Annotated in this window: 108 protein-coding genes, 1 tRNA gene and 2 pseudogenes (2 of these 111 only partly in view); 49 read left to right on the top strand and 62 right to left on the bottom strand. The window is 59.5% G+C overall.

Annotation, left to right across the window (positions count from 1 at the left end; genetic code table 11):
- Positions 1 to 179, bottom strand: the start of a protein-coding gene (locus V8689_RS20845; RefSeq protein WP_434520603.1) for a DUF6602 domain-containing protein. It extends 589 nt beyond the left edge of the window; the window shows 179 of its 768 coding nt (coding positions 1-179); its start codon is at positions 177 to 179; its stop codon lies off the left edge, out of view.
- Positions 180 to 419: 240 nt separating this feature from the next.
- Entirely contained in the window at positions 420 to 1,229 is an 810-nt protein-coding gene (locus V8689_RS20850; protein WP_434520604.1) for a hypothetical protein, read from the bottom strand.
- A gap of 329 nt (positions 1,230 to 1,558) precedes the next feature.
- On the opposite strand from V8689_RS20850, the gene V8689_RS20855 reads away from it, so the two are divergent.
- The 3 genes from V8689_RS20855 (at position 1,559) to V8689_RS20865 (ending at position 4,359) form a co-directional block, all read left to right on the top strand.
- A complete protein-coding gene (locus tag V8689_RS20855; RefSeq protein ID WP_434520605.1) occupies positions 1,559 to 2,497 on the top strand; it encodes a hypothetical protein in 939 nt (312 codons plus the stop codon).
- A gap of 151 nt (positions 2,498 to 2,648) precedes the next feature.
- On the top strand, positions 2,649 to 3,122 hold the full coding sequence (locus V8689_RS20860; RefSeq protein ID WP_434520606.1) for a hypothetical protein: 474 nt from the start codon (positions 2,649 to 2,651) through the stop codon (positions 3,120 to 3,122).
- Positions 3,123 to 3,246: 124 nt separating this feature from the next.
- Positions 3,247 to 4,359: a hypothetical protein gene (locus V8689_RS20865; protein ID WP_434520607.1), complete on the top strand. Its 1,113-nt coding sequence runs from the start codon at positions 3,247 to 3,249 to the stop codon at positions 4,357 to 4,359.
- Between the two features lie 323 nt (positions 4,360 to 4,682).
- On the opposite strand, the gene V8689_RS20870 is transcribed toward V8689_RS20865, so the two are convergent.
- Both V8689_RS20870 and V8689_RS20875 read right to left on the bottom strand, forming a co-directional pair.
- Positions 4,683 to 5,009, bottom strand: coding sequence for a hypothetical protein (locus V8689_RS20870; RefSeq protein ID WP_330525154.1), 327 nt, complete (start codon positions 5,007 to 5,009; stop codon positions 4,683 to 4,685).
- Between the two features lie 114 nt (positions 5,010 to 5,123).
- Positions 5,124 to 5,972 (bottom strand): hypothetical protein, encoded by an 849-nt coding sequence (locus V8689_RS20875; RefSeq protein WP_434520608.1) that lies wholly within the window; start codon positions 5,970 to 5,972, stop codon positions 5,124 to 5,126.
- A 429-nt stretch (positions 5,973 to 6,401) separates the two neighbouring features.
- Between V8689_RS20875 and V8689_RS20880 the strand changes: the two genes are divergently transcribed.
- From V8689_RS20880 to V8689_RS20890, 3 genes are all read left to right on the top strand, one after another.
- Positions 6,402 to 7,892 carry an SMEK domain-containing protein gene (locus V8689_RS20880; protein WP_434520609.1) on the top strand — a complete coding sequence of 497 codons (1,491 nt, stop codon included), beginning with the start codon at positions 6,402 to 6,404 and terminating at the stop codon, positions 7,890 to 7,892.
- The gene (locus V8689_RS20885) at positions 7,882 to 9,297 is read left to right on the top strand and encodes an argonaute/piwi family protein (protein ID WP_434520610.1); all 1,416 of its coding nucleotides are present in this window, start codon (positions 7,882 to 7,884) and stop codon (positions 9,295 to 9,297) included. Before V8689_RS20880 ends, V8689_RS20885 begins: the two co-directional genes overlap by 11 nt.
- 246 nt (positions 9,298 to 9,543) lie before the next feature.
- Positions 9,544 to 9,888, top strand: a complete 345-nt coding sequence (locus V8689_RS20890) for a YggL family protein (protein ID WP_353186987.1) — start codon at positions 9,544 to 9,546, stop codon at positions 9,886 to 9,888.
- A 136-nt stretch (positions 9,889 to 10,024) separates the two neighbouring features.
- Here the strand turns inward: V8689_RS20890 and V8689_RS20895 are convergent, their stop codons facing one another.
- Both V8689_RS20895 and V8689_RS20900 read right to left on the bottom strand, forming a co-directional pair.
- A complete protein-coding gene (locus V8689_RS20895; protein ID WP_434520611.1) occupies positions 10,025 to 11,392 on the bottom strand; it encodes a phosphoribosyltransferase-like protein in 1,368 nt (455 codons plus the stop codon).
- Positions 11,393 to 11,441: 49 nt separating this feature from the next.
- Positions 11,442 to 12,365, bottom strand: coding sequence for a hypothetical protein (locus V8689_RS20900; RefSeq protein WP_434520612.1), 924 nt, complete (start codon positions 12,363 to 12,365; stop codon positions 11,442 to 11,444).
- A gap of 884 nt (positions 12,366 to 13,249) precedes the next feature.
- Here V8689_RS20900 and dacB point away from each other — a divergent pair.
- Complete coding sequence (dacB, locus tag V8689_RS20905; protein WP_014719471.1) at positions 13,250 to 14,710, top strand: D-alanyl-D-alanine carboxypeptidase/D-alanyl-D-alanine endopeptidase; 1,461 nt, start codon at positions 13,250 to 13,252, stop codon at positions 14,708 to 14,710.
- Between the two features lie 131 nt (positions 14,711 to 14,841).
- Here dacB and V8689_RS20910 read toward each other — a convergent pair whose 3' ends face one another.
- A complete protein-coding gene (locus tag V8689_RS20910; protein ID WP_056786692.1) occupies positions 14,842 to 17,220 on the bottom strand; it encodes a sensor domain-containing diguanylate cyclase in 2,379 nt (792 codons plus the stop codon).
- Between the two features lie 253 nt (positions 17,221 to 17,473).
- Entirely contained in the window at positions 17,474 to 19,738 is a 2,265-nt protein-coding gene (rlmKL, locus tag V8689_RS20915; protein WP_056786695.1) for a bifunctional 23S rRNA (guanine(2069)-N(7))-methyltransferase RlmK/23S rRNA (guanine(2445)-N(2))-methyltransferase RlmL, read from the bottom strand.
- Positions 19,739 to 20,269: 531 nt separating this feature from the next.
- On the opposite strand from rlmKL, the gene rmf reads away from it, so the two are divergent.
- Positions 20,270 to 20,485: a ribosome modulation factor gene (rmf, locus tag V8689_RS20920; RefSeq protein ID WP_002553055.1), complete on the top strand. Its 216-nt coding sequence runs from the start codon at positions 20,270 to 20,272 to the stop codon at positions 20,483 to 20,485.
- A 121-nt stretch (positions 20,486 to 20,606) separates the two neighbouring features.
- Here rmf and V8689_RS20925 read toward each other — a convergent pair whose 3' ends face one another.
- From V8689_RS20925 to V8689_RS20945, 5 genes are all read right to left on the bottom strand, one after another.
- Positions 20,607 to 21,626, bottom strand: a complete 1,020-nt coding sequence (locus V8689_RS20925) for a quinone-dependent dihydroorotate dehydrogenase (RefSeq protein WP_003193260.1) — start codon at positions 21,624 to 21,626, stop codon at positions 20,607 to 20,609.
- A gap of 85 nt (positions 21,627 to 21,711) precedes the next feature.
- Complete coding sequence (locus V8689_RS20930) at positions 21,712 to 22,179, bottom strand: transglycosylase SLT domain-containing protein (RefSeq protein WP_056786699.1); 468 nt, start codon at positions 22,177 to 22,179, stop codon at positions 21,712 to 21,714.
- Entirely contained in the window at positions 22,166 to 22,555 is a 390-nt protein-coding gene (locus tag V8689_RS20935; RefSeq protein WP_056786702.1) for a winged helix-turn-helix domain-containing protein, read from the bottom strand. The genes V8689_RS20930 and V8689_RS20935 overlap by 14 nt, the downstream gene beginning before the upstream one ends.
- A 166-nt stretch (positions 22,556 to 22,721) precedes the next feature.
- Complete coding sequence (locus tag V8689_RS20940; protein WP_003193267.1) at positions 22,722 to 22,937, bottom strand: FliM/FliN family flagellar motor switch protein; 216 nt, start codon at positions 22,935 to 22,937, stop codon at positions 22,722 to 22,724.
- 15 nt (positions 22,938 to 22,952) lie between these two features.
- A complete protein-coding gene (locus tag V8689_RS20945; protein ID WP_056786704.1) occupies positions 22,953 to 23,684 on the bottom strand; it encodes a secretin N-terminal domain-containing protein in 732 nt (243 codons plus the stop codon).
- A 246-nt stretch (positions 23,685 to 23,930) separates the two neighbouring features.
- Between V8689_RS20945 and V8689_RS20950 the strand changes: the two genes are divergently transcribed.
- The 8 genes from V8689_RS20950 to cobA all read left to right on the top strand — a co-directional run bounded on the left by V8689_RS20950 (position 23,931) and on the right by cobA (position 35,316).
- Entirely contained in the window at positions 23,931 to 25,130 is a 1,200-nt protein-coding gene (locus V8689_RS20950) for a CmpA/NrtA family ABC transporter substrate-binding protein (RefSeq protein ID WP_056786707.1), read from the top strand.
- Between the two features lie 13 nt (positions 25,131 to 25,143).
- Positions 25,144 to 25,719 (top strand): ANTAR domain-containing response regulator, encoded by a 576-nt coding sequence (locus V8689_RS20955; RefSeq protein WP_056786710.1) that lies wholly within the window; start codon positions 25,144 to 25,146, stop codon positions 25,717 to 25,719.
- A 256-nt stretch (positions 25,720 to 25,975) separates the two neighbouring features.
- Complete coding sequence (locus V8689_RS20960; RefSeq protein WP_032903097.1) at positions 25,976 to 27,187, top strand: nitrate/nitrite transporter; 1,212 nt, start codon at positions 25,976 to 25,978, stop codon at positions 27,185 to 27,187.
- Positions 27,187 to 28,854, top strand: a complete 1,668-nt coding sequence (locus V8689_RS20965; RefSeq protein ID WP_056786713.1) for a bifunctional protein-serine/threonine kinase/phosphatase — start codon at positions 27,187 to 27,189, stop codon at positions 28,852 to 28,854. Before V8689_RS20960 ends, V8689_RS20965 begins: the two co-directional genes overlap by 1 nt.
- Before the next feature lie 232 nt (positions 28,855 to 29,086).
- Positions 29,087 to 31,540 carry a nitrite reductase large subunit NirB gene (nirB, locus tag V8689_RS20970; protein ID WP_056786717.1) on the top strand — a complete coding sequence of 818 codons (2,454 nt, stop codon included), beginning with the start codon at positions 29,087 to 29,089 and terminating at the stop codon, positions 31,538 to 31,540.
- A complete protein-coding gene (nirD, locus tag V8689_RS20975) occupies positions 31,537 to 31,854 on the top strand; it encodes a nitrite reductase small subunit NirD (protein ID WP_003193279.1) in 318 nt (105 codons plus the stop codon). The genes nirB and nirD overlap by 4 nt, the downstream gene beginning before the upstream one ends.
- Positions 31,854 to 34,562: a nitrate reductase gene (locus tag V8689_RS20980; RefSeq protein WP_056786720.1), complete on the top strand. Its 2,709-nt coding sequence runs from the start codon at positions 31,854 to 31,856 to the stop codon at positions 34,560 to 34,562. Before nirD ends, V8689_RS20980 begins: the two co-directional genes overlap by 1 nt.
- A 10-nt stretch (positions 34,563 to 34,572) precedes the next feature.
- Positions 34,573 to 35,316: a uroporphyrinogen-III C-methyltransferase gene (gene cobA / locus V8689_RS20985; protein ID WP_056786723.1), complete on the top strand. Its 744-nt coding sequence runs from the start codon at positions 34,573 to 34,575 to the stop codon at positions 35,314 to 35,316.
- Positions 35,317 to 35,376: 60 nt separating this feature from the next.
- On the opposite strand, the gene V8689_RS20990 is transcribed toward cobA, so the two are convergent.
- The 8 genes from V8689_RS20990 to ppsA all read right to left on the bottom strand — a co-directional run bounded on the left by V8689_RS20990 (position 35,377) and on the right by ppsA (position 43,515).
- A complete protein-coding gene (locus tag V8689_RS20990; RefSeq protein ID WP_056786725.1) occupies positions 35,377 to 36,357 on the bottom strand; it encodes an OmpA family protein in 981 nt (326 codons plus the stop codon).
- A 107-nt stretch (positions 36,358 to 36,464) separates the two neighbouring features.
- Positions 36,465 to 37,055, bottom strand: coding sequence for an RNA polymerase sigma factor SigX (sigX, locus tag V8689_RS20995; protein ID WP_003193286.1), 591 nt, complete (start codon positions 37,053 to 37,055; stop codon positions 36,465 to 36,467).
- Positions 37,056 to 37,142: 87 nt separating this feature from the next.
- Positions 37,143 to 37,967, bottom strand: coding sequence for a mechanosensitive ion channel family protein (locus tag V8689_RS21000; RefSeq protein WP_003193288.1), 825 nt, complete (start codon positions 37,965 to 37,967; stop codon positions 37,143 to 37,145).
- 2 nt (positions 37,968 to 37,969) lie between these two features.
- The gene (locus tag V8689_RS21005) at positions 37,970 to 38,215 is read right to left on the bottom strand and encodes a hypothetical protein (protein WP_014719486.1); all 246 of its coding nucleotides are present in this window, start codon (positions 38,213 to 38,215) and stop codon (positions 37,970 to 37,972) included.
- Between the two features lie 86 nt (positions 38,216 to 38,301).
- Complete coding sequence (locus tag V8689_RS21010; protein ID WP_056786728.1) at positions 38,302 to 39,297, bottom strand: zinc transporter ZntB; 996 nt, start codon at positions 39,295 to 39,297, stop codon at positions 38,302 to 38,304.
- Positions 39,298 to 39,322: 25 nt separating this feature from the next.
- Positions 39,323 to 39,814: a ribonuclease E activity regulator RraA gene (rraA, locus tag V8689_RS21015; RefSeq protein WP_056786731.1), complete on the bottom strand. Its 492-nt coding sequence runs from the start codon at positions 39,812 to 39,814 to the stop codon at positions 39,323 to 39,325.
- Positions 39,815 to 40,043: 229 nt separating this feature from the next.
- Positions 40,044 to 41,033 carry an alpha/beta fold hydrolase gene (locus V8689_RS21020; protein ID WP_056786734.1) on the bottom strand — a complete coding sequence of 330 codons (990 nt, stop codon included), beginning with the start codon at positions 41,031 to 41,033 and terminating at the stop codon, positions 40,044 to 40,046.
- A 106-nt stretch (positions 41,034 to 41,139) separates the two neighbouring features.
- Positions 41,140 to 43,515, bottom strand: a complete 2,376-nt coding sequence (gene ppsA, locus V8689_RS21025; protein WP_032895796.1) for a phosphoenolpyruvate synthase — start codon at positions 43,513 to 43,515, stop codon at positions 41,140 to 41,142.
- Positions 43,516 to 43,693: 178 nt separating this feature from the next.
- Between ppsA and ppsR the strand changes: the two genes are divergently transcribed.
- Positions 43,694 to 44,512, top strand: coding sequence for a posphoenolpyruvate synthetase regulatory kinase/phosphorylase PpsR (gene ppsR, locus V8689_RS21030; RefSeq protein ID WP_003193298.1), 819 nt, complete (start codon positions 43,694 to 43,696; stop codon positions 44,510 to 44,512).
- A 126-nt stretch (positions 44,513 to 44,638) separates the two neighbouring features.
- On the opposite strand, the gene V8689_RS21035 is transcribed toward ppsR, so the two are convergent.
- Positions 44,639 to 46,063 carry a PLP-dependent aminotransferase family protein gene (locus V8689_RS21035; RefSeq protein ID WP_003193301.1) on the bottom strand — a complete coding sequence of 475 codons (1,425 nt, stop codon included), beginning with the start codon at positions 46,061 to 46,063 and terminating at the stop codon, positions 44,639 to 44,641.
- A gap of 109 nt (positions 46,064 to 46,172) precedes the next feature.
- Between V8689_RS21035 and V8689_RS21040 the strand changes: the two genes are divergently transcribed.
- The 5 genes from V8689_RS21040 to V8689_RS21060 are packed head-to-tail and all read left to right on the top strand — an operon-like array spanning position 46,173 to position 51,695.
- Entirely contained in the window at positions 46,173 to 47,117 is a 945-nt protein-coding gene (locus V8689_RS21040) for a DMT family transporter (RefSeq protein WP_032897827.1), read from the top strand.
- 23 nt (positions 47,118 to 47,140) lie between these two features.
- Positions 47,141 to 49,003, top strand: a complete 1,863-nt coding sequence (gene moeB / locus V8689_RS21045) for a molybdopterin-synthase adenylyltransferase MoeB (RefSeq protein WP_056786737.1) — start codon at positions 47,141 to 47,143, stop codon at positions 49,001 to 49,003.
- A 16-nt stretch (positions 49,004 to 49,019) separates the two neighbouring features.
- Positions 49,020 to 49,934, top strand: a complete 915-nt coding sequence (locus V8689_RS21050) for a PLP-dependent cysteine synthase family protein (protein WP_056786740.1) — start codon at positions 49,020 to 49,022, stop codon at positions 49,932 to 49,934.
- A gap of 37 nt (positions 49,935 to 49,971) precedes the next feature.
- A complete protein-coding gene (locus tag V8689_RS21055; RefSeq protein WP_003193308.1) occupies positions 49,972 to 50,964 on the top strand; it encodes a serine O-acetyltransferase in 993 nt (330 codons plus the stop codon).
- Positions 50,965 to 50,966: 2 nt separating this feature from the next.
- Positions 50,967 to 51,695, top strand: coding sequence for an alanyl-tRNA editing protein (locus V8689_RS21060; protein WP_056786743.1), 729 nt, complete (start codon positions 50,967 to 50,969; stop codon positions 51,693 to 51,695).
- Between the two features lie 129 nt (positions 51,696 to 51,824).
- On the opposite strand, the gene prpD is transcribed toward V8689_RS21060, so the two are convergent.
- From prpD to V8689_RS21090, 6 genes are all read right to left on the bottom strand, one after another.
- Positions 51,825 to 53,309: a 2-methylcitrate dehydratase gene (gene prpD, locus V8689_RS21065; RefSeq protein WP_056786746.1), complete on the bottom strand. Its 1,485-nt coding sequence runs from the start codon at positions 53,307 to 53,309 to the stop codon at positions 51,825 to 51,827.
- Between the two features lie 157 nt (positions 53,310 to 53,466).
- Positions 53,467 to 54,657, bottom strand: a complete 1,191-nt coding sequence (gene prpF / locus V8689_RS21070; protein ID WP_056786749.1) for a 2-methylaconitate cis-trans isomerase PrpF — start codon at positions 54,655 to 54,657, stop codon at positions 53,467 to 53,469.
- A gap of 11 nt (positions 54,658 to 54,668) precedes the next feature.
- Positions 54,669 to 57,263 (bottom strand): Fe/S-dependent 2-methylisocitrate dehydratase AcnD, encoded by a 2,595-nt coding sequence (gene acnD / locus V8689_RS21075; RefSeq protein WP_056786752.1) that lies wholly within the window; start codon positions 57,261 to 57,263, stop codon positions 54,669 to 54,671.
- 124 nt (positions 57,264 to 57,387) lie between these two features.
- The gene (gene prpC / locus V8689_RS21080) at positions 57,388 to 58,515 is read right to left on the bottom strand and encodes a bifunctional 2-methylcitrate synthase/citrate synthase (RefSeq protein ID WP_003193317.1); all 1,128 of its coding nucleotides are present in this window, start codon (positions 58,513 to 58,515) and stop codon (positions 57,388 to 57,390) included.
- Positions 58,516 to 58,557: 42 nt separating this feature from the next.
- Entirely contained in the window at positions 58,558 to 59,451 is an 894-nt protein-coding gene (gene prpB / locus V8689_RS21085; RefSeq protein WP_003193320.1) for a methylisocitrate lyase, read from the bottom strand.
- The gene (locus tag V8689_RS21090; protein WP_003193321.1) at positions 59,448 to 60,161 is read right to left on the bottom strand and encodes a GntR family transcriptional regulator; all 714 of its coding nucleotides are present in this window, start codon (positions 60,159 to 60,161) and stop codon (positions 59,448 to 59,450) included. The genes prpB and V8689_RS21090 overlap by 4 nt, the downstream gene beginning before the upstream one ends.
- A gap of 270 nt (positions 60,162 to 60,431) precedes the next feature.
- Between V8689_RS21090 and V8689_RS21095 the strand changes: the two genes are divergently transcribed.
- The 4 genes from V8689_RS21095 to pabB all read left to right on the top strand — a co-directional run bounded on the left by V8689_RS21095 (position 60,432) and on the right by pabB (position 65,022).
- On the top strand, positions 60,432 to 60,956 hold the full coding sequence (locus V8689_RS21095; RefSeq protein ID WP_014719501.1) for an ATP-dependent zinc protease family protein: 525 nt from the start codon (positions 60,432 to 60,434) through the stop codon (positions 60,954 to 60,956).
- An 18-nt stretch (positions 60,957 to 60,974) separates the two neighbouring features.
- The gene (locus tag V8689_RS21100; RefSeq protein WP_003193324.1) at positions 60,975 to 62,507 is read left to right on the top strand and encodes an inactive transglutaminase family protein; all 1,533 of its coding nucleotides are present in this window, start codon (positions 60,975 to 60,977) and stop codon (positions 62,505 to 62,507) included.
- Positions 62,507 to 63,493 (top strand): alpha-L-glutamate ligase-like protein, encoded by a 987-nt coding sequence (locus tag V8689_RS21105; RefSeq protein ID WP_003193326.1) that lies wholly within the window; start codon positions 62,507 to 62,509, stop codon positions 63,491 to 63,493. The genes V8689_RS21100 and V8689_RS21105 overlap by 1 nt, the downstream gene beginning before the upstream one ends.
- A 185-nt stretch (positions 63,494 to 63,678) precedes the next feature.
- The gene (gene pabB / locus V8689_RS21110; RefSeq protein WP_056786757.1) at positions 63,679 to 65,022 is read left to right on the top strand and encodes an aminodeoxychorismate synthase component I; all 1,344 of its coding nucleotides are present in this window, start codon (positions 63,679 to 63,681) and stop codon (positions 65,020 to 65,022) included.
- Between the two features lie 110 nt (positions 65,023 to 65,132).
- Here pabB and thrH read toward each other — a convergent pair whose 3' ends face one another.
- The gene (gene thrH / locus V8689_RS21115; RefSeq protein ID WP_014719505.1) at positions 65,133 to 65,750 is read right to left on the bottom strand and encodes a bifunctional phosphoserine phosphatase/homoserine phosphotransferase ThrH; all 618 of its coding nucleotides are present in this window, start codon (positions 65,748 to 65,750) and stop codon (positions 65,133 to 65,135) included.
- Between the two features lie 151 nt (positions 65,751 to 65,901).
- On the opposite strand from thrH, the gene V8689_RS21120 reads away from it, so the two are divergent.
- The 3 genes from V8689_RS21120 to V8689_RS21130 all read left to right on the top strand — a co-directional run bounded on the left by V8689_RS21120 (position 65,902) and on the right by V8689_RS21130 (position 69,401).
- Complete coding sequence (locus V8689_RS21120; RefSeq protein ID WP_034136191.1) at positions 65,902 to 66,636, top strand: phosphoadenylyl-sulfate reductase; 735 nt, start codon at positions 65,902 to 65,904, stop codon at positions 66,634 to 66,636.
- A 493-nt stretch (positions 66,637 to 67,129) separates the two neighbouring features.
- Entirely contained in the window at positions 67,130 to 68,659 is a 1,530-nt protein-coding gene (locus V8689_RS21125) for an NCS1 family nucleobase:cation symporter-1 (RefSeq protein WP_003193334.1), read from the top strand.
- Positions 68,660 to 68,672: 13 nt separating this feature from the next.
- Positions 68,673 to 69,401, top strand: coding sequence for an aspartate/glutamate racemase family protein (locus V8689_RS21130; protein ID WP_056786760.1), 729 nt, complete (start codon positions 68,673 to 68,675; stop codon positions 69,399 to 69,401).
- Between the two features lie 102 nt (positions 69,402 to 69,503).
- Here V8689_RS21130 and V8689_RS21135 read toward each other — a convergent pair whose 3' ends face one another.
- Positions 69,504 to 70,427 carry a LysR family transcriptional regulator gene (locus V8689_RS21135; RefSeq protein WP_056786763.1) on the bottom strand — a complete coding sequence of 308 codons (924 nt, stop codon included), beginning with the start codon at positions 70,425 to 70,427 and terminating at the stop codon, positions 69,504 to 69,506.
- A 107-nt stretch (positions 70,428 to 70,534) separates the two neighbouring features.
- Between V8689_RS21135 and V8689_RS21140 the strand changes: the two genes are divergently transcribed.
- Positions 70,535 to 71,281, top strand: coding sequence for a 3-oxoacyl-ACP reductase family protein (locus V8689_RS21140; protein ID WP_003193340.1), 747 nt, complete (start codon positions 70,535 to 70,537; stop codon positions 71,279 to 71,281).
- Positions 71,282 to 71,412: 131 nt separating this feature from the next.
- On the opposite strand, the gene V8689_RS21145 is transcribed toward V8689_RS21140, so the two are convergent.
- Complete coding sequence (locus V8689_RS21145) at positions 71,413 to 72,099, bottom strand: HAD-IA family hydrolase (RefSeq protein WP_047711581.1); 687 nt, start codon at positions 72,097 to 72,099, stop codon at positions 71,413 to 71,415.
- A gap of 225 nt (positions 72,100 to 72,324) precedes the next feature.
- Between V8689_RS21145 and V8689_RS21150 the strand changes: the two are divergent.
- The 8 genes and pseudogenes from V8689_RS21150 to V8689_RS21185 form a co-directional block, all read left to right on the top strand.
- Positions 72,325 to 72,576 (top strand): annotated as a pseudogene (locus V8689_RS21150) (type II toxin-antitoxin system RelE family toxin); the annotation flags it as partial.
- A complete protein-coding gene (locus tag V8689_RS21155; RefSeq protein WP_056786768.1) occupies positions 72,560 to 72,886 on the top strand; it encodes a helix-turn-helix domain-containing protein in 327 nt (108 codons plus the stop codon). The pseudogene V8689_RS21150 and the gene V8689_RS21155, both read left to right, overlap by 17 nt.
- A gap of 50 nt (positions 72,887 to 72,936) precedes the next feature.
- Positions 72,937 to 73,302: a DUF2784 domain-containing protein gene (locus V8689_RS21160; RefSeq protein ID WP_044275129.1), complete on the top strand. Its 366-nt coding sequence runs from the start codon at positions 72,937 to 72,939 to the stop codon at positions 73,300 to 73,302.
- 53 nt (positions 73,303 to 73,355) lie between these two features.
- A complete protein-coding gene (locus V8689_RS21165) occupies positions 73,356 to 73,934 on the top strand; it encodes a DUF4337 domain-containing protein (protein WP_056786771.1) in 579 nt (192 codons plus the stop codon).
- Between the two features lie 185 nt (positions 73,935 to 74,119).
- Positions 74,120 to 74,455 carry a hypothetical protein gene (locus V8689_RS21170; protein ID WP_032895768.1) on the top strand — a complete coding sequence of 112 codons (336 nt, stop codon included), beginning with the start codon at positions 74,120 to 74,122 and terminating at the stop codon, positions 74,453 to 74,455.
- 102 nt (positions 74,456 to 74,557) lie between these two features.
- Complete coding sequence (locus V8689_RS21175; RefSeq protein ID WP_056786774.1) at positions 74,558 to 75,190, top strand: hypothetical protein; 633 nt, start codon at positions 74,558 to 74,560, stop codon at positions 75,188 to 75,190.
- Between the two features lie 132 nt (positions 75,191 to 75,322).
- Entirely contained in the window at positions 75,323 to 75,775 is a 453-nt protein-coding gene (locus V8689_RS21180) for a thiol-disulfide oxidoreductase DCC family protein (RefSeq protein ID WP_056786777.1), read from the top strand.
- The gene (locus V8689_RS21185) at positions 75,772 to 76,140 is read left to right on the top strand and encodes a DoxX-like family protein (protein WP_056786780.1); all 369 of its coding nucleotides are present in this window, start codon (positions 75,772 to 75,774) and stop codon (positions 76,138 to 76,140) included. Before V8689_RS21180 ends, V8689_RS21185 begins: the two co-directional genes overlap by 4 nt.
- A 51-nt stretch (positions 76,141 to 76,191) precedes the next feature.
- Here the strand turns inward: V8689_RS21185 and V8689_RS21190 are convergent, their stop codons facing one another.
- From V8689_RS21190 to V8689_RS21205, 4 genes are all read right to left on the bottom strand, one after another.
- Positions 76,192 to 76,689 carry a DUF2269 family protein gene (locus tag V8689_RS21190; protein WP_056786783.1) on the bottom strand — a complete coding sequence of 166 codons (498 nt, stop codon included), beginning with the start codon at positions 76,687 to 76,689 and terminating at the stop codon, positions 76,192 to 76,194.
- Between the two features lie 2 nt (positions 76,690 to 76,691).
- Positions 76,692 to 77,819, bottom strand: coding sequence for a saccharopine dehydrogenase NADP-binding domain-containing protein (locus V8689_RS21195; protein WP_056786788.1), 1,128 nt, complete (start codon positions 77,817 to 77,819; stop codon positions 76,692 to 76,694).
- A 190-nt stretch (positions 77,820 to 78,009) separates the two neighbouring features.
- Positions 78,010 to 78,309: a hypothetical protein gene (locus tag V8689_RS21200; protein WP_003193360.1), complete on the bottom strand. Its 300-nt coding sequence runs from the start codon at positions 78,307 to 78,309 to the stop codon at positions 78,010 to 78,012.
- 413 nt (positions 78,310 to 78,722) lie between these two features.
- Positions 78,723 to 79,475 (bottom strand): NADPH-dependent F420 reductase, encoded by a 753-nt coding sequence (locus V8689_RS21205; protein ID WP_056786791.1) that lies wholly within the window; start codon positions 79,473 to 79,475, stop codon positions 78,723 to 78,725.
- Between the two features lie 97 nt (positions 79,476 to 79,572).
- Between V8689_RS21205 and V8689_RS21210 the strand changes: the two genes are divergently transcribed.
- Complete coding sequence (locus V8689_RS21210) at positions 79,573 to 79,941, top strand: winged helix-turn-helix transcriptional regulator (protein ID WP_056786794.1); 369 nt, start codon at positions 79,573 to 79,575, stop codon at positions 79,939 to 79,941.
- A 55-nt stretch (positions 79,942 to 79,996) separates the two neighbouring features.
- Here V8689_RS21210 and V8689_RS21215 read toward each other — a convergent pair.
- A tRNA-Ser gene (locus V8689_RS21215) sits at positions 79,997 to 80,086 on the bottom strand.
- A gap of 321 nt (positions 80,087 to 80,407) precedes the next feature.
- On the opposite strand from V8689_RS21215, the gene V8689_RS21220 reads away from it, so the two are divergent.
- From V8689_RS21220 to V8689_RS21230, 3 genes are all read left to right on the top strand, one after another.
- Positions 80,408 to 81,100, top strand: a complete 693-nt coding sequence (locus V8689_RS21220) for a crotonase/enoyl-CoA hydratase family protein (RefSeq protein ID WP_003193445.1) — start codon at positions 80,408 to 80,410, stop codon at positions 81,098 to 81,100.
- Between the two features lie 212 nt (positions 81,101 to 81,312).
- A complete protein-coding gene (locus V8689_RS21225; protein WP_056786797.1) occupies positions 81,313 to 82,035 on the top strand; it encodes a 1-acylglycerol-3-phosphate O-acyltransferase in 723 nt (240 codons plus the stop codon).
- 160 nt (positions 82,036 to 82,195) lie between these two features.
- Positions 82,196 to 83,167 (top strand): magnesium and cobalt transport protein CorA, encoded by a 972-nt coding sequence (locus tag V8689_RS21230; protein WP_003193449.1) that lies wholly within the window; start codon positions 82,196 to 82,198, stop codon positions 83,165 to 83,167.
- Here V8689_RS21230 and V8689_RS21235 read toward each other — a convergent pair.
- The 3 genes from V8689_RS21235 to V8689_RS21245 all read right to left on the bottom strand — a co-directional run bounded on the left by V8689_RS21235 (position 83,164) and on the right by V8689_RS21245 (position 87,461).
- Complete coding sequence (locus tag V8689_RS21235; RefSeq protein WP_032895712.1) at positions 83,164 to 83,889, bottom strand: amidotransferase; 726 nt, start codon at positions 83,887 to 83,889, stop codon at positions 83,164 to 83,166. The genes V8689_RS21230 and V8689_RS21235 overlap by 4 nt on opposite strands.
- A gap of 205 nt (positions 83,890 to 84,094) precedes the next feature.
- Positions 84,095 to 86,239: a 3-hydroxyacyl-CoA dehydrogenase NAD-binding domain-containing protein gene (locus tag V8689_RS21240; RefSeq protein ID WP_056786799.1), complete on the bottom strand. Its 2,145-nt coding sequence runs from the start codon at positions 86,237 to 86,239 to the stop codon at positions 84,095 to 84,097.
- 16 nt (positions 86,240 to 86,255) lie between these two features.
- Positions 86,256 to 87,461, bottom strand: coding sequence for an acetyl-CoA C-acetyltransferase (locus V8689_RS21245; RefSeq protein WP_056786802.1), 1,206 nt, complete (start codon positions 87,459 to 87,461; stop codon positions 86,256 to 86,258).
- 653 nt (positions 87,462 to 88,114) lie between these two features.
- Here V8689_RS21245 and V8689_RS21250 point away from each other — a divergent pair.
- Entirely contained in the window at positions 88,115 to 88,915 is an 801-nt protein-coding gene (locus V8689_RS21250) for a c-type cytochrome (protein ID WP_060765986.1), read from the top strand.
- Here V8689_RS21250 and V8689_RS21255 read toward each other — a convergent pair.
- From V8689_RS21255 to V8689_RS21325, 15 genes and pseudogenes are all read right to left on the bottom strand, one after another.
- Positions 88,899 to 88,997: pseudogene (locus V8689_RS21255) on the bottom strand (outer membrane lipoprotein carrier protein LolA); the annotation flags it as partial. The gene V8689_RS21250 and the pseudogene V8689_RS21255 overlap by 17 nt on opposite strands.
- Positions 88,998 to 89,119: 122 nt before the next feature.
- Complete coding sequence (locus V8689_RS21260) at positions 89,120 to 89,902, bottom strand: transglutaminase family protein (protein WP_056786805.1); 783 nt, start codon at positions 89,900 to 89,902, stop codon at positions 89,120 to 89,122.
- Complete coding sequence (locus tag V8689_RS21265; RefSeq protein ID WP_060765933.1) at positions 89,899 to 90,849, bottom strand: alpha-E domain-containing protein; 951 nt, start codon at positions 90,847 to 90,849, stop codon at positions 89,899 to 89,901. The genes V8689_RS21260 and V8689_RS21265 overlap by 4 nt, the downstream gene beginning before the upstream one ends.
- A gap of 4 nt (positions 90,850 to 90,853) precedes the next feature.
- Positions 90,854 to 92,263 (bottom strand): circularly permuted type 2 ATP-grasp protein, encoded by a 1,410-nt coding sequence (locus V8689_RS21270; RefSeq protein ID WP_003193461.1) that lies wholly within the window; start codon positions 92,261 to 92,263, stop codon positions 90,854 to 90,856.
- A gap of 447 nt (positions 92,264 to 92,710) precedes the next feature.
- Positions 92,711 to 93,052 carry a ribonuclease E inhibitor RraB gene (locus V8689_RS21275; RefSeq protein ID WP_003193463.1) on the bottom strand — a complete coding sequence of 114 codons (342 nt, stop codon included), beginning with the start codon at positions 93,050 to 93,052 and terminating at the stop codon, positions 92,711 to 92,713.
- Positions 93,053 to 93,265: 213 nt separating this feature from the next.
- Complete coding sequence (locus V8689_RS21280; protein WP_044275140.1) at positions 93,266 to 93,526, bottom strand: hypothetical protein; 261 nt, start codon at positions 93,524 to 93,526, stop codon at positions 93,266 to 93,268.
- 79 nt (positions 93,527 to 93,605) lie between these two features.
- Positions 93,606 to 94,211 carry an START domain-containing protein gene (locus V8689_RS21285; RefSeq protein WP_056786847.1) on the bottom strand — a complete coding sequence of 202 codons (606 nt, stop codon included), beginning with the start codon at positions 94,209 to 94,211 and terminating at the stop codon, positions 93,606 to 93,608.
- Positions 94,212 to 94,252: 41 nt separating this feature from the next.
- Positions 94,253 to 94,507 carry a YkgJ family cysteine cluster protein gene (locus V8689_RS21290; RefSeq protein WP_047711588.1) on the bottom strand — a complete coding sequence of 85 codons (255 nt, stop codon included), beginning with the start codon at positions 94,505 to 94,507 and terminating at the stop codon, positions 94,253 to 94,255.
- A gap of 162 nt (positions 94,508 to 94,669) precedes the next feature.
- Entirely contained in the window at positions 94,670 to 95,161 is a 492-nt protein-coding gene (locus V8689_RS21295) for a hypothetical protein (RefSeq protein WP_056786850.1), read from the bottom strand.
- A 93-nt stretch (positions 95,162 to 95,254) separates the two neighbouring features.
- The gene (locus tag V8689_RS21300; RefSeq protein WP_056786853.1) at positions 95,255 to 96,694 is read right to left on the bottom strand and encodes a PLP-dependent aminotransferase family protein; all 1,440 of its coding nucleotides are present in this window, start codon (positions 96,692 to 96,694) and stop codon (positions 95,255 to 95,257) included.
- A 311-nt stretch (positions 96,695 to 97,005) separates the two neighbouring features.
- Positions 97,006 to 97,818 carry an OmpA family protein gene (locus tag V8689_RS21305; protein WP_056786856.1) on the bottom strand — a complete coding sequence of 271 codons (813 nt, stop codon included), beginning with the start codon at positions 97,816 to 97,818 and terminating at the stop codon, positions 97,006 to 97,008.
- Positions 97,815 to 98,177 carry a DUF4398 domain-containing protein gene (locus tag V8689_RS21310; protein WP_056786859.1) on the bottom strand — a complete coding sequence of 121 codons (363 nt, stop codon included), beginning with the start codon at positions 98,175 to 98,177 and terminating at the stop codon, positions 97,815 to 97,817. Before V8689_RS21310 ends, V8689_RS21305 begins: the two co-directional genes overlap by 4 nt.
- A gap of 9 nt (positions 98,178 to 98,186) precedes the next feature.
- Positions 98,187 to 99,002, bottom strand: a complete 816-nt coding sequence (locus tag V8689_RS21315) for a substrate-binding periplasmic protein (RefSeq protein WP_056786861.1) — start codon at positions 99,000 to 99,002, stop codon at positions 98,187 to 98,189.
- Between the two features lie 159 nt (positions 99,003 to 99,161).
- Positions 99,162 to 100,091, bottom strand: a complete 930-nt coding sequence (locus tag V8689_RS21320) for an electron transfer flavoprotein subunit alpha/FixB family protein (protein WP_434520613.1) — start codon at positions 100,089 to 100,091, stop codon at positions 99,162 to 99,164.
- Positions 100,092 to 100,093: 2 nt separating this feature from the next.
- On the bottom strand, positions 100,094 to 100,843 hold the full coding sequence (locus tag V8689_RS21325) for an electron transfer flavoprotein subunit beta/FixA family protein (protein ID WP_014719538.1): 750 nt from the start codon (positions 100,841 to 100,843) through the stop codon (positions 100,094 to 100,096).
- A 516-nt stretch (positions 100,844 to 101,359) separates the two neighbouring features.
- On the opposite strand from V8689_RS21325, the gene V8689_RS21330 reads away from it, so the two are divergent.
- Positions 101,360 to 103,024 carry an electron transfer flavoprotein-ubiquinone oxidoreductase gene (locus tag V8689_RS21330; protein ID WP_003193481.1) on the top strand — a complete coding sequence of 555 codons (1,665 nt, stop codon included), beginning with the start codon at positions 101,360 to 101,362 and terminating at the stop codon, positions 103,022 to 103,024.
- Positions 103,025 to 103,162: 138 nt separating this feature from the next.
- Here V8689_RS21330 and V8689_RS21335 read toward each other — a convergent pair whose 3' ends face one another.
- Complete coding sequence (locus tag V8689_RS21335) at positions 103,163 to 104,056, bottom strand: AraC family transcriptional regulator N-terminal domain-containing protein (RefSeq protein ID WP_434520614.1); 894 nt, start codon at positions 104,054 to 104,056, stop codon at positions 103,163 to 103,165.
- 180 nt (positions 104,057 to 104,236) lie between these two features.
- On the opposite strand from V8689_RS21335, the gene V8689_RS21340 reads away from it, so the two are divergent.
- The gene (locus V8689_RS21340; RefSeq protein WP_056786866.1) at positions 104,237 to 105,289 is read left to right on the top strand and encodes an NAD(P)-dependent alcohol dehydrogenase; all 1,053 of its coding nucleotides are present in this window, start codon (positions 104,237 to 104,239) and stop codon (positions 105,287 to 105,289) included.
- Here the strand turns inward: V8689_RS21340 and V8689_RS21345 are convergent, their stop codons facing one another.
- The 6 genes from V8689_RS21345 to V8689_RS21370 form a co-directional block, all read right to left on the bottom strand.
- The gene (locus tag V8689_RS21345) at positions 105,290 to 106,093 is read right to left on the bottom strand and encodes an IclR family transcriptional regulator (RefSeq protein WP_032895696.1); all 804 of its coding nucleotides are present in this window, start codon (positions 106,091 to 106,093) and stop codon (positions 105,290 to 105,292) included.
- Between the two features lie 181 nt (positions 106,094 to 106,274).
- On the bottom strand, positions 106,275 to 107,240 hold the full coding sequence (gene araH, locus V8689_RS21350; protein ID WP_014719542.1) for an L-arabinose ABC transporter permease AraH: 966 nt from the start codon (positions 107,238 to 107,240) through the stop codon (positions 106,275 to 106,277).
- Positions 107,241 to 107,262: 22 nt separating this feature from the next.
- The gene (araG, locus tag V8689_RS21355; RefSeq protein ID WP_314691036.1) at positions 107,263 to 108,762 is read right to left on the bottom strand and encodes an L-arabinose ABC transporter ATP-binding protein AraG; all 1,500 of its coding nucleotides are present in this window, start codon (positions 108,760 to 108,762) and stop codon (positions 107,263 to 107,265) included.
- A complete protein-coding gene (locus tag V8689_RS21360) occupies positions 108,759 to 109,739 on the bottom strand; it encodes a substrate-binding domain-containing protein (protein WP_032895693.1) in 981 nt (326 codons plus the stop codon). Before V8689_RS21360 ends, araG begins: the two co-directional genes overlap by 4 nt.
- 32 nt (positions 109,740 to 109,771) lie before the next feature.
- Complete coding sequence (locus V8689_RS21365; protein WP_056786869.1) at positions 109,772 to 110,593, bottom strand: SDR family oxidoreductase; 822 nt, start codon at positions 110,591 to 110,593, stop codon at positions 109,772 to 109,774.
- Positions 110,594 to 110,830: 237 nt separating this feature from the next.
- Positions 110,831 to 111,310, bottom strand: a complete 480-nt coding sequence (locus V8689_RS21370) for a GNAT family N-acetyltransferase (RefSeq protein WP_003193496.1) — start codon at positions 111,308 to 111,310, stop codon at positions 110,831 to 110,833.
- Between the two features lie 188 nt (positions 111,311 to 111,498).
- Here V8689_RS21370 and V8689_RS21375 point away from each other — a divergent pair, with 188 nt between their 5' ends.
- The 4 genes from V8689_RS21375 to V8689_RS21390 all read left to right on the top strand — a co-directional run bounded on the left by V8689_RS21375 (position 111,499) and on the right by V8689_RS21390 (position 113,866).
- Positions 111,499 to 112,695, top strand: coding sequence for an MFS transporter (locus V8689_RS21375; RefSeq protein ID WP_056786872.1), 1,197 nt, complete (start codon positions 111,499 to 111,501; stop codon positions 112,693 to 112,695).
- Positions 112,696 to 112,780: 85 nt separating this feature from the next.
- Entirely contained in the window at positions 112,781 to 113,119 is a 339-nt protein-coding gene (locus V8689_RS21380; RefSeq protein ID WP_056786875.1) for a hypothetical protein, read from the top strand.
- Between the two features lie 51 nt (positions 113,120 to 113,170).
- Positions 113,171 to 113,437 carry a hypothetical protein gene (locus V8689_RS21385; RefSeq protein WP_434520615.1) on the top strand — a complete coding sequence of 89 codons (267 nt, stop codon included), beginning with the start codon at positions 113,171 to 113,173 and terminating at the stop codon, positions 113,435 to 113,437.
- A gap of 48 nt (positions 113,438 to 113,485) precedes the next feature.
- Positions 113,486 to 113,866, top strand: coding sequence for a hypothetical protein (locus V8689_RS21390; protein WP_056786876.1), 381 nt, complete (start codon positions 113,486 to 113,488; stop codon positions 113,864 to 113,866).
- A 118-nt stretch (positions 113,867 to 113,984) separates the two neighbouring features.
- Here the strand turns inward: V8689_RS21390 and V8689_RS21395 are convergent, their stop codons facing one another.
- Positions 113,985 to 114,384, bottom strand: the end of a protein-coding gene (locus V8689_RS21395; RefSeq protein WP_056786879.1) for a PfkB family carbohydrate kinase. 512 nt of this gene lie beyond the right edge of the window; 400 of the gene's 912 nt are visible here — the last part of the coding sequence; the start codon falls outside the window, past its right edge — the gene reads right to left on this strand; its stop codon occupies positions 113,985 to 113,987.

Genomic DNA, 114,384 nt, shown 5'->3' on the forward strand with positions numbered 1-114,384 from the left:
GCGCTGATAACGAAGCCTTCCTCTACACTCACCCCACGAGGCAGGTGCTCCTGAAGGAACTCGCGCAACACAGCTTCAGCCAGCGCGCCTGTCGTGGGGTTGTGCCTAGTGATGAAAACCTTTGCCTGCTGGATCTTACTGTGCAGTTGCTGAGTTACATGATCGAAGTATTTGCTCAAGCCCCTACCCTCCTGTGCCCGCAAATCTCGCCTGGAGGATCATCCTTGGATGCTGACAACCTAGCAAGACCATCCGAAGCACGTGGCCGCGATGTTTTTCAATCCAGCCAACCATCGTATTAAGCGCAGTAGCGCGTGATCGGAGTGCAAACCTTTTTTCTTTGAAAGGTGCGTGGTTCACGAGTCAAGAGGTTGATTCACGGGCTTCCTTAGGTCACATCTTCGCTGGCCCAATCGCGGTTAGGCTCGCTTGGTCTGGCGCTCTCTCTGCCTGAAGCGCTTGATGAAGTCAGCGTCCACCAGCTCTTCAAACGCGAGATCCAGCCCGCAATTCACAAGCGAGGCCATGGCGCTGTCAGAGAGCACAAAGCCATTCGGAACAAAGCCACCCTCTCTCACACGACTGGCATCAAGCCGGGCCAGGAAAGCTCTTACGAAGTCCGAAAGCCCGGACTTCCTACTGTCGGTGGCAGCTGCAGTAGCTAGGTCGCTGGCTATAATCTCAGCACTCTGCGCATCGTCACCGATCGCCTGTATCACCTCGCTCAATGCTGGCCAATATTTCAGGTCGTACTGGTACTGAAGACGCTCCAAATCAACCTTCACATAGCTCTCGTATTGGTAATTGTGCTCCGACGCTTCGTGCACGATATCTAGGATGTGATAGTGCGTGTTCGAGCGAAAGCCTGTGGAGTTGTGAATGGTGTCGCGTCGATCAAGCAATGCCGCCAACTGATCAGCGATCTCACTGATTCGACGGTTGACCCCTACCAGCTCCTCGCGGGCCTGTCGCGCCGCGCGATTCTTCTGGGGGTTCCAACCATCAGCCGCATGGAGAAAAACGTCCCAGAACACGTATAGGGCCCTGGGAGTCTGAGCCAATGCTGCGTGAACCTCTTTGTGTACTTCTGCCAACTCGATGCGTCGGTTGAGCAGACCGTCGATGATGCTGCATAGGTTCGGCCATATGCGCCTCGCGCGCAGATCCTCCACCATTTTGCGGAGTAGGGTTTCGCATTCTTGTACCGCTTCGGTAGGTGCGTGGGACACTCAGTAATTCCTGTCTGATGGATGTGTGCCTAGGCTAGCTTTCGGGGCCTGCAGAGTCGGTACCTATTCAAAATTTTTCCAGCATGCGATAGGTACGCGCGCGTCACCCAGTGCAACGCTCAGTGCGAAGGGACAGAGCCACCTTCCTGATCAACCTGGAAATGCCCTCCTTTGCTATCTCCCCGACGCCCAAAAACCCTTCTTTTGCAACAGCGCCTCGGGCAAGTAGACTGCTTGCCTCAATTGTCGGCGACCTGAGCATCGACTCACGCTGCAGCTATCTGTCTGTGCTGCTTCAGCCAGACCATGAGCAACGCATAAGGATTTGTATGGCCGGTATCCAGATGACTCACGCCTTCGACCGGAATGGCACCAGATGGGCGGCTGTCGACTACGTTAAGGGCACGGGCGCTGAGCCCCTGAACTGTGAGCGCTGCGACGCCCCTGTCAGCCATGTCGGCTCTTTCATGCGAGACTGCTACGACCAGGCATCACGTGTCAGTGCTTACTTTCGTTTATACGCGAATGGAGAGCATGGCCCCAACTGCCGCTTCGGCGTCCACAAGCAAATCGTTGAGCTTGCTAGCACCTCCAACGGCTTGATCGAAAGCGTTAAGAAAAATCTGTTCCGAATGCGTTTGGTCGCTGTAACGGAGGAGCTCAAAGCGAGCGCAAAGCGGCCCAAGAATGACGATGACGACGAGAAAACCGCTACTGCCTCCAAGCGCTACGCTGCAAGCTCTAACCGGCTATCCGCCTACATCAACACTGCACAGCGAGTCCTGAAGCTACGTGCTCTGTGTGATGAAGACGATGAAATCGAGCAACACCTTGAACTGGTGTTCGCCGGAAACACGTCTGTGTCATGGAATCAGTTCTACTTCGAGCACGCTCGTCAAATGGCAGCACACTACACCGTCTCTCAAAACACGGCCCAATACCCCATAGCCATACAGGGCCGGGTAGGCAGAATCACGCCGAACATTAAAGGCGACCCCACACGCAACGTCCTCAACCTTCAAAAGCTAAAGGTCACCCAGGATCCCAACGAACCTAGCAACGGCATCAGCCTGGAGGTCAGCGTTTGGGCTGCTAAAGCTAGCTGGTTCAATGGTTTGAGCGAAGGTGACGAAGTGATCGTCTTTGGCTTATGGAAAGCTCCTGCAACGGTCGAAAGCAAGGCCACAAAGGAAGGCTTCTTCAAAACGTACACCAATCGGCGGTTGACCCTGACGCTGGCCGTGAAATCTCAGATCGCCAAGGTCTGAGTCGATCGCCTCGTGTTCTCCTCGTTTTATTCACCACTTGACCCGAAGGCCAGGCTCCCCATTACCGTCAGTGAGATGGTTTTCCGGCCTCGCGAGGCAATATTCGAAACCGTGCCGCCCAAGAATCAACGCAGTCTTTTAAGGAATTACCATGAGTGAAAGAGAATTCATTTATCGACATGAGACCGCCGCCCCTTGGAACAAAATCGATGGCGCATCTCTACGCTTACCCGTGACAGATGACGCGGACGCGTTGGCAGTATCGTTCGTATACTGGCCTAAGGGCCGATCTGATGGCTCTGCACATGATTCAGGTGGATTGATTTTCGAAATCTGTGAGTGGTGCAAGGTCTTGTCCCCTGACGGCGAAAAGCAGTGGGATGTGAAATTTAGAAAAGCGATCGAGGCCCCTGGAACCGTCAGTGGCTTATTTGAAAACAAAGGGAACTTAGTTTTAGCCGCTGGAGTGAGAGAGCGGTTCCGCAAGAATAACGTGATTGAGGTCGAAGGTTTTGTCGCAGAGACAAAGGGCGAGCCCTACCTAGCGATCAAGGGAGCCAAAGACGCCATGGCCCGGTTCTACGGCATAGATTCCACTGCCATCACAGTCACCCTCCAGGAATAGCCATTACTTGGCCTACGGGATCCCGCGTGGGCCATAGGAAACGTCACGGTAGAGGCGTATTCGCTTCCACAATCGCGGCAAGTAATCAACACAGAGGCAGTGAAGCGTTATGGCACGCAGGTGGTTGAAGCAGGAACGACGTACGAAAGAAGAGCTCTTCGATGCCTTGGTGCGAAATGCCCTAGGCTTCGTTAACACCTCTATTGATCATCTCCAACACAAACCTAAGAATGCCATCGTCGACCTCTATACGGCGGTCGAGCTGTTCCTGAAAGCCAGACTGATGAAAGAGCATTGGACACTCATGCTTTCAAAGCCCGAGACCGGCGATCTTCAAAACCTCGCTGTAGGTGATTTTCTCTCCGTCTATCTCGATGACGCACTGAACCGAATCCCATCCATTCTTGGCGAGAGAATCGACAAGACCGCCTCGGACAATTTCAAGGCCCTAGGCGAGCACCGTAATCAGATCGTCCATTTCGCTCATTCAGGCATGGATAACCCGAGCAAGACACAAGCCGGCGTAATTGCCGAGGCATGGGCATCGTGGCATTACCTACATGCGCTTCTGACTGGGTTATGGAGTGACGTGTTTCAGCCATACGCCGCAGAGCTAGAGGTGCTCAACCGACGCATGATGCGCCAGGGCGACTTCATCAAAACCCGATTCGAGATTCTGAAGCCTCAAATCGAGATCCAAGAGAAGAAAGGCAAAAAAATCGTTCCCTGCGGTCATTGCCATATGCCCGCCGCGATTGTTGGCGAGACACATACATGGGGGGCCGACTATACGTGTATGGTTTGCGGCGTGGATGACACTGCTGTGGAAGAGTGCCATGCAGAACTGCCCTGCCCGAGCTGCAACGCGCCATTCGAATTCTTCCAAAAGGATCTGCATGCTTGCCCGCACTGCGGCCATGTAGCTGATACCGACATCCTGATCGACCTCTGCTCTAAACACTTTGCCGAGGGAGACGACTGGTGCGAAGAAGGTCAGCTACACATCGCATCCTGCCACAAGTGTGAACACCCTGAACCATCGGTATTTTTCATCGAAGGAATGTGGAGCTGCGTATCGTGCTTTGACCGGGGCTGGAAGGCGATCATGTGCGAACGATGCGATGAATTCGTCACAGGCGACGTGGAAAGAATCCAATACTTCGCCTGCCACAAATGTGAGCACCAGGTAAGGGAGCAGATGCTGCGTACAGCAGAACCTACCGAGCAACACGAATAAAGGAGGTGGGGAAGCTGCGCTTTGAGTCGCAATCGACAACAGGTTTTAAGTGGGCATTACCACCTTACCGTCTACATCGATGCTGACAAAGGCCGTTGCTGAGCTGGCTGGCCGGCTGAGCTAAGCAAGCGGAGCGCAAGCCGTGCGTGATTGGAACCCCACAGGGGCAAAGGCAAAGTCGGGCACCGCCTGCCTTGGCTAACGACGGCCTGCTCGGAAAACCCTCACTCATTTCAAAGCCGTCGCCTGACGTTGGGTGATCCAGAGCCTTGGTGCGGGTCGCCCCTCATCCTAGGCTCGCATACAAGGAGCCCAAAGCTCCCTTACCCCCCGAGATTCAGATCGTGGTTAGAGCCCCGGAAATAACCACGACCCTTCTTGAGCACCCGCTGCGCGTCAGGAATGTTCAGTTGAATAACGGGTGGAGCTACCCCCTTCGTAACCTTCAGCCCAGGCCCATGAGTAGCCTTCAGGTCGATCATGACCTCCAGCACGCGTTCAGTATCAGGCGCGTCGGGGTGAGCGGCGAGTCCACGCGCAAACTCACGAAGCTGCTCCAACCCCTCGCTACTGCCAATATCAAAATCCAGCTCCAATGCCAGCTTCGCAGCATGGGCAAGAAGAGTCATGTTGTCGTCAGCGCTGTTCATCAATTCTTCTCCGGTGTAGCTTTCAGCCTAGCACGCGCGATCCATCCGGCGTAAAGAGGTAGGCGGCAATGCCCTGCCAGCGTCTCAGCTGGCAGGTTCTATTCCGCTGATGCGTTAGTCAGCCAGGTAGCCTTCGCGACGATAGGGATCGTTATCCTTGATAATCTTCCCCGCCCCCTCAGCCCGAAGCAGCATGTATTCCTTCCTATGCCGCCAACGATAAAGAGTGATTGGCGAAAACTTGAATTTGAGCGGCTTGAAGCCGAGCTGCACATAAAAGCGTATGAGGCCTTTACCTCCCTCTGGATCAGCGTGCAGCAGCAACGAACCATCCAGACCGGCTCGATACGAGGCGATAATGGCGGCGTCGAAGAGGGCCTTACCTACACCATCAAGCTTCAGTTCCTTGAAGTAATCTTCGTAGAAGCATTGAGGTGCCGAGGAAACGAACCAGGTATAAGTCTTAGAACCAAGCCGGTCTGAATTGCAATAGTAACTGGGCACTAAGGTCATCATGCCGATGGGCACAGTTTCCCCGAGCTTGTTGCGAGCGACCATCGCAAGGCCAAACGCCGGTTGCGCATAGCGGGTACTGAAGTGCCCTTGGTTGTGAACATTGAGCAACCAGAAAACCTTGTTCCAATTCCATCCCAAATCAGCACGGATTTTCTTGCCCGCGTTCGCGGCGGTTGCATCCGAGGCAGTCCGGAAATGAGCTTTAACCCTAGGTTGGATCGTGCTGTGCCACCAGGCAGCATGCTCGGCAGTCATCGGAATGATCTCTACCTGGACTTGGCCCAGCGACTCGTTCTTGAACGAGGAGGCTTCAACCGCAGTGATGTATGGCGGCACCCGCGCAGGGTCAGGGTAGAGAGCTTGAGAATCCGAATGCGATTGTGTTGAGCGGGTGTCGTGGACTGAGTCGAGCTCAGACATAGGCGGTGTAATGATCGACGATGACAAACGACACGTTCCTGTTCAAGAGCCCTGCGGCAGTCGGCCATTCTGTTGACATACCAGAGGATGCGTCAAGGCACGAACGCTCTAGGACGGCATTTCCAGGCGCCCTAACCGCTTGTCAGTCAGTCCTACAAACGCACCATGAGAGGAAAAGGAAATTTAGGATGAGCTAGGTCAACCAGCTCCCTGAACAGCGTGAGCATGTTCGCCAAACCAACCACGGATGGCTTATGCGGCCTCAAATCTCAAAGCATGGCGGCTGGTTCTTCGCTTGATCCGCTTTAAACCTCCTACACATCTGCTTATTAGCCGTGCGGTCAGTGCTCTGATCATGGTGGTACAATGCCACCCTCTGCGGCCTGGGATGGCTCAGCGTCCTCAGTTCTCGTCGCACCCCCACTATCGCTCAGGTTTGAAGGGAAGTGTCTAGCAGTGAGACAGTTAGAGATTGAGAATGAGTTAAGAGATGTCGTAAGCAGAATCATCAGCCAAGTTGACCTCTCGACCAAGCAAGGCCGCCTCGACATTAACTTGTCCTTGGAAGATGCGCTGATTCCTATCCTGAAGGCAGCCTTCAACCTCCCCAACCTGATCAACCTCAACCGAAGGCAGAAAAACTTTCCGGGAATCGACCTCGGAGACGATCATGACCGGGTTGCTTTCCAAGTAACGGCAACTACGTCATTGGAAAAGGTTAAGAAAACCCTAACCCACTTCGTCAGCAAACAGTTCTACAACACCTTCGATGAACTGTATATTTTGATGCTGACCAACAAGCAGGCCTCCTACAGCCAAGCCGCGATCGATCAGATCACTAACGGCGCCTTTCAGTTTTCTACAAAAGCTCACATTATTGATCTTGGCGACATTCTTTCCAAGGTGACGGGACTGCGGTTACCCGCTCAAGAACGGGTATTGACGGACTTCAAGCTCATCCTAGGTGACATCAATGCCTACCTGGACTTCAACGCCAATGATGGCCACCAGTCTCACACCCTGACTTCAAACTTAATCTCTGTCACTCCGCCTGAAACTGTATACGTTGCTGAGTTACTGATAAACGAAGCATCCGTTCTGGCACAAGCCCGCGACCATCTGAATTTCAAAAGAAACAGCTGCTCCAAGCAAAGCCTTGTGAAAATGGCCCTATTACTGAATGGCGTGGTTACCGATAGCTGGGTACGTTTTGAAAATCGCATCTTTGCCTTCGAAGACATCTCCAACTCAGGCATACAGCACGTAGTCGACATTGGCACCATCGAAGCACTTGAGACCGTCGAACTTTCAGATTCAGACATCGATGACAATATCAACATATTCAAATCGCTTTTAAATGGCTATGTTCGAGAAATTCTAAAGCCTCACAACGTCGTGTACGACCGTCGGGATAAGTGTTATTTCTTCAAGCCACATAACCCCGACGACGAAGGTCGCAAAGAAGAATGGATAGGTAAGAAGAAGTCAACTCGTCGGGTTTACGAAAAAATAATGTCCAAGAAAGAGCCTACACGCGTTGCTCACCACGTTCATTTATCTTTCGAATTGACCTTTACCCAGATTGCAGAGCAATGGTATGCACTGGTAGTGCCCAGTTGGCTTTATACCTACGACGGGAGCCGAAAGTCTTGGTACCATGAAGACCTGTTGTCAAAGCAAAAAAGACTTGAGTTCAACCAGAGCGTACGGAATATAGTTCGATTCGTAGCGTATTACTTACGCTCCACTAATGTTTCTCTTGGCGGAGTTCAAGACTATTCCTTCGACGGTGAAAACAGGCCTGGCGAGGTGGAAAAATTGCCAGGAGAAGGTACTTCAACCTATGGTTTTTTTGGCGAACTACTAGAACTTACATGTGAAGAAAAGCTGGTTAACGGTGAACATGTGGGTGCCGATTATGAAGAGGAGCTAGCCAATGAAGATTAAGATCCTCAAAGAACCAATGCTGGAGTTTGGGAGCGGCGCCCACATATGCCCCAGAACAGGGATCGAAACGTTGGGTGTTTATGACAAGCGTGATGAGCTCCGGCGCAGCGAATTACGTGTCGGCATTGTCGGTCGAGGTGAAGGCGTCGACTTACTGGATGAATGGCTGGACAAGTGCAAGCGTGGCATCGTTGGCAAAGATGAAACTAAGTTCCCTAACCTCTTCAGGGGATTTGGCGGAGTAGACGAATACCATGGTTTTTATACGAAAATCCTGTCCTCTCCTCAGTACACCCGTACGCTTCAGAAATCGGAAATAAACAATATATCGAAGATCACTGCACGTGAAGATCGAGTTGTGAAATGCGTCGACCTTTATTACGAGCAGATCAGATTTCTCTCTGAGAACCGCTCAATTGACGTGATCGTCTGCGTGGTGCCCAATGACATTTTCGACTGTCTTACCAAGGCGGCTGGCGACAAAGACAACGAGTCACTAGAGGCCTACTTGGAACACAACTTCCGCCGGCTTCTCAAAGCGCGATGCATGCATCTAGGCATCCCTCTTCAGCTCGTTCGAGAAAAGACCATTCTGTCCGTTAAACCCTCGATTGATCAGCAAGACCTCGCCACCAAAGCGTGGAATTTCTGCACCGCGCTGTATTACAAAGGCAACCGGACTGTGCCTTGGCGTTTAGTGGAGGACAAATTCAAGCCCAAGACCTGCTACATCGGGATTGGATTCTACAAGAGCCGTGACGGTGAAACTGTATCCACAAGCCTCGCTCAGGTGTTCGATGAGTTCGGCCATGGGGTCATCCTGCGAGGCGCACCAGTTTCGCTGGATAAGCGGGACAGACGTCCTTACATGGATGAATCGCAGGCATATGAGCTTCTAGACAGCGCACTGGCGGAATATGAAAAAGCGCTGATGCAAAAACCCGCTCGCGTTGTGATCCACAAGTCCAGCCGTTTCCGGCCAACCGAAGTAGCTGGATTTTCCAAGGTACTGGAGGCCAAGGGCATCAGGACAAAAGACCTGGTCTCGATCACATCAACCGATATCCGGCTTTTCAGCGACAAAAATTATCCGCCTTCCAGAGGGACGCTGCTGAGCCTCTCGGAAACTCAAGGTGTGCTCTACACAAAAGGGATCGTGGATTTCTACAAAACCTACCCGGGGATGTACATCCCAAGCCCCCTGCGCATTGAGGCGTTCGACAGCGATTCATCACTGGAAGACCTGTGCAAGGAAATCCTCGGCCTGACCAAGATGAACTGGAATAACACCCAGCTCGATGGACGCCTACCCATCACCCTGGAGTGCGCCAACAAGGTCGGTGACATCATGAAATACATCGACAGCTCTGAGAAGCCACAGGTCAGCTACAGCTTCTACATGTAGACGTTGCCTCCGGCGTGCCGTGGACTTCGGAGAGGTCTGCGGGGGGGGTTCCTTGGGAGGGGTTGATCATCGTGGCAATAAGGTGACAAAAACTGACCGGCTATGGAGGTAATCGCCCTTCGAGCCAGGAGTTCTCTAGGCCTGAGTGCCTGGACGCAGCCTTGACACCTCGGCTGATCGGACAAACAGGCATTTGAACGGGTTAGCTGATAGACTGCGCGCCGTTATTACTTAGAGGATTTTTTGATGGCCACTAACCGCTCCCGTCGTCTTCGCAAAAAGCTTTGTGTGGACGAGTTTCAGGAATTGGGCTTTGAGCTGAACCTGGAATTTAAGGAAGACCTGGATGATGAGGCAGTCGATGCATTCCTAGATGACTTCCTGACCGAAGCCATGGACGCCAATGGACTGGACTATGTCGGCGGCGATGATTTCGGCCTGGTTTGCAAGGCAGAGCGCGGCTCGGTTACCGAAGAACAACGCGCAGCTGTCGAAGCCTGGCTCAAAGCTCGTAGCGAAGTGACCAAGGTTGAAGTCAGCCCTCTGCTGGACGCTTGGTACCCAGAGAAGCCGGTCAACGCTGCAAAGTGATCGCGCTGAGCCACAGTGAATAACTGCAGGCTTGTGAAAAGACCACCCTATCGGGGTGGTTTTTTTTGGGCTACTGCGCGGCGCGATAAAGCAAGCATCAGGCCTGATTACAGCTGGTTTGAAGCTACTGACTGCGCTACCTGGCAGCTTCGGCGATTCGCCTCGCGTCCCAGAAAAGTGGCTTCCAGTCCACTGTAGTACCGTCAATGGTCACTTCGCCTTTCAACCACATCAGCGGTATCACTGGCTTCGGAATACTTGACGCGAAAACGATGGTCGAGCCGAATTTCATGGCACCTAGCTTCCACCGGTCAACATCCTCTTGTGATATTGATGCCAAGTCGATTGCTGGGAAGTCCGCACCGCTTCCTTCCTGCATCGCTTGAGCCTGGAGCTTTTCTCGCGCCTTCCGAGCCAGATATGGCCTCACGAGCTGTTCCCCGATGTCAGAGCACACCTTCCTAGCATCGTCGCACTCCTCCCCCCATACCCCAGCTACACCAAATACATATGGCTCAATATTGGCGTCGATGGCGGCGCGGACGGCTGCGTCACTTTTGTCCACCAGGTCAGGAAACTGAAGATCGATTTCCGCCGGCACAAATGAAAAATGATAGCCAGGTGCGGCAGGCTGAATGTCGAACAAGCGATGATCAAGTTTGCTGCTGGCATGCCGTGCTGCAGCGAGGCCTGCATCACAGGTTACGCAGTACCTGAATACAATTTTTGTTTTTGACTGGGCTAGAGCCTCAATTTCAGACAGCGCCTTCAAACGCTTTACGATCTCTACTCCGCTCCACAAACCATCCTCATACACGTAGAGAACATCCGCGCTCAGATCCTGGAAGTAGGCTGAATCAGCAACATCCAGAGCCGTAACAGCCCCTTCGGGCAGCATGTGCTCAAGAATGTTTTTTACCGTAATACAGCTTGAGCCCGGTTCATTGTCATGAAAATAGGCGTGAGCGATTGTGTACCCGATACCTTCAGCATCAGAAAGCTTGAAGGCTGTACGAACCTCAGCGTCCGTTATCACGCGCAGGGCCTTTAGCAGGCTACGGGCCGTACCGGGATGACCGAGCTTTCCAAACTGAGTGACCCACTCCTTGGGCGTAAGGTGACCCAGGGAGCTTTTGGCCCACTCCTCTTCGGCACGTCTTTCCCAGTGGATACCGAAGTCCATCAGCGATTTCTTGATCTCCCGGCTCAGCGCCTCGGCGGACGGGCGTACGGTGAAATCAATACCCTCCTCCTGGAGAACATCCTGATCCAACAATCCCTTCTGAAAGTAAACCTTCCGGAAATCGGATTCAGAGTAATCATCAATCACATACTCCGTGAGGTGATCCAAGGAAAATTGCTTAGCTACAACCTTAAACCTGACCTGTTCTTCCCAGCCAAGCCCACACATAAGCGCTATCTTCCGCTTCAAGCTGGCAGCATCTGCTTCACGCACCACGACGAGGATGCACGGGCGCTGGTAGGCCCTCAGTTGTCCTTGCACGATTTCTCCATGATATCAGTTCAGAATCCGCCCAGAGCTGAGCCCGCAATCACTTCTTACCGAGAATCCCTAGGGCATCAGCTACTGCGCCTACCGGCAACCTCAATTCACGCAGCTCAGCGATTGAAAGGTTCATCACCGCCCTTACCACCAAGTCACGAAGGTCAGCGTCTTTATTGGCAGCATATGACGCTGAGACCAGTATCTCCGGGCATCCGATGGCATTTCTGCTTTCGAGTGTATTACCAGTCGCTTTGTGTGGCGACTTGGGTGGCGTCTTGGGCAGACGGGCACCGCGCGAGCGGCTCATGAAATCCGCGAGACTCCTGCGGTCATGCTCATTAACATCAGCAGCTTCTAACCTTTGTTTGAACAACTGCAGGAGACGGTCAATACGGAACTCTATCCATCTCCGGTAGGCGGGCCTGTCGCGCTCACGAAGGCTGGCAGTCCAGCTTGCATAAGGCAGTTGGATGTCAGGGAGAGCACTACCCACGGCAGCTTGCTCGGCCTGCATAAATGCTTTCATGATCGCGCTCAGTTCATCTTGAGTGACGCTGGGAATAACGGTAACTTCCGCCCCACCCGCATCAGAGTTGCTGTCAGCTCCAAGCAGCATCAAGGTCTTGCTGGCTGTAATTAGCCCGACTTGGTATTTCGATTGAGGCCGGACAAAAGCCTTCCAAAGGGCATAGTCAGGCTCATCATCGGTATCGGTAGCCGACGCACCAATTTTGTAGACCGAATCTTTGCCCTGAGCATGCGAACGGAAAAGAACCCCTTCGAAGTACTTTTCGATAAATCGTGAAAATGTGGCTTTAGTCGGAAGCCCCAAAGCTTTGATGTCTAATTCAGGAGTGGCTTTGCGAACCATTTCACCGAAGACTGCTCCAGTGATCTGTTTATCACTACGACTTTCGAGCGAGGCCTTGAGCAGGTTGACTGCAGCGTCAATTTCTTCTGATGACTGCATTTTTCGTCCTTGTAAAATTAGAAAGGCCCGCCAATGGGCGAGCCTTATTTTCCCTACCATCTTTAGCCTTAGCCAAATTAGTAAGTTGAATCCGTAATAGACAATAGACCAGTAATAGGAGTCAATCCCTATACCGCGTTACCATGTCAGCAGAAGGCCCGAATGGTCATCCGGTGCTATGTTCCCTCTGAAGCTTCGGCCTGAAATATGATTCATGCTTCGACCCGAAGCCGCACCGCCACCTTCACTATACCTCATCGACTCTCTACCGAACAATCCCCTGCGCATTGCGACCCGAGCTTTAGCTAACCCGATCTCTGGCAGGGTTGGCTTGTGAGTTTGGGCCGCTCTTCGACAGGCGTGGTGAAGGTCAACGCCAGTATTCGCTTACCACGCAGACCTAACTGCCTGATGGACAGGGACGTCAATAGCCGCGCTTTCCTCCGCACGGCCACCCGAGGTCATTTTGGGTTCACAGGCGTATTAACTGCTGAGCCTACGGGGCTGGAGGGCGTATCGGGTGAATAGGAACGGAACGGGAACGGGGATTTTTTGACAACCAACCAATTATTTTTTGCTAATTAGCAAAACTTGAAATTCATCAACGCACAGTTTTTTGCGCAGACGCTGGGAACGGTTAGTCGCCATTGGAACAATCCTCATAAGTATTAACGGGCGGCACTTTAGCAGTTTAAGGCGGCAATTGCCCGACTCTCTGGGACCGACGGGCAAATGCGCGCAAAAAAACCACGATTAGCAGCTATCGTTCAGCTACACGTGGCGCCAGCTTGGGGCATAATGCCGACACTTTCGTGACCACTGAGGGATTTTCTTCCATACCCCTCGCCTTTTTCACCCTCCTCAGCAGTAGGGTTTTATTTCTTATGATCAAATCTTTGCGTTCCGTGTTACTTGCCAGTGTTGTCTTGCCCCTGGCCTTTTCCGTTTGCGCCGCTCCCGTCAATAACACCCTGCCACCCAGCGTTGCCCAGGCCTTGCAGAAGGCCAAGCTGCAAAATACCGCGCTGTCCCTGGTGATGCTGCCCCTGAACGGCCCTGGTACCCCTACGGTTTTCAACGCCGATGTCTCGGTGAACCCGGCCTCCACCATGAAGCTGGTCACCACTTACGCGGCCCTGGAAATGCTCGGCCCCAACCATCAGTGGAAGACCGAGTTCTACACCGATGGCACCCTCAGCGGCGGCGTGTTGCGCGGCAACCTGTACCTCAAGGGCGGCGGTGACCCCAAGCTGAACATGGAAAAACTCTGGCTGCTGATGCGCGACCTGCGGGCCAATGGTGTGCAGCAAGTCACCGGCGACCTGGTGCTGGACCGTAACTTCTTCAACCAGCCGCAATTGCCCGAGTTCAACGACGACGGCAACGATGAGAACAAGCCGTTCCTGGTCAAGCCCGACGCCTTGCTGGTCAACCTCAAGGCCCTGCGCTTTGTGACCCGCAATGATTCAGGGCGGGTGATCGTGTCGGTCGAGCCGCCGATTGCCAGCATTCGCATCGACAACCAGGTGAAAGTCACCAACGCCAAACAGTGCACCGGCGACGTGCGCTACAGCCCGGTGACCGCCGCCGACGGCAGCGTGACCGTGACCGTCAGCGGCCAACTGGGTGATGGCTGCAGCTCGCAGACCTACCTGTCGCTGCTCGACCACGCCACCTACACCGCAGGCGCCGTGCGGGCGATCTGGAAGGAATTGGGCGGCACCATCCAGGGCCGTGATATCCAGGCACCGGTGCCCAAGGATGCCAAAGTCCTGGCTCGTGCTTTCTCGCCGGACCTGGCGGAGATCATCCGCGACATCAATAAATACAGTAACAACACCATGGCCCAGCAGTTGTTCCTGAGCCTGGGGGCACAGTTTCGCAACGATGCCGATGGCGACGATGCCAAGGCTGCGCAACGTGTCGTGCGCCAGTGGCTGGCCAAGAAAGGCATCACCGCGCCGCACCTGGTGATGGAAAACGGCTCCGGCCTGTCCCGCGCCGAACGGGTCAGCGCCCGCGAGATGGCGGCCATGCTGCAAGCCGCGTGGAAAAGCCCTTATGCGGCGGAGTACATCAGCTCGATGCCGATCGCCGGCACCGACGGCACCATGCGTAAACGCCTGAAAACCACCGCCCTGCGCGGCGAAGCCCATGTGAAGACCGGCACCTTGAACACCGTACGCGCGATCGCCGGCTACAGCCGCGACAACAATGGCAATACCTGGGCGGTAGTGGCGATTCTCAACGACTCCAAGCCGTGGGGAGCCTCGTCGGTGTTGGATCAGGTGCTGCTGGACCTGTATCGCCAGCCGAAGGCCGTTGCCGCCGCGCCGGTTCTGTAAGCCCCCCCTCTGATCGTTCCCACGCTCTGCGTGGGAATGCTGTTTTGGACGCTCTGCGTCCGCGCTCAAGGCTTGACGCGGAGCGTCTCAGGATGCATTCCCACGCAGAGCGTGGGAACGATCAGCGCGTCTCAGCAACCACACACCTGCACCCGATCCCTGCCCGCCTGCTTGGCCACGTACACCGCCGAATCCGCGCGCAGCAGCAACCCATCGATACCTTCATCGACCCGCCAACTGGCCACGCCAAAACTGGCGGTAACCACCCCCACCGGTTCCATCGCCGCATCACGCAGCGACTGCCACAATTGCATCGCCAGGCTGTAGGCCTGGGCGCCATCGGTGTTGGGGCACAGCACCACAAACTCTTCCCCGCCGATCCGGCAAAATATATCGGTGCGGCGCAAGCGCTGGCCGATACGCTTGCACAACTCCTGCAGCACGACGTCGCCCACGGCATGGCCGTGCTGATCGTTGATGCGCTTGAAGTGGTCAATATCGAGCATGATCAACGACAGCGCGCCAGACATACGGTTGAGCCGGAGCATTTCGCCCTTGAGGCGATCCTGGAAATAGCGACGGTTATAGATCCCTGTCAGAGAGTCGGTGATGGACAGCGCACGCAGTTCTTCCTCGACCCGTTTGAGATCAGAAATATCCGACACATAACCGTGCCAAAGCGTACCGCCGCCCGGTAACTCTTCCGGCGTCGCTTCGCCGCGAATCCAGCGCAAGCCTCGTTGGGGTAATTGCACGCGGTACTCTTCGCGCCAATGGCTCAGTTGCAACGCAGAAAGGCGTATCGACGCACGCACGCGTTCCAGGTCCAAAGGGTGAATGCGTTCCAGCACTTTGCCCGCATCCTGCTGCAACACGCCCAGCTCGATTTCATAGATATCGCGCATGCCTTCGCTGGCATAGATGAAACGCCAGGTGTCCTGGGGTTCCAGGGTGAACTGGAAGATCCCACCCGGCACATGGGCGCTGAGTTTTTTCAGCAGGCGGTCGCGTACGGCAAGGGCCTCATAGGCGCGTTTTTGCTCGGTGACATCCAGATAAATCGCCAGGTGCCCGACCCACAGGCCATGGTCATCCAAGAGCACGGTCGGCAACATGTTGACCGTCAGCTGGCTGCCATCCTTGCGCACCAGCGTCCACTCACGGCCTTCATGTTGACTGTCCGGGCTCTCCACCAGCATCGCCTGGCTCGCTGGGATGCGCTTGCCCAGCGCCCTGCTCAACGGCTCAGCGCGGGCGTCGAGTTCCATGGCTACGTGCAGACGGTCCAAGGTCATATGCCCCAGCACCTCCTCGGCCGTAAAGCCCAGCATCTGCTCGGCACCGGCATTGAAGGTGTTGATCACGCCGCGCAGGTCCGTGGCAATGATCGCCACTTGAGTCGCCGCATTCAGCACGCTGCGCAATTGCCCATGGGCGCCACGCAACTCCTGCTCACGGGCGCGCAATTGCACGGTGCGTTGCTCCACCAGTTTCAGTGCGCGTTGGCGCTGGCTCACCAGCATGTAAAGCAGCGCACTGAGCAAGGCGCTGAGCAGCACGCCCATCGCCAGAATGGTGTGCATCGAAGAATGGTTGGCCCTGTCGAACACTTCGCTGGCGCTCAGGCTCAGGGCATAGACATGGTCACCCAGGGTAAGGCGGCGCGCAGCCGTCAAGCCGCTGCTGCCCAAGGCGTTGCTGGAGGCATACAACACCCGTTGCTGGGTGTCGGAGGTATCTACGATCTGCATCACCAGGTTGTCCCGGTTGGGCCTGGGCAACCCCTCGGCTACCAGCTGACGCATGCTGATCACCGCCATCACATAACCGTAGGGCTCGGCACCTGCGAGCTTGCTAACGGGCGCCACCAATAAGACGCCTGCCGCATAAGCGGGTTCCACACCCACCAACTGCATGGGTTGCGATACCGCCAACTGGCCGCTTTGTTGCGCACGCTCCAGGGCTGAGCGACGCAGGGGCTGGGCCAGCAGATCAAAACCCAGCGGCGAGCCCAGCAAACTTTGCGTCTGGCTGTACAGCACCGGTACGTATTCATCGCGTTCGGCCGCTGGTGCCAACTCACCTGCAGTATTCAGTTCGCGGATACTGAAGGGAATGCCGCGCTGGCGAGAAATGTCCTGCTCAAAAAGGCTGCGCTGCGTGCGAAATATCCGTGGAGCCCAGGCATAAGCGCGGGCATGCAACAACAGCGGTTTGGCGAAACCGTCGAACTCGGCGCGAGACACCTCGCCGGAATTGACGAAAAAGCGCTGCAAGCTGCCCAGGCGCTGCTCCTGGTCTTCGAAACGTTCCTGGATGCGGGTGTAGCGCTCGTTGACCAGCAACTGGAACCGCTGGCGCACCTGTTGCTGATATAAGTCGGATGCCGCCCACGCGACGACCACCGTCAGCGCGCTACCGATCAACAACACCATCAATGCCACCAGCCAAGCCGATGCCTGCTCACTGATAAAACCAAGGATTTTCGGGCGAACGACTTGCATCGGCATAGGCAACACTCACAGCGCCAGTGTGCGGGGGTGTCACTTTGGCTAGGGCTTAAGTTATAGCCATCGGTCAGGGGTTTGACCAGTGCAAAACCGTCAACAGACTTATTGTGGCGAGGGAGCAAGCTCTCTCACCACAGAAGCTTACTGTAGGAGCGAGCTTGCTCGCGAAACACTCACAGGCACCGCGTTCATCCAGGATATCCGCGTTATCGTTGACGTTTTTCGCGAGCAAGCTCGCTCCTACAGGGGAAAATCAGCGTGCGGTGATTTTCCAGGCGCGGTGGATCTTGGCATTGCGCGCAAAATCCGGGTCGATAGTCTTGTCGCTGATTTCCTCGACCGCATAGCGTTCGCTGAGGTTGTCTTCCAGCTGGAACTTGCGGAAGTTGTTGGAGAAGTACAACACGCCACCCGGCGCCAGGCGCGCCATGGCCAGGTCGAGCAACTGCACATGGTCACGCTGCACGTCGAAGATGCCTTCCATGCGCTTGGAGTTGGAGAAGGTCGGCGGGTCGATGAAGATCATGTCGAATTCATCGCGGCTCGCTTCCAGCCACGCCATCACGTCACCCTGTTCCAGGCGGTTCTTGTCGGAGAAGCCGTTGAGGGAGAAGTTGCGACGCGCCCAGTCCAGGTAGGTCTTGGACAGGTCGACGCTGGTGGTGCTGCGCGCGCCGCCCTTGGCAGCATGCACACTGGCGGTGGCGGTGTAGCAATACAAATTGAGGAAACGCTTGCCCGCCGCTTCCTTCTGAATGCGCATGCGCATCGGGCGATGGTCGAGGAACAGGCCGGTGTCCAGGTAATCGGTGAGGTTGACCAGCAACTTCACGCCGCCTTCGCTGACCTCGGTGAATTTACCTTGGGCACTCTGACGCTCGTATTGCTTGGTGCCGCTCTGACGCTCACGACGCTTGACCACCACACGGCTCTTGTCGACGTTCAGTGCCTGGGGAATGGCCGCCAGGGCATCGAACATGCGGGCCGAGGCTTTTTCCGGGTCGATGGATTTTGGCGCGGCGTATTCCTGCACGTGCACCCAATCGTGGTACAGGTCGATCGCCATGGAGTACTCAGGCATGTCGGCGTCATACACACGGTAGCAATCCACACCTTCGCGCTTGGCCCATTTGCCCAACAGCTTGAGGTTCTTCTGCAGGCGGTTGGCAAACATCTGCCCGCCTTCGCTCAAGCGCGCTTGCTCCACCACAGGGGCCGGGGCGGGTTTGATCGGGTTGCCGTTCTTGTTGTACTGACGCTCTGCCGGCTCGCTCGGGGCTTGGTCGTAAGCCGCTTGCTCACGTTCGGCCTGGCGCTGCTCCGGGGTACGGCGCTCGCCAGTGACGAACTGATCCGGGTTGACCTTGATCAGCAGCAACTTGCACGGCAATGCGCCGTTCCAGAACGAATACTGTTTGTGGCTACGGATACCCATGCGCTTGCCCAGGTCTGGCGCGCCGGTGAACACCGCCGCTTCCCAGCCCATGCAGGCCTGGCGCAGACGCTCGCCGAGGTTCTGGTAGAGGTACAACAGGCTGGCTTCATCCCCCAGGCGCTCGCCGTAAGGTGGGTTGCAGATGACCAGGCCTTTCTGGTTCTGGTCCGGGCGCGGCTCGAACGTGCCGACTTCGCCCTGGTACACCTTGATCCAATGGCTCAGCCCCGCGCGCTCAATGTTATTGCGCGCAGGCTGGATCAAGCGTGGGTCGGCTTCGTAGCCACGTACCCACAACGGCGGCTTGTTCATGCCGATGGCGGCACGCTCAGAGGCTTCTGCGTGCAGTTTTTTCCACAGCGCCGGGACGTGGCCCAGCCAGGTGGTGAAACCCCAGAGTTCACGGTTGAGGTTGGGGGCCATGTCGGCGGCGATCATCGCGCCCTCGACCAGGAAGGTACCCACACCGCACATGGGGTCTGTGAGGGCGCCGCCTTCGGCTGCAATACGCGGCCAGCCGGCGCGGATCAGGATCGCCGCCGCCAGGTTTTCCTTCAGCGGTGCCGCACCCTGCTGCAGGCGGTAGCCGCGCTGGTGCAGGCTGTGACCGGAGAGGTCCAGGGACAGGATGGCTTCGCCACGGTCCAGGCGCAGGTGAATGCGCAGGTCAGGGTTGATCTTGTCGATGGACGGACGTTCGCCGGTCGGGGTGCGCAGTTTGTCGACAATCGCATCCTTGACCTTCAGCGCGCCGAAGTGAGTGTTGTCGATGCCCGAACCGTGGCCGCTGAACTCCACCGCGAGGGTACCGTCGGGGACCATGTGGTCAGCCCATTCGATGTCCAACACGCCGTGGTAAAGATCCTCGGCGTCTTTCATCGGGAAGCGCTTGAGCACCAGCAACACGCGGTTGGCCAGGCGCGACCAGAGGCACAAGCGGTAGGCGGTTTCCATGTCGGCCATGCCGCGCACGGCCGAGGTGTGCTCGCGGGCTTCCTCAAGGCCAAGCCCGACGGCTTCCTCGATCAGCAGGCCTTCGAGGCCCTTGGGGCAGGTGAGGAAGAGTTCAAAACGGTCCGACATGGGGCATTCCAGGCTTTTCAGCAATAAGTGAACAGGCGACGCATCGCCGGTTCGGTTTTCAATCAAGCACTTTTCTCGAAGAGTGCTCGCGTGGCACGAATGTGCCGTTCCACCCCGTCTGGCGGGCTCTTGAGCCTTTATGGGCGAGGCAGAAGAAGAATGTTGCGCAACAAAAAGAAATATTCCGACCCTTCGTCGAATAATAACCGACTGCATCAGGCGGGCATTCTCACTAAGGAATTAAACCTTTCCTCTTTGCAGGGCACATCATAGCTGGCTTTGCCCTATAAAAGGGGCGAATAACCAGCCCAGCTTATGGCTATAGCATCGTTATCGTTACGTGCTTATGACAAAACGATCATTGAATACATGTGACCTATTGGTTAGAACTCAACACAGGTTGGCGCCGTAACGGTGCCAACACTTGGCTCGCCACGCCGGCAGCGAGCCCACCAACGGCAGAAAAACTCTGCCCGGCCTTGGACAAGGCCGAAGGATATCTAGACAGTCAACAAGTGAGGGAAACACCCTATGAGAAGACTTAAGCGTGATCCGTTGGAAAGAGCATTTTTACGCGGATATCAATATGGCGTTCATGGAAAATCCCGTGAGCTTTGCCCATTTACTCTACCGTCGGTACGCCAAGCCTGGATCAACGGCTGGCGAGAAGGACGCGGCGACAACTGGGACGGTATGACTGGCACTGCGGGCATCCACAGACTCAACGAACTTCACGCCGTCGGCTAATCAGGGGATTTAATTGCGACACACACATCTTTGAATCTGTAACGACTTAACCACGCGCGCCCCATCCGGGCGGCGGGCTTCGGCCCAGGGGCTCCTTCATGGAGCCCTTTTTATTGCCTGCTCAGCGCAAGGCAGCGATGGCATCCACCGACTGGCGAATCAGCGCCGGGCCTTTGTAGATAAAACCGGAGTACAACTGCACCAGGCTGGCGCCAGCTGCGATCTTCTCAGCCGCGTGCTTGCCTTCGGTGATACCGCCCACCGCGATGATCGGCAAACGCCCGGCCAACTCGGCTGCCAGCACCTTGACGATATGCGTGCTCTTGTCACGCACCGGCGCGCCCGACAGGCCGCCCGCCTCGTCACCATGAGCCAGGCCTTCGACGCCCACGCGGCTGAGGGTGGTGTTGGTCGCAATCACCGCATCCATCCCTGAATCCACCAGGGCCTGGGCCACCAGTACGGTTTCTTCATCGCTCATGTCCGGCGCGATCTTGATAGCCAGCGGCACACGCTTGCCATGACGCACGGCCAAGTCTTCCTGGCGCTGGCGCAAGGCTTCGAGCAGCTGCTTGAGGGAATCACCAAATTGCAGGCTGCGCAGGCCCGGGGTGTTGGGCGAGCTGACGTTGACGGTGACATAGCTGGCGTGGGCGTAGACCTTGTCCAGGCAAATCAGGTAGTCATCCACCGCACGCTCCACCGGCGTGTCAAAGTTCTTGCCGATGTTGATACCCAGGATGCCGGTGTACTTCGCCGCCTGAACCCGCGACAGCAGATGGTCGACCCCGAGGTTGTTGAAGCCCATGCGATTGATGATCGCCTCCGCTTCCGGCAGGCGGAAAATACGCGGCTTGGGGTTGCCCGGTTGCGGCCGCGGCGTCACGGTACCGATTTCGACAAAGCCGAAACCCAACTGCGCAAACCCGTCGATGGCCGCGCCGTTCTTGTCCAGGCCGGCTGCCAGCCCGACCGGGTTGGGGAAGTTCAGCCCCATCACGGACACCGGTACTTTCGCCGGTGCCTTGCATACCAGGCCATTGAGCCCCAGGCGGCCACCAGCACCGATCAGGTCCAGGGACAGATCGTGGGAGGTTTCCGGAGAGAGTTTGAACAACAGCTGGCGGGCCAGGGTATACATGGGCGGGCTAGACTCGGATGGCGACAAAAGGTGGCGGTGATTATAGCCAGGGTGGCGGCCTGCATGCGAGGCGTGCCACCTGATCTCATTGACGTTGCGCCGTCAACGCCTCATAACGCACCCAGATCCTTTCGGCGTAGCGCAGACGCAATGCCTCACGCTGTAGCCCGGGCCCCGGCCCCACGTTGTAAGCCCCCACTGCCGTCCAGTTGTAGCCAAAACGCTGGATGAATTCGGCAAGAATCGAGGCGCCTACCTCCACCGACAGGCAAGGCTCGCTCAAAAGCCGTTCTTCGGTAATGCCCTGCTTGAGCAAGCGCGGCAAGTGGATGCTGTTGATTTGCATCAAGCCGATATCCCGCGTGCCATTGCGGTTGGTGTAGTTCATCGCTTGCGCCCGGTAACCCGATTCGACCGAGGCGATAGCTTGCAGCAACTCCGGCTCAAGGTCGTAGCGGCTGGCCGCCTCTTCCCAGCAAAAGGCCCAGGCCTGGCTGCTGCCCATCAATACCCCGAGCACCAGGCCTTTGCCCCATGCCTTAACCCTGGACATTGCTGGCCTGACCACAGATGGCGCACACGTGTGCCACTGCCCTGGGTTGATCACCTGTGCGCACCGGGCAGGTAAAGCGATAGCCCTTGCCATAAATCGTCTTGATAAAGCCTTTGTCGGCTCTCAAGTGCTTGCGCAGGGAATAAATACACCGCGTGAGTGACTCTTCGGCCACTTCGCCCCGAGGCCAGGCCAGTTCCAGCAAACGGTCCTTGGTCATCAGCGCACCACCGGAGGCCAGCAGCAACCGCAGCACGTGCCCCTCCTTGGGAGGCAACTGAATATCCGCCTCCACGCCCGTCAACCGGCCGTCGCCATGCAAGGTCCAACGCGCGAAAACCAGGGACGTCGTCGTTTCATCCGTCACGACGGCCATACGCACCTCTGTAGTCGACTACTGACATTCAAATCCTTATTGTGTGACCAGCTCATCTGCCATGGGCACGACTATAAAAAACCGTCTCGAAGACCCGCGTTAGGAAAAAACCCATTCATTCGCCTTTTTTTGGCCACTGCCGGTCAGACAATTCGCTAACGCCCCCTTATCGCGGCAACCACTCCTGAAACGTCTCCTGCAATTCAACCCCTAGCCGATCCTCCAACTGCACCAACTCTCCCACTGCCATCAGTTGTCCATTGACCCGCACCTCCACACAGCGAGTGACGCCTGGGTCCAAGGGCAGCACCTTCCCCGGTGCGAATGCGGCCAAACGCTTGCGGCTGATCAGTTGCTCCTGCAGCAATATTTCCAGGTGCATGGACAAACGCCTTATTCAGGGGGAAAACTCAGGGTCCGCTCCCAGGAACGCACGTCGCACACGCTCGTGTTGCGCGGCGCTCAACTGAGGTGGGCCAATCCAGGGCAGTCCGTCGCCATCTACGCCAGCCTGCCCTGGCGAGGCGTCATCCAGCGCCTGGGCGACATCCAGCTCGGCCACCAGTTTTTCGATAACCTTCACTTGGGCGGGTGGGCCCTTGATCAACAGACTGTTGGTATCCGGATAAGCCATCAACACAAGACGGCCGTCGGCCCGTTGGTCCTTCTGCGCCTGGGATAGCCGAGCTTCGAGCATGGAGGCCATGCCCGGTACCTGGACCTTGTTGGCTCCCGCGCCCTGCAGGTGATCGTCCACGAGGACATTGATCACTTTCACCACGCCGAATACCGGGGCGCGCTCTGGCACCTTGCGAGGGGGGCGGTCCATCCGTTGGGCGAGACGCAACACCTGGTCGACATAGCTGGAAGGGCCGGTTACATAGAACGTACGCCCGCCGTGTTCACGCAGTGGGTAGCGCGGCTCATCCAGCCCCGCACCGCGCATGATGCCGCGCAGCCTACTGACGGAAATATGCCGCAGCACCACCGCCGAGCTTCTCGTGTCGTCGGCAGCGTAGAGCTGCAACACCTCGCCACACGCCGTACGACTGCCCAGCAACAGCGCGGCGCACAGCAGCGCGCTGAACAGCCAGCGACAATTGAGGGTTGCGAGGTAATCAGCGTGCACCGTGGGTATGCCTGGCGGTCTGGCCTGAAGAAGCGGCCATACTGCGAGGCGCACGAGGATCAATCATGATGGAAAGTTGACGGCCAACTGCGACCTCCTGCCCATGGCATGTGCCTTGCTTTGCACTCTGGATCAGGCTCGCACCAACGGCGGCACGGGCCTACGGACAAAGGCGTCGTTCCCCTGCAATGGCCTATACGCCAACCTGGGAAACGGCGCTTTTTTTTCAGAAAAAGGCAGGTATTGATGAACGATCCGCTGGCTTGGGTAAACGGCAGCGATGCCCCGGAAAAGAGCAGCCTGGACCTTGGGTTCATGGCCCTGACCGATTGCGCCTCGCTGGTGGTCGCCGCCACCCAGGGCTTCGCCCAACCCTTTGGCCTCACACTCAACCTCAAGCGCCAAGCGTCCTGGGCCAACCTGCGCGACAAGCTGGTCAGCGGTGAACTGGACGCTGCCCACAGTCTCTACGGGCTGATCTATGCCGTGCACCTGGGCATCGGCGGCGTCGCCCCCAGCCCCATGGCGGTGCTGATGGGGCTGAACCAGAATGGCCAGGGCATCAACCTGTCCCATGGCCTGCAACAGCAAGGGGTGATCACTCCTGAAGCATTGAAACGCCACGTGCACCAAAGCCGGACAAAACTGACCTTCGCCCAGACGTTTCCCACCGGCACCCACGCCATGTGGTTGTATTACTGGCTGGCGAGCCAAGGCATTCATCCCTTGCAGGATGTGAACAGCGTAGTAGTGCCGCCGCCACAAATGGTCGCGCACCTGCAAGCCGGACGTATCGACGGCCTTTGCGTGGGCGAACCCTGGTGCGCCAGCGCAGTGCAACAGAACCAGGGCTTCACCCTGGCGACCAGCCAGGCGATCTGGCCGGACCACCCGGAAAAAGTCCTGGGCTGCACCCAAGCCTTCGTTGACGCGTACCCCAATACCGCACGCGTGCTGGTCATGGCGATCCTGGAGGCCAGCCGGTTTATCGAGCAGAGCCGTGAAAACCGCCGCTCTACCGCCCAGTTGCTCAGTGCCCCTGAATACCTCGATGCGCCTGTGGCCTGCATCGAACCGCGCTTGCTGGGGCACTATGAGGATGGCCTGGGCAACCAGTGGCAGGATTCCCATGCGCTGCGCTTTTTCGCCGACGGCGAGGTGAACCTGCCTTACCTCAGCGACGGCATGTGGTTTATGACCCAGTTCCGGCGCTGGGGCTTGCTGCGTGAAGACCCGGACTACCTGGGCATCGCCCGGCAGGTGCAGCAACTGGCGCTGTACCGCCAGGCGGCCGAGACGCTGGGCATTACCCCAGGCGACTCGGACATGCGCCGCAGCCAGTTGCTCGACGGCAAGACCTGGGACGGCAGCGACCCCGCTGGCTACGCCCGCAGCTTCCACCTGCATGCCCTGGCCGATGACGCCAACCGCCAAGCGCTGCGCTGACAGGAGCCTGACGATGCTGCGAATCCTGTTGATCAACGACACCCCGCGCAAGGTCGGGCGCCTCAAAGCCGCATTGATCGAGGCCGGCTTTGAGGTGATCGATGAGTCCGGCTTGACCATCGACCTGCCCGCACGCGTCGAAACAGTGCGCCCGGATGTGATCCTGATCGATACCGAGTCACCCGGGCGCGATGTGATGGAGCAAGTGGTGCTGGTCAGCCGCGATCAGCCCCGGCCCATCGTGATGTTTACCGACGAGCACGACCCGAATGTGATGCGCCAGGCCATCAAGTCCGGCGTCAGTGCCTATATCGTCGAAGGCATCCAGGCCCAGCGCCTGCAACCGATCCTCGATGTGGCCATGGCGCGCTTCGAGAGTGACCAGGCCCTGCGCGCCCAGCTGCATGCCCGCGACCAGCAACTGGCCGAACGCAAGCGCATCGAATTGGCCAAGGGCCTGTTGATGAAGATGAAGAGCTGTAACGAAGAAGAGGCCTACACCCTGATGCGCCGCCAGGCCATGAGCCGTCAACAGAAACTGATCCAGGTGGCAGAGCAGATTATTGCCATGAGCGAGTTGCTCGGCTGATGTGGCTCAGCTTGATGGTTCCCACGCTCCTGCGTGGGAACGCCGCCAGGGACGCTCCGCGTCCCGCCATGCGCCGCTGATGGCGCAAGCGAGAGGTGTGAATAATTCGGGTTGGCGCAGGACTTGCTAAGCATTCACCACAGGTAGCCAACGGCGGTTGCCCCCTCCACGACAAAGACGTCGCCCACCCGGTTTGCCCTCGCGAACCCGGTGGCGGCGTTTTTTCGTTTCTAGACCCCAACCGTTGAGGTGCGTGATGAAATCAAGCTTCTGGAAATCCGGGCACACCCCGACCCTGTTTGCCGCGTTCCTGTATTTCGACCTGAGCTTCATGGTCTGGTACCTGTTGGGCCCCCTGGCGGTGCAGATTGCCGCTGACTTGCACCTGACCACCCAACAGCGCGGCCTGGTGGTGGCCACGCCGATCCTGGCGGGCGCGGTACTGCGCTTCTTGATGGGGATGCTGGCCGACAAGCTGTCGCCCAAGACCGCCGGGCTGATTGGCCAGGTGATTGTGATCGTGGCGCTGTTCTGCGCCTGGAAACTGGGGATCCACAGCTACGAACAAGCGTTGCTGCTGGGCATGTTTCTGGGCATGGCCGGTGCGTCCTTCGCGGTCGCCCTGCCTTTGGCGTCCCAGTGGTACCCGGCGGAGCATCAGGGCAAGGCCATGGGCATCGCCGGCGCCGGTAACTCCGGCACCGTGTTTGCCGCGCTGTTGGCGCCCGTGCTGGCGGCCGCGTTTGGTTGGAGTAACGTGTTCGGCTTTGCGCTGATCCCACTGGTGCTGACCCTGATCGTGTTCGCCTGGCTGGCGCGCAATGCGCCTGAACGGCCGAAAGCCAAATCCATGGCCGACTACTTCAAGGCCCTGGGCGACCGCGACAGCTGGTGGTTCATGTTCTTCTACAGCGTGACCTTCGGCGGGTTTATCGGCCTGGCCAGCGCCCTGCCCGGCTACTTCAACGACCAGTACGGCCTGAGCCCGGTGACCGCCGGCTACTACACCGCCGCCTGTGTGTTCGGCGGCAGCCTGATGCGCCCATTGGGCGGCGCCCTGGCAGACCGGTTCGGCGGGATCAAAACCTTGCTCGGCATGTACAGCGTGGCGGTGATCTGCATTGCGGCAGTGGGGTTCAACCTGCCCAGTTCCTACGCGGCGCTGGCGCTTTTCGTCTGCACCATGCTCGGCCTGGGCGCCGGCAATGGCGCGGTATTCCAACTGGTGCCGCAGCGTTTTCGCAGTGAGATCGGCGTCATGACCGGCCTGATCGGCATGGCCGGTGGCATCGGCGGCTTCGCCCTCGCGGCGGGCATGGGCGCCATCAAGCAGAGCACCGGCAGCTATCAACTGGCCCTGTGGTTGTTCGCCAGCCTCGGTGTGCTGGCCTGGTTCGGCCTGCATGGGGTGAAACGGCGCTGGAGAACCACCTGGGGTTCGGCCGCCGTGACCGCCGCCCGCGTCTGATGAGCTTACAACTGAGCGTCGCCCAGGCCAGCGCCATCGGCCCACGCAGCGAAAACCAGGATGCGCTGCGGGTGGTCACGCCCATGGCGGAACTGGCCGCGAGCAAAGGCTACCTGTGCGCACTGGCCGATGGTGTGAGCCAATGCGCCGACGGTGGCCTGGCCGCACGCTCGACCTTGCAGGCCCTGGCCCTGGACTACTACGCCACGCCACAAACCTGGAGCGTGGCCCAGGCGCTGGAACGTCTGTTACTGGCGCAGAATCGCTGGTTGCAAGCCAACGGCGGTGGGCAACCGTTGCTCACCACCCTCAGCGCCCTGGTGTTTCGCGGCCAACGTTTTACCCTGGCCCATGTCGGTGATTGCCGGGCGTACCGATGGCTTGACGGCGAGTTGCAGCGCATCAGCGAAGACCATGTGTGGGAACAGCCGGGCATGCAACATGTGCTCAAGCGCGCCCTCGGCCTGGATCAGCACCTGGTGCTGGACTTCCTCGATGGTCCATTGCGCGAGGGCGAGTGTTTCCTGCTGCTCAGCGACGGGGTATGGGCCACGCTGGGCGATCACAACATCGGCGCGATCCTGCGCGAGCAAAACGACCTCGACCTGGCCGTCAACACCCTGGTCAACGCGGCCCACCTGGTGGGTAGCCAAGACAACGCCAGCGCCTTGCTGGTGCGCATCGATCAACTCGGCGCCGCCACCCTCGGCGACGCCCTGGTGCAGTTGCAACAATGGCCACTGCCGCCACCGCTGAAAGTCGGGCAAACCTTTGAAGGCTGGCAGGTGCAAAGCGTGCTGGCGCAGAGTCGCCAGTCGTTGCTCTACCGCGTGCACGACGCCCAGGGGCAACCCTGGCTGCTCAAGACCTTGCCGTTGCGTTGCGAGGATGCCGATGCGGCCCAGGCCTTGTTATCGGAGGAATGGTTTCTGCGCCGGGTGGCCGGCCGCGCCTTTCCCGAGGTGCATGCCGCCAGCGGTCGTCAACATTTGTACTACGTGATGCGCGAATACGCCGGGCAAACCCTGGCCCAACTGTTCCAACAACAGGGCCCGCTGCCGTTGGCGCAATGGCAGTCGATTGCCGAACGCTTGCTGCGCGCCGTGGGCCTGTTGCATCGCCGGCAGATCCTGCACCGCGACATCAAGCCGGAAAACCTGCTGCTGGGAGAAGATGGCGAACTGCGGGTGCTGGACTTTGGCCTGGCCTATTGCCCCGGGCTCTCAGAGGACCGTGCCCACCTGCTGCCCGGCACCCCAAGCTTCATCGCGCCCGAGGCGTTCGCTGGCGAGCAGCCTACGGCGCAACAGGATTTGTATAGCGTCGGCGTGACCTTGTATTACCTGCTGACCGGGCATTACCCCTACGGTGAAATCGAGGCCTTCCAACGGCCCAGGTTTAACCAGCCCGTCAGCGCCAGCCGTTATCGCCCCGACTTGCCAGAGTGGTTACCACACAGCCTGGAACGAGCGGTGACCGCTGCCCCGGCCCAACGTTATGAAACCGCCGAAGAATGGCTGTTGGTGCTGGAGCAGGCCGACCGCCGCGAATTGAGCCTACGCCCACGGCCTTTGCTCGAACGCGAACCCTTGAAGGTCTGGCAAACCCTGGCGGTGGCTTCGCTGCTGCTCAATCTGGTGCTGCTGTACTGGCTGCTGCACCACTAACGGGCAGAATCCGCCGGTTCTTCCTATAAACGCCCAGTAAAACTGAGGCTATAGTGACTTGGCACAGCTGCTGCATTAGCTTTCCAACACCCCACATATAGCCGCTCCTTCAACGACGAAGGGCCGAGCTTCCCGAGAGAACGGGACCAGGACAAAGGCGTCCTCGCTAGCTGACTAGCGGGGACGCCTTTTTTGTTTGCGCACGATTTGTCGAGCCATTGCGGAGAACGACATGAAAAAACTCAAACTGGTGATGATCGGCAACGGCATGGCCGGGGTTCGCACCCTGGAAGAACTGCTCAAGCTGAGCAACGAGCTGTACGACATCACCGTGTTCGGCGCCGAGCCTCACACCAACTACAACCGCATCCTGCTGTCGCCGGTACTGGCCGGTGAGCAAACCTTCGAAGAGATCGTGCTCAACGACCTGGATTGGTACCTGGACAACAACGTCAAGCTGCTGCTCAACCGCAAGGTGGTGCAGATCGACCGGGTCAAGCGCAAAGTCATCGCCGAAGACGGCACCGAGGCCGAGTATGACCGCCTGCTAATCGCCACCGGTTCCACACCGTTTATCCTGCCGATTCCCGGCAATACCCTGCAGGGCGTGATTGGCTACCGCGACATCGCCGACACCCAGGCGATGATCGACACCGCCAAGACTCACAAGCATGCAGTGGTGATCGGCGGCGGCCTGCTCGGCCTGGAAGCGGCCAACGGCCTGATGCTGCGCGGCATGCACGTGACGGTGGTGCACATCGGTGAATGGCTGCTGGAGCGGCAACTGGACAAGACCAGCGGCCAGCTACTGCAAACCGAACTGGAAAGCCGCGGCCTGGTGTTTCGCCTGTGCGAGCAAACCCAGGCCCTGCACGATACCGGCAATGGCCGCGTCGGCTCGGTGCAGTTCAAAAATGGCGACATCATCCCCGCCGACCTGGTGGTGATGGCTGCCGGCATCCGCCCCAACACCGAACTCGCGGAAAAGTCGGGCATCCCCTGCAACCGTGGGATCCTGGTCAACGACACGATGCAAACCTACGACCCGCGCATCTATGCCATCGGTGAATGCGCCAGCCATCGCGGCATCGCCTATGGCCTTGTGGCGCCCTTGTTCGAACAGGCCAAGGTCTGCGCCAACCACCTGGCCCAATTGGGTTTTGCCACGTACAAAGGCTCGGTGACCTCGACCAAACTGAAAGTCACCGGCATCGACCTGTTCTCCGCCGGCGACTTCATGGGCGGCGAAGGCACCGAGACCATCACCCTCTCCGACCCGATTGGCGGCGTGTACAAAAAGCTGGTGATCAAGGACGACATCCTGGTCGGCGCCTGCCTGTACGGCGATACCGCCGATGGCGGCTGGTATTTCCGCCAGATCCGTGAGAACCACGCCATCGGTGAAATCCGCGATCACCTGATGTTCGGTGAAAATGCACTCGGCGATGTCGGCCACCAAGGCCAGGACAAAGCCATGAGCATGGCCGACAGCGCCGAAGTCTGCGGCTGCAATGGCGTGTGCAAGGGCACCATCGTCAAGGCGATCCAGGAACAAGGGTTGTTCAGTGTCGATGAGGTGAAAAAACACACCAAGGCCGCCAGTTCCTGCGGTTCCTGTGCCGGGTTGGTCGAACAGATCCTGATCAACACCGTGGGCGGCGCCGCCGACGTCAAACCCAAAAGTGAAAAAGCCATCTGCGGCTGCAGCGACCTCAACCACGGGCAGATCCGCCAGGCCATTCGCGAGCAGCACCTGCTGACCATCGACAGCACTATGCGTTACCTGAACTGGCGTACCCCCAATGGCTGCGCTACCTGCCGCCCGGCGCTCAACTATTACCTGATCTCCACCTGGCCCGGCGAAGCCAAGGACGACCCGCAATCGCGGCTGATCAACGAACGGGCCCACGCCAATATTCAAAAGGACGGCACCTACTCCGTGGTACCACGGATGTGGGGCGGCATTACCAACCCTTCGGAGCTGCGCCGCATCGCCGACGTGGCCGACAAGTACAACGTGCCGATGGTCAAGGTCACCGGCGGCCAGCGCATCGACTTGCTCGGTATCAAGAAGCAGGACTTGCCAGGGGTGTGGAAGGACCTGGATATGCCGTCCGGGCATGCCTACGGCAAGTCCATCCGCACCGTCAAAACCTGTGTGGGCAGCGAGTTCTGCCGGTTTGGTACGCAAAACTCGACGCAACTGGGCATCGAGTTGGAGCATGACCTGTTCAATATGTGGTCGCCCCACAAGGTCAAGTTGGCGGTGTCCGGTTGCCCACGCAACTGCTCGGAAGCGGGCATCAAGGACGTAGGCATTATCGGCGTCGACTCGGGCTGGGAGATGTACATCGGCGGCAACGGCGGGATCAAGACGGAAGTGGCGGAGTTCTTCGTCAAGTTAAAAACCGCCGAGGAAGTGCGCGAATACAACGGCGCGTTCCTGCAGTTGTACCGCGAAGAAGCCTTCTACCTGGAGCGCACCGTGCACTACCTGCAGCGAGTGGGCATGGAACATATCAAGAAGGCCGTGCTGGAAGACCCGGAGCGCCGCCAGGCCCTCAATGAGCGTTTGCAGTTCTCGTTGTCATTCGAGCAGGACCCGTGGAAGGAACGCCTGGAACAGCCGCTGCTGAAAAAGGAATTCGACGTGATCCCTGTCAAACACCTGGAGGTCTCGCTATGAACTGGCTGGATATCTGCGCCCTCGATGAAATCAATGCCTTGGGCTCGCGCATAATCAGCGGGCCGAAAGGTGACATCGCGATTTTTCGCACCAGTGACGACGAAGTCTTTGCCCTCGACGACCGCTGCCCGCACAAGGGCGGGCCGCTGTCCCAAGGCTTGATCTATGGCAAGCGGGTGGCCTGCCCCTTGCACAATTGGCAGATCGACCTTGAGTCCGGCCAAGCCCAGGCCCCGGATATCGGCTGTGCCCACCATCATCAGGCCCGGGTCGAAAACGGCCGGGTGATGCTGGCCCTGCGGGACGCGGGTTGATGAACCGCCAGATCACCGCGTCCACCTGTTGTTATTGCGGGGTGGGCTGCGGCGTGCTGATCGAGCATGACGGCGAACAGATCCTGGGGGTGCAAGGCGACCCCAGCCATCCGGCCAACTTCGGCAAGTTGTGCAGCAAAGGTGCCAGCCTGCACTTGACCGGCGACTTGAGCGCCCGTGCGCTTTACCCGCAATTGCGCTTGGGCAAAGCACTGGCACGCACCCGCACCGACTGGGACACCGCCCTGGAGCATGCGGCCAACGTGTTCGCCGATACCATTGCCGAACACGGGCCCGACAGTGTGGCGTTCTATATCTCCGGGCAACTGCTGACCGAGGACTACTACAGCTTCAACAAGTTGGCGCGGGCGTTAGTGGGCACCAACAATATCGACAGCAACTCTAGGCTATGCATGTCTTCGGCGGTGGTCGGCTACAAGCGCAGCCTGGGCGCCGATGCACCGCCGTGCAGTTATGAAGACCTGGAAAACAGCGACTGCGTGATGATCGTCGGCAGCAATATGGCCTACGCCCACCCGGTATTGTTCCGACGCCTGGAGCAAGCCAAGGCGCAGCGCCCGCAGATGAAAGTGCTGGTGATTGACCCTCGGCGTACCGACACCTGCGACTTGGCCGACCTGCATCTGGCGATCTTGCCGGGCACGGATGTGGCATTGTTCCACGGGATTTTGCATCTGTTGCTGTGGGAAGACTGGGTCGACCGCGCGTTTATCCAGGCCCACACCGACGGCTTGGCCGAACTCAAGCGCCTGGTGCATGACTACACGCCGCAGATGGTCACGCAGCTGTGCGGCATCAGCGTCGAACAGTTGCGCCTGTGTGCGCAATGGGTCGGCACCTCCAGCAGCTTTTTGTCGCTGTGGTGCATGGGGCTTAACCAATCCACCGCCGGCAGCGCCAAAAACAGTGCGTTGATCAACCTGCATTTAGCCACGGGGACCATTGGTCGCCCGGGCTGCGGGCCGTTTTCCCTGACCGGCCAACCGAACGCCATGGGCGGGCGCGAAACCGGCAGCCTGTCCAATTTGCTGCCAGGCCACCGCGACGCGGCCAACCCTGAACACCGCGCTGAAGTGGCGGCCTATTGGGGCGTGGAGCAACTGCCAGCGACCACCGGCCTTACCGCCATCGAACTGTTTGAACAGGTGCAGGCTGGCAAGATCAAGGCGCTGTGGATCGCCTGTACCAACCCAGCCCAATCCCTGCCCGACCAGAACGCGGTGCGCGCCGCCTTGGCCGCGTGCCCGTTCGTGGTGTTGCAGGAAGCGTTTCGCACCACCGAAACCGCCGCCTATGCCGACCTGCTACTGCCCGCCGCCAGTTGGGGTGAAAAAGACGGCACGGTGACCAACTCCGAGCGGCGTATTTCCCACGTGCGCCGCGCCATCAACCCACCGGGTGAAGCACGCGCGGACTGGGCGATCACGGTGGATTTCGCCCAGCGCCTGGAGCGTCGTCTGCGCCCAGGGTTGCCGAGCCTGTTCGCCTTTGAACAAGCGGCGCAGCTGTTTGATGAATTCAAGCCACTGACTCAAGGCCGTGACCTGGATATGTCCGGCATCAGCCATGCCCTGCTCGACCGGCTCGGCCCGCAGCAGTGGCCGTTTCCCGAGGGTGCGCAGGCGGGTACGTCGCGCTTGTACACCGACGGTATTTTCCCCACTGACACTGGCCGGGCGCGGTTTGTCGCCGAGCCTTATCGCGCCGCCAAAGAACAACGCGATGCGCGATTCCCGTTGACCCTGATCACCGGCCGCTTGCGTGACCAATGGCACGGCATGAGCCGCACCGGCACGGCAGCGCAGTTGTTCGGGCACGTCAGTGAGGCGCTGTTGAGCCTGCACCCGGACGAGCTGCGCCGTCACCGCTTCAAAGAGGGTGACCTGGTCAGCCTGAAAAGCCGTCGCGGCAGCGTGATCGTCGCCGTCGGCAGCGATAACAATGTGCGCCCCGGCCAAGCGTTCCTGCCCATGCACTGGGGCGACCGTTTTCTCAAGGGCGGCGTCAATACCCTCACGCAACCGGCGTTCGACCCGTTGTCCAAGCAGCCGGAGCTCAAGCACAGCGGCGTGCGCCTGGAAGCGGTGCAACTGCCATGGCAGCTGTTTGCGCTGATCGAAGGCGATGTGCAGCAGCACTTCGAAGCCTTGCGCCCACTGTGTGAAACCTTTGCCTACGTCAGCCTGAGCCTGGCCGGCCGTGAACGCCCCGCGCTGCTGGTGCGCGCCGCGCATACCGAGGCGCCCAACCTGCAACTCTTGACCCGCATCGACCACCTGCTGGGCCTCAACGACGGCCCGGTAATGGCCTATGACGACCCGCGCCGCTCAATTGGCAAGCGCGTGAAAATCGAGAAAGGCCGCATTACCGCCCTGCGCCTGGCCGGCGAAACCCTGGCCCGTCACTGGCTGCAAAGCCTGTGGCTGGAAGGCCGCGCCGACGAGCAACTGCGGCGCTGGTTACTGGCGCCCTTGAGCGCGCCACCGGGCGGTACCACGGCCAGCAATAAGATTGTGTGCAACTGCAAGAACGTCAGCGAAAGCGCCGTGTGTGCCGGTATCGGCAGCGGTCTGGACCTGGATGGCCTCAAACAGGCCCTGGGCTGCGGCACCCAATGCGGCTCCTGCGTGCCGGAAATCAAACGTCTTTTGGCCAGCAATCCGCAGCCAATCGCCATCAGTGTGTAAGGGGAACAACATGAGCGCAAAAGTATGGCTGGTAGGCGCAGGGCCTGGTGACCCGGAGTTGCTGACGCTCAAGGCGGTCCGGGCTCTGCTGGCAGCGGACGTCGTGTTGATTGATGATCTGGTCAACCCGGCAGTACTGGAACATTGCGCCAGCGCCCGGGTGATTACCGTCGGCAAGCGCGGCGGCTGCCGCTCTACCCCGCAGGATTTTATTCACCGCCTGATGTTGCGTTATGCACGCCAGGGCAAGTGCGTGGTACGCCTTAAAGGCGGTGACCCGTGTATTTTTGGCCGCGGTGGCGAAGAGGCAACCTGGCTGCGCGAGCGTGGAGTCGAGGTGGAATTGGTCAATGGCATCACCTCAGGGCTGGCCGGGGCGACCCAGTGTGACATCCCTTTGACCTTGCGCGGAGTGAGCCGTGGAGTGACCTTGGTCACGGCGCATACCCAGGATGACAGTAGCTTGAACTGGCGTGCGCTGGCGGAGGGTGGCACCACGCTGGTGGTGTATATGGGCGTGGCCAAGCTTGAAGAAATCCGCGAGGAGTTACTCAACGGCGGCATGGCTGCGGATATGCCGGTGGCAATGATCGAAAACGCTTCGTTGCCCCAACAACGGGAATGTCGCAGCTCGCTTGCGGCCATGCATGAAGCTGCAAAAGACTTTGCACTGAAGAGCCCGGCCATCCTGGTGATTGGCCAGGTTGCCGGCGCCGCACAGATGGCTGGCATCGCCGCTGCGGCAAGCGCCTGAGTCAAATCGCAGACGAAAAAAAGCCCGGCCTGAGCCGGGCTTTTCTTTACTACTCAGTAATTACTGAGCGGTAGCTTCAACCGACGCTTCTACGCGACGGTTAACAGCGCGACCAGCTTCAGTTGCGTTGTCAGCAACTGGGCGGGATTCGCCGTAACCAACAGCAGTTACACGGCTAGGAGCAACGCCGTCTTTAACCAGGACTTGCTTAACAGCGTCAGCACGACGCTGGGACAGCTTCTGGTTGTAAGCGTCTGGACCTACGGAGTCAGTGTGACCAGCAACTTCTACGTTGGTAGCTGGGTACTGAGCCATGAAGTCGGCCAGGTTTTTAACGTCGCCGTAGCTGTTAGGCTTAACAACGGCCTTGTCGAAGTCGAACTTAACGTCCAGCTCAACACGAACAACCTGAGCAACCGGAGCTTCTGGCTCTGGAACTGGCTCTGGAGCTGGTGCTGGGGTAGGAGCTGGAGCAGCTGCGCCAGCGTTACCGCCGAAGTTCACGCCCAGGCCAACCAGTGCGGAGTAGTCCCACTTGCCGTTGTCCAGACCGTAGTCAGCTTCAACACCAGCACGAGCGTACAGGTTGTTGGTGAAGTAGTACTTCACGCCGGTACCGATGGTAGCGAAAGTGGTCTGATCGCGACCGGTGTGGCCGTCAGCGCGCACGTTGCCACGGCTCTGGTGGCCGAAACCGCCTTCAACGTATGGACGCAGGCTATCAACGCCAGCCTGACCGAAGTGGTACTGAGCAACGAGGCTGCCAGTGTCACCCTTGATCTTCTGGCTGCCAGTGCCGTCGTTCGAACGGGTGTGGTTGGTCTTGTCGTACGACAGATTCAACGACAGATCGTCGGTCAGGAAGTAACCAATGCGAGCGCCTGGGTTGAAGCCGTCTTCGATGTGCTTAACGCTATCGTTGTACTGCTTCTTGTAGAACAGCTCGCCTTCAACTGCGCCTTGGCCTTGTGCCAGAACGCCGAAAGAAGTAGCGGCAATAAGAGAACCAATGGCCAAGCCCAAGGTGTTTTTCAGTTTCATCCGTTAAATCCCCATCTGGTGATTGTAAAGCAGTCCCACAAACCGGGGGACAACTCGGCGACAAGTCTAACAGAACTTGCCTACACGTAAGAGATATTTGCTACGCACTAAGTTTCAGTCTCGCCCGCAAATTTCTCACGTAATTTATCAAGAGCACGTTTGTACCGCATTTTTGTAGCACTCAAACCCATATGCATAATGTCAGCGATTTCCTGAAATTCCAGCTCTGCGACGAATCGAAGCACCAGAATTTCGCGGTCAATCGGGTTCACATGCACCAACCAGCGATCAAGTCCGCCCTTCTCCTCGGGTGCCGGCGCCTTCTCTTCAGACGCCTCCTCAAGGGGGTCCAGACTCAAAGCGTCCATCAAACGACGCTTTCGCCGTTCCTTGCGATACTGCGTGATGCACTCGTTATACGTGATGCTGTACAGCCAGGTCTTGAACTTCGATTTGCCCTCGAAATTCTTCAGGCCGTATAGCACCTTGAGCATCACTTCCTGACAGACATCATCCGCGTCTCTATCGTTCCCCAAATACCTTGAACAAACGTTGAACAGAGTGCGTTGATACCTGCGCATCAATTCTTCGTACGCGCGTGTTACGTGAAACAGCTCCGTGTGCGAGCGCGCGACCAACTCCTCATCAGAGAGCTCACGGGGGTCATAGCGCGTGGACAGCGTTTGGGCTTTATTCAAAACAAGTCGTGCCGACAGTCAGGTCAATGTCCGCTGCAACCCGGTGACCCGGGTTTGCGGCGGCGTACATTAGCAGGATTTGCCGGATTAGCGGCTACTGACCTGCTGCTCCAGGAGAATCCGGTTAGACAGCGACACCAGTTCGCCGTCATCGGTCAGCACGGTTGTCTTGACTGTGCCGATCTCCTCGATTTGCCCTTCGACCTCGCCCACACGCACCTGTTGCCCAACTTGATACAGCTCACGCACATAGATTCCCGCAAGAATCTGACCGGCAATTTCCCGGCTTCCCAACCCCATGGCCAGCGCAACTGCCAGACCAACGGTAATCAAAACAATCACAATCACGTGGTTGAGCAGGTCAGTTTTGACCTCCAACTGGCTGATCGCGACAGAAATACTGATGATGATCACCAGCCCCTGGGCGATTCGCCCCAGGCCCGCCGCGTAGTCCAAGCCCACGCCTTCGGCGGCCCCGCGCACCAGCCCGTTGGCCAGTTGCGCGAGCAAAACCCCCACCAGCAGCACCAGCGCGCCGCCGAACACTTTCGGCAAATACAGTGCCAGCATGTCGAGCGTAGCTGAAACTCGCTCAAGTCCAAGGGACTGCGCCGCAGAAACCAGAAAAATAAGTAGAACGAACCAATAGACGATCTTGCCGATCAGGGTCGAAATCGGTACTTGCAACCCCGCGCGGCCGAGCAATTTGGTCAGGCCAGTGCCGGCCATCAGGCGATCGAGGCCCAGTTTGGCGAGCAATTTGGACAGCAGGGTATCGAGCAGCTTGGCGACGACAAAACCCAGCAATACCAGGACCAGGGCACCAAACAGGTTGGGAATGAAATTCGCCACCTTGGTCCACAATGCGGTCATCGCGGTGACCAGGCTCTGGGTCCAGAGATCAAGTTCCATATTCAATCAGCCTTATCAGCAGTGCTAGCAAGAGGTTTACGACGGGAAACCGGTGACACATGGGCCGAACCGTTGTTCAGGGCCATCATCAACGCCGGCAACCAACGCCCGAGCAGACCGAACAGGTCACCCGCCCCTACCTGACGGTTGGCGGTTTTCAGTACGCGGCCCAGGCAAGCATCGTCATCACGGTTGGATGGCGAAGCATTGAGCATGTCACGCAAAGACTGTTCGAACGGATCGTGCATAGAGACCTCTCGCAAGTGATTTAAAAGACGAGGGTAAAATTCATCGGGTCACATCGGCCCTTTCTTACGTTCAGGTCATATTCAGGTCAAACCCAGCGCAATCGTCGAAATAACCACCATTGCCCCAGTGCCACAGACACCATCAACAGGCACGCGATCAGGAATCCATAAGGGCTGGTAGAGAACGGAATGCCCCCCACATTTATACCGAGCAGGCCGGTGAGAAAACTCATCGGCAAGAAGATCCCGGTGATGATCCCAAAGCGGTACATGGTGCGGTTCATGCGCAGGCTCAAGCGCCGGTCTTCGGCCTCAAGCACAAGCCCCACGCGCTCTCTGGCCAATTCCAGCTCTTCCAGGTAACGGGTCAGGCTGTTGTGCAATTCATTCCAATAGTCAGCATCGTCGTCGCAGAACCATGCCAATTTTATTCGCGTCAGTTGGGCAAAAATATCCCGCTGGGGGGCCAGGAAACGCTTGAGCCCTGCAGCCCTTCGACGGATCTGCAGAACGCTGCCGTGCTCCGGAGTATACCGTTCGTCGGCATCGAGGTTTTCTTCCTCGGAATCGACGATTTCAGACAAGCCAGTAACCAGATCCTGCACTTTATTGGTCAGATATTGAGCCATATAAAGGATGAGTTCAGACGCCGTCTTGGGGCCTTTGCCATCTGCCAACTGCACCAGCAACTCATCGGTGGCGCGCAAGGGGCGCAAACGCAGGGAGATCACTCGGTTGGCGGCGGCGAAGATGCGCACCGACACCATGTCTTCGGGCTCGGCGCCTGGGTTGAGATTGATCCCGCGCAGAAACAACAGCAATTCGGCGTCCGGCAGCGGCAACAGGCGTGGGCGAGTGTTCTCCTCCAGCAGCAGGTCACAGGCAAACTCGCTCAGGCCGCTGGATTTACGCAGCCAGGTCTGGGTTTGAGGATGGCTGCGATCCCAGTGCAGCCACAGGCTTTCCTGGGGCTGCAACTGCAAATCGTCGAGGTCAGTCCGGGCAATCGAACGCGCGCCGCCTTTACCGTCCAGCACCAGGGCATGCACCAGCCCCCATTGCGCGTTTTCTTCTTCGAACATCCTCACCCCGATCAGTTACGGCAGTTTATTCAGGCATTTTCAGTGGGGTGGGCGACACGATCACCCCATTGTTGTCGGCATAAATGTACTCACCGGGGCGGAACGTCACGCCCCCGAATGTCACCGCCACGTTCAGGTCGCCAAGGCCGCGCTTGTCGGTTTTTTTCGGGTGCGAGGCCAGGGCCTGCACGCCCAGGTCGGTCTGGGCGATGACGTCGACATCACGGATGCACCCGTAGATCACCAGCCCTTCCCAACCATTTTTCGCGGCTTTCTCGGCAATCATGTCGCCGAGCAACGCGCAGCGCAGGGAACCACCACCGTCGACCACCAGCACTTTGCCAGCGCCGGGCAGGTCTGCCTGCGCCTTGACCAGGGAGTTATCCTCGAAGCATTTGAGGGTGACAATTTCGCCGCCAAAGGAGTCTCGGCCACCGAAGTTGCTGAACATCGGCTCCACTACCTGCACCAGCTCCGGGTAGGCGTCACACAGGTCGGGGGTCACGTAATGGTTCATCGAGAAACTCCTGTCATCAAAGAAGAGGTCGAACATCCACGGTGTACATCAAGAAAACGCCCCGCGACAGGCATTCTTTAAGTGCCCGCGCCTTGGCGGCGGCCATGATCAAACCCTGATCAGCGCAACGCAATACACGTTGCGCGACTGAATATGACCAGAAGCGCCTGGCGCGTCATATCTTAGCCGCAACCATTCAAGAGTGAAACGCCCCTGGCAGAGCGTTTCGTCAAACCGTTGCGGCCACCTCGGGCTGCGTGCCGAATACGGGTGTCAGCGGGTCGTTCAACCAACGCTCGACCAAAGGCCACACTTGGGCCTGGGCGGCTTTGCTGACCAGCATCTGCACATGGCCGAAATCCTCGCTGAAACCTTGTTGGCGCCCCAGGCACAGGTACTGGCGATGCTCGCTGCCCACTTGCTCGAAGAGCTTGCGGCAGGCCCAGTCCGGGTCTTGCCGGTCGCCCGCGGCGCTCACCGCCAACAGCGGCACATCGACCTGGGCCAAGCCTTTCCACCAGTCATGCTCGGCATCGCCAAACCGGCCGAACAGGCCGTTCCAACGCATCGCCTCGATCATCACGCCAGCCGGTTCGTCCTCGGGCCCACGCTTGAAGCGCGGGCCCGACAGATGGGCAAGGCGCTTGAGGATAAAGCGACCGCCCCACTCCACCGGTGGAATTTTCAACGGCCAGTGTGTGCGACTGACCTGGCAGCCGAACAACGCCACCGATGCCACCGCAGATGCATCCAAGTGCTGCCCTCCCAAGGCCGCAGCCAATGTGGTAGCGCCGAGGGAATGCCCGATCCAGTGCGGAACCTGCCCGCTTTGCTCAGACACAAACGCCCCCACGGCCGGCAAATCGTATCGCGCGTAATCGGCGACACGGTTTCTGGCGTAGTCGTGATTGCGCTTGGACAAACCATGGCCGCGCATTTCCGGGATCCACACATCAAATCCGCGACGCGCCAGGTAAGCCCCCAGGCCGATGCCCTTGGGCGAATACCAGAAGCGCCGGTTGGAAAAACTGCCATGCAACAAAATAATCGGCGTGCCCCGGTTTTCCGGGACATCGGCCAGGCCCAAACGGGTAACCGCCAGCTCGACGGTGCCGTCCGGGCTGTTACCGGGTTTGAGCCGATAGACGTCTTCACTCAGGTCGCCGCGACGTTCAGCGCTGATCAGGGCGACAGGAAACAGATTGCTGCTGCTTTGCATAATGCTCTTGCACAAAAAAGGGCGGCGTCCGCAAGGATTCCCGCCCTGTACAGATAAGAATGCCGGTCACCCGCAACGAGTGACCGGCACTTTTGACCACGCGATCTTAGGCGGACGCTTGGCCTTCAGCCAGGAAGAACCAGGTTTCCAGCACGGAATCGGGGTTCAACGAAACGCTCTCGATCCCCTGCTCCATCAGCCATTTGGCCAGGTCAGGGTGGTCCGAAGGGCCTTGGCCGCAGATACCGATGTACTTGCCAGCCTTGTTACAGGCCTGGATGGCGTTGGCCAACAGCTTCTTGACCGCCGGGTTACGCTCGTCGAACAGGTGGGCGATGATGCCCGAGTCGCGGTCCAGGCCCAGGGTCAACTGGGTCAGGTCGTTGGAGCCGATGGAGAAACCGTCGAAGAACTCCAGGAACTCTTCAGCCAGGATGGCGTTGGACGGCAATTCGCACATCATGATCACGCGCAGGCCGTTCTCGCCACGGGTCAGGCCGTTTTCGGCCAGCAGGTCCACCACTTGGCTCGCTTCGCCCAGGGTGCGCACGAACGGCACCATGATCTCGACGTTGGTCAGGCCCATCTCGTTGCGCACGCGCTTGAGCGCACGGCATTCGAGCTCGAAGCAGTCACGGAAGGCTTCGCTGATGTAACGCGAGGCGCCGCGGAAACCCAGCATCGGGTTTTCTTCTTCCGGCTCGTAGAGCTTGCCGCCGATCAGATTCGCGTATTCATTGGACTTGAAGTCCGACAGACGCACGATGACCTTTTTCGGGTAGAACGCCGCCGCCAGGGTGCTGATGCCTTCGACCAGTTTCTCGACGTAGAACCCTACCGGGTCGTTGTAGCCGGCGATGCGCTTGTCGACGCTTTCCTTGATGTCCAGTGGCAGGCCGTCATAGTTCAGCAGTGCCTTGGGGTGCACACCGATCATGCGGTTGATGATGAACTCCAGGCGGGCCAGGCCCACACCGGCATTCGGCAACTGCGCGAAATCGAAGGCGCGGTCCGGGTTGCCGACGTTCATCATGATCTTGAACGGCAGGTCGGGCATGGCGTCGATGGAGTTTTGCTTGATATCGAAGCCCAGCTCACCTTCGAAGATAAAGCCGGTATCGCCTTCGGCGCAGGACACGGTCACGCCCTGGCCATCCTTGAGCAGTTGGGTGGCGTTGCCGCAACCCACGACTGCCGGAATCCCCAGTTCACGAGCGATGATCGCCGCGTGGCAGGTACGCCCGCCACGGTTGGTGACAATGGCACTGGCGCGTTTCATCACCGGTTCCCAATCCGGGTCGGTCATGTCGGAAACCAGTACGTCACCCGGCTGGACCTTGTCCATCTCGGACACGTCCTTGATGATCCGCACCTTGCCTGCGCCGATGCGCTGGCCAATGGCACGGCCTTCCACCAGCACGGTGCCGGTTTCCTTGAGCAGGTAGCGCTCCATGACGTTGGCCGAAGTGCGGCTCTTCACGGTTTCGGGGCGCGCCTGCACGATGTAGAGCTTGCCGTCGTCACCGTCCTTGGCCCACTCGATGTCCATCGGGCACTTGTAGTGCTTTTCGATGATCATCGCTTGTTTGGCCAACTCGCTGACTTCAGCGTCGGTGAGGCAGAAACGCGCGCGCTCGGCCTTGTCGACGTCAACGGTTTTGACCGAACGACCGGCCTTGGCCTCGTCGCCGTAGATCATCTTGATGGCCTTGCTGCCCAGGTTACGGCGCAGGATGGCCGGGCGACCCGCTTCGAGGGTGCCCTTGTGTACGTAGAATTCGTCTGGGTTGACCGCGCCTTGTACGACGGTTTCGCCCAGGCCGTAGGCGCCGGTGATAAACACCACGTCACGGAAACCGGATTCGGTATCCAGGGTGAACATCACCCCGGCCGTGCCGGTTTCCGAACGCACCATGCGCTGCACGCCGGCAGACAGGGCCACCAGCTTGTGGTCGAAACCCTGGTGTACGCGGTAGGAAATCGCACGGTCGTTAAAGAGGGAGGCAAACACTTCCTTGGCGGCGCGGATCACGTTTTCGACGCCGCGAATGTTGAGGAAGGTTTCCTGCTGGCCGGCAAAGGAGGCGTCCGGCAAGTCTTCGGCGGTGGCCGAGGAGCGCACGGCAACGGCCATGTCCGGGTTGCCGGCCGACAGGGTGGCGAAGGCGGTGCGAATTTCTTCGTTGAGCTTCTCGGGGAACTCGGCTTCCATGATCCACTGGCGGATCTGGGCGCCGGTCTTGGCCAGGGCGTTGACGTCATCGACGTCCAGAGCGTCCAGCGCGGCGTGGATCTGGGCATTGAGGCCGCTCAGCTCGAGGAAGTCGCGGTAAGCCTGGGCCGTGGTGGCAAAACCACCGGGCACCGAGACACCAGCGCCTGCAAGATTACTGATCATCTCGCCGAGGGATGCGTTCTTGCCCCCCACATGCTCTACATCATGGACGCCGAGCTTATCGAGGGAAACTACGTACTCTACCAAGGTGATCTCTCCACTTTCTGTGTTGGAAAAGCTCAGGACGCGGGTTGCTCAGTAGGAGCTAACGCCAGCGCTTGTGGCCTGGACCTGGAAAATAAGTGAGAATGCGGCCCACTGCGGGACGGCAAAATCGCGCCTATCATATCCAAGATTCGCCATCAGCTTAAGGCCCAGGGCTCAAATGAAACGATCTGCTTTCTTTATTTCCGACGGCACCGGCATCACAGCCGAAACATTGGGTCAGAGCCTGCTCGCGCAGTTCGAAAACATTACCTTCGCCAAATTCACCCGGCCTTATATAGACAGCGTGGATAAAGCGCGGGCCATGGTACAACAAATCAATCTGGCGGCTGAAAAAGACGGTTTTCGCCCGATCATTTTCGACACCATCGTCAATCAAGACATTCGTGAGATTCTCGCAACGTCGAATGGTTTCATGATCGACATTTTCTCTACCTTCCTGGCGCCGCTGGAACAGGAGTTGAGTGAACACTCGTCCTATTCCGTCGGAAAGTCTCACTCCATCGGGCATAACTCCAACTATATGGAGCGTATCGAGGCGGTGAACTTCGCCCTCGACAACGACGACGGCGCCCGCACCCACTACTACGACAAGGCCGACCTGATCTTGGTGGGCGTGTCGCGTTGCGGCAAGACCCCGACCTGCCTGTACATGGCCATGCAGTTCGGTATCCGTGCGGCCAACTATCCGCTGACCGAAGACGACATGGAGCACCTGACCCTGCCCGCCGCCTTGCGCGCGCATTCACACAAGCTGTTCGGCCTGACCATCGACCCGGACCGGCTGACCGCCATCCGCAACGAACGCAAGCCCAACAGCCGCTATTCCAGCTATGCCCAGTGTGAATTTGAAGTGCGTGAAGTAGAAAATCTGTTCCGCCGCGAGAATATTGCGCACATCAATTCCACGCATTTTTCGGTGGAAGAGATTTCGGCGAAGATTTTGGTGGAGAAAGGGGTTGAGCGGCGCTTCAAGTGATCTCTGGCGCCTGATCGTTCCCACGCTCTGCGTGGGAACGCCGCATGGGACGCTCCGCGTCCCGCAATAGCGACGCGGAGCGCCGCAAGATGCATTCCCACGCAGAGCGTGGGAACGAGCGCGGTCTCACAGATGAAACCGCCCGCCCCCCTGCCCCAACGCCGTCGCCAGCGCATCAAACCCCTCGCGCAATAACTGATCATCGCCCGACGTATTACAGATACTCGCCCGAATAAACTGCGGCACCGCCGTCTGCCCCACGGCAAACGCCTCGGCGGTGGCGATCAGGTAATTGTTCTGCTTGAGCTCCGCCTCGATTTCCGAGGCCCGCCAGGGCTCGGGCACTTCGATCCAGAAATGCGGGCTGTTGAGGTGGGTGCGATAGGCCAGGCCGGTCAATAAATCTTCGACCAGCGTCTTGCGCCGACTAATTTCATTGATCTGCTGACGCAACAAATATTCTGCCGTGCCGTTTTCGATCCACTGGGTCGCCAGTTCCAGGGTCACAGGTGTGGCCATCCAGCAGGTCGAACGTATCGCCGCCGAGATGCGGCTGACCAGCGCCGGCGGCGCATGCACGTAGCCCACCCGCAAACCGGCTGACACCGCCTTGCTCAGGCTGCTGATCAAAATCGTACGTTCAGGCGCGAAATAGCTGAGGGGCGGCGGACGGTCCTCCACCAGCACACCGTGGGCTTCGTCTTCAAGAATCAGCAGGTTATGTTCACGACACACCCTGGCCAAGGCTTCGCGGCGCGCAACCGACAACACGGCGGTCGTCGGATTCTGGATAGTCGGCGTGCAATACAGTGCCGAAATCCGGTGATTACGACAGACCTCATCCAGGGCCGTGGGCAGCACACCCTCCTCATCCATCTCCAGGCCGATCAACCGCACCCCCAGCATACGCGCAGCGGTAATCAGCCCGGGGTAAGTCAACTGCTCGGTGACCACCGTATCGCCAGCGCGCAGCAGGGCCATCATGGCGCACAGCAAGCCGTGCTGGCCGCCGTTGACGCAGATGACCTGCTCGGGAATCGGATGAAACTCGCGCTGCACCAGCCATTGCGCGCCCGCTTCACGGTAACGCGGCAGGCCGGCGTCGGGGGTGTAGGCGCTGATGTCCTGGAGGAACTTGGCGTTGGTCGACAGGGTTTGGAAGCTCTGGGCGAGAAACACCGTCTCTTGCCCGGGAATGTGCATGTTGCGGCTCATGTCGAAGTACTGGCGCGGCTCCTCGCTGAAATTGCGAAAGCCCTCATCACGCTGGCGTTCCATCCCACGCTTGCGCACGAAGGTGCCGTCACCTACCCGTGCAACCACCAGGCCCAGGCGTTCCAGCTCACCGTAGGCCCGGCTGATGGTGCCGATGGTCACGCCTAAATTGTCGGAAAGCACCCGATGGGGCGGCAGTTTTCGTCCCGGTTCAATCAAGCCCTCAAGGATGCCCCGTTCCATCACATCGGACAGGCGCTTGTACTTCACGCCCTGCCCGTTGGACAAGCCCTCACGCATAATTGACACCATGTCAATATTTGTTTTGACAGCCATCTTTCGCCCTAATAGTGTGCTTTTACGGGTTCAATCGCCGATAAACATAACTCATTACAAGTTCAATATAGAGTTCAATTCCGGCTCAGGGAAGCAATAAACGATGCCAATGTCCGCCGTTCTCGAAAACACTGCAAAAACAAAAACGCAAAAACAGTGGCTCGCCGGGCTGGTGACCAGCGTGATGTTCCTGATCGTGTGCCTGAGCTGGGGCACTACCTGGCTGGGCATCAAGATCGCCGTCGAGAGCGTGCCGCCGCTGACATCCGCCGGCCTGCGCTTTCTCATCGCGTTTCCGCTGTTCCTGTGTTTTGCCATGGTGCGCCGCGAGCCGATCCTGTTTCCCCGGGAAAGTCGCTGGTTCTTCGTATTCGTGACCCTGTCCTACTTCAGCGTTCCCTACTATTTGCTCAACTACGGCGAAATGCATGTGTCGTCGGGCCTCACCGCCCTGCTGTTCAGCTGCATGCCGGTGTTCATTCTGATCTTCTCCGCACTGTTCCTGCGCGAGCGCATCTATTTTTCCCAGGTGGTCGGCATCGGCATCGGTTTCGGCAGCCTCTACATGATCATCAAGAGCCAGGGCCTGCACCTGGACCACGCCGAGTTCCTCGGGGTGCTGGCCATTCTGAGCGCCGCGATCATGCACGCCTTGTGCTATGTCATTACCAAGCAAAAAGGCAGCGCCATCAGCGTCATCACCTACAACACCCTGCCCATCGGCATTGCCGGGCTGATGCTGTTCCTGGCCGGCCTGTGGTTTGAAACGCCAACGTTCGACGCCATCACCCTGCGTTCCTGGAGCGCACTGTTCTACCTGGGCCTGGTGGCCTCGGTGGGCGGGTTCATTGTGTATTTCATGCTGCTCAAGCGCCTGAGCCCGATCATCCTGTCGTTCGTCTTCATCATCTTCCCGGTGTTCGCGGTCATCATCGGTGCCTGGTACGAAGGCGTGGAAATCTCCCGCGACCTGATGCTGTACTCGGCAATCCTGCTGGCCGGCTTTGCGATCACCAAATTGCCGATTGAAAAACTCATGGCCAAGAAAAAGTGACCCTCAACCAACGCGAGAGAAACATGGACGTCCTCCGCCCCACCGCCCTGGAACAGATCTACGCCCACGCCAGCCGCAGCTACCCCGAGGAGTGCTGTGGTTTTGTCTTCGCCGACGGTAGCGTGTACCTGGGCAGCAATATCCAGAATGAGCTGCACCGCAAGAACCCCCAGATGTACCCACGCAGCGCGGCCAACGGCTACACCTTTTCGGTGGCCGACACCCTGCTGATGAACAAGGCGTTTCGCAGCGACAACCCGGTGGTGGTGATCTACCACTCACACCCGGATGTGGGCGCCTATTTCAGTGACGAAGACCAGGACAAGGCGCTGTTCCTGGGCGAGCCGATCTTCCCCGTCAGTTACCTGGTGGTGGATGTTCGTCAGGGCCAGGCCCTGGGCTCCAAGCTGTTTGCCTGGGATGGCAAGCATTTCTCCCTTCAACCTTTCAACGACCTGCACACGGAGTTGTCCATGAACGCTGTCTCTTTCCCCGACATTCTGGTTCGCGTGGCCAAGCTGCCGGAATCGACCCTTGAGGGCGCCGGATCGACATTGCGCGAAGTCATTGAAAACCTCTGCACCCATCACCCCCAATTGCGTCAGCACCTGTTCCATGAAAAGAACAACCAGCTCAAGGAACACTTCCTGTTTACCGCCGAGGAGGCGCTGATCGAAGCCGATGAAGCCCTGCCTCCAAAAGCCCGGATCGAAGTGTTGCTCGCCACCTCAGGCGGCATGGACATCGACACCCTGAGCAACGAAGAAGTGCAGCGCTACGTGCGCCACATCACCCTGCCGGGCGTCGGCCGCGAAGGCCAATTGAACCTGAAGAAAGCCAAGGTGCTGGTCATCGGTACCGGCGGCCTGGGCTCGCCCATCAGCCTGTACCTGGCGGCGGCCGGCATCGGCACCCTGGGCCTGGTGGATTTTGACGTGGTGGAAAGCAGCAACCTGCAACGCCAGATTGTGCATGGCAACAGCACCCTGGGCATGCCCAAGGTCGAGTCCGCCAAGCAGCGCCTGCTGGACCTCAACCCCTATATCCAGATCAATGCGCACAACACCGCGCTCGACACTGACAACGCCCTGGAACTGGTGGGCGCCTATGACCTGGTGATCGACGGCACCGACAATTTCGACACCCGCTACCTGGTCAACGACGCCTGCGTGCAGCTGGGCAAACCCCTGGTGTACGGCGCCATCTACCGTTTCGACGGGCAAATCAGCGTGCTCAACTATAAAGGTGGGCCGTGCTATCGCTGCCTGTTCCCCAAGGCCCCGCCCGCTGAGCTGGCGCCCAATTGCAGCGCGGGCGGTGTGATCGGCGTGCTACCGGGCGTGGTCGGCATGATCCAGGCTACCGAGGCGATCAAATTGCTGATCGGCATCGGCGAACCCTTGTCCGGCCGCTTGATGCGCTTCGACGCGCTGGCGATGAAGTTCAGCGAGATCCGCTTCAAGCGCCGCGCCGACTGCCCCTGCTGCTCGGACCTGCGCCACAGCGAAACCGTCGCGCCAGCCACCTGCGCCGATGCCGTACCGAGCCAGCCTTCCCTGGCCGCGGAGCGCTACATCAAGCCCCAGGTGCTCAAGCAAGTGCTCGAACACCCCAGCAGCGCCGATGTATTGCTGGACGTACGTGACGCCAGCGAACTGGAAGTGTGCAAATTACCGGGCGTGGTGCATATCCCGCTGGCCGAACTGGATGGGCAGCTCGCCAGCCTGAGCCGCGACAACACCCACTACCTGATCTGCTACGCAGGCACCCGCGCCGAGCAAGCCGCCAGCACCCTGTTGGCCGCCGGCTTTGCCAACACCAAAGTCCTGCAGGGTGGCATGAAACATTGGGTTCGCGACGTCGAACCTGACATGCCGTTGTACTAAGGGCGGAGGCGTACTGATGCTGCATAACTCCATCCTCGACGTCATCGGCCAAACGCCGATCGTGCGTCTGGCCCAGTTTTCCGAAGACCTCGGCATCGAGGTCTACGCCAAGCTGGAGTCCCTCAACCCCGGCGGCAGCCACAAGGCGCGCATCGCCCTGGGCATGATCCTGGATGCCGAGCGCCGCGGTGTGCTGATCCGTGATTCCGGGCAGACCATCATCGAACCCAGTGGCGGCAACACCGGCATTGGCCTGGTGATGGCCGGCAATGTGCTGGGCTACAAAGTGGTGCTGGTGATCCCCGACAACTACAGCCCGGAAAAACAGAAACTGCTGCGCCTGTATGGCGCCAGGGTCGTGCTGTCCGACAGTCGGCTGGGTAACAACTCCCACGGTGAAAAGTGCATGGAGCTGCAGTTGGAGAACCCCAACTACGTGATGCTCAACCAGCAACGCAACGGCGCCAACCCCCAAACCCACCGGGACACCACCGCCCCGGAAATCCTGCGCGCCTTCGGTGAACAGCGTGTGGACTACTTCGTCAGCGGCATAGGCACCGGGGGGCATATCACCGGTATCGGCGAAACCCTCAAGGCAGCCTGGCCGGCACTGCGTGTGATGGGTGTGGAACCGGAGGAATGCGACTTGCTGAAAGACCAGCACGCCGCGCACGCGATCCAGGGCCTGTCGATTGGCCTGATCCCCAGCATCCTCAACCTGGACGTGATCGACGGCATGCTCAAGGTGTCGCACGCCGATTGCCTGGACATGATCAAACGCATCATGCGCACCGATGCCATCAGCCTGGGGCTGTCTTCGGCCGCCAACATGGTTGCCATCGCCCAGCTTGCCCCCGAACTGCCGCCTGAAACGAGGGTGTTGACCATGGTCTACGACAATGCCGACAGCTACCTGCCCAGTTTCGAGTAACCGGGCTTTTAACCATTCAACATACGGGGGTGTCTCCATGGGGGGCTTTATCGACATGCAACAGCTGCACGATGAGTTGCTGACCCACCTCATCACCACCCTGACGCCCGGGCAGATGAAGCAGCTGGAACCGCACCTGGCGCCGTTGATCCAGAACGCCGCCCAGGCAGTGGCCGAAGACCTGATCGCCTATGCCTATCGCGACCCGGCGTCCCGTGGGCGCGGTGAGTTGATCCTGGAGTCCTACGCCTCGTTCAAGGCCGTGCTGTTCTACCGCCTTGCGCACCTGGTGTGGCATTTCCAGGCCGCTGACAATGGCGAGTTTTCGCGCATGGCCCTCAAGCTGAGCAACCAGGGCAAGATCCTCTCCGGCGCCGAGATTCACCCGGCAGCCCGTATTGGCCGGCGCTTTGTGCTGGACCATGGCTACGGCACCGTCATCGGCGAAACCTGCGTGATCGGCAACGACTGCTACATCCTCTGCGGCGTGACCCTCGGCGCGCGCGGTATCGCCAACAACCCGGACGGCAAGCGCCACCCGCGCCTGGGCAATAACGTCGAAGTCGGCGCCGGCGCCCGGGTGCTGGGCTATGTTTCGATCGGCGACAACGTGTTTATCAGCCCCTCCTGCGTGATTACCCAGGACGTGCCAGCAGGCACCAAGGTCAAGGTGGTCAACCAGATCCAACTGCAAAAAAACGATGAATCGGACCACAGCAACTACCTCGGCGCCTTTGCCCTGGATGAGCGCTTGCACGTGGTGGGCGAAGTGAGTGTCGGCCACAAGGTCACCGTGCTGGACGCCGACTTTCATCCCCTGCAAGGGCTGATGCTCGAACCTACGGTGAAAGAGCGGCACCACCTGCAGTTTCGCCTGCGTCGCCTCGACAACGATGAACAACTGCCTCGCCTGCCGCTGAACCTGAAGGTATGCGGGCCGGAATTTGAAATCACCCTGCTCTCTCCCCCTGGCTTGAGCGCACTGGTGCGCCACCTCTTGCAAGCCACCCCATTGATCGTCGGAGGTTGAACATGTCCGTGCATACCATGGAAACCCTGGCGCTGTTCGACAGCGCGCCCTACCAGAACGCATTCAGCGCCCGGGTGATTGCCGTCAGCGAACAGGGTATCGCCCTGGAGCACACCCTGTTCTACCCCACCGGCGGCGGGCAACCGGGCGATACCGGCCACCTCACCCTGGCCGATGGCACACGGGTGCAAGTGACCGGCACCGTACGCGACCCGGCGTTGCGCTCGATCATCTGGCACCAGGTGGACCACTGCCCCGAACAGTTGGCCGCTGGCGTCCAGGTCGACGCCGGGCTGGATTGGGAACGGCGCTACCAGCACATGAAGATGCACACCTGCCTGCACTTGCTGTGCTCCCTTATCGATGCGCCCGTGACCGGTTGCAGCATCAGCGCGGATAAAGGCCGCCTGGATTTCGACCTGCCGGAAATGACCCTGGACAAAGACCGCCTCACCCAAGACCTCAATGCCCTGATCGAGCAGGCCCACGCAGTCAAAACCCTGTCGATGCCCGCCACCGAGTACGCAACCCTGCTGCAGATCACCCGCACCCAGGCGGTTGCGCCGCCGGTGGTCTCGGGTTCGGTACGAGTGATTGAAATCCCCGGCATCGATATCCAGCCCTGCGGCGGCACCCACGTGCTCAATACCGAGGAAATCGGCCGGGTGTTCTGCGAGAAGATCGAGAAGAAGAGCAAGCACAACCGCCGGGTGATACTGCGGTTTGAATAGATTCTGAAGCTGGGCTCGGTCAACTGTGGGAGCTGGCTTGCCTGCGATAGCTGACATCCAGTTAATTCATGTGGGGCTGGCACACCGCTATCGCAGGCAAGCCAGCTCCCACATTGACCGTGTTGTTTTTCAGATCACTAACAGGTCCATGAAACGGTTCACAGGCGTCGCCTCAAGCCGTGCCTGATCCTTGCACAACGCAAAAATCTCAGCGCTGCGTTGCGCGGTAAAGCGCGTGGCCAGGTTGGCCTTGAACTTGTCTTCCAGCAGTGGAATGCCGTCCACCCGACGGCGGCGATGGCCAATCGGGTACTCCACCGCGACCTGCTCGGTGCAGGTGCCGTCCGTGAAAAACACCTGCACCGCGTTGGCAATCGAGCGTTTGTCAGCCTCCAGGTACTCGCGGCTGTAGCGCGGGTCTTCGACGATGACCATCTTGTCGCGCAGCTCATCGATGATCGGGTGGGCCGCGTGGAAATCATCTTCATACTGCTCGGCCACCAGGTGGCCGAACGCCAAGGGCACGGCGGTCATGTATTGCAGGCAGTGGTCACGGTCGGCGGCGTTGGCCAATGGGCCGACCTTGGAAATAATGCGAATCGCCGACTCGTGGGTGGTGATCACGATGCGCTCGATTTCATGCAGGCGATGCTTGACCTGCGGGTGCAGGGCGACTGCCGCTTCACAGGCGGTTTGCGCGTGGAACTCGGCCGGGAAGCTGATCTTGAACAGCACGTTTTCCATCACGTAGGTGCCGTAGGGTTGGGGCAGGCTGAAGGCGCGCTTGTCCTCGGGCTTGAGCGCCAGGTCCTTGTTGGTGTGGCTGAACAGCACGTCGTAGAAGCCCCATTGCGGCGCACTCAGCACGCCGGGGATGCCCATTTCGCCACGCAAGGCGATGTCTGCCAGGCGTACGCCGCGGCTCGATGCATCGCCTGCCGCCCAGGATTTGCGCGAGCCGGCATTTGGCGCATGGCGATAGGTGCGCAGCGCCTGGCCATCGACAAACGCGTGGGACAACGCCGATAACAGTTGCTCACGATTGGCGCCCATCAGCTTGGCAGTGACCGCCGTAGAGGCAACTTTCACCAGCAACACATGGTCGAGGCCTACCCGGTTGAAGGAGTTTTCCAGGGCAATCACCCCTTGGATTTCGTGGGCCATGATCATCGCTTCCAACACTGCACGCACGGTCAGCGGCGCGTCGCCATTGGCCAGGCGCTTTTGTGACAGGTGATCGGCCACGGCGAGGATGCCGCCAAGGTTGTCCGAAGGGTGGCCCCATTCAGCGGCGAGCCAGGTGTCGTTGTAGTCGAGCCAGCGCACGATGCAACCAATGTCCCAGGCGGCCTTGACCGGGTCCAGGCGAAACGAAGTGCCCGGCACCCGTGCGCCGAATGGCACCACGGTGCCCTCCACCATCGGCCCCAGGTGCTTGGTGCACTCGGGGAAGCGCAGGGCCAGCAGGCCGCAGCCGAGGGTGTCCATCAGGCAGTTACGGGCGGTATCCAGGGCGTCCTGGGAGTCGATGCGGTAGTTGAGGACGTAGTCGGCGATGTCCTGCAACACCGGGTCGTAGTCGGGGCGGTTGTTCTGCTCGACGTTGGCGCTCATGGCAGTTCTCCTAAAAGGTGGGGTTGTTCCTCAAGTCAAGATTGATGTTGATCGTTCCCACGCTCCGCGTGGGAATGCATCCCGTGACGCTCTGCGTCACAGCAGGACGCAGAGCGTCCCAGGCGGCGTTCCCACGCGGAGCGTGGGAACGATCAAGCTAAAAGGCGTCGCCAGGGATGCGCACGTAGCCTTCCATCAACACCCGCGCACTGCGGCTCATGATGGCTTTCTTCACCACCCATTCACCGTCAACCTGGCTGGCCTCGGCGCCTACGCGCAAGGTGCCGGACGGGTGCCCGAAGCGCACGGCATTGCGTTCCACGCCGCCCGCCGCCAGGTTGACCAAGGTGCCGGAAATCGCCGCCGCGGTGCCAATCGCCACCGCCGCGGTGCCCATCATCGCGTGGTGCAGTTTGCCCATGGACAAGGCGCGCACCAGCAGATCCACATCGCCGGCCTTGATCGCCTTGCCACTGGAAGCCACGTAATCGGCAGGCTTGGCCACGAACGCCACCTTGGGCGTGTGCTGGCGCTGAGCGGCCTCGTCCAGGTGTTTGATCAGGCCCATGCGCAACGCGCCATACGCCCGCACGGTCTCGAACATCGCCAGGGCCTTGGGGTCGCTGTTGATCGCGCCTTGCAGTTCGGTACCGGTGTAGCCCAGGTCTTGGGCATTGATGAAAATCGTCGGGATACCGGCATTGATCAACGTGGCCTTGAAGGTACCGACACCGGGTACCTCCAAGTCGTCGACGAGGTTGCCGGTGGGGAACATCGAGCCACCACCGCCCTCTTCTTCCGCCGCTGGGTCCATGAACTCCAGCTGCACTTCGGCGGCCGGAAAGGTCACGCCGTCCAGTTCAAAGTCGCCGGTTTCCTGCACCGCGCCGTCAGTGATCGGCACGCGGGCAATGATGGTCTTGCCGATGTTGGCCTGCCACACCCGCACCACGGCCACGCCGTTGTGGGGCATGCGGGCCGCATCGACCAGGCCGGCGCTGATGGCGAACGAGCCTACCGCCGCCGACAGGTTGCCGCAGTTGCCGCTCCAATCGACAAATGGCTTGTCGATGGAGACCTGGCCGAACAGGTAGTCCACGTCGTGATCGGCGCGGCTGCTTTTGGCCAGGATCACGGTCTTGCTGGTGCTCGAGGTGGCCCCACCCATGCCGTCGATCTGCTTGTCGTACGGGTCGGGGCTGCCAATCACCCGCAGCAACAAGGCGTCGCGTGCAGGGCCCGGCACATGGGCCGCTGCGGGCAGATCCTTGAGACTGAAGAACACGCCCTTGCTGGTGCCGCCACGCATGTAAGTGGCGGGGATTCTGATTTGCGCTACGTGTGCCATGGTTATCCTCTTCAGGCGGTCGCCTTTGATTCCAGGAAGTCCTGGGCGAAACGCTGCAACACGCCACCCGCCTCGTAGATCGACACTTCTTCGGCGGTGTCCAGGCGGCAGGTCACTGGCACCTCGACACGTTCGCCATTCTTGCGGTTGATCACCAGGGTCAATTGCGCACGCGGGGTGCGCTCGCCGTCCACATCATAGGTTTCACTGCCGTCGATCTTGAGAGTGTGGCGGTCGGTGCCTGGCAGAAACTCCAGGGGCAACACGCCCATGCCCACCAGGTTGGTGCGGTGGATGCGCTCGAAGCCTTCGGCGGCAATCGCTTCCACACCGGCCAGGCGTACGCCCTTGGCCGCCCAGTCGCGGGACGAACCTTGGCCATAGTCGGCACCGGCGATGATGATCAGCGGCTGCTTGCGTTCCATGTAGGTTTCAATCGCTTCCCACATCCGCGTGACTTTGCCTTCCGGCTCGATACGCGCAAGAGAGCCCTGCTTGACCTTGCCGTTTTCCTGCACCATTTCGTTGAACAGTTTCGGGTTGGCGAAGGTGGCGCGCTGCGCCGTCAAATGGTCGCCCCTGTGGGTGGCGTAGGAGTTGAAGTCGACTTCCGGCAAGCCCATTTTCGCCAGGTATTCGCCGGCGGCGCTGTCCAGCATGATCGCGTTGGACGGCGACAAGTGGTCGGTGGTGATGTTGTCCGGCAGCACCGCCAGCGGGCGCATGCCCTTGAGCGGTCGTGCACCGGCCAGCGCGCCTTCCCAGTACGGCGGGCGGCGGATATAGGTGCTTTGTGGGCGCCAGTCGTACAGCGGCGTGACCTTGGGGCCGGTGTCTTCGTGGATGGCGAACATCGGGATATACACCGCACGGAATTGCTCGGGTTTTACCGAAGCCTTGACCACCGCGTCGATCTCTTCATCGCTCGGCCAGATGTCTTGCAGGCGGATTTCCTTGCCCTCGGCGTCCAGGCCGAGCACGTCCTTTTCGATGTCGAAACGGATGGTACCGGCAATCGCATAGGCCACCACCAGCGGCGGCGACGCCAGGAAGGCTTGCTTGGCGTAGGGGTGAATGCGCCCGTCAAAGTTGCGGTTACCCGACAACACTGCGGTGGCGTACAGGTCGCGGTCGATGATCTCTTGCTGGATCACCGGGTCGAGCGCGCCGGACATGCCGTTGCAGGTGGTGCAGGCAAACGCCACCACGCCAAAACCGAGTTTTTCCAGCTCATGGCCAAGTCCCGCTTCTTCCAGGTACATGGCCACGGTTTTCGAGCCCGGCGCCAAAGACGACTTGACCCACGGCTTGCGGGTCAGCCCCAGCTTGTTGGCGTTGCGTGCCAGCAGGCCGGCAGCGATCACGTTGCGCGGGTTGCTGGTGTTGGTGCAGCTGGTGATGGCGGCGATGATCACTGCGCCGTCGGGCATTTGCCCCGGCACGTCATCCCATTGGCCAGCGATGCCTTTTGACGCCAGGTCGCGGGTGGCCAGACGCGCATGGGGGTTGCTCGGGCCGGCCATATTGCGCACGACGCTGGAGAGGTCGAAGCTCAGGCTGCGCTCGTACTGCGCGCCTTTCAGGTCGTCGGCCCACAGGCCGGTGTGACGGGCGTATTGCTCGACCAGCGCGACCTGTTCGTCTTCACGGCCGGTGAGTTTGAGGTAGGCAATGGTTTGCGCGTCGATGTAGAACATCGCGGCGGTGGCGCCGTACTCCGGGGCCATGTTGGAAATGGTCGCACGGTCACCCAAGGTGAGTGCCGCAGCCCCTTCGCCGAAGAACTCCAGCCAGGCGCCGACCACCTTCTGCTGGCGCAGGAATTCGGTGAGCGCCAGCACCATATCGGTGGCGGTGATGCCCGGTTGCAGCTTGCCGGTCAATTCCACGCCCACGCTTTCCGGCAAGCGCATCCACGACGCGCGGCCGAGCATCACGCTCTCGGCTTCCAGGCCACCGACGCCGATGGCGATCACGCCCAGGGCATCTACGTGAGGCGTGTGGCTGTCGGTGCCGACACAGGTATCCGGGAAGGCCACGCCGTCACGCACTTGAATCACCGGGGACATTTTCTCCAGGTTGATCTGGTGCATGATGCCGTTGCCTGGCGGGATCACGTCGACGTTCTTGAAGGCCTTTTTGGTCCACTCGATAAAGTGGAAACGGTCTTCGTTGCGACGGTCTTCAATGGCACGGTTTTTTTCGAAGGCTTGCGGGTCAAAGCCACCGGCCTCGACGGCCAGGGAGTGGTCGACGATCAGCTGGGTGGGCACCACCGGGTTGACCTGCGCCGGGTCGCCGCCTTGCTGGGCGATGGCATCACGCAAGCCGGCGAGGTCGACCAGGGCGGTCTGGCCGAGGATGTCATGGCACACCACGCGGGCCGGGAACCACGGGAAGTCGAGGTCGCGCTTGCGCTCGATCAGTTGGCTCAGCGAGGCATTGAGGGTCGCCGGGTCGCAACGGCGCACCAGGTTCTCGGCGAGCACGCGCGAGGTGTAGGGCAAGGTGGCGTAGGCGCCGGGGGTGATTGCCTCGACAGCCGCACGGGCGTCGAAAAAATCCAGGCGGCTGCCGGGGAGCGGTTTGCGAAATTCAGTGTTCATCGTCAGGACTCGGTCACGGTAAGTGCAAAAGGTGAACTGTCGACACTGGCTTTGTTTCCTGTGGGAGCTGGCTTGCCAGCTCCCACAAAAAAGCACATTAGCCAGCGGACACAGCCCATCCCATTCAGCGACGTTCGATTGGCACGAACTTGCGCTGCTCAACGCCGGTGTACTCGGCGCTTGGACGGATGATGCGGTTGTTGGCGCGCTGCTCGAACACGTGCGCGGCCCAGCCGGTCAGGCGCGAGCACACGAAGATCGGCGTGAACAGCTTGGTCGGGATGCCCATGAAGTGGTACGCCGAGGCATGGTAGAAATCGGCGTTGGGAAACAGCTTCTTCTGTTCCCACATGGTCTTGTCGATGGCTTCGGAGACCGGGAACAACACGGTGTCGCCTACTTCGTCAGCGAGTTTTTTCGACCAGCCTTTGATCACCTCGTTGCGCGGGTCGCTGTCTTTATAGATCGCGTGGCCAAAGCCCATGATCTTGTCTTTGCGCGCCAACATGCCAAGGGTGCCTTCAACCGCTTCCTGGGCCGAGGAGAAACGCTCGATCATTTCCATCGCTGCTTCGTTGGCACCGCCGTGCAGCGGGCCGCGCAGGGAGCCGATGGCGGCGGTGACGCAGGAATACAGGTCGGACAGGGTCGATGCACACACCCGTGCGGTGAAGGTCGAGGCATTGAATTCGTGTTCGGCGTAGAGGATCAGCGACACGTTCATGACCTTGACGTGCAGCTCGCTCGGCTTCTTGCCATGCAGCAGGTGCAGGAAGTGGCCACCGATGCTCGGCTCGTCGGTCACGCAGTCGATGCGCTGGCCGTCGTGGCTGAAGCGGTACCAGTAGCACATGATCGCCGGGAACGCGGCGAGCAGGCGGTCGGTGACATCGCGCTGCACGCTGAAATCTTTCTCCGGCTCGATATTGCCCAGGAACGAGCAACCGGTGCGCATCACGTCCATCGGGTGGGCGTCGGCGGGGATGCGTTCGAGCACCTCTTTCAGGGCTTGGGGCAGGTCACGCAGTTTGCTCAGCTTGTTGCTGTAGGCGTCCAGTTCTGCCTGGGTTGGCAATTCGCCGTACAGCAGCAGGTAGGCGACTTCTTCAAACTGGGCGTCAGCGGCCAGTTCGCGTACGTCGTAGCCACGGTAGGTCAGGCCGGCGCCGGCCTGGCCCACGGTGGACAGTGCAGTCTGCCCGGCGACCTGGCCACGCAGGCCAGCACCACTCAATACTTTAGCTTCAGCCATGTTCGTTCTCCAATTTTGTAGTTGTTCAGGGAACCACAGGGTTTATTTTTTCGCGGCGAACAGCGCGTCGAGCTTCTGCTCGAAGGTGTGGTAGTCGATGCGATCGTAAAGCTCCATGCGCGTTTGCATGGTGTCGATCACGTTCTGCTGGGTACCGTCGCGACGAATCGCGGTATAGACATTCTCGGCGGCCTTGTTCATGGCACGGAAGGCCGAGAGCGGGTACAGCACAATGGAAACATCCGCAGATTTCAACTGTTCGGTGGTGTACAGCGGTGTCGCGCCGAACTCGGTGATGTTCGCCAGGATCGGCGCCTTCACGCGGGAGGCGAACAGCTTGTACATCTCCAGTTCAGTGATGGCTTCCGGGAACACCATGTCGGCACCGGCCTCGATGCACGCAGCGGCACGTTCCAGCGCAGACTCCAGGCCCTCGACCGCCAGGGCGTCGGTGCGCGCCATGATCACGAAACTGTCATCGGTGCGCGCATCCACGGCGGCCTTGATGCGGTCGACCATCTCCTGCTGGGACACGATTTCTTTGTTGGGGCGATGACCGCAGCGCTTGGCGCCAACCTGATCTTCGATATGGATGGCGGCGGCACCGAACTTGATCATCGACTTGACGGTACGCGCCACGTTGAACGCCGAGGAGCCGAAACCGGTGTCCACGTCCACCAGCAGCGGCAGGTCGCACACATCGGTAATGCGGCGCACGTCGGTGAGCACGTCATCCAGGCCGGTGATGCCCAGGTCTGGCACGCCGAGGGAGCCGGCGGCGACACCGCCACCTGAAAGATAAATCGCCTTGAAGCCGGCGCGCTTGGCCAAGAGCGCATGGTTGGCGTTGATGGCGCCCACCACTTGCAAAGGCTGTTCGCTGGCGACGGCGTCACGGAAACGCTGGCCGGGAGTGCTGTTGTTGTTGGAACTCATGACTCACCTCGTGATGAAGGCGCACCGTCCGGGAAGTGACGGGCAATGTTGCGTTTGGAGGCGCCGATATGCCGGCGCATCAACAGTTCGGCCAGTTCACCGTCGCGATCGGCAATCGCGTCCAGAATGCGGTGATGCTCGGCAAAGGCCTGGCGTGGACGATTGGGGGTGGCGGAGAACTGGATGCGGTACATGCGCACCAGTTGATACAGCTCGCCGCAGAGCATTTGGGTGAGGGTGCGGTTACCGGCACCTTGAATGATGCGGTAATGAAAATCGAAGTCGCCCTCCTGCTGGTAATAGCCGACACCCGCCTGGAACGCCGCGTCCCGTTCGTGGGTATGCAACACCTGGCGCAGCTCTTCGATCTCCGCGTCGGTCATGCGCTCGGCGGCCAGGCGGCAGGCCATGCCTTCCAGCGACTCGCGAATTTCATACAGCTCGACCAACTCGGCGTGGCTCAAAGACACCACGCGCGCGCCGACGTGAGGCACCCGCACCAGCAGGCGCTGGCCTTCCAGGCGATGGATCGCTTCGCGCAGTGGGCCACGGCTGATGCCGTAGGTGCGCGCCAGCTCCGGCTCGGAAATCTTGCTGCCGGGGGCGATTTCGCCTTTGACGATGGCGGCCTGGATACGCCGGAAGACGTTCTCCGACATGGTCTGGGAATCGTCTGGTGCCACGGCTGGTTTTTCCAGTTGCTCCAACATATTGTCGACACCTTTAAAAGCAATGCCGCAAAAACTAGCCAATTAGCCCCGCATAGTCAAAGAATAAATACACATTGTCGACAATCGTCTAATAACCCTCGCATCGACCTGCCAAGGCATGGCCGCCTGCCAGCGCTGGCGCCAAAAAAGCATCATGTTAGAATGCCCGCCGCTTTTGCCTGACATCACATGATGAAAGGGCGCACCCGAGATTGCGCAGCAATGCCAGTCGCCATGAAATAAACAGTGCACTGCCCTGCCTCAGGATTTATGAGACTCAAGCCTTACCTACTAGTGATGTGCCTGCTGTGCATACCGAGCCTTGGCGCTGGCGCCGAGAAGACCGTGTACGGCCTGAATGAATACGCCAAGCTTGCAGGTATCGACCTGGAAGTGGCGGCCAAACTCGACACCGGCGCCAAGACCGCCTCGTTGAGTGCCCGCGATATCAAGCGCTTCAAGCGCAATGGCGAATCCTGGGTCCGCTTCTACCTGGCCATCGACACCGCCCATTCCCACCCCATCGAACTGCCCCTGGCGCGTGTCAGCAAGATCAAGCGCCGCGCCGGCGACTACGACCCCGATGAGGACAAGAACTACACTGCCCGCCCAGTGATTGCGCTGGATATCTGCATGGGCAGTGCTTTACGCAGCATCGAAGTGAACTTGACTGACCGCAGCGCATTCCAATACCCGCTGCTGATTGGCTCCGAAGCCTTGAAACGCTTTGATGCGCTGGTCGACCCCAGTCTTAAATATGCAGCAGGCAAACCCGCCTGCGCCGCCGACGCTTAATACCGCCGAGTAAACCGAATGCGCTCTCTGACCCTGCACCTGAAAATCCTGATCACCTTGCTGGTGGTGCTGGGCATTTCGGTCACCGCCTATCAGATCTTCGTGCTGGGGATTCCCGTCACCGAAGATGCCACCGACGACTTGTGGAACATCGACGCCAAGGTCGAGTTCGTCGCCAACCCGAAAGACCCGGTCAAGATCCAGATGTTCGTGCCGCCCCTGAGCCGCGACTTCGTCAGCCTCAATGAGAGCTTTATCTCGAACAACTACGGGGTGAGCGTCAATCGCATCGACGGCAACCGCAAGGTCACCTGGTCGGCGCGCCGGGCCAAGGGCAACCAGACCCTCTATTACCGCCTGGTGCTGACCAAGCGCTACAGCGGCGAGAAGGTCAAGATCAAAGGCCCGACCTTCCGCGACAGCATCGCCGTGGAAGGCCCCGAGAAGATCGCCGCCGAAGCCCTGCTAGCGCCGATCCGCCAGCACTCGGCCGACGTCGAGACCTTTATCAGCGAAGCCATCAAACGCACCAACAACCTCAACGACGACAATGTGAAGTTGCTGCTGGCCGGCGACCCCTCGACGCCGCACAAGGCCAAGATCGTCGAGCTGCTGCTGTCCATCGCCCACGTGCCGGTAGAGAAGGTCCACACCATCCGTCTGGTGGCCGACCAGCCGCAAACCCCGGAACTGTGGCTGCGCAGCTTCAACGGCAACGACTGGCTGTACTTCAACCCGGAGACCGGTGAACAAGGCCTGCCCGCCGACCGCCTGCTGTGGTGGACCGGCGATGAAAACCTGATCACCGTCGATGGCGGCAAGAAAGCCATGGTGACCTTCAGCCTGAACAACAGCGAGATGAACGCCATCCGCCTGGCCAAGCTGACGGACGAAAACACCGACGCCAACTTCCTCGAATACTCGCTGTACGGCCTGCCGCTGCAAACCCAGCAGACCTTCATGATCATGGTGATGATCCCGATTGGCGTGCTGGTGATCTTGATCCTGCGCAACCTGATCGGCCTGCAGACCCTGGGCACCTTCACCCCGGTACTGATCGCCCTGGCGTTCCGCGAGACCCAGTTAGGCTTCGGGATTGTGCTGTTCACGATTATCACGGCGCTGGGCCTGTCGCTCAGGTCGTACCTGGAACACTTGAAACTGCAAATGCTGCCGAGGCTGTCGGTGGTGCTGACCTTCGTGGTGGTGCTGATTGCCGCCATCAGCCTGTTCAGCCACAAACTGGGGCTGGAGCGCGGCTTGTCGGTGGCGCTGTTCCCGATGGTGATCCTGACCATGACCATCGAACGCCTGTCGATCACCTGGGAGGAACGTGGTGCCAATCATGCGCTGAAGGTGGCGATTGGCACGCTGTTCGCCGCGTCCCTGGCGCACCTGATCATGAGCGTGCCGGAGCTGGTGTACTTCGTGTTCACCTTCCCGGCGATCCTGTTGATTCTGGTGGGCTTCATGCTGGCCATGGGTCGCTATCGCGGCTACCGCCTCACCGAGCTGGTGCGCTTCAAGGCGTTCCTGAAGGCTGACTCTTGATGTTCGGCTTCTGGAAGACCTGGAAGGCCCTGGAAGCGCGGGGGATCATGGGCATCAACCGGCGTAATGCCGACTACGTGCTCAAGTACAACAAGCGCAGCCTGTACCCTATCGTGGATGACAAGATCATCACCAAGGAACGGGCGCTGGCGGCCGGCATCCACGTGCCGGAAATGTACGGGGTGATCTCCACCGAAAAGGAAATCGACAAGCTCGACGAGATTATCGGTGGGCGCAGCGACTTCGTGATCAAGCCCGCCCAGGGCGCCGGCGGTGACGGCATCCTGGTAGTGGCCGACCGGTTCGAGGGGCGCTATCGCACGGTGTCCGGCAAAATCATCAGCCATGAGGAGATCGAGCACCAGATCTCCAGCATCCTCACCGGCCTGTATTCCCTCGGCGGCCACCGCGACCGCGCATTGATCGAGTACCGCGTGGTGCCCGACCAGATCTTCAAAAGCATCAGCTATGAAGGCGTGCCAGACATCCGCATCATCGTGCTGATGGGCTACCCGGTGATGGCGATGCTGCGCTTGCCCACCCGCCAGTCCGGCGGCAAGGCCAACCTGCACCAGGGTGCGATTGGGGTGGGCGTAGACCTGGCCACCGGCCTGACCCTGCGCGGCACCTGGTTGAACAACATCATCACCAAGCACCCCGACACCACCAACGCCGTGGATGGCGTGCAACTGCCCAACTGGGACGGCTTCATGAAGCTCGCCGCCGGCTGCTACGAGCTGTGCGGGCTGGGCTATATCGGCGTGGACATGGTGCTGGACCAGGAAAAAGGCCCGTTGATCCTTGAGCTGAACGCACGGCCTGGGCTGAACATCCAGATTGCCAACGACTGCGGCCTGACGTTGCGCACCCATGCAGTAGAGGCGCGGCTGGAAGAACTCAAGGCGGCCGGGGTGACAGAAACCCCAGAGGAACGGGTGAAGTTCGTGCAGGAGATGTTCGGGCATATTCCGCCAGTTGAAGGCTAAGCAGCGCATCGCAGCAAGCCCGGGATCTCTAGGTGGGAGCTGGCTTGCCTGCGATAGCTTTCTGACAAGCCCTTCATCCTCCAGGCTATGCCCTCTATCGAGCTATCACCGACATCCCCCCTAGGAGCAAGTCCTACAGAGGACTACAATCCCCTCCCCCACGCCACTGGCTGATTCACCCTCGCATGTCGACCTGTTCCGTTTACCCCTTACCCTACCGGGCCAACCCCGCCGAGTACTTTGCGGCTATTCGCCATGCGCCTGGCGCGGTGCTGCTCGACAGCGGCCGCCCGGCTGCCGAACGGGGGCGTTATGACCTGCTCAGCGCCTGGCCCGAAGCGACCTTGACGGTTGGGCCGGATGAAAGCGGCAGCGATTTCCTGCAACGCTTGCGCGAGAACCTGGCGCAGCTGGGCGAGGCGGCCCTGCCTGCTGACGTTGAATTGCCCTTTGCCGGCGGTTTGATCGGTTACTTGAGCTATGACTTCGGCCGGCACCTGGAACGGGTTGCACGCCTGGCCGTGGACGACCTGCACCTGCCGGATGCGCGCCTGGGGCTGTATGCCTGGGCGCTGGTCAGTGATCACCAGGCACGCACCAGCCAGCTGGTGTTTCACCCGGTGCTGGCCGATAGCGAGCGGCAACGTCTGATCGCCCTGTTCAGTCATGCAACGGGCGACGCCCCTACTCCTTTCAAGCTCCAGGGCCCCATGGCGCCGGACCTCAGCCTGGAGGCGTACCAACAGGCCATCCTGCGTATTCAGGACTACATCCAGGCCGGCGACTGCTACCAGGTCAACTTTACCCAACGCTTTCGCGCGCCCTGTAGCGGCGACTCGTGGGCGGCCTACTGCGCCTTGCGCGAGGCCTGCCCGACACCGTTTTCCGGGTTCCAGAGCCTGCCGGATGACGGCGCCGTGCTGAGCCTGTCGCCGGAACGCTTTGTGCGCATCAGCGAAGGCCAGGTCGAAACCCGCCCCATCAAGGGCACCCGCCCTCGCGGCCTGACGCCAGAAGAGGATGCCGCCAACGCCGCCGAACTGCTGGCCAGCCCCAAGGACCGCGCCGAAAACCTGATGATCGTCGACCTACTGCGCAACGATCTGGGCCGCAGTTGCCGCATCGGCTCGGTGAGCGTGCCAGAACTGTTCAGCCTCGAAAGCTACCCCAACGTGCACCACCTGGTGAGCAGCGTCACTGGCGTGTTGGCCGACGACAAAGACGCCCTCGACCTGATCGCCGGCAGCTTCCCTGGCGGCTCCATCACCGGCGCACCGAAGATTCGCGCCATGCAGATCATCGACGAGCTTGAACCCACCCGTCGCGGGCTCTATTGCGGCTCGCTGATGTACCTGGACGTGCGCGGCGAGATGGACAGCTCCATCGCGATTCGCAGCTTGCTGGTCAAGGACGGGCAGGTGTGTTGCTGGGGTGGCGGTGGGATTGTGGCGGATTCAGAGTGGCAGGCGGAGCATCAAGAGTCGCTGACGAAGGTGCGGGTATTGTTGCAGACGTTGGAAGGTTTGTAGGGCCTGCACCGGCCCTATCGGGGGCAAGCCCCCTCCCACCTTCGACCGCGCCGCGATCAAAGGTGGGAGCTGGCTTGCCTGCGATGGGGCAATCAGCCGCGCTGCATAACTTACAGGCTCAACTGCCGATTCGACGCCTTGATAAACTCTTTCTTCAAGTCTTCAAACGTATGCACCGCCGGGAACTGCGGGAATTCGCGAATCACATTGTCCGGCGCATGGAACAGAATCCCACGGTCAGCTTCACCCAGCATACTGGTGTCGTTGTAGGAATCACCGGCAGCGATCACGCGGTAGTAGAGGGTTTTGAATGCCAGCACCGATTGGCGCTTGGGGTCTTTCTGGCGCAGCTGGTAGCTCACCACCCGGTCGTTCTCATCGGTGATCAAGCGGTGGCAAAGCAAGGTCGGGAAACCCAGCTGACGCATCAGCGGTTGGGAGAATTCGTAGAAGGTGTCGGACAGGATCACCACCTGGAAACGCTCGCGCAGCCAGTTGACGAACTCGATGGCGCCGTCCAGCGGCTTGAGCGTGGCGATCACGGCCTGGATATCGGCCAGCTTGAGCCCATGCTCGTCGAGGATGCGCAGGCGCTGTTGCATCAGCACGTCGTAGTCGGGAATGTCACGGGTGGTGGCCCGCAGAGACTCAATGCCGGTTTTCTCGGCAAAGGCGATCCAGATTTCCGGAACCAGCACCCCTTCCAGGTCAAGGCAGGCAATTTCCACACGACACTCCTATTAGATGTTGTTAGTTGAGCGAGCAAAAGGACTGCCGAACTCTAGCGACTCAAGCCCGCCGCCGCAACGCGGGACAGATTTTGATACCATCGCCCTCCTAGAGAGCGCTCAGCGCCACTGACCTGTAGGAACCGTCCTGATGAACCAAGCCTTCGACGTCGTTGAACTCGCCACGACTTATGCCAACAAGTCTGCCCAGGACATACTCAAGCTGGCGTTCAGCCAGTTCGGCGATGACCTGTGGATTTCCTTCAGCGGTGCCGAGGATGTGGTGCTGGTGGACATGGCCTGGAAGCTGAACAAGAACGTCAAGGTGTTCAGCCTCGACACTGGCCGCCTGCACCCGGAGACCTACCGGTTTATCGAGCAGGTGCGTGAGTTCTACAAGATCGACATAGAACTGATCTCGCCGGACCCGAGCAAGCTGGAGCCCTTCGTCAAAGAGAAAGGCCTGTTCAGCTTCTATAAGGACGGCCATGGCGAATGCTGCGGCATCCGCAAGATCGAACCGCTGCGCCGCAAACTTGCAGGTGTACGCGCCTGGGCCACCGGCCAGCGCCGCGACCAGAGCCCCGGCACTCGCAGCCAGGTGGCGGCGCTGGAAATCGACACGGCGTTCTCCACGCCGGAACGCACCCTGTACAAGTTCAACCCGCTGGCGCAGATGACCAGCGAAGAAGTCTGGGGTTATATCCGCATGCTGGAACTGCCGTACAACAGCCTGCATGAGCGCGGGTTTATCAGCATCGGCTGCGAGCCGTGCACCCGGCCGGTATTGCCACGCCAGCATGAACGTGAAGGCCGCTGGTGGTGGGAAGAAGCCACGCAGAAGGAATGCGGGCTGCATGCGGGGAATATCATCAGCAAGGCTTGAGCCTCTGACGCGGTCAAAAAACCTGTAGGAGCGAGCTTGCTCGCGAAAAACGACAACGATAACGCGGGCTTCCTGAATAAACGCGGGGCCGTTAAGTTTTTCGCGAGCAAGCTCGCTCCTACAGAAAGCAAGACTTCCTTTTTGGTCGGGCAAATCTTGTACACAACCTTGTAACCATAGGTGCCATTTTTGTGTGCAACTTAATGTACAACGCACCAAAACGTAACATCTCTCTGCGCCGATGGCGCTGCCTATAAATAGCTCTGTAATTAACGAAAAAATAAATACCTGTTCAAACGGTCAATTTATAACGTTTGTAATTCAGTAAGTTATTCTCAAAATATATAAAAACGAAATTAGCCAAGATTTTCATATATCGAAAATTGGCACGCATATGGCTTAGGCATAAGTACGCTTTGTATACAATCAATACAAAACCTACATACACTTTGCCATCCGCCGCTTTGCTGCAGATGCGCTGGAGCCTGCCGGAATGCGTACAAGCCTCTCGAACACCCTCGCACTGGATTTGCCCTCCTCCCCATTAAACCCTGCAGCTGCCGGCCCCGGCCCGCTGGTACTCAGCCCGCGCCTGCACAACAAGGACCTGGCGCCCACCAAGGTCGAAGGCCGACGTTGGGGGCGCTATAGCATCTTTGCGTTGTGGACCAATGACGTGCACAACATCGCCAACTATTCATTCGCCATCGGCCTCTATGCATTGGGCCTGGGCGGCTGGCAAATATTGCTGTCCCTGGGGATCGGCGCGGCGCTGGTGTACTTCTTCATGAACTTGTCGGGCTACATGGGGCAGAAGACCGGTGTGCCGTTTCCGGTTATCAGCCGCATCAGTTTCGGTATTCACGGGGCGCAAATTCCGGCGTTGATTCGGGCGGTGATTGCGATTGCCTGGTTTGGTATCCAGACCTACCTGGCCTCGGTAGTTTTCCGTGTGCTGCTGACGGCCATTCATCCAGGGTTTGCCGATTATGACCACGACTCGATTCTCGGTCTGTCGACCCTGGGTTGGGCGTGTTTTGTGGCGATCTGGCTGGTGCAGTTGGTGATCCTCGCCTACGGCATGGAAATGGTACGTCGCTATGAAGGCTTCGCCGGGCCGGTGATTCTGCTGACCGTGGCCGCACTGGCCGGCTGGATGTACTTCCAGGCGAACGGGCAGATTGCCTGGTCGATCCGCGAGCCCCTGAGTGGCGGTGAGATGTGGCGCAATATCTTTGCCGGCGGCGCGCTGTGGCTGGCCATCTACGGCACGCTGATCCTCAACTTTTGCGACTTCGCCCGCTCTTCGCCGTGCCGCAAGACCATCCAGGTCGGCAACTTCTGGGGCCTGCCGGTGAATATCCTGGTGTTCGCCGCAATTACCGTGCTGCTGTGCGGCGGGCAGTTCCAGCTCAATGGCCGGGTGATCGAAAGCCCCACCGAAATCATCGCGGCGATCCCCAACACCTTCTTTCTGGTGCTCGGCTGCCTGGCTTTCCTGATTGTCACCGTGGCGGTGAACATCATGGCCAACTTCGTCGCCCCGGCCTTTGTGCTGAGCAACCTGGCGCCCAAGTACCTGAACTTCCGGCGCGCCGGGCTGATCAGCGCCTTCGTTGCCGTGCTGATCCTGCCGTGGAACCTCTATAACAGCCCGTTGGTGATTGTGTATTTCCTTTCTGGCCTGGGCGCGCTGCTGGGGCCTCTGTACGGGGTGATCATGGTCGATTACTGGCTGATCCGTAAAAGCCAGGTGGATGTGCCGCAGCTATACAGCGAAGACCCCCAAGGCATTTATTACTACAGCCGTGGGGTGAATATGCGTGCGGTGGCGGCGTTCATTCCGGCGGCGGTGATCGCCATCCTGCTAGCGCTGTTGCCGGGGTTTGCCAGCGTCTCGCCGTTCTCCTGGTTGTTTGGCGCAGGCATTGCCGGGTTGCTGTACCTGCTGATTGCCAAGCGTCAACCGCACTACGCCGATGTCAGCGGCGAAAGCATTGCCGTCGATAACGTCAGTCACTAAACAAGGACTTTCCATGCGTATCCTCGTGGTCAACGTCAACACCACCGAATCCATCACCGAGACCATCGCCCAGCAAGCACGGGCGGTGGCTGCACCGGGCACTGAGATTGTCGGGCTCACCCCGTACTTCGGCGCCGAATCGGTGGAAGGCAATTTTGAAAGCTACCTGGCGGCCATCGCCGTGATGGACCGGGTGATGGCCTACGACCAGCCCTTTGATGCGGTGATCCAGGCCGGCTATGGCGAGCATGGCCGTGAAGGCCTGCAGGAACTGCTCAATGTGCCGGTGGTGGATATCACCGAAGCGGCGGCCAGTACCGCAATGTTCCTGGGGCACGCCTACTCGGTGGTGACCACCCTGGACCGCACTGTGCCGCTGATTGAAGACCGGCTGAAACTCGCCGGCCTCTACCAGCGCTGCGCTTCGGTGCGCGCCAGCGGCATGGCGGTGCTGGAGCTGGAAGAAGACCCGCTAGGCGCCATGGAAGCCATCGTGCGCCAGGCGGAACTGGCCATCCGCGATGACAAGGCCGAGGTGATCTGCCTGGGCTGCGGCGGCATGGCTGGGCTGGATGAGCAGATCCGCCAGCGCACCGGGGTGCCGGTGGTGGACGGGGTGACGGCGGCGGTGATGGTGGCCGAGTCGTTGGTGCGGTTGGGGTTGTCGACGTCGAAGGTCAGGACATATGCCACGCCGCGGCCGAAGAAGGTCATCGGTTGGCCGGGCAAGTTCGGGCGGTAGACCGATGCGCCTGCATCGCGGGCAAGCCCGGCCACAGTGACCGCGACCCAATGTGGGAGCCGGGCTTGCCCGCGATGGCCACGACTCGATGTAAAGCCGTGCTCAGATAGCACTGAACCGTTGAGCCAGTTTCTGCTCGGCAAACTGCTCAATAACGAAATCCACAAACGCCCGCGTCTTGCCCGGCAGCAATTTATGCTCGGCGTAGTAGATGGAAATATTGCCGTCGTCCACATACCAATCGGGTAACACTCGCACCAACGCTCCGCTGTCCAAAAACGGCACGGCCATTGGCATGCTCACCAGCGCGATACCAAGGCCCTGGGCACTAGCGCAGCACGCGGCTTCGGAGTCGCTCATGGTCATCGCCGGTTTCAGTACTAAAGGGCTGTGCTCACGCTCACGATTGGTCAGTTGCCACGAACGCACCCGGCCAGTCTGCGGCGAGCGGATCAAGATGCCGAGGCAGTGCGACAGGTCCTCGGGCACCAGTACCGGAAGGCGTCGCGCCAGGTAATCCGGCGACGCCACCAGCACCCGGTGCGCCGGCGTCAACTTGCGCGCCACCACACCTTGGGGCAACTCGAACCCGCCGCCGATGGCCGCGTCGAAGCCTTGGCCGATCAGGTCGACCTGGCGGTTATCGAAGTGCCAGTCCGGGCTGATATCCGGAAAGCGCCGCATAAATTCCCCCAGCAACGGCACCACGTAGCGGTTGCCGAACACCGGCCCCATGCTGACCTTGAGCGTACCCACCGGCCGCCCTTCGGCACTGGCCAGGTTGGCAACTGCATTCTGGATGGTGGTGAGGCTGCCACTGACTTCCTCCAGGAACACCTTGCCGGCTTCGGTCAGCGCCAAGCGCCGGGTGCTGCGCTGAAACAGCCGCACACCGAGGCGCGCCTCCAACTTGGCGACACTTTTACCCACTGCAGCAGGCGTGAGGCTCAGGTGGCGTGCAGCCTCGGCAAAGCTGCCACCTTCGGCGCTGCGCACAAAGCATTCGATACTGCCAAAGCTTTCCATATCGCCCCACTCTAAACTTTTGGTTTACACAGACTATAGCAACCACGGGCTACCGAGCTGCGCGGGTGAGGTCGATACTCGCTCCATCAACTACCTCGGAGATCGACATGACCACACACAACCTCACCGGCAAAGTCGCCTTGATTCAAGGCGGTTCCCGCGGCATCGGCGCCGCCATCGTCAAGCGCCTCGCCGCCCAGGGCGCAGCGGTTGCCTTTACCTACGTCAGTTCGGCCGCCAAGGCCCAAGCGTTGCAGAACGAGGTGATCAGCGAAGGCGGCAAAGCCCTGGCGATACAGGCCGACAGCGCCGATGCCACTGCGATTCGCGCGGCGGTCAACGCTACAGTCGAGGCGTTTGGACGCCTGGATATCCTGGTGAATAACGCTGGCGTGCTGGCCATCGCGCCGCTGGACGAATTCAAGCTGGAAGACTTTGACCAGACCTTGGCGATCAACGTACGCAGCGTATTTATCGCCACCCAGGAAGCCGCCAAGCATATGGGCGAAGGTGGCCGGGTGATCAATATCGGCAGCACCAACGCCGAACGCATGCCCTTCGGCGGTGGCGGGCCCTACGCCATGAGCAAAGCGGCGCTGGTGGGGTTGACCAAGGGGTTGGCACGGGACCTGGGGCCACGGGGCATCACCATCAACAACGTGCAGCCTGGCCCGGTAGACACCGACATGAACCCGGCGAACAGCGATTTTGCCGAAAGCCTGATCGGGTTGATGGCGGTAGGTCGCTATGGGCATGTGGAGGAGATAGCCAGTTTTGTGGCGTATCTGGCTGGGCCGGAAGCGGGCTATATCACGGGCGCCAGCCTAACCATCGATGGTGGGTTCAGCGCCTGATTCTTTGCAGAACCGCAACCCAAATGTGGGAGCGGGCTTGCTCGCGAAGGCGGTGGGTCAGTTGATAAATCGACTGACTGACACCCTGCATTCGCGAGCAAGCCCGCTCCCACATTTTTGACTGCGCGAGTTCAGGCCATGGGAGGCAAGCCGTAGGCGGCCAGGTCAAAGTCGGCGAGCTTGCGAATAATCAGGTCAGCATGCTGGTACTTGCTGTCAGCCATCGCCTCATCGGGCACCGCAATAGCGGTCATGTTGGCAGCCTTCGCCGCCGTCACACCGAACGGCGAATCTTCGAACACCAGGCAATCCTCAGGTGCTACGCCCAACCGGCGCGCGGCGGTGAGGAAGATATCCGGCGCGGGCTTGGCAGCGCCTACTTCCGGGTCGTCAGCGGTGACGATGGTGTCGAACAGGCCAAACCATTCACGGTGCAGGGTGGTCTTGTGGCCAAACGAGTTACGCGATGAACTGGTGCCCACGGCAATTGGAATATTGTGCGCCTTCAAGTGCCGCACCAACGCCTCGGCGCCGGGCATGCCCAGGGCCTTGGGAAAGCGCTCGCTCATCAGCGGTTCGCGAATTTCCAGAAACTCGGCGGGCGTGATCGGCAGGTCCAACGCCTTGACCACATAATCGGCCAAATCCTGGGCACCCCGCCCGATGATGTGCTGCTTGATGCTCCAGTCGTAGGTACGGCCATAGCGTTCGGCAATGATCTGCGTGACTTCGGTGTAGATGCCTTCGGTATCCAGCAACAACCCGTCCATATCGAAAATCACGGCCTTGATCGGGACAGCGGTACGCGGTGCATTCATCACAACACAACCTTGGGGCGAGGACTAAAAGGATTCAGCACAATAACGGCCCTCGTTGCCTGCAAGCAACCTTCGTGACCCGCGACCGTCGAGTCACACCACGCAACAGTTTTACGCATCGGCGCTGACTGCGGCCGTCTAGGGTTTGAGAGGACAACGTCATGACCCGTCGACACGGATCTGAAAATACCGATTGCAAACCTTATAAAAGACTTATTAACCTCCATGAACTCAATCCACTGGACGCGAAAAGCCGTCAAACAATTGCTTCGGTTGCATTCGTATCATCAGCAACAGGTACGCGATGCCGTGTCCGCTCTTGAACACATGCCCGATGCAATCAACGTCAAGGTGCTGGTTAACCATCCTCACAGCTATCGCTTGCGGGTAGGTCATTACCGGGTCCTTTTCGACTGGGACGGCAGCATCCAGGTCGTCAGCATCCAAGAGGTTAAAAAACGTGACGAGCGAACCTACTGCCGTACAGATCATCCACACTACGGAGGGCAAGCCAGCCTATGTAGTGATTCCCTATGAACATTATGTGGCGCAGCAAAACGATCCAAACCTGATCCCCCATGCGGTAGTCAGCCGCCTGGTGGATGGCGCGACACCTATCCGCGCGTGGCGCGAGCACCTGAGCTTGACCCAGGAAGAAGTCGCCCAACGCCTGGGTATTTCACAATCGGCATTTGCCCAGCAGGAAGCGGTCAGCAAACCCCGCCGCACCACGCGGGAAAAGATAGCCAAGGCGTTCGGTATCAATGCCAGTCAGCTGGAGCTATAACGTCATCCTGCAAAAATTCACGTATTCCTTTACTCACATCGAGCTCAAACATGCTCTACCGCCTAGCCGCCGACGGCCTCGTGCTGTTCCACCTGGCCTTTATCCTGTTCGTGCTGTTCGGTGGCCTGCTCACCCTGAAGTGGCCGCGAGTGATGTGGCTGCACTTACCCGCGGTCGCCTGGGGCATCGCGGTGGAGGTGCTGCACCTGCCCTGCCCGCTCACCCGTTGGGAAAACCTGTTTCGCCACCTGGCCGGGCAGGACGGTTATGGCGGTGGGTTTATCGAGCACTACATCCTCACGCTGATCTACCCCGCCGGGCTGACTGCCAATATCCAACTGCTGCTGGGAGCCGTGGTAGTGGTGATCAACCTCGCGGTGTATGGGCGGGTTATCCGGCGTTACGTACAGGCTTGAGACAGCTGCGCTGGTGAAGAATCAGCGCACCTCAATCCGTTCGCGGTCGCCCCATGTCCGAAGCCTTCGAAGTCCCCAGCCCCCACGAAAAACACCTTGAACACACCACCGAGCATGCTCACGGCCGCGGCGACAGCTTTGCCAGCCGCATCGCCGTGATGACCGCCATCATGGCGACCGTCGGCGCCATGCTCAGCTATCAGGCCGGCTCCAGCGAAAGTGAAGCTGCAATGGACAAGAACAACGCCGCCATCATCAAGACCGAAGCCGCCAACCAGTGGAATTACTACCAGGCCAAATCCAGCCGCCAGAACCTGGCGGAACTGGCCACCCACATTCCCGGCGTGGATGCGGCGCATTACCAGGATGAGATCGAGCGCTACAAGCACCAAAAGGAAGAGGTGCGTAAACAGGCCGAAACGCTCGAGGCCACTTCACGGGACTGGGATCACAAATCCGAAGCAGCGCTGCACCAGCACCATCGCTGGGCCCAGGCGATGACGGCGATTCAGATCGCGATTTCACTGGCGGCGATTACCCTGCTCACACGTAAGGAATGGCTCAAACGGATGTCGTACACCGCTGGCGGCGTGGCCGTGATATTGGGTGGCTTGGCGTGGCTGCATCTCTGACACGCCCAAGATTAAATGTGGGAGCTGTCGAGCCCCAGCCAGGCTGCGATGGGATCACCGCGCAGTACCCGCCAGACTGAGCCATCTGCATCCCAGCCTCGCTGATCGATTTCAATCTGCCAGCTGAGCGCTTAAAGTGTCGCCCCCGAGAATTGAATCTCGAGCTTGAATCTATGGAGTTATAAGTGAAATACCTCAGTAAAGTCGTAGCAGCAGCCGTACTTGGTTTCACCCTGGCAGGTTGCACCGGCACCGCCATGAAAACCCAGCAATACGACGCCAGCCAATACACCGTGCTGGGCCACAGCGAAGCCAGCGCCACCGGCATCATGCTGCTGGGCGTCATCCCCATCGGCCAGAACAACCGCTTTGTACGCGCCCAGGATGCAGCCATCAAGGCCAAGGGCGGCGACGCGCTGATCAACACCCAAGTGCAGGAAAAGTGGTTCTGGGCTTGGGTATTGAACGGCTACACCACCAAGATCTCCGGTGATGTGATCAAGCTGAAAACCGCGCAGTAAGTATGAAAAAGCCGCTTAATCTCAGTACGAGACAGCGGCTTTTTTAACGACAGTTTTAGGCTGGCGTACCACTTCGAGAGCAGACGATCACAGGATGCAGTCATGCGAATTCTGTTTGTACCACTCTTTTGTTTTTTTATAACTGCGTGCTCAAGCAATCCAGCAACGCTGTTTGTAGACCAAGTCAAAAACAGCCAGACGCCTTTGGCTCTTACACCGGTGGAAGCCCTGCATATTTCGCAGGCAGTACCCATGCCTGTCGACCCCGGTTGGCGACCACCTCAATGGAAAATTACCGCCGCAGAACCTCGTATCCTGATCAATGGAACGCCCTCTAATTATCGAGTGTTCAGCACTACCCTGGTTAAAGACAAAGTCTTCCATATCAACGTTAACTCTTGGTGCGTCAACGCCTGTTTAGGATTCAGCAAATACGCTTTGAACCCGTATTTAATCCTCATGGATGCCCAGGGTAATGTGCAAGGCGAAGGCTTTGGCAAGGCGACCGGCATAGTCGGAGTCATCAACCAAGCCTTGACCGGTACAGTGAAAAACAGCGGTACTTATTACCTCATCGTCGCCGCAGATAATCGGGCACCGGGAGAGACCATTGTTATCGACAACGTCCTGCTGATCGGCGCTGCAGCTAGCCCGATAGCGCCTTTGCGTATTGGCATGAACAGTTACCCATTTGGCTCAGTCGGACCGTTTCTGAATACCGAAGAATCGCCTTGAAGCGGTGACAGATCTGCCTTCGAATCATCGGCGCGCCCCTTGAAGCTCATTGGGGTAGCTAACCCCAAACACTACAGTGCAGACGAAGGCAGGTATGATCCAGGCTAACCCGGCCAGACTGGACCTACACACATGCCTGCCTCCGACACCCGCCCTACCCCCGCGCCATTCCTCAAGCCTGGTGAAACCGTGGTGTTGTTCGACGGGGTGTGCAAGCTGTGTAACGGTTGGGCAAGGTTTCTGATCCGCCACGACCACCAACGACGCTTGCGATTAGCCGCCGTGCAGTCACCCGAGGGCCAGGCGCTGCTGGCGTGGGCGGGGTTGCCGCTGGAGCAGTTCGACACCCTCGCAGTGATCCGCGATCGGCACTGTTGGGAGCGTTCGGAGGCGGTGTTGCAAATCATTGTGCAACTGCCTGCCCGCTGGCACCCAATGCTGCTCCTGCGCGGCATCCCGCGCTTTCTTCGGGATTGGGCTTACGACCGCATCGCGCGCAATCGCTATCGGCTGTTCGGGAAATACGATACCTGTCTGTTGCCGAACGCGGATCATGAACAGCGCTTTTTAAAGGATCAGCCATGAATCCCCTGTTACGCATCAACTGGATCGCCCGGGGCGGCCTGGCTTTCATGTTTGCCTACCATGGGCTGGTGCCGAAGCTGCTGTGGCTAAGCCAGGGTGAGCGGGCAATGATCCAGGCGCACGGGATCGAGCAGGTGCAGTTGTTCGCCACGCTGGCGGGGGTTGGGGAAATTGCCCTGGCGATATGGATACTGCTTTCGCCACGCAGTGTCTGGCCGCTTGTAGTGGCTGCGACTGCGCTGGCGGGGCTGCTGGTGGATGTGGCGGTGTTCAGTCCGTCGATACTCAGGGAAGCGTTTAATCCTGTGTCGCTGAATGTGGCGGGGTTGGCGTTGTGTGCGGTGGCTTTGAATACCAAGCCCTGAACGGCATTTATTTCAGCCCGAGTGCCTCAAGTGCAACGGCCAGCGCTGATGTCAGCCATACAGCAACAGCCCAATCAACTGCCATGGCGTCATCTTCGTCACCATGATCAGCACGATCACAAACATCCCAGAGAAACCCAAAACACCCATCCAGAACCATTGCCTATAGACGCCGTGGTATCCATCACCAAGCGCCCTGCCCGTCTCAGCCGCACTGAGCGCCATCTGCTGCAAACGCTTCTGCAGCACCAGCACCGGGAGCCAAAGAGCCCCCACACACAGGAAGATGATCAGCGAAGTCAGCACCCATTCGGTGGTCAACCCAAGTCCGGCAAGCTTGATCAACACAAAGCCGGTAATGATCTGAACGACGCCCGCCGGCGTAGTGATCCAGGTATCGAACTGCACCACCATCCGCGCCACATGGGCAATCACTTGCGGGTTGGCCGTACGGCTCGCGGCGATCAGATACAGATACGAGCCCATGCCGAAGCCAAACAGGAAAATCGCCGCGATGATGTGGATGTATTTCAGGCTCAGATAGAGCATGGTCAGCCCTGCCCGTCAGAGAAATGCACGGCCAGGCTAAGGTTCGCCGGGTCGTTGATGGCGGCCATGTATTCGTCGACGGTGATTTCGCCAACGCACGGCCGCGCACCGGGTTCAGGCACATAGCCTTGGGCGACTTTGAGGGCCAGAGCAACGGCGGCACAGCTGGGGATTTGCGGGCCTTTGTCATTCAGCGCCGTCAGTTGCACCGCCAGGGACAGCGGTTGCCCTTCTGCACCGAGGCCGTTCACGTCGATGTACATCGCGCTTTTGCCATCGCCAAAGCGCTCGAACCAAGTACCCAGCCGATGCAGCCGCGCAGCCCAGGCAAGATGGTCACGCACGACGCCCCACCGCAGCGCCTGGGCCAGCAGATAGTTGGCGACACCGCCAAGCTTGAGCCCCGCACCAGCCTTGAAGCTCAGGGTGTGGGCACCATAGCGGCCAGCAAATATGTCCATGTCGGGCACATCCACATTCGCCAACACCCGCGTGCCAAGCCCAGGCATTTTGCGCAGCGTCAGGTCCTGCCAGCCCAGCACTTCATGCACCTGGCCATGCCTGAGCTGCCTGATTGGTTTGCCCGCGTAAGCCAGCACACCTTCTACGGTGGACAGGCCCGGCATCTTGGCCGAGGAGGAAATACCGTGCTCGATCGAGTCGATACGGGTGAAGCGATAGCGATACTGATCGATGATGGCGCACGACAGCGTCGGCACGGAGCTGCACCCGCTAAGGATCGCCACGCCTGCCTGCCGTGCTTGTGCATCCAGCACGCTCACGCCGTTGACGAAGGTGCGGCAGTCGGACAAGTCGCAGTAGTTCACGCCAGCGTCGATGCAACTCTGGGCGACAGCATAGGACTGCCCCTGGAACGGGCCGCCGGTGTGGATCACCCACTTGATGTTCATCGAACGCAAAACGGAGGCGAACCCGGCGCCCATGGCATCGCCGCACCAACCCTCGCAAGCGGTGTTCGACTGGCTTTTCAGCTCATCCACCTTGCGCTGCAGCTTATGTGGATCGCGACCCGAGATCACCAGTTCAATGCCCGGCGCCACCACCAGATGCCGGCAAACGATGCTGCCGAAATTGCCGTAGCCACCGACTACCAACACCCTGAGTGTCATTCCATTCTTCCCTAAACAAACGATCATGCGCTGCGGCTGAGGCGGCTAAAGATACCCGATTTGTTTAACAGCTTGGGCCAGATCAAAAGAGAGAGTCAGAAGAAGGACTACGGTTTTACAGGCCCTGCCCTGGCTGATCACCAGCCCGCCCCACAAGCCGTCTCAGACCACCTGCAACGGTTTAGCACGATCAATTGACTCCAGGCCAGCTCTCTACATATTCAATAGTGAAGTCCGGATAGGAATCGACAATCTGGATCTTGTAATCAGGATAGCTATCGACGGTTTGCCATTTCCCGACAGAATCCGGCCAGGAATCCACCTTCTTTACCTTGAGGTCGGGGAATTGATTCACCACCTTCACCTTGTAGTCGGGATAGCTGTCCACGAACTGGATTTTGCCGTAAATCTTCGACACATCGACCGTCGTACCGGCGTGAGCGCAAAAGGTGCAGGTCAACAGCAAGGAAGCGAGGGCAACTTTGAACATGAGTATTGCATCCTGAAAAATTGAGGCGTCCAGTCTATCGGTAGCCGCGCGGGCCGTGCCGAAAAACGCCTATCCTTTAAACTCACCCGCCCCGTTGCCGACGGCGTCAACATACGCCACACACAACGACTCGGCGATCTGGCTTTTGACTGCTTTGGTCGATTCTGGGCGCGGGTTTCACCTTCGTTGTTTCCGGACTTTGGATAGCAACCCTGAGCCGGAAATAACATGAGGGTTCCCGTCGGCGAAGTTAGCGATAAAACACAACGCTGTGCGGGCCATAAAGTAAATAAAATCCGTCGCCTTTTTCCAAAAATTACGAAACCCCAGGTTTCTTTCGAAATCTGGGGTTTTGTTTGCTGTGACCGTGGTGAAACGAAAATCAAATAAACCTGTGCCTTTGCCAACTTCTTTTACGAGCGCACTATCGGGCTCAGTTGACGATTCATCGCAACGATATCCGCGTGACTAGGGTTGGGTCCCAGCTTCGCGAAATGCTCTATCATGCGATCCCGAATTTTTGGCGCCTCACCTTTAACTGCCGCATCAAGGGCCCGGCGCATATCAACGGCGGTGTAGTCGCAGCAGTACGCAGGGGTTGCAGGTTGTTGCCGCCACGACTGCTCAAGAGAACCGGCATTGACTGGATCAAAACCTGATTCGCTCACCAGCTCCATGACTGTCTGCACACCGACCTGATCGTCTCCAGCGACCGCAGCCGCCAATCGTGCGGGCGTGCCCTCGGGCTGGCCGAGTTCAGCGAGCGAATAGGCTAACAAATTGTTGAACGCCTTAATCACCGGCCTTCCAATCTGTTTCGAAACCCAAACGCTTTCGGCCATGCCTTCATCTATTTCCGGAATTTTTTGATCCCTCAAGCCTGGGTAGTAATTGCCGGTATCCACGACAGGGACGTCCAATGGAACAGATGCGAACAGGTCAGCAGGCAGATCAGCCACTGCCGGGAAAGGGATAGATAAAAATATCACTTCGGCATTTCGAACAACGCCCGAAATATCTGCAGGCACCGCCCCTATCTCGTTGGCGAAAGCACGAACCCCCTCAATGCCTTTGGAGTTAGCCACCTGCACTTCATGGCCTGCGGCAATCATCTTCCGGGCAAGGGTTGCGCCAATGTTTCCTGTCCCAATCACGCCAATTTTCATGAGTTCTCGCTCGTATAGGTTTCGGGTAGGCGCCTACCTTAGGAGAATAGTGAGATAATGGTAAGTACACACCAAAAGGTAAGTAACGAACCAAACTATGAACAGTGAACGAGAATGGGACTGTGCCGACCCAAAAAATCGAGTGAAATGGGCTGAAGCAACCCTGGAGACCCTCCGTGTACTGGAGGGAAAATGGAAGATCATCATCCTTTGCCAGCTGTTCGCAGCCAAAGGCCCTCTGCGCTTTTCTGATCTTGAAAAGCTCATAGAGGGTATCAACCAGAAAATGCTTATCCAGCAACTTAAGCAGCTCGAAAAAGACGCAATTGTTCGCCGCACGGTTTACCCGCAGGTTCCACCGAAAGTTGAGTATGAGTTGACCGAGGATGGATACGCGTTGGGACCGTCGATGCAGGCTTTGATTGAATGGGCCGAACAGAGGCGCAGCAATTTTGACCAGGCCTGAAACCACAAACCCCCGGCTTTCTCTATGAAAACCAGGGGTTTGTGTTTACTTAATGTGGCGGTGAAGGAGAGATTCGAACTCTCGATACAATTTCTTGTATACACACTTTCCAGGCGTGCTCCTTAAGCCACTCGGACACTTCACCGTATCTCGTCAAACCAGTTCAGTCTGTCGAGGCGCGCTAATGTAGTCGAAAGCCTTTCTGATGGCAAAGGTTTTTTTCAGAATTTTCATGCGGTTAGACCGTTATGCTATTCACCGCCCGGCAAGGGGTGGTGATTGTGCCATTCTCAGGCAGCGGCGGCACGTGTCTGGAATGCTTGCTGCGCCCTGCTGCGGGGTGTCTACCCTTGGGGATGAGGCAAAAGCCTGACTGGGTAGTCAGTCACGGCGCTTTACCCGCGCGGGCGTGGTGAGTAACGTCTGCGCATCTATCTCTATAACAAGCCCTACAAGGAACCGCGTCATGAGTGAGTTGATTGCCTACCACTTCGAAGACGGTATCGCGACCCTGACCCTGAGCAACGGCAAGGTGAATGCCATTTCTCCGGCGGTGGTCAGTGAGTTTAATGCGGCGCTGGATCAGGCCGAGAAGGATCGGGCGGTGGTGATCATCACGGGCACGCCGGGGATTTTGTCGGGTGGTTATGATTTGAAGGTGATGACCGCCGGCCCTAAAGAGGCAATCAGCCTGGTGACTTCAGGCTCGACCCTGGCGCGGCGGATGTTGGCGCACCCATTCCCGGTGATCGTGGCCTGCCCTGGGCATGCGGTGGCCAAGGGCGCGTTCCTGTTGTTGTCGGCCGATTATCGGATTGGCGTCGAAGGCCCGTTCAGCATTGGGCTGAATGAAGTGGCGATTGGCATGACCATGCACCACGCCGGTATCGAGTTGGCGCGCGATCGCCTGCGTAAGTCGGCGTTTCAGCGTTCGGTGATCAATGCCGAGATGTTTGATCCGCAAGGCGCCCTGCACGCAGGTTTCCTCGACAAGGTGGTGGCACCGGAAGAACTGCAAGCGGCTGCACTGGAAGCGGCACGGCAGTTGAAGAAGATCAATATGAACGCGCACAAGCACACCAAGTTGAAAGTGCGCCGCGCCCTGCTCGAAGCCCTGGACGATGCAATCATCCAGGATCAGGGCCATAGCCTGAGCTAAGTCCTACACCTTTCGTGCCTGAGCCCGACCTTGAGTCGGGCTTTTTCTTACCTATAGATATGAAACGTCCGTAGCCGCTCTAGTTAGCCGTTATCGGACCATGTGGAAACATGCGCTTAAACATCGGCTATCTCCTACGTCTGTAGGGGCAATTGCCGAATACAGTGCACATCCGTACACTGCGCCACCTTTTGTCCCGATGGGCCGTGTCGATGCTTTTTCTGTTGCGTATGTTGTTGATGGGCCTGCATTTTATGATCGCCGGCGTGCTGGGTGTGCTGGTCGGTGTGTGCCGGCCGTTCAATCCGGACAACAGCCGTCTCTGCGCTCGCCTCTATGCGTTGCCAGCCATGCGGATCTTGGGCTTGAACGTGAAGACCGACGTCGACTCGCTGCGCAACAAGCCCGGTACCTGCGTGGTGATTGCCAACCATCAGTCCAACTACGATCTGTTTGTGCTCGGCAATGTAGTGCCGCACCGCACGGTCTGCATCGCCAAGAAAAGCCTGAAATGGGTACCACTGTTCGGCCAGTTGTTCTGGCTGGCGGGCAATGTGCTGATCGACCGTGGCAATGCTCACAAGGCGCGGCGTGCGATGCTGACCACCACGCACACCTTGCAGCATGAGGACACGTCGATCTGGGTGTTCCCGGAGGGCACGCGCAACCTGGGCAAAGGGTTGTTGCCGTTCAAGAAAGGCGCGTTTCATATGGCGATTGCGGCCGGTGTGCCTATCGTGCAGGTGTGTGTCAGTAACTATGTGACGCAGATGAAGCTCAATCGTTGGGACAGTGGCAGTGTGCTGATACGCTCGTTGCCGCCGATTCCTACCTGTGGGTTGACGGTGGATGACATCCCTCAGTTGCTGCTGACGTGTCAGACGCAGATGGAGGAGTGCATTGCACAGATGGACCGCGAACTGCAACGCCCGTAGGTGCCCGCTTGGGGTGACGCGGAGCGTCACGGGCGGCATTCCCACGCAGAGCGTGGGAACGATCAAGTGACGGGAACGGGTGTGTCGGTGAGCAACAACGGAACGCCATTCAGGCTAAGCTGCCCAACATCTGTCCTCTTGATAAGAAGTGATCAGCACCATGGGTAGAGTTGTTGCGGCTGCCGTCTACAGCGCCGGTAAGAAAGTCTCGGATATCACCCTCGATGAAGGCGCGGCCTGGGCCGCCAAACCTGGGCACTTTGTGTGGATCGGCCTGGAAGAACCCAGCGCTCAGGAACTGAACAACCTGCAACGCCAGTTCAACCTGCACGAACTGGCGATCGAAGACGCCATGGAAAAACACAGCCGCCCGAAGCTGGAAACCTTCGGCGACGCGCTGTTTATCGTCACCTACTCACCGGTACGCGAGAACGGCAAGCTGGAGTTTATCGAGACCCATATTTTTGCCGGCAACGGCTACATCATCACCGCACGCAACGGCCACTCGGCGTCCTACGGTTTTGTGCGCCAGCGTTGTGAGGCGCGCCCGTTGTTGCTGGAGCATGGGGAAGATTTCGTACTCTATGCGCTGCTGGATTTTGTCACCGAAAACTATCAGCCGGTGAGCGAGGCGATCCACGCCGAGATTGATGAGCTGGAACGTAACGTGCTGTGCAGTTCACTCAACGAGCGTGATATCCAGCACCTCCACGGCCTGCGCCGCGATGTATTACGGCTCAAGCGACATGTGGCGCCGATGGTGGAGATCAGCCAGGAGTTGCAGAAGCTCAGCTTCCCGTTTATCGACAAGAACATGCGCCCGTATTTTCGTGACGTGCAAATCCACGTTACGCGGCAGATGGAAGACCTCACCACCTTACGCGACATCGCCAGCCAGACCATTGAGATTGGTGTGCTGCTGGAGGCCTCGCGCCAGAGCGTGGTGCAGCGCAAGTTCGCCGCGTGGGCGGCGATCCTGGCGTTCCCCACGGCGGTGGCGGGGATTTATGGGATGAACTTCCAGAACATGCCCGAGCTGCAATGGCACTACGGCTATTTTGCGGTGCTCGGGTTTATTACCTTGGGCTGTACCGGGTTATGGGCCAGCTTCAAGCGTTCGGGCTGGCTTTAAGCCTTGGCTTCAGGCTGATGGGCAACGAAGCGCATCATCCATTCCGCCACGGTTACGCCGTGGTGGTCGCGTTCCAGGCTGGCCACGCCGTTGCTGTAGACCTTTTCACCCAGGGTTGTCTGAAGGATTTCCAGCAACTCGCGGGAATAGTCGTGAACAAACTCCGGATGGCCCTGGAAGCACAGCACCTGGTCGCCGATGTGGTACGCGGCAAACGGGCAGAATTCGCTGGAGGCGATGACCGTGGCATTGTCCGGCAATGTGGTGACTTGGTCCTGGTGGCTGATCAACATCCTCAGTTCAGGCACCTCGGGGCTCATCCACGGGGCCTTGGCGTCCAGCTTGTAGTCGTGGGTGCCCATGCCCCAACCCTGGCTGGCCCGCTCGGCCTTGCCGCCCAGCAGCAGCGCGAGCAACTGGTGGCCGAAGCACACACCCAGCAGCTTGTCGCCACGCTCATAGCGCGTGAGCAGGTAGGTCTTGAGGGTCTGGATCCAAGGGTCGGTACCGAACGAATCGGCCTTGCTGCCGGTGATCAGGTACGCGTCAAACACTTCGTCATCCGGCGGGTACTCGCCCTGCACCACGTTGTAGACGACAAACTCGGCGGCAATCGGTTGCTTGGCGAACAGGCGCTTGAACATTTGCCCATAGCCTTGGTACTCATCGATCAAAGCGGGACGCAGAATATCGGTTTCCAGGATGCAGACGCGTAGCGACATAAAAAATACCTGACACGGCGATGGGAATATTGCACACCCCAGAGCCTGCCCTGAAATACCCCCCCAAAGCAAGCCCTCAATGGGCGCCCACACACACTGTAGGAGCGAGCTTGCTCGCGAAAAACGTCAACGATAACGCAGGTATCCTGGATAAAAGCGTTGCCTGTGCGTTCTTCGCGAGCAAGCTCGCTCCTACAGTGAAGCGTTAAAACAGTGCGCCTTTTGCGGCTTTTTCCAGTAATAACGCCGGCGGCGAGAAGCGCTCCCCGTACTCCTCGGCCAGGTAGCGGGCACGGGCGATGAAGTCGTTCAGCCCGTACTGGTTGATAAACTGCAACGCGCCGCCACTCCATGCGGCAAAGCCGATGCCGAAGATGGATCCGACGTTGGCGTCCGCCGTGGACATCAACACGCCCTCCTCCACGCAGCGTACGGTTTCGATGGCTTGGATAAACAGCAAGCGGTCACGCACGTCCTGGGGTGAGATTTGCTTGCCGGGCTGTTCGAACCGGGTTTTCAGCTCAGGCCACAGGTGCTTCTGGCCGCCAGCGGGATAGTCGTAAAAACCAGCGCCTGCCCCCTTGCCCGTGCGCTTGTACTCGTTCGCCAACAGATCGATCACCGCCGTCGCTGGATGGTTCGGCATCGCCTTGCCTTCGGCCTGCAGGTCCTTGGTCGTTTGCTGTCGGATATGGCTCATCAGGCTGAGGGACACTTCATCGGACACCGCCAACGGCCCCACTGGCATGCCGGCCTTGCGCGCTTCGGTCTCGATCATCGGCGCAGCCACGCCTTCGCCGAGCATGGCAATGCCTTCGTTGGTAAAGGTGCCGAATACCCGCGAGGTGAAAAAGCCGCGACTGTCGTTGACCACAATCGGGGTTTTCTTGATTTGCAGTACGAAGTCAAACCCTCGGGCCAGGGTTTCGTCGCTGGTGCGCGCGCCCTTGATGATTTCCACCAGGGGCATCTTGTCCACGGGGCTGAAGAAGTGCAGGCCGATGAACCTGGCTTGATCGGGCACCGCCGTGGCCAGGCCGCTGATGGGCAAGGTGGAGGTGTTGGAGGCGATCACAGCATTGGCCCCCACCACGCTTTGCGCCGCGGCCGAGACCTTGGCCTTGAGTGCGCGGTCTTCGAATACGGCCTCGATGATCAGGTCGCAGCCGGCCAGGTCGGCGTCATCCTGGGTAGGACGAATGCGCACCAGGGTGGTTTCGCGCTGTTCGGCGGTCAGTTGCCCACGGCTGACTTTCTTGTCCAGCAATGCGGCCGAATGGGCCTTGCCTTTTTCGGCAGCGGCCAGGGTGATGTCCTTGAGCACCACCTCGATACCCGCACAGGCACTGACATAGGCGATGCCCGCGCCCATCATCCCGGCGCCGAGCACACCGACCTTACGCGTGACGTAGGGCGCATAGCCCTGGGGGCGTGAGCTGCCGGCATTGATTTCGTTGAGCTGGAACCAGAAGGTGCCGATCATGTTTTTTGCCACTTGCCCGGTCACTAGCTCGGTGAAGTAGCGGGTTTCGATCAGGTGCGCGGTGTCGAAGTCCACTTGGGCGCCCTCGACGGCGGCACAGAGGATTTTCTCCGGCGCGGGGAAGCAGCCCTGGGTCTTGCTGCGCAAAATCGACGGCGCAATGGCGAGCATCTGCGCGACTTTAGGGTGGGACGGCGTGCCGCCGGGAATCGCGTAACCCTTGTTGTCCCAGGGTTGCCTAACGTCGGGATTAGCCAGAATCCAGGCACGGGCCTGTGCCAGCAATGCCTCGCGATCCGCCGCCAACTCGTCAATCAAGCCCGCTTGCAGGGCCTGGGCAGGCCGCACCTTTTTACCTTCGAGCAGATACGGCAAAGCTTTTTCCAGGCCGAGCATGCGCACCATACGCACCACGCCACCGCCCCCCGGCAACAGGCCAAGGGTCACTTCCGGCAAACCCAGTTGCACTGACTTGTCGTCTAGCGCAACCCGGTGGTGGCAGGCCAGGCAAATCTCCCACCCACCGCCCAGGGCCGCGCCATTGATCGCAGCCACCACCGGCTTGCCGAGGGTTTCCAGGCGGCGCAATTGCGCTTTCAACACCAACACACTGTCGTAGAAATCCTTGGCGTGGGCTCTATCGACCTTGATCAGCTCATTGAGGTCGCCCCCGGCAAAAAAGGTCTTCTTGGCCGAGGTGATCACCACCCCGGCGATCTCGTCCTTTTCCGCTTCCAGGCGCGTGAGGGTGGCCGCCATGGCTTCGCGGTAGGCGGCGTTCATGGTGTTGGCGCTCTGGCCGGGCATGTCGAGGGTCAGCACCACGATCTGGTCCTGGCCTTTTTCGTAACGAATGGCATCGGTCATGACAAATTCCTTAGGCTCAGAGGCGTTCGATAATGGTGGCGATACCCATGCCACCGCCGACACACAAGGTGGCCAGGCCGTAGCGTTGCTGGCGTACTTCCAGCTCGTCGAGCAAGGTGCCAAGGATCGCGCAGCCGGTGGCGCCCAAGGGGTGGCCCATGGCGATGGAGCCGCCGTTGACGTTGACCCGTGCGGCGTCGATGCCCATGTCCTTGATGAACTTGAGCACCACCGAAGCAAAGGCTTCGTTGACTTCAAACAGGTCGATGTCTTCAACCCGCAGGCCGGCCTTGGCCAGCGCCTTGCGAGTGGCCGGCGCGGGGCCGGTGAGCATGATGGTCGGGTCGGTGCTGGTCACCGCCGTGGCGACAATTCGCGCCCGCGGTTGCAGGCCCAGTTCACGGCCTTTGGCCTCGGAGCCGATCAGCATCAGCGCGGCGCCATCTACGATGCCGGAACTGTTGCCCGGCGTGTGCACATGGTGGATGCGCTCCACGTGGCTATAGACCCGCAACGCGGTGGCGTCGAAGCCCATCTGGCCCATCATTTCGAAGCTGGGCTTGAGCTTGCCCAAGCCCTCCAGGGTTGAGTCGCCGCGGATAAATTCGTCATGGTTCAGCAGCACGATGCCGTTCTGGTCGTGCACCGCGATCAGCGACTTGTTGAAGGAACCGTCTGCCCGCGCCCTGGCGGCTTTCTGCTGGGACTGTAGGGCAAAGGTGTCGACATCCTGGCGCGTGAAGCCTTCCAGGGTGGCGATCAGGTCGGCGCCAATGCCTTGGGGGGTGAAGTGGCTGTGCATATTGGTTTGCGGGTCGAGCACCCAGGCGCCGCCATCGCTGCCCATGGGCACGCGGGACATGGATTCGACGCCGCCAACCACCACCAGGTCTTCGAAGCCGGAACGCACCTTCATCGCCCCCAGGTTCACCGCTTCCAGGCCCGACGCGCAGAAGCGATTGACCTGCACACCGGCAACACTGACATCCCAGTCGGCCACCAGCGCGGCGGTCTTGGCGATATCGGCGCCCTGGTCGCCCACCGGTGTAACGCAGCCCAGGACGATGTCATCCACTTGGCGGGTGTCGAGGTCGCTGCGCTGCGCCAACGCCGTGAGCAAGCCAGCCACCAGGTTTACCGGCTTGACGCTGTGCAGGGCACCGTCGGCCTTGCCTTTACCCCGGGGCGTGCGTATCGCATCAAAGATCAAAGCTTGGGTCATGACATCCTCGAACCGCTGTGGGTGTGTGCCCCTACCTTAGGCCCGATTGACACGGTTTCAATGACGGATGCGCTCATTGCTTTTGACCCCCTCGCTCGGACGAACGGTAGGTGCCTATGGGAAAACCCTGATTAATCGTTTTAGCGGTCTAGCCCTAGGGTTGGCGCCAAGATGGCAATAAGCCTCATGCCGTTTTTAGCGCAAATACTTATTAGCTGATATGAAATGGGTCTAAGCCAGAAAGAACGGGCGCTCTAAGGTTGAACCTGTAAGACGCTGCTGCCGGGTTTTGCTGGAGCGGCTGTAAGAAAAGTGCAACGTCACCTCGCGATACTGAATACAACGGCACGCATTTGACGCTCAGGAATAACAACAATAGAAAAGGCAGTCAGCCATGTTCAAACAATCGAAAGTACGTCAGGCGGGACTTATTCTGTTCGCCACCACCCTGATTCTGATCTTGCCCAATTTACCCAAGGTTATTGGGTGACGATTGCGCTCCCACCTGCCGTGAACGCACCGCACCAGGCCAGCAGCTTTTGGCAGCACCTGCCAGGACATTGCGCTTAGCGCGCCTGTTGCAGGGGCTGTCTTTTTACCTGTCGTTTTCCGTTATCGTGTGCGCCCTTACTCTCTTGCAACGGGCCTGTGCCTTGAAACCGATCCTCGCCCTTTTTGCCCTGCTGTTGAGCCTGCCTGCGGCGGCGGCCCCCTTGACCATCGAGCTGGACCACAGCCAAAAGACCTGGCAGACCGCCGAGTTGCTCAAGCACCCCGACGCTCAGACGGTGCAGATCGTCGATGATGTGTCCTACAAGCGCACTATGACCTATCGCGCGGTGCCCCTCGCGGTGCTCTTACCGGGCCTTAAACCTGCGAACCACCTGCAAGCCGTTGCCCTTGATGGTTTTGCCGCCGAACTTGCCGCCGCGCCGTTGCTGGAAAAAAACGGCGCCCGCGCCTGGCTGGCCGTGGAAGACCCGGCCCATCCATGGCCACCGCTGGCACAGGGCAAGCCCAGCGCCGGGCCGTTCTATTTGGTCTGGACCCACCCTGAAGCCGGGCATATCAGCCCCGAACAGTGGCCGTTCCAGGTCTCCAGGTTCAAACAGTTGCAGACGGTTGGCGAGCGTTTCCCGGCATTATTGCCCGACCCGAAGCTGGCGGCGAACGACCCGATCAACCAGGGCTTTGCGTTGTTCCAGAAGAACTGCCTGGCGTGCCATCGCCTCAATGGCGGCGGTGATGCCCAGATGGGTCCGGACCTGAATGTGCCCTACAACCCCACCGAGTATTTCAGCGGCGATTTCCTCAAGCGTTACATCCGCGACCCGCAGAGCCTGAGGCATTGGCCACAGGCGAAGATGCCGGCGTTTACAGCCAGTGTATTGCCAGACAATGAGTTGGATTTGCTGGTGGGATATCTGCGGCACATGGCAGGCCGCAAGTTGTAGGAGCGAGCTTGCTCGCGAAAAACCTCAGAGCACCGTTGAGTATCAGGCTCCCCGCGTAATCGTTAACGTTTTTCGCGAGCAAGCTCGCTCCTACAGTTTGATCGTTCCCACGCTCTGCGTGGGAACGCCTCTTGTGATGCTCTGCGTCACGCTTTGGGACGCAGAGCGTCCTGGGCTGCATTCCCACGCAGAGCGTGGGAACGATCATTGCTGCGGCGCCACGAATACCTTGGCATGCATCTGCTCATGCCCACCGCCACGGCGCATGCCGCGTACCGGGCAGGCGTCGAGGTAGTCCAGGCCCACGGCCAGCTTCAAGTGCCGCTCCGGCCGCGCCAGTTGGTTGGTCACGTCAAAGCTGTACCAGGCGTCATCCAGCCAGGCTTCGGCCCAGGCATGGCTGGCCAGGTGCGTGCTGTCTTCGGTGTACAGATACCCCGACACATACCGCGCGGGGATCCCCAGGCTGCGTGCGCAGGCCAGGAACGCATGGGTGTGGTCCTGGCACACCCCAGCGGCACCTGCAAAGGCCTGGGCGGCGCAGGTATCGACGTCGGTCGCGCCAGGCGTGTAGACCATGGCGTGGTTAAGCGCCTGCATCAGGTCGATAAGCGCGGTGCGGTCGCGACGCTGATGGCAGTGTTGTTCGGCAAACCCGCGCAGGGCGTCGTCGGGCTCGGTGAGGCGCGTGGCGCGCAGGAACGGGAAGGCAGACTGGCTTTCGTGTTCGGCCTCGCGCAATTCATCGATCTCCACCACGCCCCGGGCGCCAATGATGATGGCGTCATGGGGCTCGTCCAGGGTGAGCACATGCAAGATATTACCGAAGGGGTCCACCTGGGCCCGCACCGGGCGTGGCAGGTCGAGTTGCCAGCTCAGCACGTGCTGGCGCTCGCTGTCATGGGGTGTCAGGCGCAGGTACTGGATGCTGGCGCGCACCTGGTCTTCGTAGTGGTAGGTGGTGTCGTGGCTGATGGAGAGTCTCATGCCGCCTCCAGGTAGGAACTGTAGATGGCGTCGCCCAACTGGCGGACCAAGGGGATAAAGTCGGTCAGCCAGGCATGCAGGCCTTCCTCGAGGATTTCGTCGATGGCGGTAAAGCGCAGGCGCGCATCCATCTCGGCGGCCAGGCGCTGGGCCGGGCGGCCGTTGATACCAGGCAGGCTGGCGAGGATCTGGTCGATCTCTTCGCTGCAAGCGCGCAGCGAACGCGGCACATCCGCGCGTAACAGCAGCAGCTCGGCCACTTGCCGAGCCCCCGGTGCATCGCGATAAATCTCGGTGTACGCCTCGAATGACGACAGGGCGCGCAGCAACGCACTCCATTGGTAATACGCGTGGGCCGTGCCATCGCTGACCGCCTCAGCCTGTTCGCCGGCCATTTCGTAGCGGGCATCGAGCAGGCGCAGGGTGTTATCGGCGCGCTCAATGAAGGTGCCAAGGCGAATAAAGCGGAAGGCATCGTTGCGCATGATGGTGCCGTAAGTGGCCCCACGGAACAGGTGGGAACGCTCCTTGACCCACTCACAAAACCGGCTCATGCCGTAGTGGCTCAGCCCCTGCTGGGCGATATCGCGAATGTCCAGCCAGGTGGCGTTGATGTTTTCCCACATGTCGGCGGTGATTCGCCCACGTACCGCATGGGCGCTGGCCCGCGCCGCGCCCAGGCAGCTGTAGATGCTCGCCGGGTTGGCCGCGTCCAGGGCAAAAAAGTGCAGCAAGCGTTCAGCGTGCAATGGGCCATGACGCGCGTGGTAATCCTCCAGGGTGCCGGTGATCAACAGCGGCATGGCCAATTCGTGCAGGCCATCGCCGCGCCCGTCCTGGGGCATCAGCGACAGCGAATAGCTGACATCGAGCATGCGCGCGAGGTTTTCGGCGCGTTCCAGGTAGCGCGACATCCAATACAAATCCGAGGCAGTTCTACTCAACATCGCATCAGTCCTCGACCACCCAGGTGTCTTTGGTTCCGCCGCCCTGGGACGAGTTGACCACCAGCGAGCCTTCGCGCAACGCCACGCGGGTCAGGCCACCCGGTACCACGCGGGTGTCCTTGCCGGACAACACGAAGGGGCGCAGGTCGATATGGCGCGGGGCGATGCCGTTTTCGACAAAGGTCGGGCACGTGGATAAACACAGGGTCGGCTGCGCGATATAGGCGTGTGGCTTGGCCTTGATACGCGCCCGGAACGCTTCGATTTCTGCGGTTGTAGACGCCGGCCCAACCAACATGCCGTAGCCACCGGAGCCTTGGGTTTCCTTGACCACCAAGTCGGGCAGGTTGGCCAGTACGTGGGACAACTCGTCAGGCTTACGGCATTGAAAAGTCGGAACGTTCTGCAGGATCGGCTCTTCGTCGAGGTAGAAGCGGATCATCTCGGTAACGAAAGGGTAAACCGATTTGTCGTCCGCAACCCCGGTTCCAATGGCGTTGGCCAGCACCACATTGCCGCAACGGTAAGCGGCAAGCAGGCCGGGTACACCGAGCATGGAGTCCGGGTTGAAAGCCAGCGGGTCAAGGAACGCATCATCGAGGCGACGGTAGATCACATCGACAGCCTTGGGCCCGTCGGTGGTGCGCATGAATACACGGTCATCGCGCACGAACAAATCTGCGCCTTCCACCAACTCCACGCCCATTTCCCGAGCCAGGAAGGCATGTTCGAAGAACGCGCTGTTGAAACGCCCGGGCGTCAGTACCACCACACTGGGGTTATCCAGAGGGCTGGCGCTTTTGAGGGTATCGAGCAGCAGGTTGGGGTAATGGTCGATGGGTGCGATGCGCTGGGCCGCGAACAGTTCGGGGAACAGCCGCATCATCATCTTGCGGTCTTCGAGCATGTAGCTGACACCGCTGGGCGTGCGCAGGTTGTCTTCGAGCACGTAGTACGTGCCGTCGCCATCGCGTACGAGGTCGACCCCGGAGATGTGCGAATAAATATCGCGGTGCAAATCCAGGCCCTGCATTGCCAATTGATATTGCTCGTTGGCCAGTACCTGTTCGGCAGGGATGATGCCGGCCTTGATGATGCGTTGGTCGTGGTACAGGTCGGCGAGGAACAGGTTCAGCGCCTTGACCCGCTGGATACAGCCGCGCTCGACAATCCGCCATTCACTCGCCGGAATGCTGCGGGGGATGGTGTCAAAGGGGATCAGGCGCTCGGTGCCTTGTTCGTCCCCGTAGAGGGTGAAGGTGATGCCGGCGCGGTGGAACAGCAAATCGGCTTCACGCCGGCGCTGGGCCAGCAGTTCGGCAGGGGTGTCGGCCAGCCAACGGGCGAACTCGCGGTAATGGGGGCGAACCTGCCCTGCCCCATCGTACATTTCATCGTAATAAGTGCGGATCATGCCGTACTCCTTGTCACCCGGACGCAAGAACCTTCGCAAGGCCCGTGCCAGCGGCATAAACACTTAATAATCAACCAGTTGAATAATCCCAGCGGAAGCACCGCACCGTCCTGGTGCGCGCAATTGCCTGGGTCAAGCCGTGCGCTTCATTGCAATGCGGTCTTTGGCTATCAACAGCATAGTCAGAGTTGATTTCACTGCGCGGCTGGCACTGCGGATAATCACCTCCATCGGCTGAACAGGAGATGTCCTACAGCTAAACCTTTTGTGCAAGCGATATGGTGTTACTTCGTGTACTGATCTACCTCCTCGAACTTCCCTTTCCGCCACCCTATTTGGGTGGCTTTTTTTTGCGCGTAAAACGGCGGTTCACGTTGCACCGGCGCCCCAAACAAAATCGGCCGACCCAAAGGTCAGCCGATACGCTGTGTTGCTCATAAATACCAACTACATGGGTAACCCACGCACCTCCTGCTTGACGCCCCATCCCTCGATAATGCCACCCAGGGGCTCGACCACTGCCTCAAAGTCTTGCTCGAAATCTCCTATGCCGTCGTAGGTTGCGAACATGATTTTGCTCAGTTCCAGGTACCAGGCGCCATCGTCGCGCGCGCTGACCTGGGCATTGAGGGACTCCCCACGAAATCGACCCGCAGCCCTGCGCGCCCGTTCCTCATCCGGGAAAATGGCGTAGAACTCGATGGGGTGAAAACGCGAGAAATCAAAGCCGCCTTCTTTCATGCGGCGCAGTACGTTGGTGCTGATGTCTTCTTGATAGGCTGTGCTCATGAAACGTCCTCCTCAAACCGATGGATAGACTTTCCGTGCTTCCTGAAGCCCCGCGCCCTGCTGGCGCGGGCACCACGGCATAACAACACCGCAGGAAAACAAGCATGTAGCTGACAAGACCAGACCTTAGCGATTCATTCGCTGATCTCGATTGCAGAGTAGCGCGAAGCTATCACCTCCACCAGAGGTGCTTGAAGGGTCTATAGAAAATGTTCAGGCCGCGGGTTCGACCTTGAGGTCCTTAATACCATTCTGATCATGCAGGCTCTTGACCGTGGGATCGGGGACACGGTCAGCAAGATCGTTAAGGTCCAGCTTTTCCAACACCGGCGACACACGCACGCGCACCATTTGTGCGGCTTCTTCCAGCGTCGGCTCATGCTCGCAGTCAAATTGCTCGACTTTCGGCTCGCCGCGGTCGTTGATGAAAGAAACATTCCACTTCGGCATCGGTGCCTCCTCGATAAAACCCATAGGTGGGCTTACTTGTATCTGGACCGTGAGGGCTCGCCAAACGTTCCGCTCAAGTCCGGAGGCACCGGATCAACTGCACTTATTTTTCAGCGTGTTCTTTCAAGGCTTTCAAGGTGTTGAACGGGGCGTCCACCACGAACTTGTTGGCCAACCACGAAGGTACACTGCCGCCTGGCTCGGTGTGTACCTGGTAGGTGACTTCGGTCTGGTTATCGCCCTTTGGCACCAGTTTCCAGAAACCCTCCACCTGGGCGACCCGCACGTAGCCTTTTTCTTCAGGCTTGTAGGTCGGCACACCTTCCAGTTTGCGCGTGACGGTACCGTCTGCGGCTTTGGTGGTGGTGACGTGGATGTACGAGTCGCGGTCCGTCACGGGGAACGGCGCCTTGAACTGGGTATAGGTCCAGGCCTCGTCGCCTTTCTTGTCGACGAGTTTCTGGGACTTGCACTCATGGATCCATGCGCAAGCACCGGCCACATCTTCCTGCAGCGCCTGGACCTTGGCCAAAGGCGCCTTGATCACCGTCACACCGCGATACGCCTTGTACTTGGAACCGGCAATCTCGCTCAGGGACACCTTGATACCGTCTTCGTCCTTGGCGACTTGCCAATCCTCAGCCTGGGCAGTGGCCGCAAACAACAGCGTAAAACCGCACAGCACAGCCACTCGTTTCAGCGAACCCATCGTTGTATTCCTTATTGTTGAAGTTCCGATAGTAAAGCCCATCAAGCCGCCGTCATCTGCTCCCACCAGCCGATCAGGCGGATGGCATCGGCCTGGTCGTTGCCACAGACGTCGATATCCGCCTTGAAATCACTGCACACGGCGGGCCGCTGCGGTTGACCAAACAACTGGCACAGTTGTTCCGCCGACAGGTGCACGCAGCGAACGCCTGCGGGTTTGCCCAGAGGCATTCCGGGTAGTGGTGAACTGATGGAGGGGGCAATGCAGCAGGCGCCACAGCCTTCACGGCATTTCATGACCAGCAGGTCCTCGACGACTCAATAGGGATGGCCGGGCTAGAGTACGCCCTTAAACAGCCGTTTTAAAATGGCCCAACAGAGGTTTTTCGCACAAAACAAAAGTGACCGACCAGTCTGCGACAGATGGTCAGCCGCCTGGGTCACCTGGGCTTAGAAAGTTTATTGCTTGAATTCGAAATCCAGCGCAGCACCTTCAACATCACGGCGTTCTTCGTTACGCAGTTGCAGCTTCATCTCATTGCTGAGCAAGCGACCGTTGATCTGGAACGCGCTGTTGTCGGTGGGCTTTTCCCCAAACATTGGCGGCAACAAAGGCACGCTCTTGGGCTTGGGCATGGTGCCGATGGGTTGCAAGTGCCTCACCATGTCCGAAGGCAGGGACAGGTCCAACTGTGCCGGTGGCAGTTTGGTCTGGGCGACTTCACGGGCCGACTTGGACTTGCTCGCCACGGGTGCACGCTTTTTGGTCGAGGCAGCTTTCTTTTGTGCGGCGGGGGCTTTTTTCGCAGGCGCAGGCTGCTTGGCTGAGGTCTTTTGCTCGGCACTGACGGCGGGCTTGCCATCAGCCACCGGCGCTGCAGCCAGCACGCTGCCGACGTTGCACAGGCTCAGCAGGCCAATCATCCATGTAACGCGAAAAATAGAAGTCATATCGCCAACAGCATTAACGGCAGAAGGCCATATGCTCGCTCGTTGTGCGCGGCATGACAAGGGCACAGATCAGTCTTGTCCCCTTTGATCACCTCAAAAGCCCGCTGCGGCCTCTTGGCATAGCTGTGTGGCAAGCATTCCCAGGGTCATCAACGCCCGCTCTGCCTCGCGATTCCACGGCGTGCCGCAGTTGAGGCGAATACAGTGGTTGAACTGTTCGGTATTACTGAAGATCAGCCCTGGCGCAATGCTGATGCCTTGTTGCAGGGCACGCACATGCAGCTCCTGGGTATTGACCCGCCCCGGCAAACTGACCCACAAGATAAAGCCGCCGGTCGGACGGGTCATCTGGGTGCCTTCGGGAAAATACTGCTGCACCGCCAATTGGAAGGCGCTGAGGTTCTTGCGGTATTCCTGGCGGATATAGCGCAGGTGACGGTCGTAGCCACCGTTTTCCAGATAGGCCGCGACGCCCATTTGCGTGACGCTGCAAGCAGAATGCGTGCTGAACATCTGCAGGCGCTGGATTTCCTGCTGGTATTTGCCGGCAATCATCCAGCCAATGCGTACGCCCGGCGACAAGGTCTTGGAAAAGCTTGAGCAATAGATCACCCGGTCGAGGCGGTCGTAGGCCTTGAGGGCTTTGGTGCGGCCGAGTTCGAACATCAACTCGCCGTAAATATCATCCTCGACGATCTGAATATCGAAGTCCGACGCCAGGCGCAGCAACTGTTTCTGCCGCTCCTCCGGCATGGTGCCGCCCAGCGGATTACTCAGGCGCGTGGTCAGCACCAGCGCCTTGATCGACCATTGGTTGGCGGCCAGTTGCAAGGCCTCAAGACTCATGCCCGTGGCGGGGTCGCTGGGGATCTCGATGACCTTGAGGCCCAGCAGATCCGCCAATTGCAGCAAGCCGTAATAGGTGGGTGATTCAGCCGCGATCAGGTCGCCAGGGCGCGTCAGCACGCGCAACGACATCTGCAATGCATCGACACAGCCGTGGGTGATCACCACTTCTGAAGGGTCCACGACCACCCCGGCATCGCGCATGCGGATCGCCACCTGGCGGCGCAGGGGTTCAAAGCCAGGGCTGAACATGTAGCTGAACGCCCGTGGGCTCTGAAAACGCGTGACCTTGGCCAACTGCTGATGCAATGCCCGCACTGGCAGGTAGTCGACACTCGGCACCGCTGCACCCAAGGGAAACACCCCTTCACGGCGCGACTCGACCAACACCTGCTGGATGATACTGCTACGGGTGACCAACCCTGGACGCTCGACCCGTGCGATATCGGGCGTAGGCGCCGTGAGGGCTGGCGTCTGGTGCACGTAGTAGCCCGACTGCGGCCGCGCCCGGATCAGCCCCTGGTCTTCCAGGTTGGCGTAGGCCTGCAGCACCGTGGCATGGCTCACATTGAGCTGGGAGCTCATTTTGCGCACCGACGGCACGCGCTCCCCCGGTTGGTAGACACCGCGCCGGATGTCCTCAGCCAGTTGCTGGGCAATACGTTGGTAAAGCAACAGATTGGTCATGACGCAGCACTCGATTTCACGGGTATTTTATTTTTGTGTGAAACATACCGGCACAGTTTAGAAGTGTACGGGGACAGTTGCCACAATAGTCGAGCGCGGGCGGGAGTGACAGTAAAAACTGTAAGGGTGTAGGTCTAATGAAATCTGGCAGGGGCCTGCCCCGGGTAGGAGCGAGCTTGCTCGCGAAAAACTCACGGGCGCCGCGTTCACTCAGAAAGCACGCGTTATCGTTGACGTTTTTCGCGAGCAAGCTCGCTCCTACAGAGGCGACGGCTGTCAGCGGGCGGCGCCCAATTCAGAGGCGATGGGTGTTAGCGGGCGGCGCCCAATTGGCCCTTCTCGTCAGAGAATACAATTTCCACGCGGCGGTTCTGTGCGCGGCCGCGCTCGGAGGCATTGGCTTCCACCGGGTATTGATCGCCATAACCTTCGACTTCGATGCGCTTGTCATCGATACCCAGGTCCATCAACAGGTCGGCCACCGATTGAGCGCGGTCGCGGGACAGTTTCAGGTTTTCCTGCTCGCCACCGGTGTTGTCGGTGTAGCCCTCGACGCGCACCCGACGCTTGGGGTTCAGTTGCAGGAATTGCACGATCTTGAGCACCGTGCGGTTGGCCGAGTTCTGCAGTTCAGCTTCGCCGGTGTCGAACAGTACGTCCCCCAGGGTCATCACCAGGCCACGGTCGGTCTGGGTGGTGAGGCTGGCGATCTGCGCTTCAACCCACTTGCCCTGCTGTTGCACGCTGGCCAGCTTGTTTTCGCGCAAGGCCAGTTGCAGGCGCTGACGTTCCAGCTCCAGTTGGGTACCGCGTTCGGCATTCAGGCCCTGCTGGGTGTGCTCTCGGGCGATGGCGCTGTAACGCTGGCTCAGGTAAGCGTAATGCACCACATCGGAGCCACTGCCCCAGTAGCTGGACAGGCGATCGGCGCGGGCCAGGGACTCGCCGGCGCGGATCACGTCTTTGGGCGCAAAGCGCAGCACGTTGGCGTCTTCCTTGACCTTTTGAAAGTCATCGCCGGCCTGCTGTAACGCCTGCTCGCTGGTGGGTTGGCTGGCACAGCCGCCTAACGCCGCGCTGCCCAACAGCAGTACACAGCTCAAACTACGGATCATCGGGCTCATTGTGCCTCTCCCAACTGCAGCTGCTTACGCAAGCGAGTGATACGGGTAGTGAGCACGTTCAATTGTTCCTGGCTCTTGCCGGTCAGCACTTTGGCTTCGGCCAGGCGCGCGTCCAGCTCCGCTTGCTCGGCGCGCATACGCGCACGCTTGTAGGATTGGTCGGCCATGTTGCCCTTGGCCCGGGCGAATTTTTCTTCGGCCAGCTTCAGTTCGGGGGATTCATCGGTGTTGGCCCCGACCGCGGTGGCTTGTTCCAAGGCTTGCTGGGTCAGGCGCATTTGTTCGATCGGCGCAGGATCGGTTGCACATCCCGGCAGCGCAACAACGGCAAGGGCCGCGAAAAGAGCTCGAAAAATCACTGTAAATCCCTACTTTGTTGGGGTGCCGACAGGTTGTTGCAGTTGCGCCTTCCAGCGCTCCAGATTGCGCTGCAGCGCGGCTTGCGCGACACCGGAGGCGGGCAATTCTGTCATCTTTTTCGTCAGCTGTCCGCGCAGCCACGGATCATTGCAGGCCGAGTTATGGGAAATCGCCAGGTACAGGCCGGGCTGATCGACAGGCACCTCATGAGCCACCAGGTCATTACTCATGCCCAGCGTCTGGGCCATGGCCATGCCGGAATAGCGCCCAGCCAGCACGTAGTCCACCTCACCCAACAGCAGTTTCTGAAAGGCCGGCGTCAAGTTGGGCAGACGTTGCAGGTTGAGCTGCTGGCCAGCGAAGGTCTCGAATTCGGCGCTCAAGCGCGCACGCTCCGATACCGCACCTTTGTGGCCGTGCAGATCGGCGGCGGTGGAATAGACCAGGGCGGAATCCTTGCGCGTCCACACCAGGTAGTCGGTCTGCATCAGCGCTGGATGGATGTAGTCGAAGTTATCCAGCTCGCCCAAGTTCAGCGGTGCGTCGGCAAGGATGTCCATGCGCCCGCTACGCGCTTCCTCCAGGGCCAGGGAGCGTTTGCCGCCGTAGAGCAGGTCGATTTTCAGCCCCAGGTCCTTGCCCACTTGTTGCAGCACATCAGCGGTGGCGCCGATCAGGTGCGTGGGGTCTTGGGGGTCGCGCCAGAGTAACGGCGGTGCGTCCGGGCTGCCGGTGATCACCAAGCGCTCGCACTTGCCGGCGGCGAGCGTCAGGCTCGGCAGCAGCGTAAGGCCCAGCAGTACAGTCCAGGGGCGCAGCGCCATGGCATGTTCCTTCCTAAAGTGCTCGCGAAAACGTCAACGATAACGCGTGCTTTCTGAATAAATGCGGCGCCTGTGGGTTTTTCGCGAGCAAGCTCGCTCCTACAGGGAATAAAAAAGCCCGGTCATAAGACCGGGCTCTTTATAAGTGAAGCGACTGGATTAGACCAGCTTCTCCAACTCGGGTACGGCTTCGAACAAGTCCGCTACCAGGCCATAATCGGCTACCTGGAAGATCGGCGCTTCTTCATCCTTGTTGATCGCAACGATCACTTTGGAGTCTTTCATACCGGCCAAGTGCTGGATCGCGCCGGAGATACCGACGGCGATGTACAGCTGTGGCGCAACAATCTTGCCGGTCTGGCCGACCTGCATGTCGTTGGGTACAAAACCTGCGTCAACGGCTGCGCGGGAAGCGCCGACCGCAGCGCCCAGCTTGTCGGCCAGGGCGTACAGGTGCTTGAAGTTGTCACCGTTTTGCATGCCACGCCCGCCGGAAACGACGATCTTGGCAGCGGTCAGTTCAGGACGGTCCGACTTGGCCAGCTCTTCGCCGACGAAGCTGGAAGTGCCAGCGTCGTGGGCAGCAGAGACGGCTTCAACGGCAGCCGAGCCACCTTCGGCGGCAACCGGGTCGAAACCGGTGGCGCGCACGGTGATCACCTTGACGGCAGCGTTGGACTGTACGGTAGCGATGGCGTTACCGGCGTAGATCGGGCGCTTGAAAGTGTCGGCGCTTTCTACCGAGATGATCTCGGAGATCTGGTCAACGTCCAGCTGCGCGGCAACGCGTGGCAGGATGTTTTTGCCGTTGGAGGTGGCGGCAGCCAGGATGTGGCTGTAACCCTTGCCCAGCTCAGCAACCAGAGGAGCAACGTTTTCCGGCAGCTGATGCGCGTAAGCGGCATTGTCAGCGTTCAGGACTTTGCTCACGCCCGCGATTTTCGCAGCGGCTTCAACCACGGCGCCAGCGCCCTGCCCTGCTACCAGGACGTGGATGTCGTCACCGATTTTAGCGGCAGCGGCCACGGTGTTCAGGGTGGCCGGGGCCAGCACCTTGTTATCGTGTTCGGCGATTACGAGGATAGTCATGATCAGATCACCTTCGCTTCGTTTTTCAGTTTCTCGACCAGTTCAGCCACCGACTTGACCTTGATGCCCGCGCTGCGTGCAGCCGGCGCTTCGACTTTGACGGTCTTGTTGGTAGAGGCGGTGGAAACGCCCAAAGCATCCGGAGTCAGCGTCTCCAGAGGCTTCTTCTTGGCTTTCATGATGTTTGGCAGGGACGCATAACGCGGCTCGTTCAAACGCAGGTCGGTGGTGACGATGGCTGGCAGTTTCAGGGAAACCGTCTGCGCGCCGCCGTCGATTTCACGGGTGACCGCAACGCTGTCGCCGCTTACTTCGACTTTCGAAGCGAAGGTGCCCTGGCCGTAACCGGTCAGTGCAGCCAGCATCTGGCCAGTCTGGTTGTTGTCGCTGTCGATGGCTTGTTTGCCAAGGATAACCAGTTGTGGCTGTTCCTTGTCGACAACGGCCTTGAGCAGCTTGGCCACGGCCAGGGAGGTCAGCTCTTCAGCGGACTCCACCAGAATGGCGCGGTCGGCGCCCAGGGCCAGAGCGGTACGCAACTGCTCTTGGGCAGTGGTCGGGCCGATGGACACCACGACGATCTCCGTCGCCACGCCTTTCTCTTTCAGGCGTACGGCTTCTTCCACAGCGATTTCGCAGAAAGGGTTCATCGACATCTTGACGTTAGCAAGGTCGACGCCGGAATTGTCCGCCTTGACGCGAACTTTCACGTTGTAATCGACAACGCGTTTGACAGCTACAAGAACCTTCATGGATTCCTCGTTACTCTCCGGTGAAAAGAAAGTCGCCTAGGCGAACCTGGCGGTTGATGCTCATCGGCACACAAGGGCACCTCCAAAGACCTCGGCAGTGGCCTTGCACACGGGAAATGACGACCGTTCGTCAGTGGTGACTGAGAGGTCATTCTTTATCGCGGCGTGTAAACTGCGCCCCAACGTTTGGGTGCGCATCACCTTTATTGCCTTCGGCCTGTCTTTGGACGTGCTCTTGAAACCTGCAGTCTGCCTACGGGAAGCGCAAAACCGACCGTATCTTGACCGGAACGCCTATTCTGGTCAATACGGCAAAATGGTCAGTCATAAGCCCCGTTGCTTTGATTTATCTAGGCTGCAGGCAATTCAAACAAACGTTTGTATTGGACGCTGTCAGTGGTCTATATATAATGCGCCACCTAGAGAGACAGGTGGGTGCTGCCTTCGCGCAGAACCACACCGAGCCTCCACCCATTAGAAAAAAAAGCCTGTTGAGCCTTGAGTAGGAGATAGCCTGTGGAACGCGAATACATGGAATTCGACGTGGTCATCGTCGGCGCTGGCCCGGCGGGCCTGTCTGCCGCCTGCCGACTGAAGCAGAAGGCCGCCGAAGCCGGTAAGGAAATCAGCGTCTGCGTGGTCGAGAAAGGTTCCGAAGTCGGCGCCCACATCCTCTCCGGTGCCGTGTTTGAACCACGTGCCCTGAATGAACTGTTCCCGGACTGGAAAGCACTCGGCGCCCCGCTCAACACGCCGGTGGTGCGCGACGACATCTATGTGCTGCGCAGCCCGGAAGCTTCCACCAAGGTGCCCGACTTCTTTGTGCCCAAGACCATGCACAACGAAGGCAACTACATCATTTCCCTGGGTAACCTGTGCCGCTGGCTGGCCCAGCAGGCCGAGAACCTGGGCGTGGAAATCTACCCAGGCTTTGCCGCCCAGGAAGCGCTGTTCGACGAGAACGGCGTGGTGCGCGGCATCATCACCGGCGACCTTGGCGTCGACCGTGAAGGCAAGCCAAAAGACGGCCTGTACACCCCGGGCATGGAGCTGCGTGGCAAGTACACGCTGTTCGCCGAAGGTTGCCGTGGCCACATCGGCAAGCAACTGATCCAGCGCTTCAACCTGGACAGCGACGCCGACGCCCAGCACTACGGCATTGGCCTGAAGGAAATCTGGGAAATCGACCCAGCCAAGCACCAACCGGGCCTGGTGGTGCACACCGCCGGTTGGCCGCTGGACATCATGGGTAACGAGAACACCGGTGGCTCGTTCCTCTATCACCTGGAAAACAACCAGGTGGTGGTCGGCCTGATCGTCGACCTGTCCTACAGCAACACCTTCCTGTCGCCGTTCGATGAATTCCAGCGCCTCAAGCATCACCCGGTGCTGGCCCAGTACCTGGAAGGCGGCAAGCGCATCAGCTACGGCGCCCGTGCGATCTGCAAAGGCGGCCTGAACTCGCTGCCGAAGATGGTCTTCAAGGGCGGCGCGCTGATCGGTTGCGATCTAGGCACCCTGAACTTCGCCAAGATCAAGGGCAGCCACACCGCGATGAAGTCCGGCATGCTCGCCGCCGACGCGGTGGCCGACCGCCTGTTTGCCGAATCTGAAGGCGGCGACGAACTGACCACCTATGTCGACAGCTTCAAAGCCAGCTGGCTGTACGAAGAACTGTTCGCCAGCCGTAATTTCGGCCCGGCCGTGCATAAGTTCGGCGCAATCATCGGCGGCGGCTTCAACTGGCTCGACCAGAACATTTTCGGCGGCAAGATCCCTTTCACCCTGCACGACACCAAGCCGGACTACGCCTGCCTGAAGCTGGCCAAAGACAGCCAGAAGATCGACTACCCCAAACCCGACGGCAAGTTGAGCTTCGACAAGCTGAGCTCGGTGTTCATCTCCGGTACCAACCACGAAGAAGAGCAGCCGTGCCACTTGAAGCTCAAGGACCCAAGCATCCCGATCGGCACCAACCTGCCGCTCTACGATGAACCGGCGCAGCGCTACTGCCCGGCTGGCGTGTACGAAGTGGTGACCAAGGAAGACGGCGAGAAGCGCTTCCAGATCAACGCCCAGAACTGCGTGCACTGCAAGACCTGTGACATCAAGGACCCTTCGCAGAACATCACCTGGGTAACGCCGGAAGGTGCGGGTGGGCCGACTTACCCGAATATGTAAGTCCGTTCGCTTTATTGATCGTTCCCATGCTCCGCGTGGGAATGCCGCCCTGGACGCTCCGCGTCCGCTCTTGCAAGCGTGACGCAGAGCGTCACAGGATGCGTTCCCACGCAAAGCGTGGGAACGATCATTGAATGACTATGCAGCCCGCTCTTCGCCTGGGTTGCGCAGGAAGTAGCGTTTGTACTCCCGACTGAACTGCGACGTACTCTGGTACCCCACCTTGTGCGCCGCCTGCGCCACACTCATGCCTTCCACCATCAGCAGTTGCTGGGCCTTCAATAACCGCAAGCGCTTGAGGTACTGCACCGGCGACAACAAGGTGCAGCGTTTGAAATGCTCATGAAAGGTCGAGGCACTCATGTGCGCAAATCCGGCCAACGTCTCGATATTCAGCGGCTCGGCGTAATGGGCATGCAGGTGATTCAATGAGGTGGCGATGCGCGAAAACTGCCCCTGTTGTTCCACCAGCGCACGCAACACATCCGCCTGGGGCCCACGCAAGGCGGTGAACAACAATTCGCGCACCCGCGCCGGGCCCATGATCCGGCTTTCCAGCGGATCGTGCAGGCACTGCAACAACCGCTCGACGCAGCCGCGCATCGCATCGTCCAGCACCACCGAACTCATCGACTCCAAGGTCTGCGCGGTCGGCGGGGGCCCGGCCTGCATGCCCATGGCAATCACCAACTCGCCCAACACCACGCGGTCGATGCCTACCGTGACGCCATACAGGGGCGCCTCGGGGGCCATGGCAAAGGTCTCGCATTCGAACGGCACCGGCATCGCCTGGATCAGGTAATGCCCGGCGCCATACTCCAGCGTGCGCGGGCCGAGGTAGGCGACCTTGCTGCCCTGGGCCACGAACATCAGGCTTGGCTCATAGATCTGCGGCCCACGCGCCACATCGCAACTGGCGCGCAGCACCTGCACTCCGGGCAGGTGAGTCGGGGAAAAACCATCGCGGGGCGTGAGCCCTTCGATCAAGGCAACCAGCGTGGCATTGGCGTCCAAATGGCGGGTCAACAGCATGGCAAAAAACTTCGCGAATGAGGGATGACAGCATCATCGCAGGTCTGGCGGCCAATATATCCAAACCTCAGGCACTGCCGGACGAATAGGCATGAGACTCGGAGCAATTGCCATGTTCGCACCAGGGGCCGGCGCGCAGAATTTGCCGCCTCTGCAGTCCAAGCTTTTGTGAGGTTTACTATGTACACCGCCATCGGTTACGCCGCCCAGTCGGCCACCACGCCCCTCGCCCCGATGTCATTTGAACGCCGCAGCCCGCGCGTCGATGACGTGGCCATCGAGATTCTCTACTGCGGCGTGTGCCACTCCGACATCCACCAGGCGCGCAACGAATGGGGCATTGCCGTATACCCGCTGATGCCGGGCCACGAGATTGTCGGCAAAGTCACCGCGGTCGGCGCCAATGTGACCGCCCATAAAGTCGGCGACCTGGTGGGCGTAGGCTGCATGGTGGACTCCTGCCGTCACTGCCAAGCCTGCCAATCAGACCTTGAGCAGTATTGCCTCGAAGGCCCGACCATGACGTACGCCACGCCGGACCGCGTGGATGGCAGCAACACCATGGGCGGCTACTCCGACAGCATCGTGGTCAGTGAGCACTTTGTGGTGAAGATCCCGGCCAAGCTCGACCTGGCCAGCGCTGCGCCGATCCTGTGCGCAGGCATCACCACCTACTCGCCCCTCAAGCACTACGGCGTAAAGGCCGGCGATAAAGTCGGGATCCTCGGCATGGGCGGCCTGGGCCACATGGGCATCAAGTTCGCCAAGGCCATGGGCGCCGAAGTCACGCTGTTCACCCGTTCAGCCAGCAAGGCCGAGGAAGGCCGTCGCCAGGGCGCCGACCATGTGATCGTGTCCACCGATGCCGAGCAGATGAAAGCGGCTGCCGGGCACTTCGACTTCCTGCTGGACACCATCCCGGTGCAGCACGACCTGAACCCCTACCTCGATGTGCTGCGCTTTGACGGCGTGCATATCCTGGTCGGCCTGATCGAGCCGGTGGACCCGCCCGTCAACGCCGCCAAGCTGGTGCTGGGCCGTAAAGTGTTGGCCGGTTCGCTGATCGGCGGCATTGCCGAAACCCAGGAAGTTCTGGATTTCTGTGCCGAGCATGGCATTACCTGCGACATCGAGATGCTCGACATCCGGCAGATCAACGAGGCTTATACGCGCATGATCGCCGGTGACGTGAAGTACCGCTTTGTCATCGATATGGCGAGCCTCAAAGCCTGATCAGGCTTTGGCGCCCAACTCCGCTGACAGCCGGGCTGCGACCTGTTTGATCACAGGAATCAGCTCGGCCATTTTCTCCAGCGGCATGTAGGGCACGGTACTGGCGATGCTGATGCCGGCGACAATGCGCCCGCTGGCATCGCGCACCGGTGCGGCCACGCAGCGGATCGAAGGCTCGTTGTCTTCGAGGTCAAACGCGTAGCCACCCTCCACATACTCATGCATGCGCTGCTCGAACTGCGCCCAGGATTGCTCCGGGTGCTGCGGCCATTGCAGGCTCTTGCCCGCTGCCGGCAAGCTCGCCTCGTACAAGCGCTGCCACTCCTGCGGCGAGTCATCCAGCATCAACGCCTTGCCGATACCGGTGCGCGCCAGCGGCATACGATGGCCGACCCGCGAGCGCATTTCCGGGCCGTTGCGGCCGGGGTTCTTGTGCAGGTAGAGCACCTCGTCGTATTCACGAATCGCCAGGTGAATGGTGTCGCCGGTCAACGCCGACAACTCGTCCAGGTACGGCACTGCCAGGTTCACCAAGGGCAACTCTTCACGGGCCTGGAACCCCAACTCGATCAGCTTGGGGCCCAGCAGGTAACCGACCTGGGGCACCACGCGCAGGTAGCGCTCGTCCACCAGGCAACTGGCCAGGCGGTGCGTCGTGCTGCGCGTGGTGCCGATGCGCCGGGCGATCTCCTTGAGATCCCGCGCACCAGCCGCCACCGCCTGCACCACGCCCAGGCCGCGCAACAGGGTCTGGGTGCCGGTGGGGGCGGCGTCTTTGACGGGGGTGTGGGCGTTTTCCTGCATATCGGGCCTATAAGTATGAAAGCGGGGGCATTATGGCAAATACCGCCCTCCTGAACACAGGAGATCCAATGTGGGAGCTGGCTTGCCTGCGATGGCGGTGGGTCAGTTAAAGATAGGTTGGCTGACACACCGCTATCGCAGGCAAGCCAGCTCCCACAGTTTGATCTTCACAGGGCGAACATTAGCGTTGCTTCATGCGGTCGATTATCACCGCCAGCAACAGAATCGAGCCACGAATCACATATTGGTAAAAGGTATCGATGTTCTTCAGGTTCATCGCATTCTCGATGATCGCCAGAATCAACACCCCGGCAATCACATGGCGGATCATGCCGATACCGCCGCTCAACGACACCCCGCCCAGCACACACGCCGAGATCACTGTCAGTTCGAAGCCCTGGCCAATCATCGGCTGGCCCGAGGTCATGCGTGAGGCGAGGATCACCCCGGCCAATGCGCCGATCAAACCGTGCACGGCAAAGATGATGATCTTGGTGCGATCAACATTCACCCCGGCGAGCAACGCGGCTTCCTGGTTACCGCCAATGGCCATGGTGTTGCGCCCGTAGGTGGTGTAGTTGAGCAGCCAGCCAAAGAACACAAAGCACAGTACGGTGATGATGATCGGTACCGGCACCCCCAGCAGCTGGCCGTTGCCGAATACGAAGAACCCTTCATTCATCACCCCCACCGCCTTGCCGTTGGAGAAGATGTAGGCCAGGCCGCGCACGATCTGCATGGTCGCAAGAGTGGCAATCAACGCGTTGATGCGCAGCTTGGCAATCACGATGCCGTTGATCAGCCCGACCACCAGGCCCATGGCCAAGGCCGCCGACACGCCGAGTGCCACGCTATCGGTGTCACGCATCACGATGCCCGCCACCACTCCGGCGCAAGCGATCACCGAGCCCACCGACAAGTCGAAATGCCCTGAGGCCAGGCAGAACAGCATGGTGCACGCCGCAATACCGACGGTGGAAATCGCCAGGCCCAGACCGCGCATGTTCAGCGGCGACAGGAAGTTGTCGATGAATACCGCGCTGAGCACAAAGATGCCCAGCGCCGCCAACAGCATCACCCAGTCATCGAGAAATTTGCGCTGATTGAAACCCGGCCAGAAGCCCTTTGCAGTTTTTACCTCAGACATAGCCAAACCCTCTTGTTCTTGTTCAAGCCCGCGACTGTGGCAGCGCCCGTTGCAGCAGGCGCGCTTCATCCGCTTGGGCGCGGGGTAACTCACCGGTCAAGGCGCCTTCACTCATCACCAGGATGCGGTCAGAGATGCCCATCACTTCCATCAGGTCGCTGGACACCACGATTACTGCAATGCCACTGGCCGCCAGGTTATGGATGATCTGGTAGATCTCTGACTTGGCGCCGATGTCGATACCGCGAGTGGGTTCGTCGAGCAGCAGCACCTTCATGGGCATCGACAGCCAGCGGCCGAGAATGGCCTTCTGCTGATTGCCGCCCGACAGGTACAGGATTTTCTGCTCGGCATTCGGCGTCTTGACCTTCATGGCCTGGATCTGCCGCTCGGCGTTGCCCTTCTCCCAGCCATCGCGCAGCAGCCAGCCGAACGAGGCATGGGCACTGCGGGCGCTGATGTTGATGTTTTCCGCGACGCTGCCCAGCGGGATGATGCCCTCTTTCTTGCGGTCTTCCGGACACAGCAATACCCCGGCGGCGATGGCGTCGCGGGGTGAGCGCAACTGCAACGGCTCACCGCAGAGTGCCAGGCTGCCGGCGCTGGCGCGTTCCAGGCCGCTGAGCAGGCGCAAGAGCTCTGTGCGCCCCGCCCCCACCAGCCCGAACAGGCCGAGGATCTCACCTTTGCGTACCTCGAAGCTCACCGGTTCACGCAGGCCCGGGCCGAGCAAGCCGTCCACCTTGAGCGCCACTTCGCCCTGCTCACGCGCTCGGTAATCGTAGATATCCTGAATATCGCGACCGACCATGCAGGTCACCAACTGGTCGTGGGTCAGCGTGCTCATGTCCTCGAACGTGCGCACGTAGCGGCCGTCCTTGAACACCGTCACCGCATCGCAAATACGGAATACTTCTTCCATGCGATGGGACACATAGAGCACCACTTTGCCCTCGTCGCGCAGGCGCGCGATGATCGCCATCAAGCGGTCGATTTCCCGCGCCGATAAACTGCTGGTGGGCTCATCAAAGGCAATCACGTTGGCGCCGCGAGACAGCGCCTTGGCGATTTCCACCAGCTGGCGCTGGCCCAGGGACAGGCGCCCGAGCTTCTCGTCGGGGTCGATTTCATCGGCCAGCCCTTTAAGGCAGGCCAGGGCCTGCTTGCGCAGCAGGCCCCGGTTGACCACGCCAAAGCGCGTGGGCAAATGCCCGAGGAACAGGTTCTCGGCCACGCTCATTTCCGGCACCAGGTGCAGCTCCTGGTGAATCACCGCCACACCGCTGGCGATGCTGTCGGCAGCGCACTTGAAAGCCATGGTTTGCGCGCCGATTTGCACGGTGCCGCTGGACGGAATGTAGGCGCCGCCGAGGATTTTCAGCAGGGTCGATTTGCCGGCGCCGTTCTCGCCCATCAGCGCGTGCACCGAATGCGGCCGCGCTTCAAAGCTGATCTGCGCCAGGGCTTTCACACCGGGAAACTCCTTGCCGATGCCGTTGAAACGCAGGGCCGCGCCGCTCATTTCCACAGGCCGATCTTGGTCAGTTCTTCCTGGAAATTGGCGCGGGTGATCAAGGTCACTTCGTCCATGGCCGTGTATTTGGCCGGCTCCTTGCCGGTGGTGACCCACTCGTACATCGCCAGCGCGGTGTTATAGCCTTCGATATGCGGGCTGGGCAGCATGGAGCCGAAGAAGCCGCTGTCGGCTTTCTTCAATTCGCCGATGGCGTCGGTGCCATTGATGCCGATGCCGATCACGTTGGCGGCCTTGAAGCCGGCGCTTTCAGTGGCGCGCACGCCGCCGAGCACGGTGTTGTCGTTCATGCCGCCGATGATCAGGTTCTTCGCCCCGCTCGGCAGCTTGACCAGCGCCGAGTTGGTGGCGTCCATGCTGCCGGGGACGTCGAGGGTTTTCAGCGCAGCGGTGAGGATGTGGTCCTTGGGAATACCGGCCTCCTCCAATGACTTGATCGAGCCGTCAGTACGCTTCTTGCCGGTGTCGAGTTCGTTGAAGGTGTTGATCACCGCGTAGGTGTCCTTCCAGTCCCAACCGCGTTTTTTCGCTTCGGCGGCCATGGCGGCGCCCTGCTTCTGGCCGACTTCAAATGCGGCCATGCCCAGGTACGGCACGTCTTCCATAAAGTTGCCCTTGGCATCGACAAAGCGATCATCCACGGCCATCACTTTCAAATCATTGACCTTGGCCTTGGCAACGATGGCCGGGCCCAGGGACACGTCTGGCGGGCAGATAACAAAGCCTTTTGCGCCGTTGGCAGCCAGGCTGTCGATGGCCGACAAGGTCTTTTCGCCATCGGGCACGGCGATCTTGATCACGGTAAAACCATGCTCCTTGCCGGCTTTTTCCGCGAATGCCCACTCCGTTTGAAACCAGGGTTCCTCAGCCTGTTTGACCAAGAAACCGATCTTCACTTCTTCAGCCGATACCCAGCCGCTGAACGCCATCGCCAGTGCCACGGCACCGAGTGTTTGCTTGAACATGGACCACCTCCTTCTTGTTATTGAAAAACGCTTTAGTCGTGGTACATCACAGACCGCCCGCCATCGATCATCAGGCAAGTGGCATTGATAAAGGGCGCCTCGTCGGTCGCCAGGAACAGAGCCGTCATGGCCACTTCGATGGGCTGGCCAATGCGTTTGGGCGGGTGCAGGTCGAAAGCGCGCTGGCGTTCGGCGTGGGGGTCTGGGAAACCGTTCCAGTAATCGACGTTGAGCTGGGTTTCGATATAGCCGGGGGCGATGGCATTCACGCGGATGCCCTTGGGCGCGTACTCGATGCCCAAGGCACGGGTGAGGCCGAGCAGGCCGTGCTTGGCGACAGGGTAAGGAAAGCAACCGGGAATGATGTGGCTGGAATGGGTGGACGCGATATTGATGATGCTGCCGATGCCCTGCTCGATCATGTGCGGCAACACCGACCGGCAGCCGTACCAGGCGCCGTCGAGGTCGATGGCGAAACAGCGACGCCAGTCCTCGTCGCTCATTTCCAGCGGGTCACGGAACACATTGACCCCGGCGCAGTTGACCAGCACATCCACGCGGCCAAAGCGCTCGATGGCCAGGTTGACCAGTGCCTGCCATTGATCCTTGGAAGTGATATCAACCGGTTGGGCGTAAATCTGCGCGCCGCGTTCGCGCCAATGAGCGGCGACCTTCTCGACTTTGTCGCCCTGGATATCGGCAATGATCAACCGCGCCTGCTGAGCCTGGAAACAGGCAACGATGGCTTCGCCAATGCCTTGGGCGGCGCCGGTGATGATCACCACCTTGTTCTTCAGCCGCTCGCCGTAAGTGGGCTCGGGCACGGCGGGTAGGGACAACGGTTGTGCCTGCATCGCTTCACCTTTTTATTTTTTGTAGTGAGTGCTGATGCTGGCGACTATAAACCCATCGCCCGAAATATCTCAATATATAAATTATCATCCCATATAATGAACACCACACAAAAAAATGTGGGAGCGGGCTTGCTCGCGAAGGCGGTGTATCAGTCAGCACATGCTTTAACTGACACACCGCCTTCGCGAGCAAGCCCGCTCCCACATTCGATCTCTGGTGCCTATAGAAATGAGGCTTCAGCCCAAGGCGAAGTCGCGCAGGGCATCGCCTTCCATGCGATAGCGCACCCATTCTTCCTGCGGCTGGGCGCCGATGGATTTGTAGAAGGCAATCGCGGGCTCGTTCCAGTCCAGCACGCTCCATTCAAAGCGCCCGCAACCGTTGTCGCAGGCGATCTTGGCCAGGTGACGCAGCAACTTCTTGCCCGCCCCGCCGCCGCGTTGCTCCGGGTTGATGTACAGGTCTTCCAGGTACAGGCAGTTACTGCCCAGCCACGTGGAGTAGCTGAAAAAGAACACCGCAAAACCAATCGGCAAGCCGTCGCGCAAGCAGATCAGGCCATGGGCCGTGGCACCTTCGCTGAACAGGCTGCGTTCGATGTCCACCACGCTGGCGATCACTTCATGCCGGGCTTTCTCGTACTCGGCCAGTTCAGTGATAAAGGTCAGGATTTGCGCAGCATCGCTGGGCACGGCGGGGCGAATCTCGATGGTCATGGGCGAGCCTTGGGCAAATTCAAAGGCCACATACTAAGACGGTTTGATTGCCGTTTGCAGTGCAAATGATGCCAATCAGCGCGTTTCACTCCGGCGCGGGGTGATGCAAGCATCAGCAACCACAGAACTAAGCCTGCGCACGCCCATGGTAAACAATGAGCATAAATCCAACGATCTGAGACCTGCTCATGCACGCCACGCCACCCGTGGGCGCGAAGACATTCGCGCTGTTCTGCCTCGCCAGCTTCCTGTTGTCGCTGTCTTACGGCTCGACCTTTTTGTTGTCACTGCTGATCCATGCCCGCGGCGGTAATGAACACGACGCGGGCAGTGTCATTGCCACGGCAATGCTCAGCACCTTTGTAGCGGTGGTGTTTTCCGGACACATGGCTGATGCGCTGGGCGCAGCGCGAGCAATTGCGAGCACCGGCCTATTGTTGGTGGTCGCCTGCCTGGGGTTTGCCCTGACGCCGGGGTTTGGCCAAGGCTTGATGCTGTTTGGATTGTCCCTTGGCCTGGGCTGGGGCGTGTTCTATACCCTGGGCCCAATCATCGTGACGCTGCTGGTGGAGCCGCGCCAGCGGGCCAAATATTTCGCCTTGCTCTCGGGCAGTATGTTGAGCGGCATAGGTTCCGGCCCTTTGCTGGGACGCGCCGCCACTGCGCTGGACCTGCCCCTGACCACCGCGTTCTATATCGCCGGGCTCGCCAGCCTCGCCGGGGTAGTGATGTTCTGGCGCATGGGCTCCCGGTTGCGACAGCACGCGAATATGCCAACCGCCAGGATTTCCTGGCGCGCAAGCCGCCGCGTACTGTCTTCCAAGGCGGCGTTCGCCATCCTGATGGTCGGCCTGGGTGGCTGCGTATTCGGGGGGCTGTCTTCGTTCCAGACCAGCTATGCCGTGGCTCATAAGCTGGACTATTCACTGTTCTTCGCGGGCTTTCTGACAGCAGCAATCACCAGCCGCTTGCTGATCGCAGGCTTCGTGGTCAAGCGCGATGCGTACCAGGCTGCCTGTGTGTTATCGGGGGTGATGTTCGGCGCGATCGCGCTGTTCGCGTTTGGTGTGAGCGGTAACCTCAGTTATGTGCTCGCCGCCGCCACGCTAGGGATCGGGTATGGCCTGACGTATTCGGTGATCAACGGCCTGGTGGCCAACGAAGCGCCCAGCGGCACCACTTCCCAGGCGTTGTTGCTGTTCAGCCTGGCGTACTTTATCGGCGTCTTCGGGTTTCCCTGGCTCGCAGGCAAGATCATCGTCGACTTCGGCCTTGCCACAATGATGCTGAGCGTATTGGTGATCGCGGCACTCAACTGGGCGATCACGGTGGCGCGCTTGATAGCGCGCCGAGTATCGGCACACAAAGTGATACAGGTGAGCTGATACCGTTCGTCGCCCTCCCGGCACGATCAACAATCGCGGGCAGACCAATACAGGGTAAGGACATTAATCATATGGAGACACCCTGATGAAAAATTCCAAATTTGCTGCCCTCGCCCTCACCGGCCTGTTGTCTGCCGCGTCCTTGAGCGCCTTCGCGGCCAGCTCAACCACGGGCCCCACCGATCCAACGCCGGACGCCACCACCGAATCGCAAAAATCCATGGGCACCGGCATGGATACCAACGGTGGCGCGATCATCGACAACAGCGTCGACCCACGCACCAAAGGCAACGACACCCAGCGCCAGGCACCGGCGGCCGTGGGCAACGGCAAGATGGGCCCAGGCACGAGCAACAATGAGCCGAAGATCAACAAGGGCGACGACTCGAACATCCCGGGCGCGCAGAAACAACCAGCGCCTTGATGCACCCTTGCTACGACCTACACCCGACCATTTCCCCGTGAAGAGGTACGCATGAACGTCGATAGAAACCTTGAAAAAGAAGTCCTCACCCGCCTGTTGCACGCTCACCCGCAAGGCTTGGGCAAGGAGGTGCTGGACAATTACCGCGGTGAAAAAGAGGTCGCCAGTGTCTTGGCGTTCCTGCTGGACCGCGGGCTGATCAAGGATGGGCATGTGACCACCGACGACGCCGGCGAATACGCGTTGAACCTGCCGATCAAGCTCACCGCTTCTGGTGTGGATGAGGCGCGCAAGCTCGACGCTCAAAGCACTCAGTAATCCATTTCTGGCCTGGCCCCGCGACTGGGGCCAGAAGGAGTTTTAGCGATGCCTCGTGGAAGCAAAGCCAAATACACCGACGAACAGAAACGCAAGGCCGCTCATATCGAAGACAGTTATGAGCACAAGGGGTTACCCAAGGACGAAGCCGAAGCCCGTGCCTGGGCCACCGTGAACAAACAGTCTGGCGGCGGTGAGAAAACCGGCGGCTCAGGCAGGCGCAAAGCCCCGGCCAAGAAGGCCCAGGACCGGCAGGAATCGGCCAAGCGCGCCGCTGCCAGCCGTGAGGGGCACCCGCGCAGCAGTCGCGCTTCATTGGGTACGCAGACCAAGGAAAGCTTGATGAAAGAGGCGCGGGCCAAAGATATTCGTGGGCGATCAACCATGCGTAAAGACGAGTTGATCCAGGCCCTGAAAAAAGCAGGCTAAACGCAGAACCCCTTGTGGGAGCGGGCTTGCTCGCGAAGGCGGTGTATCAGTCAGCCCATGCTTTAACTGACACACCGCCTTCGCGAGCAAGCCCGCTCCCACATTTTTTGGGCCTCGTTTATTCAGTCACTAATGCATCGACCTCAGCAGTGCCAGGCGACGTCGCTGGCCCCCAGCGGGTTACCGCCAATGCAGCAGCTGCGTTCGCTCGACGCGCTGCCTCAGCCGGGTTCAAGCCCTTTGCCAACCCGGCAATAAACACTCCAGCATGTGCATCCCCCGCGCCATTGCTGTCCACGGCCTGAACCTTGAATCCAGGGACATGCTCGATCTGTGCCCCTCGCCCTACCCAGCAACCATTTGGCCCATCACGCACAACCAGCAGTGCCTGCAAGTGCTGATTGAGCATGGGCAGCGCCTGAGTCATATCCGCCGCTCCGGTAAACGCCAGGGCTTCAGGGCCATTGCTGGTCCAGATGTCGATACGCGGCAACAACGCGCGCATCAACGCCGAGTCC

The sequence above is a fragment of the Pseudomonas sp. AK181 genome, assembly GCF_051122975.1.
In the GTDB taxonomy this organism is placed as follows: domain Bacteria; phylum Pseudomonadota; class Gammaproteobacteria; order Pseudomonadales; family Pseudomonadaceae; genus Aquipseudomonas; species Aquipseudomonas lactis.

Coding starts and splice junctions, on each gene's coding strand:
- rmf (WP_002553055.1), top strand. CDS start 20,270: ATGAGAAGACTTAAGCGTGATCCGTTGGAAAGAGCATTTTTACGCGGA.
- V8689_RS21285 (WP_056786847.1), bottom strand. CDS start 94,211: ATGGGTTCGCTGAAACGAGTGGCTGTGCTGTGCGGTTTTACGCTGTTG.
- V8689_RS21135 (WP_056786763.1), bottom strand. CDS start 70,427: ATGGAAAGCTTTGGCAGTATCGAATGCTTTGTGCGCAGCGCCGAAGGT.
- V8689_RS20955 (WP_056786710.1), top strand. CDS start 25,144: ATGCTGCGAATCCTGTTGATCAACGACACCCCGCGCAAGGTCGGGCGC.
- V8689_RS20960 (WP_032903097.1), top strand. CDS start 25,976: ATGAAATCAAGCTTCTGGAAATCCGGGCACACCCCGACCCTGTTTGCC.
- prpB (WP_003193320.1), bottom strand. CDS start 59,451: ATGAGTTCCAACAACAACAGCACTCCCGGCCAGCGTTTCCGTGACGCC.
- araG (WP_314691036.1), bottom strand. CDS start 108,762: ATGAGCGGCGCGGCCCTGCGTTTCAACGGCATCGGCAAGGAGTTTCCC.
- V8689_RS21105 (WP_003193326.1), top strand. CDS start 62,507: ATGTTCGGCTTCTGGAAGACCTGGAAGGCCCTGGAAGCGCGGGGGATC.
- V8689_RS21020 (WP_056786734.1), bottom strand. CDS start 41,033: ATGCAAAGCAGCAGCAATCTGTTTCCTGTCGCCCTGATCAGCGCTGAA.
- V8689_RS20925 (WP_003193260.1), bottom strand. CDS start 21,626: ATGTATACCCTGGCCCGCCAGCTGTTGTTCAAACTCTCTCCGGAAACC.
- V8689_RS21125 (WP_003193334.1), top strand. CDS start 67,130: ATGCGTACAAGCCTCTCGAACACCCTCGCACTGGATTTGCCCTCCTCC.
- V8689_RS21365 (WP_056786869.1), bottom strand. CDS start 110,593: ATGCAGGCACAACCGTTGTCCCTACCCGCCGTGCCCGAGCCCACTTAC.
- V8689_RS21040 (WP_032897827.1), top strand. CDS start 46,173: ATGTCCGCCGTTCTCGAAAACACTGCAAAAACAAAAACGCAAAAACAG.
- V8689_RS21335 (WP_434520614.1), bottom strand. CDS start 104,056: ATGCTGTTGACCCGCCATTTGGACGCCAATGCCACGCTGGTTGCCTTG.
- V8689_RS20930 (WP_056786699.1), bottom strand. CDS start 22,179: ATGTCCAGGGTTAAGGCATGGGGCAAAGGCCTGGTGCTCGGGGTATTG.
- V8689_RS21220 (WP_003193445.1), top strand. CDS start 80,408: ATGAGTGAGTTGATTGCCTACCACTTCGAAGACGGTATCGCGACCCTG.
- V8689_RS20940 (WP_003193267.1), bottom strand. CDS start 22,937: ATGCACCTGGAAATATTGCTGCAGGAGCAACTGATCAGCCGCAAGCGT.
- V8689_RS21295 (WP_056786850.1), bottom strand. CDS start 95,161: ATGACTTCTATTTTTCGCGTTACATGGATGATTGGCCTGCTGAGCCTG.
- V8689_RS21100 (WP_003193324.1), top strand. CDS start 60,975: ATGCGCTCTCTGACCCTGCACCTGAAAATCCTGATCACCTTGCTGGTG.
- V8689_RS21360 (WP_032895693.1), bottom strand. CDS start 109,739: ATGTTCAAGCAAACACTCGGTGCCGTGGCACTGGCGATGGCGTTCAGC.
- nirD (WP_003193279.1), top strand. CDS start 31,537: ATGAACTGGCTGGATATCTGCGCCCTCGATGAAATCAATGCCTTGGGC.
- V8689_RS21160 (WP_044275129.1), top strand. CDS start 72,937: ATGCTCTACCGCCTAGCCGCCGACGGCCTCGTGCTGTTCCACCTGGCC.
- rlmKL (WP_056786695.1), bottom strand. CDS start 19,738: ATGTCGGACCGTTTTGAACTCTTCCTCACCTGCCCCAAGGGCCTCGAA.
- V8689_RS20950 (WP_056786707.1), top strand. CDS start 23,931: ATGAACGATCCGCTGGCTTGGGTAAACGGCAGCGATGCCCCGGAAAAG.
- cobA (WP_056786723.1), top strand. CDS start 34,573: ATGAGCGCAAAAGTATGGCTGGTAGGCGCAGGGCCTGGTGACCCGGAG.
- V8689_RS21315 (WP_056786861.1), bottom strand. CDS start 99,002: ATGGCGCTGCGCCCCTGGACTGTACTGCTGGGCCTTACGCTGCTGCCG.
- V8689_RS21195 (WP_056786788.1), bottom strand. CDS start 77,819: ATGACACTCAGGGTGTTGGTAGTCGGTGGCTACGGCAATTTCGGCAGC.
- V8689_RS20885 (WP_434520610.1), top strand. CDS start 7,882: ATGAAGATTAAGATCCTCAAAGAACCAATGCTGGAGTTTGGGAGCGGC.
- V8689_RS21200 (WP_003193360.1), bottom strand. CDS start 78,309: ATGTTCAAAGTTGCCCTCGCTTCCTTGCTGTTGACCTGCACCTTTTGC.
- V8689_RS20870 (WP_330525154.1), bottom strand. CDS start 5,009: ATGAACAGCGCTGACGACAACATGACTCTTCTTGCCCATGCTGCGAAG.
- V8689_RS21165 (WP_056786771.1), top strand. CDS start 73,356: ATGTCCGAAGCCTTCGAAGTCCCCAGCCCCCACGAAAAACACCTTGAA.
- pabB (WP_056786757.1), top strand. CDS start 63,679: ATGTCGACCTGTTCCGTTTACCCCTTACCCTACCGGGCCAACCCCGCC.
- V8689_RS21385 (WP_434520615.1), top strand. CDS start 113,171: ATGAACGTCGATAGAAACCTTGAAAAAGAAGTCCTCACCCGCCTGTTG.
- dacB (WP_014719471.1), top strand. CDS start 13,250: ATGATCAAATCTTTGCGTTCCGTGTTACTTGCCAGTGTTGTCTTGCCC.
- V8689_RS20980 (WP_056786720.1), top strand. CDS start 31,854: ATGAACCGCCAGATCACCGCGTCCACCTGTTGTTATTGCGGGGTGGGC.
- V8689_RS21265 (WP_060765933.1), bottom strand. CDS start 90,849: ATGTTGAGTAGAACTGCCTCGGATTTGTATTGGATGTCGCGCTACCTG.
- V8689_RS21060 (WP_056786743.1), top strand. CDS start 50,967: ATGTCCGTGCATACCATGGAAACCCTGGCGCTGTTCGACAGCGCGCCC.
- V8689_RS21180 (WP_056786777.1), top strand. CDS start 75,323: ATGCCTGCCTCCGACACCCGCCCTACCCCCGCGCCATTCCTCAAGCCT.
- V8689_RS20900 (WP_434520612.1), bottom strand. CDS start 12,365: ATGCAGTCATCAGAAGAAATTGACGCTGCAGTCAACCTGCTCAAGGCC.
- V8689_RS21230 (WP_003193449.1), top strand. CDS start 82,196: ATGGGTAGAGTTGTTGCGGCTGCCGTCTACAGCGCCGGTAAGAAAGTC.
- V8689_RS21340 (WP_056786866.1), top strand. CDS start 104,237: ATGTACACCGCCATCGGTTACGCCGCCCAGTCGGCCACCACGCCCCTC.
- V8689_RS21235 (WP_032895712.1), bottom strand. CDS start 83,889: ATGTCGCTACGCGTCTGCATCCTGGAAACCGATATTCTGCGTCCCGCT.
- rraA (WP_056786731.1), bottom strand. CDS start 39,814: ATGAACCATTACGTGACCCCCGACCTGTGTGACGCCTACCCGGAGCTG.
- araH (WP_014719542.1), bottom strand. CDS start 107,240: ATGTCTGAGGTAAAAACTGCAAAGGGCTTCTGGCCGGGTTTCAATCAG.
- V8689_RS21260 (WP_056786805.1), bottom strand. CDS start 89,902: ATGAGACTCTCCATCAGCCACGACACCACCTACCACTACGAAGACCAG.
- V8689_RS21140 (WP_003193340.1), top strand. CDS start 70,535: ATGACCACACACAACCTCACCGGCAAAGTCGCCTTGATTCAAGGCGGT.
- prpC (WP_003193317.1), bottom strand. CDS start 58,515: ATGGCTGAAGCTAAAGTATTGAGTGGTGCTGGCCTGCGTGGCCAGGTC.
- V8689_RS21375 (WP_056786872.1), top strand. CDS start 111,499: ATGCACGCCACGCCACCCGTGGGCGCGAAGACATTCGCGCTGTTCTGC.
- nirB (WP_056786717.1), top strand. CDS start 29,087: ATGAAAAAACTCAAACTGGTGATGATCGGCAACGGCATGGCCGGGGTT.
- V8689_RS20910 (WP_056786692.1), bottom strand. CDS start 17,220: ATGCCGATGCAAGTCGTTCGCCCGAAAATCCTTGGTTTTATCAGTGAG.
- ppsR (WP_003193298.1), top strand. CDS start 43,694: ATGAAACGATCTGCTTTCTTTATTTCCGACGGCACCGGCATCACAGCC.
- V8689_RS21380 (WP_056786875.1), top strand. CDS start 112,781: ATGAAAAATTCCAAATTTGCTGCCCTCGCCCTCACCGGCCTGTTGTCT.
- V8689_RS21240 (WP_056786799.1), bottom strand. CDS start 86,239: ATGACCGATGCCATTCGTTACGAAAAAGGCCAGGACCAGATCGTGGTG.
- V8689_RS21090 (WP_003193321.1), bottom strand. CDS start 60,161: ATGTTGGAGCAACTGGAAAAACCAGCCGTGGCACCAGACGATTCCCAG.
- V8689_RS20890 (WP_353186987.1), top strand. CDS start 9,544: ATGGCCACTAACCGCTCCCGTCGTCTTCGCAAAAAGCTTTGTGTGGAC.
- V8689_RS21035 (WP_003193301.1), bottom strand. CDS start 46,063: ATGGCTGTCAAAACAAATATTGACATGGTGTCAATTATGCGTGAGGGC.
- V8689_RS21205 (WP_056786791.1), bottom strand. CDS start 79,475: ATGAAAATTGGCGTGATTGGGACAGGAAACATTGGCGCAACCCTTGCC.
- V8689_RS21145 (WP_047711581.1), bottom strand. CDS start 72,099: ATGAATGCACCGCGTACCGCTGTCCCGATCAAGGCCGTGATTTTCGAT.
- V8689_RS21390 (WP_056786876.1), top strand. CDS start 113,486: ATGCCTCGTGGAAGCAAAGCCAAATACACCGACGAACAGAAACGCAAG.
- V8689_RS21005 (WP_014719486.1), bottom strand. CDS start 38,215: ATGCACGATCCGTTCGAACAGTCTTTGCGTGACATGCTCAATGCTTCG.
- V8689_RS21280 (WP_044275140.1), bottom strand. CDS start 93,526: ATGGGTTTTATCGAGGAGGCACCGATGCCGAAGTGGAATGTTTCTTTC.
- V8689_RS21225 (WP_056786797.1), top strand. CDS start 81,313: ATGCTTTTTCTGTTGCGTATGTTGTTGATGGGCCTGCATTTTATGATC.
- V8689_RS21185 (WP_056786780.1), top strand. CDS start 75,772: ATGAATCCCCTGTTACGCATCAACTGGATCGCCCGGGGCGGCCTGGCT.
- V8689_RS21245 (WP_056786802.1), bottom strand. CDS start 87,461: ATGACCCAAGCTTTGATCTTTGATGCGATACGCACGCCCCGGGGTAAA.
- V8689_RS21300 (WP_056786853.1), bottom strand. CDS start 96,694: ATGACCAATCTGTTGCTTTACCAACGTATTGCCCAGCAACTGGCTGAG.
- V8689_RS20860 (WP_434520606.1), top strand. CDS start 2,649: ATGAGTGAAAGAGAATTCATTTATCGACATGAGACCGCCGCCCCTTGG.
- V8689_RS21320 (WP_434520613.1), bottom strand. CDS start 100,091: ATGACTATCCTCGTAATCGCCGAACACGATAACAAGGTGCTGGCCCCG.
- V8689_RS21190 (WP_056786783.1), bottom strand. CDS start 76,689: ATGCTCTATCTGAGCCTGAAATACATCCACATCATCGCGGCGATTTTC.
- V8689_RS21000 (WP_003193288.1), bottom strand. CDS start 37,967: ATGGAACTTGATCTCTGGACCCAGAGCCTGGTCACCGCGATGACCGCA.
- V8689_RS21095 (WP_014719501.1), top strand. CDS start 60,432: ATGAGACTCAAGCCTTACCTACTAGTGATGTGCCTGCTGTGCATACCG.
- V8689_RS21010 (WP_056786728.1), bottom strand. CDS start 39,297: ATGTTCGAAGAAGAAAACGCGCAATGGGGGCTGGTGCATGCCCTGGTG.
- V8689_RS20990 (WP_056786725.1), bottom strand. CDS start 36,357: ATGAAACTGAAAAACACCTTGGGCTTGGCCATTGGTTCTCTTATTGCC.
- acnD (WP_056786752.1), bottom strand. CDS start 57,263: ATGAACACTGAATTTCGCAAACCGCTCCCCGGCAGCCGCCTGGATTTT.
- V8689_RS21345 (WP_032895696.1), bottom strand. CDS start 106,093: ATGCAGGAAAACGCCCACACCCCCGTCAAAGACGCCGCCCCCACCGGC.
- V8689_RS20855 (WP_434520605.1), top strand. CDS start 1,559: ATGGCCGGTATCCAGATGACTCACGCCTTCGACCGGAATGGCACCAGA.
- V8689_RS21305 (WP_056786856.1), bottom strand. CDS start 97,818: ATGAGCCCGATGATCCGTAGTTTGAGCTGTGTACTGCTGTTGGGCAGC.
- V8689_RS21055 (WP_003193308.1), top strand. CDS start 49,972: ATGGGGGGCTTTATCGACATGCAACAGCTGCACGATGAGTTGCTGACC.
- V8689_RS21120 (WP_034136191.1), top strand. CDS start 65,902: ATGAACCAAGCCTTCGACGTCGTTGAACTCGCCACGACTTATGCCAAC.
- V8689_RS20935 (WP_056786702.1), bottom strand. CDS start 22,555: ATGGCCGTCGTGACGGATGAAACGACGACGTCCCTGGTTTTCGCGCGT.
- V8689_RS20965 (WP_056786713.1), top strand. CDS start 27,187: ATGAGCTTACAACTGAGCGTCGCCCAGGCCAGCGCCATCGGCCCACGC.
- V8689_RS21175 (WP_056786774.1), top strand. CDS start 74,558: ATGCGAATTCTGTTTGTACCACTCTTTTGTTTTTTTATAACTGCGTGC.
- V8689_RS21370 (WP_003193496.1), bottom strand. CDS start 111,310: ATGACCATCGAGATTCGCCCCGCCGTGCCCAGCGATGCTGCGCAAATC.
- prpF (WP_056786749.1), bottom strand. CDS start 54,657: ATGGCACACGTAGCGCAAATCAGAATCCCCGCCACTTACATGCGTGGC.
- prpD (WP_056786746.1), bottom strand. CDS start 53,309: ATGAGCGCCAACGTCGAGCAGAACAACCGCCCCGACTACGACCCGGTG.
- V8689_RS21290 (WP_047711588.1), bottom strand. CDS start 94,507: ATGAAATGCCGTGAAGGCTGTGGCGCCTGCTGCATTGCCCCCTCCATC.
- V8689_RS21325 (WP_014719538.1), bottom strand. CDS start 100,843: ATGAAGGTTCTTGTAGCTGTCAAACGCGTTGTCGATTACAACGTGAAA.
- V8689_RS21270 (WP_003193461.1), bottom strand. CDS start 92,263: ATGATCCGCACTTATTACGATGAAATGTACGATGGGGCAGGGCAGGTT.
- moeB (WP_056786737.1), top strand. CDS start 47,141: ATGGACGTCCTCCGCCCCACCGCCCTGGAACAGATCTACGCCCACGCC.
- V8689_RS21050 (WP_056786740.1), top strand. CDS start 49,020: ATGCTGCATAACTCCATCCTCGACGTCATCGGCCAAACGCCGATCGTG.
- V8689_RS21210 (WP_056786794.1), top strand. CDS start 79,573: ATGAACAGTGAACGAGAATGGGACTGTGCCGACCCAAAAAATCGAGTG.
- V8689_RS21130 (WP_056786760.1), top strand. CDS start 68,673: ATGCGTATCCTCGTGGTCAACGTCAACACCACCGAATCCATCACCGAG.
- V8689_RS21275 (WP_003193463.1), bottom strand. CDS start 93,052: ATGAGCACAGCCTATCAAGAAGACATCAGCACCAACGTACTGCGCCGC.